This window comes from Pseudodesulfovibrio sp. S3, from assembly GCF_004025585.1.
Taxonomy (GTDB): Bacteria; Desulfobacterota; Desulfovibrionia; order Desulfovibrionales; family Desulfovibrionaceae; genus Pseudodesulfovibrio.
The window spans coordinates 1-115,343 of sequence record NZ_QTZO01000006.1 but is presented as its reverse complement, the minus strand read 5'-3'; the positions used below and the strand labels follow the sequence as shown (position 1 = coordinate 115,343).

The window sequence follows — 115,343 nt, the reverse complement described above, 5'->3', positions numbered from 1 at the left end:
TTGCACACGAAATCCACGGCGTACTCGACGTAGCTCACAACCAAATCTGGAACCCTACGGTTAAGCTCCATGAGCGCCTCTGGTGTTGGGTTTACAGCTTTAATCCTAAAGTCCGGGTAGTTACTTTCAGACCACCAGTTCAAAGAGAACTTTACGCCCCTAAGATTGAAGTATTTCACCTCGCGGTACGTCGGGTCTTTGATCTCAGCCTTCTTTGGTGCGAAGGCCATCAGGTTATGACTCAAAACGTCAATCTGACCAGTTTTAAGGAATAATTCGACCCTGTGGATGTGCGGTTTAACCTGAACTATCTTTGATAAGACCTTGTGTACAAAGGCACCGTACCCATTGCTACGAGTCCCCAAATTCTTGCATTGACTTTTTATCATCAGAATCACCTGTTTTGCTTATCTATGTGAATATTTTAGTGTTAGTATATACTATGGACAAGTGCTCCCCAGTCCAACTGTTGGACTCTACTTCTTCTCAAGATCTTTCAAAATCGCCTCAAGAAGTGCCTGAATCTTTTTGATCTTCTTTGCGTAGTTACTTTTTGCTTTCGGATTTATCTTCTTACGTTTTCCAACATTAGCAGCAGCAAGTTTAGCTGCGACAGAAAGGTGTCTGATTGCGGCTTTGGTCTTCTCTGCTTTCGTCAGTTTTTTGCAAGTTGCCTTGGCATCCTTTGACCGAGTCTTGCGGCAATTCTCATCTACGTCCTCAGGAGCTAACTCCTCTAGGTCAATATCCTCTTTAGCATCATCCCATTTTCGCTGAATTCGCTCGACATCCCACTCTTCCCCCATTTTTGCTGACTCAACAATATCGTGCCGCAACCCCTTAGGGAAATCGCGTTTGGACATCAATACCAAACTCCTGACACTAAATTGCTTAACTTCATCGGGTGATTCGAATGCGTTGGCAATATTCATATAATTCCTTGCCGATGAATAACTAAAAGGAAGCTTGTCCTTCACCCACTGCTTGAACCCCTTTATCTTCTGCAACGGTTTGGCCTTATTGAGCAGCTTCCCCATTTCAAGAAGATCTTCCGCTCTCCTTTGCCACGCTTCATTGATTCGATCTGCCAACTGAAGCAGCCTGTGCTTCGTTTCCTGTTTCTTCGATCGACCTTTCTTCTTTGGGTTGGGCATGAAGCCTCCTTGGTTATAGGTTGAATCTTCAACCCCAACATGCCCGTCTGAATATGCGCTGGCGAAAGGTTAAAATGAATTAATCCAGACTAAATCAAAAAAGATGAGAGCAGCGCAGAGTAGGCGCAAAAAGAGTTAGCGTTTGCTTCTTCAGATAGGCCGTGCCACAAACGAACTCAGAAACTCGTAAGCACCTATCATCAGGGAAGCCGTTGCCAACTTTCTGGACTACGGCTTCTAGCTTAGGAAATGGGAGAATATATCCATGGACAAACCAAGCACCCGCAAACTCATCAAGGATATCAAGCACGAAAACAAGAAACTATCTGCCTGGCTTAACTCCCTTAAAGGGTTGAACCACACCCCAAAAACAGCCCTTACGTGGGCACATTTGGCAAGCCTTGTTCAGACATCCGAAGCAATTATCACATGCGCTCGGCACAAACATCACATCGTAATTCCTGCAATAGTAAGAACTGCCGGAGATTGTGTTGTCAATTGCCGCCTAATGATCGATCAATGCGACGACGAATCTGCACTTATGGGGGCGTGGATGGAAAAAGTTAAATTTGGCAACAAGATCACCAATCAGGCAAGACAGGCGTACAAAGCGGGCGAAATTAGGAACGCTGAAGAATACAAGGCCGTTATACGAGAAAAAATGGCGGCTATCCAAATCGACAACACCGAATGTTACTATGAGATGGAAATCGACCAAAGATGGAAAGCCATTAACCAAGAGCAAATGTACCATACCTGCTACTCTTTGCTCTCTAGCGAAGTCCACTCAAACCCAGGTGCTCTTGATGGACGCCATACAGCTGAAATAGACGGCACCCCAACTCTCGTTTGGTGTGGGTACGAGGAAGATGAGGCTCAAGACTTACTCATGGCTCTAGCCACATTTATGGAGTGGGCGAATCCTTGTTTCCAGTATCTTTCTGACTCGTTAGCAAAACTCAATGAGTAGCCATTATTCACTCTCAGATTGTGACAATCCGCTGGCGACCAATTGGTTAATGATCAGTTAATCGATCCTATCCGAAACGACATCTTACAACCTCAAATTCAAACGGAGAAACCACCGTGAGGATTATCAATAGGCTTCTTGCCGTTCTGAAGCCGAAGCAGGGATACATAGACTGGATGACCTCGTTGCCTGACGGCGATGAGGACTTGATACCGTCACTGGAGCAAGCCAGAGAGCAAGATTGCATGGCGTTGCTTATCCCTGAATTCGACACGGACGAGCAAGCCTTTGAGTTCGTCCTGAAACAAAGCAAGACGATCATAAAAATGCAATGCGAAGCCTGGGATACACGGGAAGAGCTTTGGCCTAAGAACATGGACAGACGACTTCTGAAAAAGTGGTTCGATATCGAGATTCATTCCGAAGTCATCGACACCATGCGCAGCCCGATCGAACGGGAAGAATACTAGCCACGCAGCACTATACTTCATTCTCAAATTGAATTATAGTCGCTTCATGAAACGACTTCCCATCATAACTCACAGCCTGTTTGCCGAGCTTGTTGATCAATGCAGAGCCGAGCCCCGTGATCCTGAACTCTGGCCTTTGAGCGGCAGTATCGTCACGGTTCCCGTTGACGGCCAAGACCATTGGTATTTCCAAAAAAGCAGACGGACGACTCCGGGGAAATATCAGCAGAGGGAATACATCGGCCCCGCAGGCGACACTGAACTGGCCCTCAAGGTGGAAAGATTCGAAGCGGCCAAAACGGGCTACACAAGCCGGGGCGAAATTATCAGCACCCTCAAGTCATCTGGAGTTGCGGCCCCGACGGGCAAGCTGGCCAACCTGCTCCTGGGCCTGCATGAAGCGGGAGTGCTTGAAAAAGCCATCCTTGTCGGGACCATTGCCTTCCAAGCCTATGGCGCGATGCTGGGGGCAAAATTCGGACAGGCCGCGTTCTACACCATGGATGTGGACATGACGCAAGCCGACGCTATTTCTCTCGCCGTAAAGGACGATTCGCTTGATGTCCCACTGCTCGACATCCTCAAACAGCTTGATGACACGTTCAGCGAAGTCCCTGGAATAGACCCCAGGACGCCTCCGGTATCATACATCAACAAGGACAAGCTTCGACTTGATGTACTCATGCCCTTTTCCGGTCCTGGCCGAGGACCAATCCACTCACGAACCCTCAAAACACATGGACACCCTCAACGATTTTTGGATTTCCTCGTCGTTGATTCCGTGCAAACAGTCATGCTCGTCGGCGGTGGCGCATTAACGCACGTCCCGTCACCCGCTCGGTTCGCACTGCACAAGCTGATTGTCTCCCAACGTCGCGATTCCATAGAAACGGCCAAACGGCGCAAGGATCTGCTGCAAGCTCAACAGCTCATCGAGCTACTCATGGAAGACGATCCGGACGCCTTGCTTGAAGCACATGAGGACCTCAAGCAACGCGGCCCCAACTGGAACAAGTATTTCCGGGATGGCTTAAACTCATTGGACAACTCGACGGCCAAGCAGGCCGCACTATCGTTTTTTGAAGAATAAGGGAAAGGGGATTAAACGGCCCCAAATTCAGACGACCAAATGACCAATAATCAGTTAGTCAGCGCTCCTTAAAAACTGTACGCAAACTGTACGCAAAATGCGGACACTTTTCGGTAATTTTGGGTAGTTTTCGGCAGTTTCCAGGGTATACCGACCTCTCGACATTTCAAACAATATCAATCTTTTCAAAGCAATACAGGCCACACACCCAAAACATCCATACCAATTCGTAATCAGTAGGTCGTCGGTTCAATTCCGACTTCTGGCAACAGGAAAAGATAGGCCCCTCAGTGAGTTATGTCACCGAGGGGCTTTTTCTGTCCCTGCATGAGCCGTGTCAAACTGACTTTTCTGTGCGAACAATCTGCGGACAATGAATGCCCGTGTCTCATGATTTCAGCAGGTTGATTGTTGAGACCAACTGATTCCCATCAGTAGGCTCCCAACTCACTATCTCGAAAACCCGTCAAGCTAAAAACACTGTTTCTTTGGTGTAGTTCAATGACCGCACTGTGCATTTGACCGACATCGTGCTGCATTTCACCGACACCTCCTTGTTTCGCCCTTTTCGACTCAAAATCCCATGATACGGTTTTCGCAACTCTGAGCGGCGCACCGGGCCCTGTTCGCGAAAACTACAAGGAGAATGGAGATGGCAGAGAAATGGGTTCAACACATCGGGGATGATCAACTGGTTTATGGTCTGCCAAAGCAAATGTCGGCAGTGGCAGGTGGGGGCGCCAAGAACGAGAGCCAGCCGAATAGAACGACTTATTGGCGATATCATCCGAAACCACAGGCATGCGACAAATGCCAAGCGATGAAAGGGCTGTGGTTTGAAAGTCGGCCCGGCCCGGTTCACCCGAACTGCAAATGCGAAATTGAAGAGTTCGAGGCGATCAAAGTCACGGGACGATCCCGGGACATCATTGTGCAACAAGGTGTCGATTTGGCAGCCAATATTGCGGAAGCAAGGCGGATAAAAAGGATTTGTGAGTCATTCATTTTTAACTTCCCGCCATATTCCACAGCAAGTTTCTCATTGAAATGCATATAGGTATTCTTCAATTTCAAAGATGGAGCCAAATACGACTACAAACGAGGTGGGCATCCCGAATACGAGGACTTCGGCAATCATCACTATGACCTATATACGGAAGCACTTGGATTGAATGCCTCTTTTACCCAAGCTGCAGCGGGATCGGCTCAGGTATTTTCGTTAACCTCCAAGATAAGCTTCTGGAGAACTTGGTTCGACGACCCCAGAGACAATGAGATGGTCATTAAAGGACAAAAATCTCCTTTAATCAAGTAAACGAGGCGAGTTCCTTGTCGTCATTGGAAGTGGGTATGCGAAACAGCAGCCCCACTTTCAATGCTTGACTACAGCCCCTCAGCATAACATATAGACAACATGAATTACCAAGAACAATTGAATCGTAATGTACCTAGAGCTGTTCGCCTGGTCTTGCTCTTAGGGCTGTCGGTCCAGACAATCGCTGTTGGCGCATTTTTAGTTATGGGTACCGGCCTTTTTTTGCTTGATGCGATCACACTCAGTTTCAACTACTGGACCCCATTTGCATGGGCTTTATGGGGTGCGATGGCTGCTTTCGTACTTGCTAATACGCACCTCATTGCCAGGCTCATTAACAAATCGCCTGAGCTGTACAAAAGACGTCCTTTGGACATACTCGCTTCAATCCCCTGTATCGCTTTCCCCGGGTGGCCCTGTATCTCATTAATTCTTGATGGGAAATGGGATCTCGGCAATGCTTTGTTCTATGGCATCCCCACAGCGTTCAACATCGCCGTCCTTTGCTTCGCGACCTTGCCACCACTTCGCAGGCATTTCTTTGAATACACCACCATGAAAACAGGGAATGAACACCTATAATTTGACGACGCCAATGGGCAAAACGCCCCTTATGAACTGTACGCAAAATGTGGACTTTTTCAGGCAGTTTTAGACGGTTTTCGGCAGTTTCCAAAAGATACCGCAACTCGATGTCAACTAGAAAAGAGAACATTTTTAGTCAGATACCACCCATTCTTTCATGCCCTCACCAACAAATTCGTAATCAGTAGGTCGTCGGTTCAATTCCGATTCCCGGCTCCACGGAATGATCAAGCCCCTCAGTGAGTTATGTCACTTTAGGGCTTTTTCTATTTCATAGTGAAAGGGTCAAAACTGATTGTTTTGTGCGGACAATTTGCGGACATCTTCGAGTCATTCTTCATGATTTCAATAAGTTGCCTGCTTAGACCTACTGATTTCCATCAGTTTACCTGCAGCCCTCCTGCAAGACGACATACTAGCGCACTGAATGCACGAAAACCGACCTTTTCCCAAAACCTGTCAAGCGATAAATGCCGTTTCTTGGGTGTATTTCACCGACCGCGCCGTGCATTTGACCGACATCAGGCTGCATTTCACCGACATCTCCGTGTTTTGCCCATTTTGGCCTGAAAACCCGTGATACGGTTTTCGCAACTTTGAACAGCGCGTTGGGCGCTGTTACGAAAACCACTCACAAAGAGAAATGAAAATGTCAGAACAATGGGTTCAACACATTGGAGAAAACCAACTGGTGTACGGCATGCCTAAACACATGTCCGCGACGGCCACAGGGAAGTCCTATAAAACAACTGACCCAGATGCGCTCAAGAAATACTGGCGGTACCACCCCAAACCAAAAGCATGCGACAAGTGCCAAGCCATGAACGGACTATGGTTCGAGGAAAATCCAGGCCCTGTGCATCCAAACTGTAAATGCGAAATAGAGGTGTTCACAGCTTATAGAGTTTCTGGAAGGGCTGAAGCAATGATTGTTCCTCCCGGTGTAGATTTATCTGCCAACATTGCCGAGGCGAAGCGCATTGCAAAAGAATGCCAGCAAAAAGCCGCAAAGGAGGTTGACGACTTTCTGGAAAAGGCAAACTTCTCTGGCGTACACTCCATCGACAGCATACGGGCGGCATGTATCGACGAATTGACATTCCTCTATAAATGTTCTTGGATATACGACAATTTTCGTAGTGAACAAAACTATGACTACAAAAAAGAAGGCCACCCCGAATATGAAGACTTCGGTAATTACCACTATGGACTCTACACACAAACGATGGGCATCAATGTAACCTTTGCTCGTGCGGCAGCGGGAGCTTGGCAGTTGAAAAAAGATACCCACGAATGGAGATGGTACCGTACTTGGTTTGATGACCCCCGAGACAATCAAATGATTCGCAAAGGGCAAGATTACCCTTTTTAATGACACTTGTGACAGGCGCGGGAGTTGAGATTTCTCCCATCGCTTGCCTTTGGATGGAGGTGGTGATCAAATATGCATTGGGGACGTTCAGTCGCAAAATCAATTAAATGGATTTTTCTTTCATTTACATTCCTTTGCACCTTACTCGTAGGTGTGTGTTGGCTCCTTATGGAGCTAGCATTCCCGCCTCATGACACCGATGAAGTCTTGATTCAAAACTTTGTTGATAACCGGGCGATCTTTGATGAAATAATAGCTAAAGTGCAAGAAGACAGCGACATAATACGAGTAGGTCACAACTGGTACAAATTGGCTGATGGAATCTCCCGGAGCGATGCTCCTGAGAGAATTGTCCAATACAGAAAGCTGTTCAAAGAAATTTCGATAGATGACGGTATTCAGGTTATGTACTCGCCAACAGGCGAAGTACGTGTACGGTTTTACTCCAGTTGCATTGGATTTCTTTCGCCAGGTTCATGCAAGGGTTACGCATACGAACCATATCCAAGAGATGCATCCATTTTGGTAGATAGCATCGACGACTTTGAACCCAAAGCAATCAGGTCATCACATTGGTGGATCCAAAGAAAAATTGAGGGTGAAGACAACTGGTATTTATATTTTGACTCTGATGAATAAATTGCCACCACCAATGCCATCCCCAAACAAGAGCCTGAAAGCCGAAAAAGCTAGGCCAATGGCCCCCAACGCATTGGCTCGTTCCCCATTAACTGCACGCAAATTGTACGCACTGTCCGCCAGATGCGGACAATTTCAGGCAGTTTAAGGCGGTTTTCAGCAGTATCCAAAAGATACCGCACTCTGCCACAATCGAATAAAGAGAATGTTTTCAGGCAAATACAATGTATATCACCACACCCTCACCAACAATTCGTAATCAGTAGATCGTCGGTTCAATTCCGATTCCTGACTGCAAGAATATTAAGGTCTTAGCATCAAGCTAGACCCTTTTTCTGTGCCAATTTTCCATAATGCTCCAGTCCTGCTCCTGTAAAATCAAGAAAAGATACAGCCATGGCAACCATCCGCAAACGAGGCCATAAGTGGGAAGTCCGCATCCGCAAGAAAGGCCAGCCCACGCAAAGCAAGGCTTTCAAGTACCAAGCTGAGGTCGACGCATGGGGTCAAGGAATCGATACCGGGATGAACAAAGGCCAGTTCGTCTCCCGCAAGAAAACTGAAGCACAACCGTGAAAAAAGCGCTCAATGGCCCCAAGAACCGGGGCCACCTCTCACTTCTATTTTGTCGGGCCTTGATTCCCCCTACTGTTAATACTATGCTTTATGGGAATCTTCTACAAGTGGAGGCACAATGCGAGTTCGTGATATCATGCAAGCCCCAATCGTATCGTTGGACGTCAACTCCACGTTGAGGGATGCCGCATTTGTTTTCCGGCACCAGCAGACACAAGGTGCCAGCATAGTTGATTCCCGCGGGGACCTTGCAGGGGTGTTCACCCATGAAGAACTCCTTCAGGCCCTTGCCAACGGTGCGTCCATGTCGGATACAATCTCCTGTCATGCAAAACCCATTTTCTGCACAATACGCCCAGACGAGGACGTATCTGGAATCGACTGGCAAGGTTGCAATTTCCTTGCGGTTCTTGATGAAGATTCAGTGGTGGGCGGCATGGATACCACGACCGTCATTGATAGCATCTACGGTGCTCAGCATGCAGAGCGGATGCCGTATCAGGATTTTTTCCACGGCCTGCCCGCGCCGATGTTTCTGGTGGACAGCCACTGGACCATCGGTTGGCACAATGTGTCTGCCGACATGTTGTGCAGTCTGGACCGCACTCAGCTTTGCGGCCGAACGCTTGCGAACGTGCTGCGCGATGCAGGGTTCGAAATCGAGGTTGATCCCGTTGACCAGGAATCCATCTACATGGCCTGGAAAGAATCCGTTCGACTGTTGCCGATGATTTGGCAAGTGCATGCGGATGACAGCCCCTTCAAGTTCATGGTGCTGCTGCAGAATGTACAGGACCAAGTCATACGCTCACGTGAGCTGAGGGACTTGCGGGACTTGTCCAAAGAACTACACGCGATCATCGACTCGTCGTTTGACGGTTTTTTCATCACTGACGGCGAAGGGCGCGCCTTGCGCATAAACCGGGCCTACGAACGGATCACCGGCATCCGCACCGACGAGGTCCTCGGCAAAACCATGGGAGAGTTGGTCGCGGCAGGCTACTACAATGAATCGGTTACATTGCGCGTCTTGCAAAGCAAAACGACCGAAACCATCATTCAAAAAATCAAAAACACCAAGACTATTGTCGTCACCGGAACCCCAGTGATGGACCATGACGGCAATATCTGGCGAGTAGTCACCAATGTCCGCGATGTCACGGAGTTGCGAAACCTGCAGGCGGAGCTTGAACACCTGTCACGCCTGCATACCCAGTATAAAAAGGAACTGGATTCATTACGGCGGAACGTGGACCACAAACCGAATATCATTATCCGCTCCAAACGCATGAAGGAAGTTTACGCGCAGGCAACACGTCTGGCTAAAGTGGATTCCACGGTCTTGCTTTTGGGAGACTCCGGTGTGGGTAAAGAAGTAGTGGCCGCCCTACTTCACGAGAACAGTTCCCGAAGAGACCAGCCATTTGTAAAAGTGAGCTGTGCCGCCATCCCCGAACACCTGCTGGAGTCCGAACTATTCGGCTATACACCGGGCGCTTTTACGGGAGCCTTGCGGGCTGGCAAGGAAGGGTTGTTCGAAGAAGCCGACAAGGGCACCATTTTTCTGGATGAAATCGGCGAAATGCCTTTGGGATTGCAAGCAAAAATGCTGCGAGTACTACAAGACAAGACCTTCGCACGCATCGGCGGAAGCGCCCCGATTACCGTGGATGTCCGCATCATCACCGCCACAAATAGAAACCTTGAGGAAATGGTAAAGCAAAAACTGTTTCGCAGAGATCTATACTACCGCCTCAACGTGGTCCCCGTGTATATTCCGCCACTGCGCGAACGCCAGGAAGCCATTTTCGACTTCATCTATCATTTCCTGGGAATCTTCAACCAGAAGCACGGGTTGAGCAAACAAATAGAGACCGATGCCCTGGATGTGCTGATCAATACGGACTGGCCGGGGAATGTTCGGCAACTGGAAAATACGGTGGAACGTCTGGTCGTTATGGCTCATGGCGATCTCATCACCAAGCAGGACGCCCTTCGGGGTATCCGCGGTCTGGACCCGAGCGAATGCCCAGGTTTTTCCAGCCCCACCGAAGGCAGATCCTTGCGGGACATCCTCGATGAAACCGAATGCAACGTCCTGTCCCGTGCGCTTCAAGCACATCAAAGCACCCGGGCCATGGCCCGTGCCCTTGGAATCGATCAATCCACTGTTGTCCGCAAGATGAAACGACATGGGCTGAGCACGCTCTAGCTACTGCCAAACACAGAAGAAAAGGCGGGGCAGTCGAAAGACATCCCCGCCTTTTCTTCTGTGCCAACCTCCCGCCCATACAAACCCGTCAGCAGCCGATGCATACATGCATCAGTGAAAGCAACTATGCATCAGCGCCCAACTGACTGAATAAAGGTAACTTTAACCAGCAGCCACCTCAAAGACAACATGACCGATGTAAAAAGGCATCGGATCTCCAAGTTTGCATGACAACAACCAGATGTTGACCGTTCAGTCAATCTATTTATGTAACGATATAAAATTTAATGACATAAAACATCGGAAAAAGAAAAGCAGTCACTTTGTATAAGTTTGGTATGTTTGTTGATTGTAGTTCATCAATGAAACGTTTCCTGCTTCATACTGCATGATTGAGTATCTTAAATTTTTCTTGTTTGCGGAGTTAATAACCATACACGTTGTTACATGGCAACCTACACCATACATGGAGGTCTCAGCATGTCTTACGAATCATTCAGCACCACACAACGAGTTCTCTTCGGCGAGGGAAGCATTGCTTCTATTGTCGATGAGTTATCTCGGCTTAATGCTCGCAATGTTTTGATAGTGACCGACCCCGGCCTTGTCGGCACCGGAATAGTTGACAGACTGGAAGACATTCTCAAAAACGGCGATGTCAAATCCGCCAGATTCGACAAGGTCGAAGCAGACCCGCGCTACGAAATAGCCGATGAAGCGCTTACCCTGCTGCACTCTTCCAGAGCCGAGGCCGTCATCGGCATCGGCGGAGGCTCTTCTCTGGATATAGCAAAGATCGTCAGCGTGCTGGCCAGCAACGACCAACCTGTCACAGAGATGTTCGGCATTGACCTGATCAAGAAGCCCGGCCTTCCGCTTATCCTCATCCCCACCACGGCCGGGACTGGCAGCGAAGTTACGCCCATCGTCATCCTCTCCGACGAGCATGAGAAACTTAAAAAGGGCGTGGTCAGCCCGTACCTGTTTCCGTCATGCGCCCTCCTCGATCCAGAGTTGACCCTCGGGCTGCCACCGAACGTAACTGCGGCTTCGGGAATGGACGCCCTTATCCACGCCCTTGAGGCCTATACTTCCAAGAATGCTACCGACATGTCCGACATCCTGGCCAGGGAAGCCATTGTCCTCATCTACAACAGCATTCGAACTGCATATGCGAACGGCACCAACATCAAAGCCCGAAGCGGCATGCTACGCGGATCCCTGCTCGCGGGCATGGCCTTCGCAAATGCAGGCGTAACCGCAGTTCACGCATTCGCCTACCCCATCGGCGCCGAGTACCACATCCCCCACGGCGTAGCCAACACCATCATGCTTGTCCCTGTGATGCGCTTCAACATGATCGGCAACCTGGAACGTTTCTCAGAACTGCCCACGTTCTTCGGTTTGTCCACCGAGGGGCTGAGTCCCCGCCAGGCAGCCCAACTCGGTATCGACGCTCTGGTTGAACTTGCCGAGGATCTCAATGTTCCCCAGCACCTGAGTGAATACGGTGTCAAGGAAGCAGCGGTACCCTCCCTGGCCGAAAGCGTGATGAAGGTTACCCGTTTGCTGGCCAACAACCCCCGCAAGCTGCTGGTCACCGACGCCGAGAGAATCTACCGCGCTGCCCTGTGATATCGTTGCACCCGCTCTTGTTACAGGAGAAATCTCCCGAACCTTTAACGGCGTAAGCATGGGCAAATGGCAACCCAACGGCACACAGCCCTCTTTGTCGGCCTGGACAGCCAAGACAACCTGACCGCTGAATGCATACGCAGCACGCAAAGGAGCGATAGAGACATGACAATTCAGAGTTTGAACCCGACCACGGGCGTAGTTGAACAACAGTTCGAAGAATTGAGCCCGGATAAAACCGTGGCCGCAGTGGAAGCGGTCGCCCAAGCTTATACGGCATGGAGCAAGACTTCTTTTGCCGAGCGGGCCACATGCCTCCGCAGTCTGGCCGGGATCCTGCGCGATAAGGCCGACGATTATGCCCTGATTATGGCAAAGGAAATGGGCAAAGCAATCAGTTCTGGCCGGGGCGAGGCACTCAAATGCGCGGCTGTCTGTGACTACTACGCGGATAACGGCGCGGCCATGCTCACCAGCGAGCCCGTGCCCGGATGCGGCAGAAAGGCCTTTGTGGACTTCGCCCCCATGGGCACGGTTTTAGCGGTTATGCCCTGGAACTTCCCGTTCTGGCAGGTGCTCCGTATTGCCGCGCCCACGCTCATGGCAGGCAACACCATGGTCCTGAAGCACGCCTCCAATGTCCCCCAGTGCGCGCTGGCCATCGAAGAAGCATTTGCACAAAGCGATTTCCCCAAAGACGTCTTCCGGGCGCTGCTGATTGGCGCGGGTCAGGTCGAGACAGTGCTGGACCAGGATTCCGTGGTGGCCGTGAGCCTGACCGGGAGCGAAGAAGCCGGACGCAAGGTTGCCGCAGCCGCTGGAGCACGCCTGAAAAAAAGCGTCATGGAACTCGGTGGCAGTGATCCTTTTATCGTCTTCCCAGACGCCGATATACAGCAGGCAGCATCCATTGCCGCGCTCTCCCGATGCAGCAACGCTGGTCAAACCTGCATTGCCGCCAAGCGATTCATTGTGTTGGAAGACGTATTCGACGCCTTTGTTGAAGCCCTTTCAAAGGCCATGGATGGATTGAAGGTCGGCCCCCCCCTGGATCCGACAACGGCCGTAGGCCCCATGTCTTCGATCGAACTTCGCGATGGATTGCAGAAACAGGTAGACCGCGCACTCAAGGCGGGCGGCGTACTGGTACGCGGCGGCTCCATCCCGGACGGCCCGGGTGCATTCTACCCACTGACCATCATCTGCGACGTCCCGTCCGAGGCCGATGTATGCCGCGAGGAACTCTTCGGGCCGGTGGCTCTGGTCTTCCGCGCAAGCAGCGAAGAAGAAGCCCTTGCCATGGCCAACGACACACCATTCGGTCTGGGCGGTTCCTTGTGGATCGGCGACGAGGAGAAGGGGCTGGAACTTGCCCGGCGCGTTGAGGCCGGAGCAGTGTTCGTGAACGGCATGGTTCGCAGTGATCCGGCGCTTCCCTTCGGCGGCATAAAAGGCTCTGGCTATGGCCGGGAACTTTCGTCCTTCGGCATCAGGGAATTCGTCAATATCAAAAGCATTTGCGCAGGGTAACGGGGCAAGGAAAAGCGGTGAGACGCACAGTGCTTCACCGCACAATCAACATGGAGGTATAAGATGCGCTTATACATGTTCGAAGCCGGAATACTGAAAAGCCAGAAGCATTTTTTCACGCTAAACGAGGGTGTCGGTGAAGCCTTTGACGTGCCGGTCCCGTTCTTTCTCATCGACCATCCCAAAGGGAAGGTCTTGTTCGACACAGGCAACGCCCTGGAAACAGTACACAACAAAGAAGAGCACTGGGGCGGCATTCTCGCAGCCTATGATGTAGTCATGACCGAAGACCAATGGTGTGGCAATGCCATTAAGAAGGCCGGTGTCACCCCGGAGGACATCGATTACGTCATCCTGTCACACCTGCACCTCGACCATGCAGGGGGCGTAGGCCATTTCCCCAATGCCCGTTACGTGGTGCAGCGCGATGAACTGAACTTTGCGTATGTACCCGACCCGTACATGAAGGCGGCCTATATCCGAAAGGATTTCGATAAGGATGTGGACTGGATGATCCTTGAAGGATGGCAGGACAACGAATATGATCTCTTCGGGGACGGGTCCATCGTTATCTACTTCACGCCGGGGCATACGCCGGGCCATCAATCGGTCCTTGTCGATCTGCCCAATTCCGGGCCCATGTTCTTTGCGGCGGACGCCTGCTACACCCAAGGGAACCTGGAAAAAGGCACTTTGCCCGGTCTGATGTGGAACGCAGGCGCGACCGTTCGTAGCGTGGAGACCATGCGCCGTCTGGCCACCACCCGCAACGCGACCATCGTCACCGGCCATGACCCTGAAAGCTGGAAGAAGATCAAGCAAGCCCCAGAATATTACGACTAACTGACAAAGCCCCATAGGAAAAGCCATGACCGGCACTGCGCAGCGAGTAACGATCCATACCGTCATTCACAGGAACGGACCGGATCTAATGTTGAAAGAGAAAGGCCATTTACGGCCAAACTTCAGCTAAGGCAATTTGTATACAGACTGCTGGCTGCGCAGTCCGGTCAGACAACACTCCTGGATGTTCTACGCCTGGCGCGGGGCTGTATTGGCAACAGCCGTGCGTGAAATTCACGGCATTCCTTGCCTTGATACGACGTTCCGCGGTCAATTGCAGTGGTTCATACTTGGTCTGACAGTCGTCCCTTTAGACAGCCCGCAATTGCCAGATGAGTTCAGATTGGTAGCATCTTCCTTCCAGCACAGTTACCATAGCAATCTCCCGTAACACATTTTCCCCTATTGCATCCGTTTCGTATTGTATTCGCTGCTCCATCTCGGGCGCCGAGTGCTATCTGCTTGACTGGAACCGGGCGAGGTGCGAAATAATAGTTTAATTGTCTGGCCCCGCTCGGGGCGCTGACAAAACTCGAATTGCATAATTGGGCCTATTACTTTCAAGGAGATTCCGGCATGGCAGGACACAGGTATTTTTCAAGAATTCTGGCGGTCATCTGTTTGGGAGTGTTTCTCTCTATGGCATTGCCGGTTCAGGCCACAAACATGGCCCCGGCTACTGCCCAAAAAGAACTGGCCCAGGCTCCGTTGCTGCCCGTGGTCCAGGAGTTCAAAGAACTGATCGAAAACGATCCCGAGTTGCTGATGCTTTTTACGCAGATGTTTGAAGAGGTGCCGCAAAAGGAACCTTATCTGACTGACCCCACGGGCCAACCGCAGATTCGCAGCTATCAGCAGATGCTTCAGGAGATGAACCGAATCATCGTGCAGGCCCCCGAATTCAACCAAACCGGGCTTGTGGGCTTCCCTCTCAACGCCATACTGAACTGGCCCATGGCGACCCATGCCGGGGCGACCGCCTTCCTCAACCCCAAGGTAAACCGCCAGCTGAAAAAGATACTGGCCCAATGGGCCGTTTTCCTGGATTCGCCGGATTCGCGCTCCGTGTTGAGCACTGATCCTGCAAAGGGCTGGTTCGGACGCGATGCGCAGAAGGCCATGCCGACTTTTGTGGATGATTTCATATGCAACCCCAAGGCCCCCTACTACGGGTTCACCTCCTGGGACAACTTTTTCACCCGCCAATTCAGGGAAGGCCGCCGCCCGGTGGCCAGTCCGAAAAACGACGCCGTGATCGCCAACGCATGTGAATCAGCACCCTTCAACCTCGCCACCAACGTACAGCTCCGCGACACGTTCTGGATCAAGGGGCAACCCTACTCGCTCTATCACATGCTGGACGGAGACCCCCTTGCCTCGCAGTTCGTGGGCGGCACCATCTACCAGGCTTTCTTGAGCGCCCTGAGCTATCACCGCTGGCACAGCCCGGTGAGCGGGAAAATCGTCAAGACGGAACTCATCGACGGGTCCTACTACGCCGAGGCGCTCTCCGAAGGCGTTGATCCGGCCGGTCCGAACCGCTCGCAGGGTTACATCACCCAGGTCGCCTCCCGAGGACTCGTATTCATTGAAGCAGACAACCCCGCCATCGGCCTCATGGCCGTGATGTTCGTGGGCATGGCCGAAGTCTCCTCCAACGAGTTCACCGTGTATGAAGGACAGCACGTGAACAAGGGAGACGAACTGGGCATGTTCCACTTCGGCGGCTCAACCCACGTGCTCATCTTCAGACCGGAAGTGAGCCTGGAATTCGATCTGCACGGCCAGACCCCTGGACTTGATTCAAGCAATATCCCCGTGCGCTCCCGCATCGCAACAGTGAAATAACCCTGAAACGACACGAACCGAGAAAGCCGTTTATTCCTAAGAATAAACGGCTTTCTTTATAACTCCGCGCCCAGCCCAGAACTGAGTTCCGGACGTATGTCGGCCTGTATTTCAGATGCAAGCGTGTGCCGCACGCCGCCGGTTGGAACTAGATTATCTTGCGGACCGACTCCCGTTCCACGAGCCGGGGCTCAACCCTGATGACCTGGCCCAGATCGCGCCTGCTGTCCAGCCGGTCAATGAGGTTGTCCACGGCCATGGCCGCGATCTCGCTTTTGGGCTGGTGAATGGTGGTGAGGGGCGGGGTCATGTACCGGGCGATATAGATGTCGTCATAGCCGATGACGGACATGTCTTCCGGGATACGCAGCCCTGTGCGTGCGGCCTCGTTGATCACACCCAAGGCCATCATGTCGTTGCAAACGAAAAGGGCCGTCGGATGGCCGGTCAACCCCAGGAGTTGCCGCATGGCCCTGATGCCGCCCTCGCAGTCGTAATCGCCTTCAATGATCCACTCCTTGCGGACGGGCAGGCCCGCTTCACGCATGGCCGCTTGAAAGCCGTCGAGACGTTCGGCGGCTGACCGCCGTTCCAACGGGCCGGTGACACAGCCGATTTCGACATGGCCCATTTCTATGAGATACCGCGCGGCCATATACCCGCCATCCGGGGAGTTGTCGTAAATGCGGTCGACATTGTCCGACTCCGGTCCCCAGTCAAAGACGACCGTGGGCGTGCTCCGCTCTGCTTCGAGCAGCCGCAGGATATCGTTGTTCACCTCACTGCAAAGGAGCAGCAAGCCGTCCACGCGCTTCTCTTCAAGGGCGTCGAGGTTGGCTTCCATGCGTTTGACATCCCCATCGGTATTGCACAGAAAAAGCGTGAATCCCCGCTCATAGCAACGCCTTTCCACAGCGTGCACCACCTCGGCGAAAAACGGATTTCTGCTGGCCGTGACCAGCATGCCCAGCGTGTTGGTTCGCTGGACCTTCAGGCTGCGGGCAATGGAGGAAGGACGGTATTTCAACTGGCGAACAGCTTTGTTCACGCGCTCGCAAGTATCTTCGCTGACAAAGCGGGTCTTGTTGAGCACGTGGGAGACCGTTGAAGTCGAGACCTCTGCAAGTTTTGCTACGTCCTTTATAGTCGCCATATAATCTAATGATTCGCCTTGATAAACTCGTTTACTTCGTCAATGCCGGGGATAGACGTCTGCGCGCCGATGCGGGTGACGGAAATGGCTGCGGCAGCATGGGCAAACTCAACGGCCGCACAGACGCCCCTTCCCTGTTGCAAGGCAGCGACAAAAGCTCCGTTAAAGGTATCACCGGCAGCCGTTGTGTCAACAGCCTGAACCTCGTACCCCCTGACCAGACGCGAGCCTTCGGGGGAGCTCAAATAGGCTCCCTTCTCCCCAAGGGTTATTATGACCGTTTCAACACCTTTGTCATGCAGAACCTGGGCGGCATTGCGCGCATCGGACTCATTTTCGACCCTGATGCCGGTAAGCAGTTCCGCCTCTGTCTCGTTGGGGGTGATAACGGACAGATCAGACAACAGGGAATCCGGCAGAGGCTGGGCGGGCGCGGGATTGAGAACGATGACGGCCCCGCCCCTCCGCGCTTCCCGCGCCGCGACTTCAATGGTTTCAAGCGGGATTTCCAATTGCATCAGAACCATGTCGGCCTTCCGAAGAAGAGCCATGTTCGTTTCAAGAATCTCTGGAGTAAATGCTCCATTGGCCTCGGGTGAAATGGCGATGCTGTTTTCCCCACTACGCGCAATCTGAATCAGGGCGATGCCGGTCGGCATATCCGTCATGGTCGTGATACCGGCAGTGTCGATTCCGTCATCCCGAAACCGCTCTACCATCCTTGTTCCAAAATCATCGTCGCCCACACAGGCTACAAAGGAAACATCCGCCCCAAGCCTGGCAGCCGCCACAGCCTGATTGGCCCCCTTGCCACCGGGAATGACCTGATAACCATGGCCGACAACCGTCTCGCCAGGACGTGGAAAAGTCTCCAACTGAAGGACATGATCGGCATTGACGCTGCCGATAACGACTAATTTCTTTTTTGGCATAGGACTACTCAATCACATGAATCGTGCTCAAAACCCTGTTTCTGTAGGTGTCTATGACAACGGCCGCCACGATGATCAGGCCGGTGACTATCTGTCTCGCAAAGTCACCCATGCCCAGCAGGAGCAGTCCGTTGTTCAACACGCCGATGATGCAGGCGCCAAGGAACGTGCCCACCAGCGAACCCTTGCCGCCCATCATGCTGGTGCCGCCGATGACGACCGCTGCAATGGCATTGAGCTCGAATCCCACGCCGAGGATGGGGCTGGCCATGGAAAGGCGGAGCATATACATGATCCCGGCGATGCCCACGCAGCCGCCGCAGATGACAAAGGCCGCAATCTTGTAAACGATGGTGTTGTGGCCTGAGAGGCGGACCGCTTCCTCATTGTTTCCGATGGCGTAGATCATCCTGCCGAACACGGACCGATTGAGAATGATGGTCCCGACGATGACCAGGGTCAAAGCCATGATGAAGATGACCGGCAGGCCGAAAACAGACTGTGCGCCGAGGTCGGAGAATGCTTCGGGAAAACCGAACAGGGTTCTGGAATCACTGATCTGAAGCGCAGCCCCGCGGGCGATGTTGAGCATACCCAGCGTGACGACAAAGGAATGTATTTTCCAGCGTTCAGACACGAAGCCATTGAAAAGGCCACAAACCGCGCCCACGGCAAGGGACCCCAGCACGGCCAGAAAGATGGCCATGCCCGGTGAAAACGCTTCGTTCGTGATGGTCAGCCCGGCCACGATGGTACACAGCGCCAGGACAGACCCCACGGAAAGATCAATGCCGCCCAGCAGGATGACAAAGGTCATGCCTACCGCGATGACGGTGTTGATGCTGATCTGGGTGCAGATGTTCATCAGGTTGATGGACGAGGCAAAATTCGGTGCGGCGAACATGAAAATGACGACAATCAACACCAGGGCCACACCAATACCGGCCTCTCTGAGCAGCAGGTACGCAAGCTTTCTTAAATTCATACCATGTCCCCGTTTTACTTATGCATTTCCTGACGACACCGGTGCGTCGTTCTGGATGTATTCTTCATATGCCAAGGCCAGAATCCGTTCCTGATCGAATTGCCCGCGGCCCAGCTCGCCCGTGATTTTGCCGTCCGAGAAGGTGATGATGCGGTGGCAGATACCGAGCATCTCCGGCAGATCGGACGAGACAATGATGATAGCCTTGCCCGCAGCGGCCAGCTTCCAGAGCAAAAGATAAATCTCATACTTGGCGCCCACATCGATGCCGCGCGTCGGCTCGTCGAAAATCAGCACCTCGGCATTGCGGTACAGCCATTTGGCGAGAACGACCTTCTGTTGGTTGCCGCCGGAAAGGTTGCCTACCCATTGGTCGACGGAAGGCGTCTTGATATCAAGGTCCGCGGCCAGTTTTTCCGCGACCTCCCGTTCCACGTCCTTCTGAATGAAGCCGTATTTCGCCACGCCCGGCAGGTCGGTGATGGTGGTGTTCACCGCGCAAGACATCTCAAGGATAAGCCCCTGATTCTTGCGGTCCTCCGTGAGCAGGCAAATACCGTTTTCCACGGCGTCACGCGGGTTCCTGATGTCCAGGGTCTTCCCGTGCAGGGTGACCGTGCCGCTCTCCTTGGCGTCTGCCCCGAAGATGGCGCGGACCGCATCGGTCCGACCCGACCCGACCAGTCCGGCAATGCCGAGCAACTCGCCCTTGCCGACCGCAAAAGAGACTGAATGCCTGCCACCCTTGCAGCGCAAACCTTCCACGCTGAACATGGTTTCGCCCACCGGCACATCGTCTTTGAACGGGTACTCCTCGTCCATGGACCGGCCCACCATGAGCTTGACGATCTCCGGGATGGTAATGTCGGCGGCAACGTGGGTACCGGCATTTGCGCCGTTGCGCAGGACTGAAATACGGTCACCGATGTCGAACACTTCCTGAAGATGATGCGAGATGAAAATTATGGTCACCCCCTTGGCCTTGAGCTTGGCGACGATGCCGAACAGCATGTCGATCTCCTTGGAGGAGAGCGTGGCCGTGGGTTCGTCCAGGATGAGCACCTTGCTGTCCGATGAAATGGCCTTGGCGATTTCAATGAGCTGCATCTGGGCTACGCCGAGCAGTTCCACCGGCGTCTTGGGGGAGATATCCAGCCCGACAAGGTCAAGCAGGGCCTGCGTCTTTCGATAGAGCGTCTTGAAATCAACCAGTCCGCATCTTCGGGGCAGGTCATCGAAAAAGATATTCTCGGCGACAGAGAGATAGGAAAGGAGGTTGAATTCCTGATAGACCACCCGGATTCCCGCTTCCATGGCTTTGTGCGGCGTCTGCGGCAGATAGGGCTGCCCCTGATAGCGCATGGTCCCTTCATCGGGCATGTAGATGCCGCACAACACCTTGATGAGGCTTGATTTGCCCGCGCCGTTCTCGCCCACCAGGACGTGTACTTCACCCGCCTTGATGTCGAGATCGACGTCATGCAAGGCGATGACGCCAGGGAACTTCTTGGTTATTCCTCGAAGCTCCAGAATATTGTCACTCTTGTCCATCCACGCCCCCGCGCACTGCATCCCAATAGATAACGAATCAATGAAAGGCGGCGGACGCTCAGGCCCGCCGCCTTGACAACCACACCATAGGCTAGAGGTCAGCCTTGGTCACGAGCTTGATGGGGGTCTTCTGCCAACCGGTCAGCTTTTCGCCGCCGAGAATCCTGAAACCGACCTTGATGGCGTTGGCAGCCATTTCAGGGCCGAACTGGTCGATGGTGGCGAGGCACTTGCCCTGCTTGATCAGTTCCTGAACAGCGCCGATGTTGTCGAAGCCGACGATCTGGATCTTGCCGGTCATACCGGCAGCGGCAATCGCCTTTTCAACACCCAGGACCATGGAGTCGTTGGCACACATCACGCCCTGAACGTCCGGGTGCATGGTGAGCAGGTTGGTCATCAGGGTATTGGCTTCCTCGGTCTCCCAATGGGCGGTGCGGGAAGTCAGGAGATTCATGTCGAACTTCTCCACGGAGCGCATGAAACCGGCTTTACGCTGCTTAGCATTGTCTGCACCGGGGTTGCCTTCGATGATGATGACCTTGGCGCCCTTGCCCAGGGTCTCGCCAAGGTAGTCGCCCACCATCTCGGCGCCGTCTGCATTGTCAGGACCGACGAAAAGGAAATCCTTGGGCAGACCGGCCTTCACCAGTGCTTCCTTATTCAGGGTGACGTCGAAGTTGACGACGGTGATGCCTGCGTCCACAGCTTTCTTGACAGGAATGGTCATGCCCACGGAATCAGCCGGAGCAACCACGATGAGGTCGACTTTTTGTGCGATGAAGTTTTCCATGGCACTGACCTGGGTGTCGATGTCGGTTTCGGAATTCATGCCGACAGGAATCAGGGTGAAGGTTCCGTCTTCCTTGGCAAACTTGCGCGCCCCCTCTTCCATGGTCTTGAAGAACTCATTGGCCAGGGATTTCATGACCAGGCCGACAACCGGTTTCTCAGCCATTGCAGGCGCGATTGCAACAGTGCAGACAAACGCCAGCGACATTACCGCAACAGTAAGTTTTTTAGTGAAATTCATCAGGTTACCTCCAAAGTAGTAATGAATGAATCCGATACAATCGTTTGCGCAATCGATTGCGCGAGTGTCCTCAACCCTACCTTTTGCGACAATTCTGTCAAGAAATTTATGTTTTTTTGGCCGCAAGAAATGGGCATTGCGGCCTACCCCGACTTCGTCATATTTTCATATGCCACAAAGTTTCAAACGATTGCCGCACGAGGCAGCCGCTCCATAATGGTCCCTATGGAATCATTTGAGATTGTGGACTCTCATCTGCTCAAGCGTGCAGTGACAAGGAGAAAGACGATGACAGCTGCCCTTCGGCGTCTGCTCGACGGAACACTGACCCGCTTGTCCTTTCCCGACAGGGTCGACTGCATACGAAAACGAATCCAAACAAAAGACCGTCCTGGCGATTACGACTCCACCGTCACATCTCCTGCGGAGGCGACAAGAATCGTGTCGCCCATGCCCTCGGTAAGCTCCCTGAGATGGTTGACGTATTCTTCCGGGCTGCCGGAAGGCCGGGGCATACTGCGGAGAGTCAACCCCTGCCGGCCGGAGCAGCACCCGGCAACGGACTCGTCCTCTTCAATGAAGCGAATGCTTGCTTTAACTCGTGCCATGCTCAGAATGGTGCGCATTTTCTCCGTCATGCCGTCCCTGTCCGTTTGCGGAGTGGCCGGAACAAGAAGCACCAGTTCATGGCGGCGCCACTCGTTGTTCTCGATAATGAGGTGTGCAAAGATCAGCATGAGCAGGCCGTCTTGCATCCCTTCCCACAGAATGTTGATATGGTCGCCTGTTGTTTCCCAGGATGCCGCATTCTGGTTCTGGCGGATGCAAACGATGTTCTTCTCCAGTGCCATGGCGTGGGTTATGGCGAGGATGTAATCACTGGGGTCGTCCTGCGCTTCTCGAAAACCTATCAGAAGCGTGTTCGGACGCAGGCCGCCAATCCCATGACACTGCAACAATGCCTTTATGCCATCCTCAAGCCCTTCATCAACGATTACGACTGGGAATGCCTCCAACTCTTCATCAGCAATGAATTTGCGCAAGAGCCTTTCCGCACTATCCCTTCGAACCATTTTGTCTTCAATATCCCCATAGAGTATCTGGGCAAGGGAAAGAATGCCTCTGCCTGCTGCAAGCCAGTGACCGAATTGCGAGAGATTGTTGCTCTTCCATGAACGAGTGGAGAGGGCAAGGATGATGGGCCGCCAATTTTTTGGATGGTACCGTTCATCTTCAAGCTTGAGCAGTGCCTTGCGAGCACGTTCAAGGGCCAAGCCGCTGGAAACGTCTCCCCACCTGGCCACTATCCCTGCCCGGCTGACAAACCAGAACAACAAGCCCATGCAGCCGATGGACACGACCGCCCAGAGTGCGTTTATGAGAAACATCACCCCCATGCAACTGACGCATCCGAGAAGCCCCGTGACCCAACTGTAGTAGCGGAAACTCGGACGGAAGCTTGGATTGCGCGAATAGGCTTCGTAAAAACAAGCGAGGTTGAGGGTTCCGTAAGTGAGCATGAAAAACATGGTGATGACGGGAGCTATACTGTTCAGGTTTCCAGCCATAATTGCCACTTGCGCTATGACGAATGTGGCTATGGTCGCGGTGCGCGGTTCTCCGCCGGAGGTTGCCGCAAAGGGTTTGAGCCAAGAAAAGACCTTGTCCTTGGCAAGCGACTGCAGAATGCGAGGCGCTCCCATCATACTGCCCAGAGCAGAGGAAAGGGTGGCGGAAAAAATGCCCAACGGAATGAGCGCCGGATACAGGGCGTTGCTGCGAATGATCATGGTGTCAGCAATAAGTGCCTGCTGAGTGTTGGCCCCTGCCAACAATAAAATCATGACAACATAGATTATTCCGGTAACCGTGATGGAGGAAAACGTGCCTGCCGGAATGGAGCGGGCCGGATCGCGTAAGTCGCCAGACATGTTGGCTCCCGCCATGATGCCGGTAACTGCCGGGAAGAACAGGGCGAACATGATGAAGAAACTGCCCTGCCCAGTATAGGCCGGAGTGGCGTTTGCCATGAGGGTTTCCACGGAGAACAGAGGAGCGGCGCCCAGAAAGAATGAGCCGATGGAGATAAGGAGAATGGCAAGAATACCGAATTGGAATTTGATGGTCCAGCCGGCACCTATGAAAACGAAAATGAACGAAATGACGTTGACGATGGTAGCGACCGTCACGAAAGAGAATGGAATATTGTTGAAGGTCGCCATGAATGCTTCGGTGAAGCCCACGACATACATGGACACGGAAATGGCTTGGGCGAGGAAGAAAAAGCAGCCGATGGCTGTACCGAATTCCACTCCCAGGCTGCGGCTGATCATGAAGTAGGCCCCACCGCCCTTGACCCGCGTGTTGGTGGAGATGGCGGAAAGGGAGATGGTGGTGAGCAGTGTTATGGTCTTGGCCGCAGCAAGGATGATGATGGCATTGATGAACCCCGACTGCCCGACCACGGTTCCAAGGCGAAGAAACATGATCACGCCGAGAATGGTCAGCGTGCAAGGGGTGAATACTCCTCCGAATGTGCCGAACTTGCTTTTGCTGCTCATGTCAGGGACCCTATATCATTGTTGAGTGTCTTTCTTGCGAACAGGCTTTGGAGTACTCTGTCCGTTGAATATTGGATTATTCCTCTCTCATATAATGAGTTCCGACTGTTGGATAGTGCTATCTGAACGTGATTCAAAGAACATGGTTTCGGTATCGCGGCAAAGAGGAACAACAGCCACTTGCCCACTGCCGGAGATATTCTCCATATGCAAGCAGCCCCGCAGTGAGCAGTTTCACTGTGGGGCTGTTTGCACGGACTGTTTCGACGGGGATATCAGCTTAAAAGCCTACCCTCCGCGTGCCGCTCGCAGGTTTAAAACCGAAAAAGGCACCCCTATTTTGAATCAAGATGGCAGCAGGCGAAACGTTCGGGGGCGATTTCCCGCAGCTTCGGCGCTTCCTGTTTGCAAATGTCCATGGCGTAGGAGCAACGCGGATGAAAATGGCAGCCGCCGGGCGGATCCAGCGGAGACGGAATCTCACCGATGAGCGGTGAAAAATCCACGCCTCGCTTGTCCAGTCTCGGCACCTCGTTGAGCAGTCCCTGCGTATACGGGTGGAAGGGAGAATCGAAAAGATCGTCCACACGCGCCGACTCCACGATACGGCCCAAATACATGACGGCAATGCGATCGGAGATATGCTCCACCACGCCGAGGTCATGGGAAATGAACAGGCAGGTCAGATTATGCTTTTCGCGCAAATCCATGAACAGGTTCAGGATCTGCGCCTGAATGGAGACATCGAGGGCGGCCACGGATTCGTCACAGACCAGACATTCCGGTTTGACTGCCATGGCGCGGGCAATACCGATTCGCTGCCGCTGGCCGCCGGAAAACTGGTGCGCATACCTATTCTTGTATTCCGGGTCCAGGCCGCACTGGTTCATGACGTCGTCCAGGTACGTGTCAAATTCCTTGGCTGTGGTCAGGCCATGATAGAGCGGGGCCTCGCCTATTATCTTGTTGACCCTCTTGCGCGGGTTGAGGGAGGCAAACGGGTCCTGGAATATCATCTGGACGTTGATGGCGTAATCGAGCTTCTCGGCAGTATTCATCTCGGCCACGTCCTGGCCCTTGTAGAACAACTTGCCTGAAGACTGCGGCAGGATACCGCATATCATGCGCCCCAGAGTCGATTTGCCACAGCCGGACTCGCCGACCAGGCCGAGCACCTCGCCCGGCATGACGTATAAATCGACGTCATCAACGGCCTGCACCCGCTCGTCGCTGATATTGGCTCCCATGGAACGGGCGATCCTGCTGGCAAAATCCAGCTTCTTTTCAAATATCCGGCTGATACCTTCGCAACGGATGAAAGGGGTCGTGGTTTCACTCATATACTTATCCGTTCTTCATATGTGATTGTTCGCCCGGATGAAAACAGCAGATCTTGCGGCCGTCTTCCATCACGATCACCGGCGGCACTTCAAGGCATTCATCCGTGGTTCGGGGACAGCGCATCCTGAACGGACACCCTTCGGGCAGGTTTATCATGGACGGCGTGGTGCCGGGAATCTGGTACAGCCTTCCGCCGCGCTTGTTCCGGCCGGGGACCGAGCCGATAAGCCCCTCGGTATAGGGGTGCAGCGGACGGTCGAGCACATCCTGCACCGGCCCCTCCTCGATGATGGTGCCCGCGTACATGACGGCAACGCGATGGGCCAATCCGGCGATGACTGTCAGGTCATGGGTGATCCACATGAGGGCCATGTCGGTCTTGCGGCAGAGCTTCTGCATCTCCGAGAGGATCTGTGCCTGGATGGTGACGTCCAGCGCCGTGGTCGGCTCGTCCGCAATGATCAGATCCGGGTTGTTGAGCAGCCCGGTAGCAATGGCCACGCGCTGGCGCATGCCGCCGGAAAACTGGTGCGGGTAGGCCTTGATGCGCTCTTCTGGTGATGGGATGCCCACCAGGGCCAAAGCCTCGATGGAACGGCGAAGCGCCTCGGCTTTGGAGACCTTTTCATGAGCCCGTATGGCCTCGATCATCTGCGTATCGATGCGCAGGACCGGGTTGAGGGTCATCATGGGGTCCTGAAATATCATGGCGACTTCGTTGCCGCGGAAGGACCGCCACTGGGCTTCGGACTGGCCGACCAGCTCCCGCCCTTTGAACTTGATGGAACCGCCTGCTATTTTGCCAGGTCGATCCACAAGGCCCATGATGGAAAAGCCGGTCACGGATTTGCCGCTGCCGGATTCGCCGACGATGCCGATGACCTCTCCCTTGTTGATGGTGAGGGATATGCCGTTGACCGCCTTGACCACACCGGCCCGAGTGTAGAAATAGGTCCGGAGATCTTGTATGTCGAGCAGTGGAGCAGTCATCGTTTCATCCTCGGGTTCAACACGTCACGAAGCCTGTCCCCGACCAGGTTGATGCAGACGATCAAGATAAGCAAAGCCACGCCGGGGTAAACGCTGATCCAGTAGTAGCCGGACTGGAGAAACTTGAAACCATTTGCGATAAGCAGCCCCAGGGACGGCTTGGTTATGGGCATTCCCAGGCCAAGAAACGACAGCGTCGCTTCCAGGGCAATGGCACCCGCCACCTTGACCGTGGAAATGACAATGAGTTCGGGCATACAGTTGGGCAATACATGCCCGAACATGATGCGCCTTTGCGGCAGGGCCAAACATTTCGCAGCTTCCACATATTCCTTGTTTCTTTCCACCAGCACGTTGCTGCGAATGGCGCGGGCATAGTAAGCCCACTGGACGATGACCAGGGCGAGGACGATCTTGTCGATCCCCTTGCCCAGGATTGCCAACAGGATAAGCGCCACGAGAATGGCCGGGAAGCTTAACTGCAAATCGACCGTTCGCATGATGAAGGAATCGATCTTACCTCCCTTGTATGCCGCCCAAAGACCGATGATGGAGCCGATGATGAGTGCTATGATGGTGGAAACGACACCCACGCCGAGGCTGATGCGCAAGCCGTACAGGATGGAGCTGAGCATGTCGCGCCCCTGACTGTCGGTGCCAAGCACGTAGGTAATGGATTCATCCATGGACTTTGTTCCCGGAGTGAGCTTGGAGTCCATGACATCGATAGTCATCAGGTCATAGGGATTCTGTGGCGAAATGTACGGAGCAAGAAGGGCCACGGCAATGATTGCCACCAATGCGACCAGGCCGAGGGCGGCCACACGGCTCTCGAAGTATTGCTTGACCGCGAGCCAGAACAGGGATTCCAGTTTTACTGTCATGATTCCCTCCTAGCGCTGGTCGCCCAGGCGAACCCGGGGGTCTAGGATCGAGTACATGACATCCACGATCAGATTGATGAAAATGAACATGGTCACCGTGATCAAAAGATAGGCAACGATGATCGGCCGGTCGAGCACGCCGATGGAGTCAATGACCAGCTTGCCCATGCCGGGCCATGCAAAGATCGTCTCGGTAACAACCGCAAAGGCGATGAGGTTGCCCAACTCCATGCCAAGCACGGTAATGACCGGGATCATGATATTCTTCATGACATGCACCCCGATGATGCGGGTATTGGACAGCCCCTTGGCACGGGCAAATTTCACGTAATCCATCTGCAGGTTTTCCTGCACACCGGCGCGGGTCAGGCGGATGGCGAGCGAAGTCTTGAACAGGGCGAGGTTCGTGGCCGGAAGGATCAGATAGGACAGCCCCTTCCAGGTCAGAAAACTCAGATGCATGCCGAGAAATTCCGTGGTCTCGCCCCGTCCCCCTGACGGCAGCCAGTTGAGTTGCACCGAGAATATGATGATGAGCATCAGCCCTACCCAGAATGTGGGTAGCGAGAAGCCGAGGATGGAAAACCGCATGATGTTGCGACCGATCCAGTTATCGTGCTGGATACCGGCGACCAAGCCCAGGGGAATGCCGACGAATATGGCCATGACCATGGCGGTGAAAGCAAGCTCAAGGGTGGCCGGAAGGCGGTCAAGGATGATCTTGAGGGCAGGTTCGTTGTAGACGAACGAATTGCCGAAGTTGCCATGCAGGGCTCCCTTGAGAAAAATGAAATATTGTTCCCATAGAGGCAGGTCCAGGCCCAGCTCCTTGACGGCGCGGGCATATTCTGCCGGGGAAGCGTCAGGCGCAATCAGGATGTCGATGGGATTGCCGATGTAGAAGACGCCGACAAAGACCAGAACCGACATGACCAACAGCACAATGACGCTTTGCGTAATTCTGCGGATGAGAAAAGCGAGCATCTATATCCTTCAATATTCTGAGGAAAAGGAGGGAGCGCGACGACCGCGCCCCCTCATGTTAACAATCGGTGCGGAACCTACTCTCCCTGGATCTCATAGGGCAGGGTGTAACCATCGGTACGACCGTGGTAGGAGAGGCCCTTCTTGGTGCCCCAAACGTTGACCTGATAGTGAATGGGCACGATGCCGACGTCGCCCATGCCGATTTCAACGGCTTCGATAAGCAGCTTGTTGTGCTTTTCCATATCAACGGTGACCAGGGCCTCTTCCATCTTCTGGTCAACCACGGGGTTGGAGTAACGGCCCCGGTTGGAAGCGCCGTAGCCCTTTTCCTTGTCGTAGGTGTGCAGCAGGGAGCCGATGCAGTTGGAGTGCTCACCCGTGTCAGTGGCCCAACCAACGAGCATCAGGGAGAATTCCAGGGCGGAAGCCTTACCGAAGTACACGGCCTTGGGCATGGTGTTGACTTCGGTCTTGATGCCCACCTTGGTCAGCATCTGGGCGATGGCCTGGGCAATGTCGCCGTCGTTGACGTAACGGTCATTGGGACCGTGGATGGTGATCCTGAATCCGTCGGGGTACCCGGCTTCGGCCAGGAGAGCCTTGGCACCGGCGGGATCGTACTTCTCGGGCTTCAGGTTCGGAGAGGTGCCTTCGTATCCGTCGGGCAGCATCTGCGCAGCGGGAATGGCCAGACCGTCCATGATCCGGGAGGCAATGGCTTCCCGGTTGATGGCCTTGGAAATGGCCTTGCGAACGCGCACGTCCTTCATGGGATTCTTGATCTTGTTGCCGTCATTGTCGGTGACCATGGGGGTGTCGTCACGATCGGAGTCGAGATGCAGGTAGATGAGGCGAGTGGAGGAAGACTTGGACAGGGTCACGCCTTCAGCCTTTTCCAGGTGCTTCATGTCTGCGGGGGGAACAAAGTTGATCAGGTCGACATCGCCGGATTTGAGGGCGGCGACCCGGGTGCCGTCATTGGAGATGGGACGGACGATAATCTTTTCCCAAGGCAGTTTCTTGCCCCAGTAGTTCTCGTTGCGCTCGTAGACGATCTTGTCGCCGCGCGCCCATTCGACCAGCTTGTAGGGGCCGGTGCCGATGGCCGCTTTGCCGGAGTTGAAATCTTCAGTGGTCATGCCTTCGGCAGCCTTCTTGGAGACTATGTTGAAAGCGGCGAAGTTGCGCGGCATGAGCGGAGACGGCTTTTCGGAATGTACCCTGATGGTGTGGGGATCGATGATCTCCACCTCGGTGATGGCGGAAACAGCGAAAGTGAAAGAAGACGGGCTGTTCGGGACATTGGGGATACGCTCAATGGTGAACTTCACATCTTCGGCGGTGAAGGGAGAGCCGTCATGAAATGTAACGCCCTTGCGCAACTTGAATTCCCAGGTGGTGTCATTGACGGGCGTCCACGATTCGGCCAGACCCGGCTCCAATTTCTGGCGATAGTCCTGATTAACAAGCCGATCAAAGATGAAAAGAGAGTTCTCGTTGTTGCTGGTGACGTTGTGGAAATGCGGATCAAGAGAGGTGGGCTCCCCCTTGAGGCCAAGGGTCAGATCCCTGGCCATCGCAAAGGATGCGCCAAGCATCAGACTTGCCATGACGACAAAACTGATCAACAATTTCTTTTTCATGATTATCTCCTTGTTGTTTTTCAAAAAATGACTCAAAAAAATGCCATAAATTCACTTTAAACGCAATGACTATAGGTTTTTCTCTCCTCAGCTTGATTTTTTTGAATTTAATTTTGCCAACTGGCAATTTATAAATACAAATGCTGTTCACATTCATAAAGACCAGGGAGCAAGACATGATCGACACCATAAATTCATACCTGACCGCACACGAATCAGAGATGTTCGACCTGCTGGAACAGTTGGTCAATATCAATAGTTACTCCGCGAATCCGGAGGGCGTGAACCGGGTCGTGGACGTCCTTGAAGAGGTCATGCACGGCATGGGCTTCACTACGCGCCGCCTGTCCAACGACTTCACCGGCGACAACCTCGTTGCCGAAAACCAGGCCCGCATCGCACGCGGCGGTGGCCCCTTGCTCGTGGGCCACATGGATACGGTCTTCGCGCCCGAAATGGGATTTGACACCTTCCGGCGGGACGCCGACAAGGTTTTCGGCCCCGGCGTCACGGACATGAAAGGCGGGCTGGTCATCGGCATTTTCGCGGCAAAGGCGTTGGCCGCTGCGGGCCAGGAGCACCTGCCCCTGGGATTCTTCTTCAATGCGGACGAAGAAATCGGGTCACCCCATTCCCGCAACCTGATCGTTGAAGAAGCAAGGAAAAGCGACTTTTGCTTTGTCATGGAAGGCTCCGGCATGGGCGGCGAGGTCGTTACCGGGCGCAAGGGGCGCATCGTTTACGACCTCACGGTCACCGGCCAAGCGGCTCACGCCGGCCACTGCTCGTTCCCCAAGCCCAGCGCCATCGTGGAGATCGCCCACAAGATCACAGCCCTTGAGGCCCTGAACGACCCCGACGAAGGAACCTCCCTGAACATCGGCCTCATAGAAGGCGGCGCAAATCCCAATACCGTGGCCGCCAAGGCAACGGTCCGCGGCGAAACCCGTTTCCTCAACACGGACAAGGGCGATGCCGTGTGGGCCAGAATCATGGACATCGCCGCCACCTCGACCGTGGAAGGAACTTCCGGGCATATCGAAATCCTGACCAACCGCCCCCCCATGGTCACCAACGAAACGATCCTGGGCCTCTATTCCATCGTCGAAGCATCGGCCAAGGAAATCGGCATGGACGTCAAGGCGGTTTTCCGAGGCGGCGGCTCGGACGCCAACACGGTGTCACAGGCCGGTATTCCGGTTGTTGACGGCATGGGACCATCGGGAGCCAAGTTTCACACTCCCGATGAATACATGCTTTCCGACTCCATGGTGAAACAGGCGCTGCTCACCGCCGTCAGTGCGGTGAATGCCTGCAAAGAATACAAATGATCCCCTGCGGCGCCAGGTGAAGATAACAATTCCAGACGGCTGCGAATTCATCATAGCGATTTCACAAGACACGTTGCAATAGACCATAGGATCAATTGCGATTCCTGATTTCAGAAAGCACGAAGCCCCCACAGTGATTCATGTCACCATGGGGCCTTCTTGTTTAATTCGGGCCAAATGCGCTTCGCTAACAGGCCAGAAAAAGCGCCCACAGCACCATTGGCGCCAAGATATCCGCAAAAAAGACCGGACCGGCATTCCCCGGATGGGTATTGCGCCGCTTCCTGATGTCTTTCACATGCACAGAGAATGCCCCGCCCAGGAATATCGAGGCAAAGACCATGGTCGCCAGCCAGAATCCGTACCGCCAGGCCATGCCCTGTAGCACGAAGCTCAGGACACCGCAGATACCCAAGGCAAGGTTGGCAAAGGCTATTTCCTTTTGAAACGGACTTCCGGAAGGCCATCCGATGTACTCTGCCACTTCGTCAGACTTGAAATAGTGCCCCATGAAAGCCCAGATCCCGCCCAAGCCGACCTTGACGCCCAACAGCCATGCCAGCAGCGTATTTGCAACGGGTGAGCCGAAAACAAGGATATGGATGACGGCACCGGCAACCCCTGCAACAGCCAGGTAGATGACATACATGGTTCTTTCCTGTTCAGTTAAGAATGGTGGTGTTCGTAGAAAGGGTGCCTCAGATACCTTTGATCAAACCCCATCATGAAGAAGCTCTCCACCAAGGATGCGCACGAGCCAACTGACCCAGGCCAGTTGGCTCATACTCATGGGCCGACACGAACACTTATTTAGTGCAGAACTTCTGAAAAAGCTCGTCCAGCACCTTCCGGGTCATTTTGCCGATGGCCTCGTATTGCCACTCCGCGAGGTTGGCCAGGGAGACCCGCGCTGACGGATGGGAGTCGTCAAAACCGTTGCCGGGCAACATGACCACGCCGCATTCCTTGGCAATGGTAAAGAGGAAGTCGATATCCTCCTTGTTGGACAACACCCACTCGCCGAACTCGTCGGTATAGAAATGCGCGCCCAGGAGCTGTAAATCCAGCAGGGTATAGTAGTTCACCGCATTTTCATCGCCCTGGGGCTCCACGCCGATGCTGCTCATCAGCCGGGCGTAACGCCTGCGGATCAACGTCTTGGTGGCGCACTTGTATTCGTCATGGGAATCGATGAGGGAGAACAGGGCAAACAACGCCATCTGAAGCTGCTGCGGGAGCGACAGGCCAGAGGTATGGTTCAGGGCCACGGCACGAGAGTCGGCCACCAGACGATCAATGAACTTCAACCCGGGGACGTCCTTGGTCAAAGAGCTGTACCTGTCAGCCAGAATGGCCTTGTCCGCATCGCCCAAGGCGCGCAATTTGTCGTCAAAAACGTTCTTCCCGGCAAGGGCGATGGCTCCGAGCCTCCAGCCGGTCGCGCCGAAATACTTGGAAAACGAATACACCAACAAGGTGTTGGCAGGGATCATGGCCGCCAGGGAAAGGAAGTCGTCGGCAAAGGTTCCATAGACGTCGTCGGTGATGACCATCAGGTCCTGCCGCTTTGTCCTGACCAGTTCGGCAATGGATTCCAGGACAGAGGTGCTCATCTTGACCGAGGGCGGATTGGAGGGATTGACGACATAGAGCACCTTGATGGCCGGGTCTTCAAGCTGCTTGATGGATTTCGCGCTGAGCTGCCAGCCCATATCCTCCTCGACCTCAAGCGTGACCACGTCCAGCCCGTACTCGGGAAGCACCGGGATTTCCAGATACGGGGTGAAGATCGGGGTGACGATGGCCACCTTGTCCTTGGCGTGCAGCAGTCGATTGTGCTTCAGGGACTGGAAGATATAGGTCATGGCCGCAGTGCCGCCTTCCGTGGCGAACACGTCGAACTCGTTCAATGCGGTTTTTCCGGCATACATTTCTTTAACAAAGTATTCACGCACCACTTTTTCCATTGAACGCAGCATCCTCGGAGGCACCGGATAATTGCATCCCAGGTAGGCCTCGCAGAATTCGAAGACGACTTCATCGAGATCCATACCCAACTGATCCGTCATGTAGGAAAAGGAGGCCCGTAAAAACAGGGTGCCAGGCAACCCCTTGTTCCGTATCAGGTATTCATTGAAACGTGCACCTATATCCTTTTTCACGCTGGAGCCGCCGAATCCGCCATACAGGTAGGCGTAGGACCTGCCCGACTCCTCCAGGGCGAATTCACCCATGCGGATGAAGGCCTGCCGGGGATAGATGGCAAGGAAGTTCGGGTTGCCGCGCCCGGCATTGAGCATCATGTGGTTGTCGGATTTTTCGGCAAACTCGATCAATTGATCCTTCAGTTCGAATGGGCTAAGTTCTGGACTCATTGTCTTCTCCTGGCGGTTGGCATTTTAATGTGCACACATGTCAAAAAGGACTAACTCAACACGGCCACGATGACCGGCCCCCAAAGGGTGAGCAGTATGTTGGCTAGGGCGTAGGTGACGGTGAAGGCGCTCACCGGCGTGGCATTCCCGGTCTTGTCCAGCAACGCCGAAAAAGCGGGATTGGCGCTGCGGCTGCCCGCGACCACACCCATCGCGACAACCGGGTTCTTGATCTTCAATACATAGTAGTTGAATGCGAACCCCAGGACTTGCGGAATGATGGCCACCCCCGCTCCCAGATAGATGAGCGTGACGCCGTGCTCCTTGATCGTGGTCAGAGCGGCCTCGCCCGCGTTCAGGCCGACCACGCCCACAAACACTGCCAGCCCGAAAGTCTGGAGAAAGGAAATCGCTCCGGTATCCACTCCGCCGAACCTGGGATGCCTGGTTCGCATATATCCGAACAGCAGCCCGGAAACCAGGCAGCCGAGGCCGCTGCCAAGGCTGACTTGAGCGGAACCGACGTGGAACGAATACAGCCCGAGGAGATAGCCGACCACCATTCCCAGGCCGAAGGTCATGAATTCCGTGGCGTGCAGGGAAGGCGATTTGTAACCGACAAGCTTCTCGATCCTGTCGAGATCACGCTTGGAGCCGGTCAGGGTAAGTTCGTCGCCGGTATGGATCTCGGTCTTGGGCAACAGGGGCATGGAGTGGCCCATGCGGGCGAGTGCCGTAAAGAAGACGCCGTACCGTTTGCCTTCGCCTGCGTGATGCACCTCATCCAGAGTGCGCCCATGCAATTTCTTGTTGGTAACAACTATCTTTCTGGATTCTTCCACGATGTTGAAGAGTTCATCTTCGTCTTCATGTTCTTCGCCGATGGATTCAGCGCACTTCTCCAACGTGGAAGACAATCCCGTGACCATCACCAGGTCGTCCGGCTGGAACCCCAGTGCATCGTCAACGGGCACGTCCTCCTGCTGGCGTAGGACGGCTTCCACCCGCAACGAACCGGCATACAGGTCCTCCAGGAAATTGCGCCCGTGGCCGACTATGGCCGCTGCGGCCGACACCCTGTAGACCCTGGACCCGACACGCGCCAAGGGCGTGTACTCCCCTTCGCCCAGCTCCCGGCCGCCTCCGCCCAGCTTTTGCGCCAGCTTGACGGCCTCCTGCCTCAGGTCCCACTTGTAAAGCATCGGAAACACGACCGTGATCATCAGGATGGGGCCAAGCGAACCGATAATGTAGGTGACTGAATAACCTACGGCTATGTCCACTTTCAGGCTGTCGGTCGTTGCCTTGGCCTGGCCGAGAAGGTCTATGGCACTTCCCGCCGTACCGATGATGGCGGATTGCGTCAGCCCGCCGGCGGCAAGCCCCGCAGCCAGGCCCACGCCCAGGTTGCACAGCTTGGCAAAAAACAGCACCGTGATCAGCCCGGTCACCGTCATGACAATGGCCGCAACGACCTGGGCCAGCGTTGAGCGGTTGATCGAACTGAAAAACTCCGGCCCCCCACTGTATCCCACGGCATAGATGAAGAGCGCAAAAAAGATGCTCTTGACGCTGTCGTCCACCTGGATTCCGATTTGGCCGATGATCACGGCAGCGATCAATGTCCCGGCAATGCCGCCCAACTGGAATTTGCCGACCTTGAATTTGCCGATGAAGTAGCCAAAAGCCAACGCGAGAAAAAGCGCCATAAAAGGGTTCGCCCTGAGTACTTCCATTGATTGCTCCATGATTTAAGGGAGATTAGTGTGTTTTATATAGCAATATCTTCATTATACGCCAACGGTTGTCAAAGCAAGCACCAATAAAAAAACAACCGGCCTCTTTTGGGGAACCGCATCGGACGGAAGCCATGCCCAGGGGGTAGACCGAAAGCGTCAGGATGGTCATTCCGACAACGTTTTGCTATACGAAGTCCGATGCTCCCGCTCGCTCAAGACCGGGAACGGCAACCATAGGGCGATTTCATGACCAAGACAGAACATTTCGGACTGGATTTCGAGACCTTTGCTCGACTCATCGACAACCTGCACGATGAGGTCATCATCTATGACAACAATTACCATATGCTGTACGTGAACAAGGCATGCGAGCGGCATTACGGCTTCACGCAGGAACAGATGGTCGGCCTGCCGTTCTGGGAAGTGGTCCGCAAACACGCTGCCTGGAACCGTCCGGCACTGCCCGCGGTATATGAGCACAAGCGGCCGATCAAACAGGAGCAGAAGACCTACCTCGGGCTGGATGTCTTGACCATCGCCAATCCCATATTCGATGACAACGGCGAGATAGAATACGTGGTGCTCAACGTCCGGGACAGCCTGCACAAAGTACAGATCCCCAGTCTCGACGAAGTGGAACTCAGCCTTGAGATGGCCGAAGAACCTCACCCCGAAGACCTCATCTATCACAGCACCGCCATGGAAAACGTGGTGCAATCGGCACGCAAGGTCGCAAGCCTGACCGCACCCTGCCTGCTCCTCGGGGAATCCGGCTGCGGCAAGAGCCTGCTGGCAAAATTCATCCACGCCAACAGTATCCGCAAGGATAAGCCGTTCGTGGTCGTCAACTGCGCGGCCATCCCGGATCAACTGTTCGAATCCGAACTTTTCGGCCATGTGAAAGGAGCGTTTTCCGGTGCCACCAACGCCCGCGGCGGCCTCTTTGCCAAAGCCAAGGGCGGAACGCTGTTTCTCGACGAGATTTCGGAACTGCCCTTCCCCATGCAGGCCAAACTGCTCCACGCCGTGCAGGAAATGGAATACCGGCCCGTGGGCAGTTCCCAGACCGTCACGGCCGACGTCCGCATCCTGGCCGCGTCCAACCGCAATCTGGAACGCATGGCCGCAGACGGCACGTTCCGTCAGGATCTCTTTTTCCGGCTCAACGTCTTCGACATCACCATACCTCCCCTGCGCGACCGCAGGGAAGATCTGGTCCCGCTCATTTTCTACTTCTTCAACCACTACGGGAAAAAATACGGCTCCTCGAAGCGCCTCTCGCCTGAAGCGCAATCCCTCCTGTGCCAACACTCCTGGCCGGGCAACGTCCGCGAACTGGCCCACCTCGTGGAGCGCCTCATGGTCACTACCGAAGGTGACACCATCACCATCGACAACCTGCCCACCACCCTCTATCAAACCACACCGTCACTGCCGGAGGGCATCGGCCACACCACCCTCGACGCAGTGCTGGAATCCATGGAAAGAAAACTGATCCTAGACGCCATTGCCATGCATGGCAGCTCCCGCAAGATCGCTTCCGCAATGGGCATCAGCCAAAGCCGCGCCTCTCGCCTCATCCGCAAACACACCGGAAAAACTGAGTCATAAACGACTCTTTGAGTCTTTTTTGACTCAGCAGGACGTACGCGCGTCCGGCTCATTATTCACAAAATTGTGAGTCAAAACCAACTCACTCATCATCTGCACCCCGATTGACCGATCAATTAGCTACACGCTTTAATATCTTGATTTTATTATATTAAATCAAATATTTTTTCGCGCACTTCGTTGGCATATCAGTTGCTTCTATGCAGAACGACACAATGCAAAAAAAATTCTATCGCTCACGTCCTGCAAGGAGGGGCCATTCAACACGCAACTGAGGGAAAACTGGAACTGCATTCACCGTATCCGCACAGCCGTTTCGCTCGCCGCTTTTCCGACATGGGGGCATATCGGGAAAAAACTCCGGCGACCCAAGGACTCAAGATCCGGCGAATGAACAAACTTCGAGGAGAAAAAATGTTTAAGAATCAAGTAGTCGTTGGATCACTGTACGCTTTGCTTGCCACGGTCCTGTGGGCCGGGGCCTTTATCATCGCCCGTCTGGCTGTCGGCCAGATCTCACCCATGACCCTGGGTGCGACCCGTTGGGGCATGGCTCTGCTCATTCTCTCCACCTTCATGCTGCCGAAAGTGAAAAAGGAATGGCCCGTGGCCAAGACTTTCCTGCCGCAAATCATCGCCGCGGCACTGTTCGGTGTGGCCGCATACTCTCCGCTCAGCTATTTCGCAGCACAGACCACCTCTGCCATCAACCTGTCTCTCATTTCCGTCACCACCCCGATCTTCATCGTCATGATCGCAGCCGGAATGGGCCAGAAGCAGTCCCTGAACACCTGGGCAGGCTGTATCGTGGCCCTGCTCGGCTCCTTCTACCTCGTTTCGAACGGAGACATCGACCAGATACTCGGCATGCATTTCGCCGCCGGCGACATCCTGATGCTCGCCGCAGCCGTGGGTTTCGCCGTCTACAGCATCATTCTCAAAAAGACGCCTGAAGGCTTGTCCGGCGGCACCATCATGTACCTCATGTCCTTCTTTGCCGTGCTCATGCTCATACCCTGCGTCATCTGGGAATCCACCCAGCCCAGCATGGTCTTCAACATGAACGGCATCGTCCTGTTCTCCATCACCTTCTCCGCAATCTGCTCCTCCATCATCGCCTGGTGGACCTGGAACATCGGCCTTGAAAAGGCCGGTCCCGAGCTGTGCGGCATGATTTACTATTCCCTGCCCCTGTGGGGCGGCATCTTCGCCTTTGTCTTCCTCGGTGAAAAGCTGAACTCGGTTCACTTCATCTCCGGGGCACTGATCATCGGCGGCATCGCCTGGGCCAGCCGCGGCGGCAAAAAGCCCGAACTGGAAGCCGCCCCCAACCAAGCCTAACAGCGCCTTGACTCCATAATGGGGCGGGCCCTCGGGCCTGCCCCGACGAATTTCCTCCCGCGACCCTGTTGCGGGAAACGGACAAACGCGCCTGCGAGACAGGTTATTCATCAAGAACTCTGGCCGGATACAGGCCGACCGACAACGTTCGACAAAGGGAAGCATCATGACCGAACAACGAAAAAAACTCATCACATTGACAGTGAACGAAGAGGTCCTGTCGATCCCGGTGGAGTCGCACTGGACCCTTTCCAGGGTTCTTCGCAACGACTGTCACCATACCGGAACCAAAGAGGCGTGCGGCGAAGGGGCATGCGGCGCCTGCACCGTGCTCATCAACGGCGTGGCCGTACCCGCGTGCATGGTCCTGGCCGTGGAGCAGGACGGAAAGACCATCGAGACCATCGAAGGGCTGTCCCAAAACGGCGAACTCCACCCCATCCAGGAAGCGTGGCTTGAGGAATACGGCGCACAATGCGGCTTCTGTTCCCCCGGCATGATCATGACCACCAAGTACCTGTTGAGCAGGAACATGACCCCCAGCGACGATGAGATCAAGGAAGCGCTCGGCGGCAACATATGCATCTGCAACAACTACGAGCACATCATCAATGCCGTGCGCAGCGCGGCCAGGAAGATGGCAAAGGAGCAGATCTGATGACTGAACTGACATCCATAGGCAAATCCGTTCGCCAGAAGGACGGACGCGCCCGCGTCACGGGCGAGGCCAGGTACTACGCCGACTTCATCCTGCCGGGAATGCTCCGGACCCGCATCCTGCGCAGCCCGTATCCGGCAGCCGACATCCTCTCCATAGACACGACCGAGGCCCAGGCCGTCCCCGGCGTCCACCTCGTCATGACCCACGAGAATTACCCCACGGCGTTCCGCAAATCACTCTACTACGTCGGCGACCTCGTGGCCGCCGTAATCGCCGACGACGAGACCATTGCCGAAGAGGCCATGGGGCTCATCAGGGTCGAATACGAAAAGAAGAAGTTCGTTGCCAGCCTGGAAGACGCCATGAAGGAAGGCGCTCCCCAGGTTTTCGAGGGCGTCGACAACTGCCAGGACTGGGCATTCCACGCCTACCTGAGCGACCGCGACCCCGAAACCGGCCTGTTCAAGACAAAGACCCCGTCCGACTACAACGGCTTCGGCGACATAGACGAGGGCTTTGAAGAAGCCGACTACATCATCGACCAGAAAGCGCTCAAGTACGCCTACTGCAAAGGCCCGGCCATGGAGCCGCGCGGCTGTACCGCCGACTTCGACGGCACCAAGCTCCATGTGTACACCCACTCTCAGGGAATGCATGACGAAAAGCTCTGCCTGGCCCAGGCCCTGGGCATCCCGTCCAGCATGGTGAACTACGTGGCCCCGTTCACCGGCTCCAGCTTCGGCGGCAAGAACGCCTTCCCGCTGGACCGCAACATCGCCTCCCACTATCTCATGATCGCGGGACTCGCCTGCCTCCACCTGAAAAAACCCGTTCACTGCCCTTATTCCCGAGAAGAAGAGATGGTCAGCGGCTGGTCGCGCGGAAGCCGGACCGATGTTAAAATAGGATTCAAGAAAGACGGCACCCTGACGACCATGGACATGTCCCACTGGCAGGAAACCGGTTCCGGCGGCGACAAGTACCCCGCCAAGAACGCCATGCTCGCAACCGGCGCGGTCCTGTACTCCCGCAACTGCAAGCATCTGCGCGGCAAGATCCGCTACGTGAACACCAACAGGCAGCCCGCTGCCGGATGGCAGGGATACGGCGCCCCCGAAGGCACGTTTGCCGTGGAAACCACCATGGACATCGCCGCCTATGAGCTGGGCATCGACCCGGTGGAACTGCGCAAGATGAACTGTATGCGCGCAGGCGACATCGATTCCGGCTGGGACCCGCTGGTCTACAAATCCGCATTCATATCCTCCTCCGGCATCCGCGACTGCCTCGACGCAGGCGCGGAGAAGCTGGACTGGAAAAACACCTGGCAGCATCCGAAGGAAAAGACGGGCCGCATCCGTCACGGCATGGGCGTGGCCATCTTCGCCATGGGCGCAGGCCGCCCCGGACCGGGCAACTCCTCCGAAGCCATGGTCAAGATCTACCCGGACGGCTCGGCCGCCCTGGTCTGCGCCGTGGCCGACATCGGTCAGGGCCAGCACACCGTCCAATGCCAGATCGTCGCCGAAGTCCTGGGCCTGCCCTACAAAAAGATCGGCCTGGTCTGTCACGACACCGACTCCACACCCTTTGCCACCCTCGTGGCCAACAGTTGCGGCACCTGGATTCAGGGTTGGGCCACCTTCGAGGCCGCCATGGATGCCAAAAAGCAGGTTCTCGCCATGGCCGCAGGCGTCATGGGTGTTGCCCCGGCGGAATTGGAGCTCAATGAAAAGGGCGTCCGCATGATCAACGACCCGGACAGGGGCGTAACCTTTGCCGAAGCCTTCGGCGCGCGCGGCCACTACGGCGGAATCCACGAAGTGACCGGATATTACGTGAACAACTCACCCCACCCGAACGGACTCAAGGACGGCAGAAGCGACCAGGTGTTCATCCCCAAGGAAAAGGGTGCCCAGTTCATCTCCCTGGACATCGACACCGAGACCGGCATGATCGAGAACGTCCTGGTGACCATGGCCCAGAACGTGGGCAAGGCACTGAACCCCAAGATCGTTGCAGGCCAGCTTTCCACCTCCCGCCACGGCGTGGACAATGCCATGCTCGGCAATGACTGCATCATGGACAAACGCAACGGCTGGCTCATGACCCCCAACTGGGTGGATTACCGTCACACCACCATCATGGAATGCGACGTTGATCCCATCGTCATCGAGAAACCCGGCGATCCGACCCATCCGTTTGGAGCCACGGCCTGCGGCGAAGGCGCTGCCTGCCCCACCCTGGCCGCATTCTCCAACGCCATTTACAACGCCATCGGCGTTCGCCTCACCCAAACGCCGTACACCCCTGAAAGCATCCTCATTGGCCTGGGCAAGATCGAAGCCAGAGGGAGGAAAAAATAATGAAACGTTTCAATCACTTTGACGCCACCTCCATTGAAGAGGCGGTTTCTCTCCTGAACGACGGAGAAGGCCCTGCCTACGTCATGGCCGGAGGCAGTGACCTGATGGGCTGCCTCAAGGACAACCTCTGGATGGAAGCACCGGAGAGAATCGTCAACCTCAAGACCATCCCCGGCCTCAAGGACATTCACGTGGAGGAAGACGGCCTGCACGTCGGGGCGCTCGTCACCCTGACCGAAGCAGCCGAATCCGACACGGTCAAGGGACAGTGGCCCGGCCTGGCCGAAGCAGCCCGCCGCACGGCGTCTCCCCTGCTGCGCAACATGGGCACCATCGCAGGCAACATCTGCCAGGAGAACCGCTGCTGGTACTACCGCTACCCGGACAAGATCGGAGGCCGCATCGACTGCGTGCGCAAAGGCGGCCAGAAATGCCTGGCCGTTCCCGGCGACCACCGTTACCACTCCATTTTCGGCGCGGTGAACAAGTGCATCGCGGTGAACCCCAGCGACACGGCTCCTGCCCTCATCGTCCTGAACGCCACGGTCAAGACCTCCAAGCGCGACATTGCCATCGACGCGTTCTTCTCCGCCGAGATGGGCGCACAGTCCACGGTGCTCGGGCGGGATGAAATCGTCACCGAAATAGTGGTCCCCCTGCCCGAAGCCGGTCAGGTCAGCGCCTTCAGAAAAATCGCCTACCGCAAATCCATCGATTTCGCACTGGTCAACTGCGCCGCATCCGTGAGCATGACCGACGGCAAGGTCACCGCCGCACGCATCTGCCTCAACGGCGTATACAACAACCCCCGCCGCTGCGAAGCATCCGAAGCGTTGCTCATGGGCAGGGAGCTGACGGAAGAACTGGCCCGGGAGGCCGGTGAGGCCGCCGTTACCGAAGCCAAGCCCCTGCTCCAGAACGGATTCAAGGTACAGATGGCACGGACCATTGTGGCCGACACCCTCATGGACTGCCTCAAGTAATCTTCAATCAAGGAAGTTTGGCATGTACCATCATTCCGCGAACGTCTCCGGCATCATTCTCGCCGCCGGAAAAGCCGCCCGTATGGGCAGGGACAAGTTGTCCCTGCCCTTCAGGGGGCTCCCCTTGCTCCAACATGTGGTGAACGCCGCCCGCAACTCCGCCCTGCAAGACGTGACCGTGGTGCTGCCCAAAGGGGCTGAACTGCGGCGCACGGTGGACCTCTCCGGTTGCAACGTCGTCACCAGCGTCCATCGCGACATGGGCCAGGCCGAGTCTCTCAAGACCGGCCTGCGCTCGGTCATGGACCACGCCGACGGGTGCATGGCCCTTCTGGGAGACCAACCCCTGATCACGGCCTCGGCCATTGACATGCTCATAGGCGCTTTCGCCCAGCAGCCAGAGTGCTGGGTGGCCCCGGTACAGGAAGGCATGCGCGGCAACCCCATCACCATCCCGTCCTCGTGGTTCCCGAAAGTCTTCGAACTGGAAGGCGACACTGGGGCGCGGCCACTGTTCGGTTCACCCGGACTTGCCCTGCGCCTGGTCCGCATCCATGAGGTCGGACCGTTTATCGACGTAGACACAGAGCAACAATATCAACGGCTTCTTGCCAATTACGATGCAAATACAGCCTAGGAAAACAGCATGTATACCATGAACATTCCCACCATTGCCATTCGCGGCGCAGGAGACCTCGCCACCGGTGTGGCCCTGCGGCTTTACCAGGCCGGATTGTCCCGTGTCCTGCTGCTGGAAACGCCCAGCCCTCTGGCCGTACGCAGAACCGTGGCCTTTTCCGAAGCGGTCTATCACGCTGAAATGACTGTGGAAGGCGTCAAGGCAGTACTCGTCTCGTCCCCGGATCATCTCGAAAAGACATGGGCCGCAGGGGACATCCCGGTGCTGGTCGACCCGCAAGCCAACTCCCTGCCCCTGGTGCAACCGGACGTGCTGGTGGATGCCATTCTCGCCAAACGCAATCTCGGCACCAGCAAGGCCCAGGCTCCCCTGGTCATCGGCCTCGGGCCGGGCTTCACTGCGGGACAGGACGTGCACAGGGTCATCGAAACCAAACGCGGCCACCATCTCGGGCGCGTCATCACCTACGGCCCCGCCGCCCCGAACACGGGTATCCCCGGCACCATCGCCGGATTTTCCATCGAACGTGTCCATTGGGCCGAGCACGATGGCATTTTCACCTCTTCTTTCGACATCGGCCATGTGGTGGAAAAAGGCGACGTCTTCGGCTTCGTGAACGACACCCCGGTGGTGGCGGCACTGTCCGGCGTCATCCGGGGTCTGCTCAGAACCAATACCCCGGTCATGAAACGCACCAAGCTCGCCGACGTGGACCCCAGAGGCACCATCTCCTATTGCAACGAGGTTTCCGACAAGGCTCTCGCCATCGGCGGCGGCGTCCTTGAAGCCATCTGCGAACATCTTTTCCTGCGGTGCGCATGAACAGGATCGCCCCCCTGAGCGCGCCTGCCGCATTCACCTCGCCGGAACACCGGCTTGTCACCGTCATCGGAGCGGGAGGAAAGACGTCACTCCTCCATTGGATCGCCATGAGCAGGGTCGCTGCCGGGCAACGGGTGGTTGTCACCACGACCACCAAAATCCTCCCGCTCCAAGATGTCGAGACCGTCCTGTTGGCCGATGGCCCGGATTACCTGGACCGGTTGCGCCGGGCGTTACGAGAAAATTCCTGTATCGTCACAGCCAAAAGATACGACAAAGCCACAGGAAAACTCATCGGACTGGCCCCGGAAACAGTCGACGCTTTGCACCACTCCGGTGTGGCCGATGCCATCCTGGTGGAAGCTGACGGCGCAGCGCGTAAGCCGCTCAAGGCACCTGGTCCTCACGAACCCGTCATTCCGTTCCAGTCCGACATCTGCATCGGCGTCATGGGCCTGGACGCACTGGGCAATCCCTTCTCGGATCAAACAGTCCATCGCCCCGAACATTTTGCCGGGATCACCGGCGCGGCCCTTGGGGAGTCTCTCTCTGCGGCGCACATGATCAGTGTGACCATGGCCCCAGGCGGGCTGTTCAAAGGATGTCCGCCAAATTGTGAACGCATCGTCCTCCTGAACAAGGCCGACATCCCCGGCGGAAGGGAACTGGTCCACCGCTTCAAAGTCGAACTGGCCGGAAACGATGCCGCCAGGATGCTTCCATGGTTCGCAGGAAGTTGCCACCGGCAAACCCTGTACAGAATCAATCCATAAGGATTGCGATCGAGCATTAACGCTAACTGTCTTGTGTTTTCACTACAGCTCTGAAAGATTGGAGGGAATCATGACAAGAGAAATGAGTCCGCGTACACCGCTTCCGATGTGCCCACCGGAAAAAGGCGGCGTCTGCACGGTATGCTTCTTCGGCGCACTGTCCATCATCCTGGCCACGTGCATTCCGCTCCTGTTGTTTCCCGAGGCAGGTGAACGGGTCATCAACACGATGTTCACATTCGTCACCGTGGAGATGGGCTGGCTGTACATGCTGTTCGGGGCCGGAACGTTCATCCTGCTCATGTGGTTCGCCTTCGGCCCCTTTTCCCGCAAGCGGCTCGGAGACAAAATCGAATACTCGACCTTTTCCTGGATCGGCATGCTTTTCTGTGCCGGTGTGGGTGCAGGCATCATGTTCGGCGGCTCCATCGACTGGGCATATTATGCGGCCTATCCCATGCACGGCGAACCCGCCGGTTCCCTCAAGGCTGCCCAGTGGGGCTGTGCTTACGGCATGTTTCATTGGGGTCCGATCTGCTGGTCCATCTATGCGGTGCTGGCCGTGCCCATCGGCTACAGCTACTACGTCAAGCGCGTTCCCATCCTGAACATTTCCCAGGCCTGTACCGGCCTGCTCGGTGAAAAGGCCAACGGCTGGCCCGGCAAGATCATAGACATCCTGTTCATGACGGGTCTCGTGGCCGGTTCCGCCACGGCCCTCGGCCTGGGCATCCCCATCGTGGCTGCGGCCGTTGCCTCGGTCACCGGGCTGGAGCACTCCTTTGCGCTGGAATTCGGCACCCTGATTTTCGTCACAGCCATATTCTGCATCTCTGCCAGCCTGGGTCTCAAAAAGGGACTGAGCAACCTCTCCGACTTCAACGTGCTCATCGCCATGGCCCTGCTCCTGTTCGTCTTCATCGTCGGCCCGACCGTCTTCCTGACCGACATGGCCATCACGTCCTTAGGCCTGATGTATTCCGAGCTCATCACCATGGCCACCTGGATGGACCCCATGAGCACCTCGGGCTTCACCAAGGACTGGACCGTATTCTACTATGCCTGGTTCGTGGCCTATGCCCCGTTCATGTCCCTGTTCATCGCCAAGATCTCCCGTGGCCGGACAGTCCGCGAAGTCGTGCTCGGCCCGGTCATCGTGGCCTCGCTGGGCTGCGGATGCTTCTATCTCGTGTTCGGCAACTTCGGCCTGCACCTTCAGCTCACCGGCCAGCTTGACGTGGTGACCATGGTCAAGACCGTCAAGGGAGCCACCGCGATCATGGCCATTGCGGATTTCATCCCCATGGCCCCCCTCTACAAACTCGTCTTTGCCGGGGTCACGGCCATCTCCATGGCCACCACCTTTGACGCGGTCTCCTTTGCACTGGCCGCCACCACCACGCGCAAACTCACCCCCGACGAAGAGCCTGCCCGCTGGAACAGATTGTTCTGGGCCATGTCCCTCGGCCTGGTTCCCACGGGCATCATGCTCATCGACGGTCCTTTGTCGGTACTGCAAACAGCGTCCATCGTGGTCGGACTGCCCGTACTCGGCGTGGTCTGCATCGGCGTCGCCTCATTCCTCAAGGAATACGGGCAGACAGGCTGGGTGGAATACGATTCCGCCGCCTGCACGCCGCATGATCTGTAAGCATTCATTCGCATCACTACGAGGTTGTCATGAAAACCATACACGTTGAAAATGCCGTGGGCACCGTCCTGTGCCACGACATCACCCGGATCATTCCCGGCAGCGAAAAAGGCCCTGCTTTCCGTCGCGGCCATGTGGTCACGGAAGCGGACATTCCCACCCTGCTGGATATCGGCAAGGAGCATCTCTACGTCTTCGACCCCCGGGACGGCTACGTTCACGAGGACGAGGCCGCCCGCCGCATAGCCGAGGCAGCCGCCGGTCCCGGCATCACCCTGAGCGCCCCGGTGGAGGGCAAGATCACCCTGTGCGCCGCCCACGACGGACTGCTCGACATCGACACCGACATCCTGTTCAAACTGAACTCGGTCAAGGACGTCATCTTCGGGACCATTCACACCAACCAGCTCGTGAGCAAGGGCCGGGCAATGGCCGGCACCCGCGTCATTCCGCTGGTGGTCACCGAGGAAATCGTGGCCGAAGCCGAAACCCTGCTCCGAACAAACCCACCGCTCATTCAGGTCCGTCCGCTCAAACCGTGCCGTGTAGGCATCGTCACCACGGGCAGCGAAGTCTACAACGGCCGCATCAAGGACAAGTTCGGTCCGGTCATCCGCACAAAATTCAAGGGATACGGTTCCACCCCCATCGGCCAGAAACTCGTGTCGGACGATCCGGCCATGACCGTGGAGGCCATTCAGGACTTCATCGCGGACGGCGCCGACTTCGTGGTGGTCACGGGCGGCATGTCAGTGGACCCGGACGATCAGACGCCCGCTTCCATCCGCAGGGCCGGTGCAGAGGTCGTGGCCTACGGCGCCCCCACCTTTCCCGGTGCCATGTTCATGCTGGCAAAGATCGGCGACGTGCCGGTGGTCGGCCTGCCCGGCTGTGTCATGTACTATCGCGCCAGCATCTTCGATCTGATCATACCCCGCATCCTGGCGGGCAAGGACGTGACCCATGAGGACATCCTCAATCTCGGCCACGGCGGATTCTGCGAAGGATGCGCCGAATGCCGCTACCCGGTGTGCGGTTTCGGCAAGGGCGCCTGACATCTGTGGCCGGGACTGCCGCCAGACCCGGCCACAGACAGGCTGACTCTTGATCGGAAATAGAACAGATGGAATGAACCCGGCCCGCCCACTGGACGCAGGCACCTCTTCGCATCCCGGACATCTGAGGCCAAGGCACAAAAAAAGGCGCCTGTCTCATAAAAGACAGGCGCCTGATGCCTTACGGCTTAAAGACAAAAACTACCAGCGGGGACGCTCTTCACGAGCCTTGGCTTCGTTGACCTTGATATTACGGCCACCGAAGTCCTTACCGTCCAGATTGGCGATAGCTTCACGCGCACCGGCGTCGTCCATTTCGACGAAACCGAAACCACGGGGGCGACCTGTTTCGCGATCCTCGATCAGCTTGACGGAAGTGACTTCGCCATAAGCTGAAAAGGCTGCACGAATTTCGTCTTCAGTAGAAGTCCAGGACAGGTTGCCGACATAAAGATTCTTAGACATTCAAATTCTCCTAAAACGTGATGATGATATAGCGCCCGTGCACTAAAAAAAAGGAACCGTGTACAAGTTGCACACACGGCTCCTATATAGACTTGTATTAATCACAACCAGCTCTGGCCACAGTTTGACCGCGCCTTCACGGGTGCGGCTGGTGTTGTATTTACTATCTAAACAATTTTTGAGGGAAGTCAAGCAATATTTTCCAAAAAAGATGATCACAAAAAAATAATTCGCCCAGTCAGACATTTTTTTAAAACAACAAACTCCTAATAACAACAATTAACAACCTAATTAACATGGACAATTTAGCACTCTGTAAAATTATAAACAGCCGTTCATATGATTTTAAAATTGATTTTCATTGTACAACATCATTGTTACGACATTCGAGACATACACATTTACTATATTACTTATTTCAGTAGAACCTTGTACATGAATTAAAAATTAAAATCGTATTCATATCAGCAATAAATATTTCAGGCAGCCCCGCTCCACCAGCATCCCTGCCGGACACTCCAATAATTGTACCTGACCGTATCAGTTGATTTATCACTGAATACGATGTTATTTACTTCTGAAGTCCGAATGATCCTACAAAATCCGGAGACGACATCATGCCAACACCACAAGCATTATTCCATTCGACACCCCATTTTCTCACGACTTTTCCCGAAAGATGCCTTAAATGCCTACTGCTGGCCCTGCTGTTTTTATCCTCCGCTCCCGCCTGGGCCATGGATGCTCCTCAACCGCCCTCTATTTCTGCCGATAAGAACCAGTCCGCATGGATGCAAAAAAGCCGTCAGCTGATTGTTGTGACCGCCCCGAACTGGGAAAGCCGAAGCGGCACCTTGCGGCGATATGCGCGGACGTCTGACGGCACCTGGCTGCAAACCGGCGAACCGGTTGCCGTCATCCTGGGCAAAGGCGGTCAGGGCTGGGGTCTGGGGCTTCATCCCCCGGATGCAATCCTCCCCGGTGAACCCAGGAAATTCGAAGGGGACGGAAAGGCTCCTGCCGGCATCTTCACCCTGCCCTATGCCTTTGCCTACGACCCTGAGCAGATCGCAGGAACGGCCATGCCCGTACTGGATGTGGAATCGGATTTGTTCTGTGTGGATGATCCCGGATCAGCTCACTACAACACCACGCAACGATTGCCGACCGGTTCAACGGCCCCGTGGAACAGTGCCGAGACCATGCAGCGCAAAGACAATGTCTACAACCTCGGTGTTTTTGTCGGGCACAATTCCGACCACCCGGAGCCGGGCCGCGGTTCCTGTATATTTTTGCATATCCAAAACCCCCAAGGTTCGCCAACAGCCGGGTGCACCGCCATGAGCGAGCGTTCTCTGCAGGAACTCATCCACTGGCTGACCCCGGCAGCGTTCCCCATACTGGTGCAACTGCCTGAGCCTGCCTATGTCCGACTCCGAAAGGCATGGGGATTGCCCTGAGCAAAAAGGTTCACGAGTCACCCAAAAGGGCCGGAACGATCACTCGCTCCGGCCCTTCAATTCATTTCATGAAAACCTGTGGCACAGGTTTAGTTCGTCGGCACTTCGGCTGGATCGGTCTTGGTTTCCTTCAGTTTGGCGCGAAGGGGGGTGTAATATACCGCCGAGCGGATTTCACCGGTACGGGGGTTGAACTTCAGCTTGCTCTCGACGTCATCCGGGAAGCTCCACGCGTACACGTCCCATTCGCCGTCCTTGTAGGTCTTGGCAGGCGGCCCGGCCTTGACCTGAATCTTGGCCAGGGCCTGGTTTATATTATACCGTCAAAGGTTTGGACGATGCGTGCGTAGATGCGGCCGTCAACAGCGGCGAAGGCAATGGCCGGATTGGTGTACTCATGCAGGGCCGTGCGGCAGGGACCGGTATAGTTGTAGTAGCTCACCCCGTCTTTTTCCATATACAGGATGAAATTGCCGCCATCCAGCTCGCTCAGGGGGGTGCCGAAGGCAACCTTGCCACAATCGAAGGCATGGACCGGGACCGGGACGCATAACACCATCAAAAAAGAAAATGGACGCGAGAGCGGGACGCATGGCAGCCTCCAGCTTTATATATGATAATATATTTCATTTAATTCTATTCACACTGAAGCACAATACCCCCCAATGACTCCGGAAAGGACGGACCCGCCATCTGGCTCGCCTGCCGGACGCACTGCTCCACATGCGTCAACCGCCGTTGTTCCTAACCCATTGATTAAAAGACAGGAATAATTCCAAACACCCCTATTGGCCCTCACGAAACCGAGGGCTTGCCTTTTCCCGCACCTTAATATATCAATACATCTTGATATAGTGATTCGGCAAGAAACGGAAAGCGGTGAAAAACCGCTGCGGACGCGCCGCTGTAACCGGCAAAACCCGTTGATGACCACCGATTCAGGGAAGGGATTCAACATGATGGGGCCGGAAGCCAGAAGACGTCTTGCCAGGGAGCAAACAACCTCGTCGCCGGATGGTTTGGCACAGAATCCAAACGGGTCCTGCTGCTGCGAGGTACACGCTCTTGGTCTTTCACCCATAACCATGGAGTAGACATGAACGCGCACGTGCTGGGTTTTCCCAGAATGGGAATCAACCGCGAATTGAAATGGGCCTTGGAGAGCTTTTGGCGGGGAGAAACGACAGAAACCGCTCTGATCGCCATCGCCGAAGACATCAAAAAACGGCATTGGGAGATTCAGGCCAAGGCCGGAATGGACCTGCTGCCGGTCGGAGATTTCTCGCTTTACGACCACGTTCTCGACACCATAGCCCAACTCGGGGCCGTACCTCCGCGATTCCAACGGGAAGGCAGCGGAGTTGATCTGCAAACATATTTTCACATGGCACGTGGACATGCCGAAAACGGCATCCCGGCCATGGAAATGACCAAGTGGTTTGATTCCAACTACCACTACATAGTCCCGGAATTGACTCCGGACATGCGTTTCGAAAAATCCAATTCCCGCCTGCTGGAAGACGCCCTGGCAGCCAGAGAACTCGGATACTCCCCGAAACCGGTCCTGGTCGGACCTGTAACATTCCTCATGCTCGCCAAGGAAGTGGGCACATGCAACCGCTGGGATCATCTGGAAAGCATCACCAATGTCTATTGCGAGATCATAGCCGAGCTTGACGCGCACTGCTCCTGGATTCAGATCGACGAACCGATCCTGTGCACGGACCTCACGGAAGAGGCCAGACAGGCCTTCAGGCTCTCCTACACGAAACTCAAGTCCGCAGCCCTCAGCGCCAGACTGCTACTCACCACCTACTTCGGCGAACTGGACGACAACCTCGATCTGGCATTGTCCCTGCCTGTCAACGGCCTGCATGTCGACCTGGTCCGCGGCCGCAGGCAACTGGAACGCATCCTGGACACGCTGCCGCCGCACATGACCCTGTCGCTCGGCCTGGTAGACGGCAGAAACGTCTGGAAAACCGAATTGGAAACAGCCCTCAGAAAAGTGAATGCCGCCTCCCAGAAAGTGAAGACGAACCAAATCATGATCGGTTCCAGTTGCTCGCTGCTCCACTCCCCCATGGACGCCTCGAACGAGACGGAACTGGCCCCGGAACTGAAGCAATGGATGGCCTTCGCCGTACAGAAGTGCGACGAAATCAACGCGCTGAAACAGGCCGCAATCACCAATGAAAAACCGGCCCTGTTCAACGAAAACACCATGTCGTTGCTTGCCAGGGGCGCTCATGCCGATGTCGTGGACAAACAGACGCGCAGCCGGGTCCAGGCCGTCACGCCCCGGATGTACGAGCGCACATCGCCTTTTGCCGTGCGCTCCGTTGTCCAGAAGGAACGCCTGAAACTCCCCCTTTTCCCGACCACGACCATCGGTTCGTTCCCACAGACAGCCGAGATACGAAAAGCGCGGCTGCAATACAAACAGGGGCAACTGTCGGCAGCGGAATACACCAAAACAATGAAAGCACAAATATCCGAAGTCGTTGACCGCCAGGAAGCGTTGGGACTTGATGTCCTGGTACACGGCGAACCGGAACGGAACGACATGGTCGAATACTTCGGCCAGCAGCTCAGAGGGTTCTGCTTCACGTCAAACGGCTGGGTCCAGAGCTACGGCAGCCGTTGCGTCAAGCCGCCCATCATCTACGGCGACGTCTCCCGCCCGGAAGCCATGACAGTGGACTGGGCCGTGTATGCCCAAAGCCTGACGGACAGGCCCATGAAAGGCATGTTGACCGGCCCCGTGACCATACTGTGCTGGAGTTTCGTCCGCAACGACCTCCCGCGCGAAGATGTCTGCCGCCAGATCGGATTGGCCATTCGGGACGAAGTCGTGGACCTCGAAGCCGCCGGGATCAACATCATCCAGATCGATGAAGCCGCCTTGCGCGAAGGGATGCCCATCCGCAAGGACCAGCAGGAAGCCTACCTGCGCTGGGCAGTGGACTGCTTCCGGCTCGCGGCGGGCGGAGTCGCGGACGCCACCCAGATTCACTCCCACATGTGCTACAGCGAATTCAACGTCATCATGCGGTCCATTGCCGAAATGGACGCCGATGTGATCAGCATCGAGGCAAGCCGCAGCGGCATGGAACTGCTCGACGCATTCAATGCATATCAATACCCGGCAGAGATCGGCCCCGGCGTCTATGACATCCACAGCCCCCGCATCCCCGACACGGACGAAATATACTCGCTCCTCACAAAAGCGCTGAAGGTCATCCCCGCAGAACGGCTCTGGGTCAATCCGGATTGCGGTCTCAAGACCCGGGCCTGGCCGGAAACCACCGCCTCGCTCGGCAACATGGTCCGGGCCGCTGCCAGACTGCGCCGGGAATACGCCTGAAACCGACCATCGACCACATAACCCGAGGGCAGGCGACCGACTGCCTGCCCTCCATGAAGGCAAGGATATGCAATGAAGATCATAGACGCACTCCAACACTCCGAACGATTCCTCTCCCTTGAATTCTTTCCGCCCAAGGAGCAGGCCCAGTGGCCCGGCTTCCTTGATCAGGTCAACCGATTGGCCGGCCTTGATCCGTTGTTCGTTTCCGTAACATACGGTGCCGGGGGCAAATTGCAGGACAACACCCTTGAGATCGCCGCCGCCGTTAACAAACGGTTCGGCCTGACGACCATGGCGCACCTTACCTGCGTCGGCGCCGAACGGGACGCCATAGCCCTGTATATGGACAGGCTGCTGAAGGCGGGCATAGAAAACGTGCTGGCCCTTCGCGGCGACATGCCCGGCGGTAATCCAGAAGCCATCTGGAAGGATTTTTCCCACGCCTCGGACCTGGTGGAATTCGTAAAAAAGGGCTGGCCGGAAATGGGCATCAGCATTGCCTGCTACCCGGACGCGCATCCTGAAGCATCCTCCATCGAAGACGATCTCAAATGGACATGCCACAAGCTTGATGCGGGGGCGGATTTCGCCATAACGCAATTGTTTTTCGATGTACGCCGGTATCACGACCTTGTTCTGCGCCTGCGCAAACGAGGCACGACCCAGCCCATCGTGCCGGGCGTGCTCCCGGTGTTGAGCCTGCAGTCCCTGAACCGGATACTGGCCCTGTGCGGCGCGAACATCCCGTTGAGGCTGTATCTCGAATTGCAGGAGGCCCATGACCGGGGCGGCGACACGGCCGTGAGGCAGAAAGGGATCGAAATAGCCAGACGGCAAATCAGGGAACTGCTCGCCCTGGGAGCACCGGGCATCCACCTTTATTCCCTCAACAATGCGGACATCTGCCTCGACATCCTCACGGACCTGCCGGAGCTGGACGGATAAACGGCATCCACACGGCGAGAAAACAAAGAGCGAGGAATTCTTCGAAAACAGACTTGCGGTCCGGCCCTGCCTGAGATAGTTTTATCGCCATCAAGATGTCCTTCAGGTGGCCGCAAGGTCATAACAGGGAATCCGGTGCGAAGCCGGAGCGGTCCCGCCGCTGTAATCCCCACGGAAGGTCCGATCCAACAAGCCACTGCCCAGAGCGGGAAGGCGGAACGGACAGGGAAAGCCAGAAGACCTACCTGAAGCATTTCCTGCCGGATGCGGTTCGCGGAAGCCGCACACGGACATGAATGTGTACACCCGACAACTGTTGCCGGATTTTCCTTGGTCCTGCCTTTGGAAATGATACCGGCAACCGCACAAGCAATACATCAAGAGGCCTCCGCCTCTTTTTGACACGGTCCGCGCCCTGTTGCCTGTCAAGAGACCCTTATGCCTATTCAGATTCAAAAACGCGATGGATGCATCGAAACGTGGTCGACCAAACGTATTGGCGACGCAATCTTCAAAGCCCTCAAGGGCAGCGGCATCAAAGACCCGATACTGGCCGAACGGCTGGCCGGAAAAGTGGAGAAAAAGCTCGATGGCGTGGATGTGCCGGAGCAGGAACAGGTGCAGGACATGGTGCAACAGGTCCTCATGGAAGCACGCCTGTACAAGGTCGCCGAGCGCTATATCATATACCGCGAAAAACGCAGGGAACTGCGCTCCCAGAATGAGGCCTTCCTGGACATCACCACCGTCATAGAAAGCTACCTCGACAACATCGACTGGCGGGTCAGCGAAAACTCCAACATGGTCCATTCCTACCAGGGCCTGATCCTGCACATGGCCGGATCGGTCCAGGCGCGATACATGCTGGAAAAATATCCCGAGGAAGTGCGCATGGCTCACACCCATGGATACTTTCATCTCCACGACCTCTCCTTCGGCCTGGCCGGGTATTGTTCGGGATGGAGCCTGCGCGATCTGCTGCTGGAAGGATTCAATCTGCGCGACAGATGCTCCTCCACACCGGCAAAGCACTTTGACGCGGCCTGCGGCCAGATCGTCAACTTCCTCGGCACACTCCAGAACGAATGGGCCGGAGCACAGGCGTTCAACAACGTCGACACCTACCTGGCCCCGTTCATCCGGCACGACAACCTTGACTACAACGGGGTCAAACAGCAGGTCCAGAAACTGCTGCACAACCTGAACGCCACCTCGCGATGGGGCGGACAGAGCCCGTTCACCAACTTCACCTTCGACTTCGTGCCGCCATCGCACATCGCCAAGGAAGCCATCATCATCGGCGGCAAGCTGCAGGACTCCACCTATGGCGAATATGCCGAAGAAATGGCCATGATCAACAGGGCCTTCCTTGAAGTCATGATCGAGGGCGATGCCGACGGACGCATCTTCTCCTTCCCCATCCCCACGTACAACGTGACCAAGGATTTCCCGTGGGAATCCGAGGAAGGAAAACTGCTCCTCAAGATGACCGCCAAATACGGCGCGCCCTACTTCCAGAACTTCATCAACTCGGACCTCAACCCCGAAGACGTCCGCTCCATGTGCTGCCGGTTGCAGATGGATCTGCGGGAAATCCGCAAGAAAACCGGCGGCCTGTTCGGAGCGGGCGATCTGACCGGCTCCATCGGCGTGGTCACGCTGAACCTGTCCAAGCTGGCCTACCTCGCCAACAACGAGGAAGACTTCTTCGATCTGGTCTCCGAATATGCCCAACTGGCAAGCGAATCCCTGGAATTCAAGCGCAAAATCGTCGAAAAGAATCTGGACGCAGGCATGTTCCCGTTCTCCCGACGCTATCTGAAAAACGGCTTCAAAGGCCATTTCTCGACCATCGGCCTCATCGGCGGCCACGAAGCGTGCATGAACCTGCTGGGCAAGGGCATCGACACCCCGTCCGGTTCACGCCTGATGCAACAGACCCTCAACCTCCTGCGCCGACTGGTCGTGAAGTTTCAGGAAGAGACCGGCAATCTCTACAACCTTGAGGCAACGCCGGGCGAAGGCACCTGCTACCGCCTGGCAAAAATCGACAAAGAGCTCTACTCCGACATCTACACTTCGGGCGGAGAAACCCCGTACTACACCAACTCCACCCTGCTGCCCGTGGGCGCCAGTTCCGACGCCTTCTTTGCCCTGGAGCATCAAAACGATCTCCAGACGCTCTACAATGGCGGAACGGTCTTCCACACCTTCCTGGGCGAGGCCGCACCGGATGAGGAAAGCGTGAAGAACTTCCTGCTCAAGGCCATGAGCAAGACCAAGATCCCGTACATCTCCGTCACGCCGACGTTCTCGGTCTGCGAAGATCACGGCTATATATATGGAGAGCACTTCGACTGCCCGACCTGCGGCAAAGAGGCCGAGGTGTACACCAGGGTCGTGGGCTACTATCGTCCTGTGGGCCGCTGGAACAAGGGCAAACAGGAAGAATACAAGGACCGTGTCGAATATACCCAGGAAACATTCTGCGCCACTGCATAAGGTGACCGGAGACCCCCGATGATCCTCGACGCCAACCAGATTGCCGCCATCAGGCAGCACAACGACGAAGAACTGCGCAAGGGTAGCCGTGCAACGCACGGCTACCCCGCCCAGACGGTCAAGAACCTGCTGCACACCATCGAGGCGCTGAAAAAAGAAAAACGAAAGTGGAAGAAACTGGCGCAAGCTCGGGGCAAGGCGCTGGAGGACATCTGCGAAATTGCGGCCGGGTCCAATCACCTCTAGCCGAAAACTCCCGGCCTGGGCAGCCCGGAACCATGCGGTTGCCAGACGCATTTTCCGGCTTCCGAGTCTTGCAAGCAAAACCTTTTACAGTCACAGTGTGCAGGAAACCAACGCATTCCCCAGAGCAAGACCATGAAGGACACCCAAAATTCAGCCAACCAGGAACGCCGGGCGCTCGCAGGCATTCTGGCCAATGGATTCTTCTCCTCTCTGGGCATTGGTCTCTTTGCCTTTACCGTACCGCTCGTCAGCCTTGACGCCAGGATCAGCGGCGCATGGCTCGGCAGCGCCTTTGCCGGATACTATCTCGCAAAACTCCTTGCCGCCCCCTTGAGCGGCCTGGCATCGGACCGATTCGGAGCCAGACCCCTGCTCCTGTGCGCCACCCTGACCGGTGCGCTGGCTCCGCTGCTGTACCTGGCCTCCCAAAGCCTGGAAACCCTCTATGCCATCCAGTTCATTCTGGGGCTGATCTCCGGCCTGCTCAAACCCGTGGGCATGGCCGTCCTCGGCAGCAACACCTCCCGCGCCCCTCTGGCAAAATATTTCGCCCTCCACGCGCTGGTCTTCAACATCGCGGTCTTCACAGGCCCGCTCCTGGGCGGCCTGCTGTACCTCGACAGGACGATCGCCCCGGTCCTGACAGCCGTTTCCCTGTGCATGGGGGCCGCCGCACTGCTGACCGCCGTTCTGCTGCCTGCAAAGCTGAAGACGAAAACCGCCCCGCAGCCGAGACACATTTCCGACGGCAAGACCCACACCGGGGCATTGATGCTGGCCATCTTCGGCCGGACCATCGGCATCGGGTTCCTGGCCGCCTTTTACCCCATCCTGTTGAGCACGGCCCTGGGCCGGGGCATCACCGTGGCCGTCCTGTTCGCTGTTCCCGCCCTGGCCGCCTGCCTGGTCCTTGCGGCCATGAACCGGTACTACGGGACCGGAAACGAAGAGGCCCTGACCGTTTACGGCATGCTCATCAGCGCGTGCGCAATGTTCTTTCTGGGCGAATCCGGCACCATCTGGGCATTCCTTGGCCTGGGTTGCGCCATGGGCGTGGGCACGGCCATCTCGGTACCCGCTTCCATGGCCATGGCGGCTCGCCTGTCGCAAAACCAGGGCCTCATCTTCGGCACCGCACAGTTCGCAGCCGGTGCGGGATTCCTGCTCGGGCCGCTGGTGGGCGGTTTCCTGATCCCGGCAACCCACGCCATCGGCCCGCCCTTGCAGCTTGCCGCGGCCATCGGCGCGCTGTCCTGCGTTCCCCTGGCCGGGGTCATGCTCAAAACCCGACTCCATTTCGGCAGGGGCACGGCCTGGGCACTGGCCCTGATCCTGGCCGTTATCCTGGCCCTTCCGGCAGGGGTCCGGCTGCACGGGCAGTGGCCGAACGACCACGCCGCCCCAGGCACCTACCGATACACGGACGTGGCCATGGGCACCATCGTCAACCTGACATTGGTGGCGGACAGCCGTACCCAAGCCGACCGCGCAGCCGCCAAGGCCGTCGACGCCATGCGCGCACTCCAGCAGGACTTCGACTTCCGCAGCCCCGGCGCCTCCATAGAACGGATCAACCGCAGTGCGGGGCTGGGATGGGTCAAACCCTCCCGCCGCACCTTCGATCTCCTCAAGCGGACCCTGATCATCAGCGAGCAATCCCAGGGCGTCTTCGACCCCACTGTCGGCGCCTTCACCACATCCCGGCTCTACTTCGCCCTGGACACGGACCTGGCCCGCAGCAAAAAGGCGCTGGTCGACTATCGGCAGGTCCGGTTGGATGAAGCGCAGCACCGCGTGCGCCTGGATCGACAGGGCATGGCCCTGGACCTGGGCGGCATCGCCAAGGGGACTGTCATCGACGAGGCTGTCCGGCTGCTGAAGGATCTGGGCATTGATGCGGGCATCGTGGAGGCGGGCGGAGACTTCTACTGTTTCGGCAAACAGGACTGGACCGTCGGCATCCGTCATCCCCGGAGCAAAACCCTCTACGGAACCATGACCATCCGCGAACGGGGCGTATGCGGCTCCGGCGACTATCAGCAGTTCGTCACGGTGGAAAAAGACGGCAGCGCCGAACGGCACCATCACATCATTGATCCGGCGACCATGCTCTCTGCCGACGAATCCATCGGAGCCACGGTCATTGCCGACAGTGCCGAACGGGCCGACGCCCTGGCTACGACCATATTCATCATGGGACCGCAAGCCGGACGTACCTTCATGGACACCTTCTATGCCGACGATGCAGCCATCTGGTTCGCTCCGGACCAGTCCGTGACCATGACCTCCAACTTTCCCCTGCAATGAGGGCACCGTGGCAATGGCGGTATCATTCTTGCTTGTATACTCTTTTGAGGATATGACTTATAGCGATTTAAACGTACAAAAAAAGCCGGTTAGGATGAACTCAAAATTGTCGGGCACCTTTTGCCCACTCCCTTTGAGCGGATTTCCGCCGACTCGCGATTGCACCCGCCATTCTGACAACATCAGGTCGAGGCCATGAGTTTTTTGAACAGCATCAACATACGGACCGGCCCTTTTGTCCTCTCGATGGTGCTGATGCTCGCCATCCCGCTGGGCGTGGCCACGTTGGTCCAGTACAACTATATCCTTGAACTCGAACGCGTCTCCACTGAACGGCTCAACCTCTACGAAAGCACCCTCAAGTCCGAACTGAAAAAATTCGAATATCTTCCCTATCTGATATCGGAAACCAGCACGGTTTCCAAAATACTCAGCGAAGGTGGCGACCCGCACATCGTCAGCATTTTTCTCGAAAAGGCCAACAGCATTGCCGGCTCCTCCGTGCTGTATGTGCTCAACACCGACGGAACCGTCATCGCCGCAAGCAACTGGCGGCTGAAAAAAAATTTCCTGGGCCTTCAGCTTCAGTTCCGCCCCTATTTTCAGGATGCCATGGCAGGCAGGCAGGGAAAATTCTACGGCGTGGGCGTCAATGTCGGAAACCCCGGCTTCTACCTGTCCCATCCCGTGCGAAGCAATGGCAAGATCGTCGGCGTGGCCGTGGCCAAGATAGCCCTCTCGCCCCTGGAAAATATCTGGCAGGAAGGCGGAGAAACCCTGTTTGTCGCGGACCTGCACGGCGTCATCGTTTTGGCCAGCCGCCCGGACTGGAAATACCGAACCCTGGCCCCGCTCTCAAAAGAGACAATAGAAACAATCAATGAAATGGCACAGTACCCCGAGTTCAAACTGAAGCCATTATCTTCCAAGACCACCAATCGCATGGCTTCGGCCCAGGAAGTCAAAATAGGCAAGGAAAACTTCCTCAAGAACTCGCGTTCCATTCCGGTTATGGACTGGACAATAACGTACCTCATGCCCTTGGGGCCGCTTTGGGAACGAACCCTCGGCATATCCATGACCACCTTCATCCTGATCGGTCTTGCCCTGCTGACCCGGCTCTTCTTCCGGGAGCGGCAACAACGGCAAATTTCCCGCCTTCAGGCCATAGAGGCCAGCCATATCCGGGACATCAACAAGAAACTGGCCCAGGAAATCGAGGAACACAAACGCACCGAGCACGAACTCCGGTCCGCGCAGGAAGAATTGATCCAGGCGGGCAAACTCGCGGCCCTGGGCGAAATGGCCGCCGCCATAACCCACGAACTGAACCAGCCCATTGCTGCGGTCAAGACCTATATCGCCAGTTGCCGACTCATGCTCAAGCGCAACGACCTCGAAAAGCTGGACCCCACCCTGCAAAAGGTCTCGGAACTCGGCGACCGCATGGGCACCGTCACGGGCCAGCTCAAGTCCTTTGCACGAAAGTCCTCGAACACGAAAAGCGAATTCGACCTCAGGCTCGCAATCCAGGAATCCCTGACCCTCATGAAACACCAGTTTCACGTGGAAAACTGCGAACTTGAGATGCACATCACCGATGAGCCCGTCTACATCATCGGTGACCGCTTCCGGCTGGAGCAGGTTCTCATAAATCTATTCCGCAACGCCCTGGATGCATTACAGAACACTAAATCCCCGACCGTCGGCATCAGTTTGAGAAAGGTCAAGGAGCGGGCCAAAATCCACGTTTGGGACAATGGCCCCGGCATTTCGGAACCCGGGGTCAAAAAGATATTCGACCCCTTTGTCACGACCAAGAAGGAAGGGCACGGTGTGGGACTCGGCCTTTCCATATCGTACAAGATCATCAAGGACATGAACGGTGATTTCCGTGCGGCAAACAGAGAAGGCCAGGGTGCCGAATTCTTTGTCCACATCCCGTTGGCCAGGAAAAAGGAGAGTGAATAAACCATGCGGCAAGTCATTTTAGTGGACGACGAACAGTCTGTGCGCGATTCAGCCAGACAGTGGCTCGAATTGTCTGATTTCGTCGTCAAGGATTTCAGCGATGCCCAAACCGCCCTGGCAACCATCGCCCCGGATTACGCCGGGATCGTCCTTTCCGATGTGAAGATGCCCGGCCTGGACGGACTTGCCTTCCAGAAGGAAATCTCCGCCATTGACCCCGATATCCCGGTGGTGCTCTTTACGGGCCACGGCGATATCGCCATGGCCGTGAATGCCATTCAGGGCGGTGCCTATGACTTCGTGGAAAAACCGTTCGACCCCGAACAGATCATCGAGACCATCAAGCGCGCCCTGGAAAAACGGCAGTTGATTCTGGAGAATCGCCAGTTGAAGCAAGCGCTTGAAGGGTGCGAAGGCATTGACGCCCGACTGGTGGGAACCAACCCGTCCATGCGTGCCCTGAAAAAGGAAATCGCCCACATTGCGCCAACCATCGCCAACGTGCTTATCCTGGGGGAAACGGGAACCGGCAAGGAGGTCATCGCCCGCGCCATCCACAACAGGAGCACCCTGAGCAGAGGCCCCTACCTGGCACTCAACTGCGCCACCATCCCGGTAGACATGGCGGAAAGCGAATTATTCGGCCATGTCGGCGGCGCCTTCACCGGTGCCCAGGGTTCCCGGATCGGCAAGCTGGAAGCGGCCGACAAAGGCACTCTGTTCCTGGACGAGATGAACTCCATGCCCATGGACGTCCAGGGCAAACTGCTCCGGGCTCTCGACACGCGGGAAATCACCCCCCTGGGAGCCAACAAGCCCCGCTCCATCAATTTCCGTCTCATCTCCGCCATGAACGAAGACCCTCGCCAGGCCATTGAAGAGGGACGGCTGAGAGAAGACCTCTATTTCCGCATCAACACCCTGGAACTGTCTGTCCCGCCCCTGCGCCAACGCAAGGAGGACATCCCCCTGCTCTTCTCCTTCTTCCTCGAACGGGCCGCAGACACATACGGCAGGGCCGCAGACATCCTTGGACCGGGCAGCCTGGCTGTCATGATGAGCCACGACTGGCCCGGAAACGTGCGGGAACTCAAGAATCTTGCCGAGCGATACGTCCTTTCCTCCCTCCCTGCTGAAGACAGGATCCCCAAACTCCTGTCGCGCGAAATCGGCGACCAGCGAGAATCCGCCGTCTCCCTCAAGGACCAGGTCAATCTGTTCGAAAGGCAGCTCATTCAGGAATCGCTCCTGCGCCACGGCGGCAATATCAAGAATGTCATTACGGACCTCAGGATTCCCCGGCGGACCCTCAACGAAAAGATGGCGAAATACAATTTGAAACGCCCGGAATAACCTGTCAGCGATTTCTTGCCTATGGCCCTCGATCCATAGGCGGAATATCGCTCACCCCCTCTCTCTTCAAAAAACAATTCCTTTCATTCCAGCGTGTTGTGACACCCAACACGCTGGCATGCCTGTTGCTATTGGTGGCATGTTGCGATCCACGCTCTCTCAGGAGGTCTGAAGGCACAGTGGGGGTCGAGGCCGGTACGGCGCAGGACGACCTTCTCTCACCGTCCCGCAGCGCTGGCCACGGCCGCCACCCGGCTTGGCGACATTGATCATGAGGCCCTGGCAAACGCCAGATTCCAACCAATCTTGAACAACAGGTGTACCAATGATGAAAACCTACACGTCATCAGTCCCGGGCGCATCCCGCATCGACGCCGGTCTCGACTGGCTTCAGATGCTCACGGGAGCGAGCCTTATCCTATTCATGTGGTGCCATATGCTGCTCGTCTCTTCGGTGGTCATTTCGCCGAGCATCATGAACGCCATCGCCAACTTCTTCGAGGTCACCTACATGGCCCAGGTCGGCGGCCCCATGATCTTCCTGACATTCCTGGCCCATTTCGTTATCGCGGCACGCAAGATTCCCTTCCGCGCCGAAGGTCAGGTCACCATTTGGCAGCACGCCAAGATGCTCAAGCACCGGGACACATGGCTCTGGGTCGTCCAGGCCGGAACCGCCATGATCATCCTGATCCTCGGCGCAATCCACATGTGGGTCGTCCTGAACGACCTGCCCATCACCGCCGCCAAGTCCGCCGCCCGTATGCAGCACTTCTGGTGGTTCATCTTTTACATGATCCTGCTTCCGTGCGTTGAACTGCACGTCAGTGTCGGTTTCTACCGCATCGCCGTGAAATGGGGCTTCGTGAAATCCGACCAGCGGAAGGGGTTCAAGCTCTTCGAATCCACCCTGTTCACCATCTTCATGGTCATCGGCATCATCACCCTGATCCGCTTTGTAACGCTAGGCTAACGAGGATTTTTTCATGCAAACATATTATTCAGATCTGCTCGTCATCGGAGCCGGGCTTGCCGGTGAGCGCGTAGCCTGCGAAGCGGCCCAGAACGGCTTCAAGGCCACCTGCCTTTCCATTGTTCCGGCCAGGCGCTCCCATTCCTCCGCCGCCCAGGGCGGCATGCAGGCCGCCCTCGGCAACTGTGCCAAAGGCGAAGGGGACTGCACCGACGTCCACTTCATCGACACCGTCAAAGGCTCGGACTGGGGCTGCGACCAGGAGGTCGCCCGCCTCTTCGCCGATGCCGCCCCCATCGAAATGCGCCGCCTGGCCCACTGGGGCGTACCCTGGAACCGGGTCGTTCCGGGCAAGTCATTCTACTTCAAGGGCGGAGAGAAGTTCGAGAAATACGAAAAAGAGGAAAACGAGGGGCTGATCACGGCCCGCTCCTTCGGCGGCACGGCCAAGTGGCGCACCTGCTACACCTCGGACGGCACGGGCCACGCGGTCATGTGCACCATGGACAACCGTTGTGCCCAGCTCGGCATCGACGTCTTCGACAAAAAGGAAGCCATCTCCCTCATCCATGACGGCGACGTCTGCATGGGCGCTGTTGTCCGCTGCCTGCGCACCGGCGAACTCGAAGTCTACCTGGCCAAGGCCACGGCCATCTGTACCGGCGGCTTCGGACGCATCTACAAGGCCACCACCAACGCGGTCATCTGCGACGGCGGCGGTCACATCATCGCCCACGACACCGGACTGGTGCCGCTCGGCAACCCCGAGTCCATCCAGTTCCACCCCACCGGCATCGTCCCCACGGACATCCTCGTCACCGAAGGCTGCCGCGGTGACGGTGGAACCCTGCTCGACTGCAATGAAGAGCGGTTCATGCACATCTACGAGCCGGAAAAGGCCGAACTGGCCTCCCGCGACGTGGTCTCCCGCCGGATGACCGAACACATGCGCGCAGGCAAGGGCGTCAAGAGCCCCTACGGCGAACACCTCTGGCTGGACATCCGCCACCTGGGCGACAAGCACATCTCCACCAAGCTGCGCGAAGTCGACGAGATCTGTCACCACTTCCTCGGCGTGGACCCGCGCACCGAACTGATCCCGGTCCGCCCCACCCAGCACTACACCATGGCCGGCCTTCGGACCGACAAGGACGGCGCGGTATACGGGCTGAAAGGACTGTACTCAGCGGGCGAGGCCGCCTGTTGGGACATGCACGGCTTCAACCGCCTGGGCGGCAACTCCCTGGCCGAAACCGTCGTTGCCGGCGGCATCATCGGCGCAAAGATCGTCGAATTCCTCGAAGGGTATGAGACGAAGTTCGACACCGGCTGCATCAACAGCGCGGTCAAGAAGCAACAACAACGCATCCACGACCTGATGCATGGTCGCAACGGAAAACTCAATGTCTACGATGTCCGCAACGAGATGCAGGACGCCCTGATGAAGGGATGTTTCGTCTTCCGCAATCAGCAGGGACTCGAAGAATGCGTGGAGACCCTTCAGGGAACCCTGAAAAAGGCCCGCAAGGTAGGGCTCGTTTCCGACGGCATCGGTCCCAATCACGAATTGGCCGCGGCACTCAAGCTCGAAGGCCAGGTCAAGCTGGCCATGTGCATCGCCCAGAGCGCGCTGATGCGCACCGAATCCAGAGGTTCGCACAACCGCGAAGACTACCCCGAACGCAACGACCAGGATTGGCTCAACCGCACCCTGGCCTACTGGCGCGAGGGAGCCGACATGCCCGAGCTCTCCTACGAAGACACCACTCCGCTCTTCGAACTGCCTCCGGGTGACCGCGGCTACGGCGGCGGCAAGATCATTCCTGCCGACGAAAAGTACGTGAAGGAGCGCACCGTCAAGAGCCCCGTCACCGAGATCGGCAAGAAGAAGTAACCCCGCTTAATAAAGGAATGCATCATGGGTAGACAAATAAAATTCGAAATATTCCGGTATAATCCGCAAAGGAAGGGCGACGTCCCGCACATGCAGACGTTCACCCTCGAAGAGACCCAGAACATGACCCTGTTCATTGCCCTGAACAGACTGCGTGAGGAGCAGGACCCGAGTCTCATCTTCGACTTCTGCTGTCGCGCCGGTATCTGCGGTGCCTGTGCCATGGTCATCAACGGGCGGCCCGGCCTGGCATGTCAGACAAAGATCAAGGACCAGCCTTCCAAGATAACCCTCCTTCCCCTCCCGGTGTACAAGCTCGTCGGCGACCTGGCCGTGGATACCGGCGTCTGGTTCCGCGAGATGTATGCCAAGACCGAATCCTGGGTTCACACATCCAAGGTCTTCGATCCCACCAAGGAAGAAGAGCGGATGGACAACTCCATCGCCGAGGAAATCTATGAACTGGAGCGGTGCATCGAATGCGGCTGCTGTGTCTCGGCCTGCGGCACTGCCCGCCTCCGAGACGATTTCCTGGGCGCGGCAGGCCTCAACCGCGTGGCCCGCTTCGTGGTGGACCCTCGCGACGAACGCACCGACAAGGATTACTACGAAGTAATCGGCAACGATCAAGGCATCTTCGGCTGTATGGGCCTGCTGGCCTGCGAAGATGTGTGTCCCAAAGGGCTGCCCCTGCAGAACCAGCTTGGTTTCCTGCGTCGCAAAATGGGCATCACTGCACTCAAAGACATATTCAAAAAGAAGTAGATTATGCGCACCATCAAGACATCAGACATCGTTGATGCCGTGGCCGACATGTGCATCAAGGCCAACACCGAACTGCCGGACGACGTCCGCGCCAAGCTCGAACAGGCCATGGCCGAGGAAACAAGCGCGTCCGCCAAGGAAGTGCTCCGTCAATTGCTGGAAAACGCCGATCTGTCGGCCAAAACGAAACTTCCCCTGTGTCAGGACTGCGGCCTTGCCGTCTACTTCGTGGAGATAGGCCAGGACGTTCACGTAGACGGAAATCTGGATGAAGCCATCAATGAAGGCACTCGCAAGGGCTATGCCGACGGCTATCTGCGCAAGTCCGCCTGCAATCCGCTGACCCGCGCCAACACCGGCGACGGCACCCCGGCGGTCATTCATTACGACTTCGTACCCGGCGACAAGCTGAAGATCGTTTACATGGCCAAGGGCGGCGGTGCCGAGAACATGAGCCGCGTGACCATGCTCGCCCCGGCCCAGGGCTGGGAAGGCATCAAGAAGTTCGTGATCAAACGGGTCGCAGAAGCCGGACCCAACCCGTGCCCCCCGACCGTCATCGGCATCGGTGTCGGCGGCACCTTCGACCACGCGGCCAAGATCGCCAAGAAGGCCCTGATCCGCCGCCTGGACGACACCCATCCCGATCCGGAAATAGCGGCCAAGGAACAGGAACTGGAAGACGCGCTCAACAGCCTGGGCATCGGCCCCATGGGCCTCGGCGGCAAGACCACCGTACTCAGCGTCAAGCTGGCCATGGAACCGTGCCATCTGGCCAGTCTCCCCCTGGCCGTCAATGTCCAGTGCCACTCCCAGCGGCACGAGGAGGTCGTACTCTAATGGCTGAATACAAACTGAACACCCCGTTGACAGATGCAGACATGGCCCAGCTCAAGGCCGGTGATGTCGTGTTCCTGACCGGATACATCTATTCCGCCCGCGATGCGGCCCACAAGAAACTGGTCGACCTGCTGGACGCGGGCAAGGAACTGCCGTTCAAGCTGGAAGGCGCTGCCATATACTACGTCGGCCCCAGCCCGGCCCCTCCCGGACGCCCCATCGGCGCAGCCGGTCCGACCACCAGCTACCGCATGGATTCCTATGCGCCCAGGCTCTACAGCCTCGGCCTCAAGGCGACCATAGGTAAAGGCAAACGCGACGCCGCAACCCGGCAGGCCATGCAGGATCACACTGCGGTCTACTTCGGCGCCACCGGCGGCGCGGGCGCCCTGCTCTCCAACTCCATCGTCAAGTCCACGGTCATCGCCTTTGACGAACTCGGCCCGGAGGCCATTCGTGAAATGCAGGTCCAAGACTTTCCCCTGCTGGTCATCAACGACTCCCACGGCGGTGAACTCTATGCCGTCCCGGACCTGAAAGCCGCAGGCGTCGAATAACGAATTACAACCACAAGGAGATCACAATGGCTTTATTCACCAAACAGGAAGCGCTTGATTACCACTCCATGGGGAGAAAAGGAAAAGTCGAGGTTGTTCCCGTCAAACCGTGCGTGACCCAGAAGCACCTGTCCATGGCCTACAGCCCGGGCGTGGCCCATGCATGCATGGCAATCGCCGAGGACAAGGAAAAATCATACGAATACACCGGCCGCGGCAACCTGGTTGCGGTTGTCTCCAACGGCACCGCCGTGCTCGGTCTGGGCAACATCGGTGCCCATGCAGGCAAGCCGGTCATGGAAGGCAAAGGCGTCCTGTTCAAGGTCTTTGGCGATGTGGACGTATATGACATCAACCTGGACGTCACCGATCCAGACAAGCTGTGCGAGATCACCAAGGCCCTGGAGCCCACCTTCGGCGGCATCAACCTCGAAGACATCAAGGCTCCGGAATGCTTCTACATCGAAGAGAAGCTGAAAAGGGAAATGAACATCCCGGTGTTCCATGACGACCAGCACGGCACGGCCATCGTCACCTCGGCGGGCATGATCAACGCCCTGGAGATCTCCGGCAAGAACGCCGAAGACCTGCGCGTGGTCATCTCCGGCGCTGGCGCGGCCGCCATCGCCTGCACCAACCTGTACCGGAACATGGGCGTGAAATTCGAAAATATCGCCATGTTCGACTCCAGGGGGCATATCAACAAGTCCCGTACCGACCTGAACGAGTTCAAGCAGCAATACGCCACTGAAAAGGCTTACGGTTCCCTGGCCGAGGCCATGGTCGGCGCCGACTGCTTCCTAGGCCTGTCCACCAAGGACATCGTCAGCAAGGACATGGTCAAGTCCATGAGCGACAACTGCCCGATCATCTTCGCCTGCGCCAACCCCGATCCCGAGATCACCTACACCGACGCCAAGGAAGCGCGCCCGGACTGCATCATGGGAACCGGCCGTTCCGACTTCCCCAACCAGGTGAACAACGTGCTCGGCTTCCCGTTCATCTTCCGCGGTGCCCTCGACTGCGGCGCCACCGCCATCACCGAAGAGATGAAACTTGCAGCGGCCCAGGCCCTGGCGGACCTGGCCAAGACCGAAGCCCCCGAATACGTCTGCAAGGCCTTTGGCGTAGACAAGCTTGAATTCGGTCCCGACTACGTCATTCCCAAGGCCCTTGACCTGCGCCTTATCGAATACGTCTCCGTGGCCGTGGCCAAGGCGGCCATGGAAGGCGGCGTGGCCCGCAAGCAACTCGATCTGGATGCTTACAAAAAGGAACTGCGCCAGCGCATTGCCGATTCCAGTAAACGCGTAGGAGCATTTGTCGAATCCTATCACCTCGGAATCTAAGCAGTATACCCGCCGGGCAGGGTTAAGGGTCCCTGCCCGGCTTATGTCCATGAGCCTCAGAGTACCAACACTGGGGTTGCGGTCCAATCAGCGGCACAAGCCGCAAGACAAATGAGGAAAATGAGAATGAGTGCGCAAGCAGAAGAAAGCGGAAGCGGTAAAAGGATCGGGTTCTTTCTCGGACCCATTGTCTTTATCCTGATGATGTTCATACCGGCCCCGGAAGGCATGAAGATCGAAGCCTGGCGCGTGGCGGCGGTCACCGCCCTCATGGCCATCTGGTGGATCACCGAAGCCATCCCCATCCCGGCAACGTCCCTGCTCCCCATCGCCCTGTTCCCCTTGCTGGGAATAATGAAATCCAGTGCGTCCACCGCCCCGTACGCCAACCACCTGATCTATCTGTTCATGGGCGGCTTCTTCCTGGCCGTGACCATGGAGCGGTGGAGCCTGCACAGACGTGTGGCCCTGCTGACCATCAGGGCCATCGGCACCAGTCCCGGACGCATGATCATGGGCTTCATGGTGGCCACCGGATTCCTGTCCATGTGGGTGTCCAACACCGCCACCGCCATGATGATGGTGCCCATCGGCCTGGCCGTCATCCAGCAGGCCACAGGCTTTGATTCCGACACCCTTCGTGCATGTCCCTCCAGCGGCAACAGCCCGGAATACAACTTCGGCAAATGTCTCATGCTCGGCATTGCCTACGCTGCCTCCATGGGTGGTGTGGCCACCATCATCGGCACCCCGCCCAACACGGTCATGGCCGGCATGATGGAAAAAATGTTCGGCGTGCAGATCGGTTTCGGCCAATGGATGCTCTTCGGAGTTCCCCTGTCCATCATCATGATTGCGACCTCCTGGTTCATAATGACCAAGTTCCTCTTCCCCATGGGTGACATGCGGATCGCCGGCGGCGAAAAGATTATCAGCGACGAAGTCAAAAAGCTCGGCCCCATGACCAGCGAGGAGAAAAAAATCGTCGTCGTCGGCTGTTTCGTGGCCACCTTCTGGCTGGCTCGCGGCTTCATGGCGGACATGCCTTTCGTCATCGATATCATGCCCCACTTCAAGTACATCGGCGATGCCACCATCGGTATCCTCGGCTCACTGATCCTCTTTGCCATCCCGGTCAACTTCAAGAAGGGCGAATTTCTCCTGGACTGGAAAACCGCGGTCAAGATTCCCTGGGACGTCATCCTGCTCTTCGGCGGTGGTCTGGCCATTGCCAACGGTTTTGCCAAGACGGGTCTGGCTGCCTACATCGCCTCCCAGCTCGGCGGCCTTGAAGGCACCAGCATCCTGGTCTTCGTCGGCGCCGTCGTCCTGATCACCATCTTCCTGACGGAGATCACCTCGAACACCGCCACCGCCACCCTGCTCGTCCCGATCATGGGCAGTGCAGCCATTGCCATGGGCGTCAATCCCTACGCCACCATCGTCGGCGCATGTGTCGCCGCCTCCTTTGCCTTCATGCTCCCGGTCGCCACGCCTCCCAATGCCGTTATTTTCGGCAGCGGATGCGTCTCGATCAAACAAATGGCCAAGACCGGTGTCTGGCTGAATATCATCGGCACCATCCTGATCACGGTATTTGTCGTGTACCTCCTGCCGATCCTTTGGGGCGTAGACCTCAATGTCGTACCGGATTGGGCCGTCATACCCAAGTAAACACTCACCCCTGTGGGCGGCTTTAATGCCGCCCACAGGATTTCACTGACACCATCCCCTTACCCATTTGAAAAACGAAGACAGTGCGACTGAGAGGAACGATGCGCCCAAAACCGAAAACAATCCCGATCATGCTGGCAGTAGCAGCACTCCTGGCCGTTGCCGTTTTCGGCTACGTCCAGCCGGGCAAAACGCAGCACATGCCGGTCAGAATCCTGTTCAAGAACAATGGGGGCAAAGTCATTTTCTCCCACCTGACGCACCACCGGGACTATCAGATCGACTGTGCCCAATGCCACCACGACAGGCAGTCGGCCCCGGTCACGGAAAACGATTCCGCCCTGGCTTGCGGGTCATGCCACCCCAATGAATTTAATGAACAATTCGTCACGGAACATATAGATTCCTTCAAGGATGAATCCTACTGCGTCCGCTGCCACCATGTGGAATACAGCTCCGTCAACTTTGATCACGACGAGCACACGGGGTTTGCCAGCGACTGTTCGGACTGCCATCACGGCGCTGAAATCGAACCCGAACCTCAAAAGTGCACCAACTGCCACCAGGAAAAACCCGTTAACGGCCTCCTCAGTATGCGTGAAGCGGGCCACGAGAGTTGCGCCAACTGCCATGACGACATGTTCGACAAGGGCCTGTCCAGTTGCAAGACGTGCCACAACTCGGTGGATATGACCAAATACCAAGGTGACTACACATCGTGCAGCGACTGTCACGATGTGGAAGTCAGGGAACTCGTCATCCCCCGGATGAACGCATTCCATGACCAGTGCCTGTCCTGTCACGAATCCATGGGTGTCGGTCCCTACGGCCCCGATGAATGCAACCAATGCCACATCACCAGGTAAACGGACCATGAACACCCCAGACATTACTACAATGGAACAGGCCGAACTGACCCTGATGCGACACTGCCCGCTGGTGACATGCGGACAGACAGTCAAACGGGGAGAACGACTGGCCACGTCTTCGACCCAAGGCGTCGGGGACATCCACACCCCCATTGCCGGAACAGTCAGCCATGTGGACACCTTCCGCATCCGCATCTCCGCCCAGGACGGCGGGGAGGTCGAACCCTCGGTTCTTTCGGACCTGTCGGGAGAGGCCCTGTACCGAAAGCTTCTCGAATTCGGCGCGGACCTGTCTCCGTTGAACGGATGCACTGAAAACCTGATCATCAACGGTATTGATGCCGAACCCGGCATCCTGATCCGCGAAACCCTTCTTGCCTCCCCCGATGAAACCCTTGAGTGCGGCCTTGAAACCGTTCGGGCACTCTATACCCCAAGGCTGCTCGTCTTGGCCACGCTCAAGGGTTCCTCTCACACCTTGGGAGACCTGCCCACCGTCGGGATCTCCGCCCAATACCCGGCCGGACTCGACCCTTTGGTAGCCCTGGCCGTCACCGGCCAGGAAGCCCCGGCAGACACGGTGGTCATCGGCCTGGAAAAACTCTACCACGTCGGCCGCATCATGAAGACCGGCCTTCCGATAATGGAAACTCCGGTCTCCGTTGACGGCGAAAGCCGAATGGTGCCCCTCGGCAAAGCCGTCGGGTCCATCCTGGAACAGGTCGGGACAACACCGTCCGACCGGGATCGCATCATCCTCGGCGGAATCCTGCGAGGTCGGGCGGCAGCCTCGGTCACTCAGGGAGTGGACCGGGACACCAGCGCCGTGGCCCTGGTCAAAAATCCGGCCCCGGTCACCATGGATACCGCCTGCGTGGGGTGCGGAGAATGCGTCCGCAGATGTCCGGCCCGGCTCGACCCGGCCATGATCACCAGCTTTGCGGAATTCGGCATGTTCGACAAGGCCGAGGCCGAAGGGGTCAAGGCCTGTTTCGAATGCGGCCTGTGCGGATTCTTCTGTCTCGCACACCGTCCCATGCTCCAATACATACGGTTTGCGAAAAACGAATTGGCCCTTGCCAAGGCCCGAATCGGGGAGGAATTGTAACAGTGAAGCCCCTCACACCCTTTGCCCTCACGGTCTCCGTCCCACCCCACAGCCACTGCGGCTCTTCGGTACGGGGCAGAATGTTTGCCATCCTCCTGGCCATGGTCCCTGCGGCCGCCATGAGCGTCGGCAATTTCGGCATGCCCGCACTCCGGGTCATGGCCCTGTCCATGAGCGCCGCTGTCCTGGCCGAGGCCGCCTGTCACCGTTTCATGGGCCGGGACTCCGACATCGCGGACCTCCACGCCTTCACGGTGGGGCTATCCTTCGCCTTTCTGCTGCCCGCCTCGGCTCCCTGGTGGCTGGTCGTCTTCGGCAGTGCAGCCTCAATTGCCCTCGGAAAGATGATCTTCGGCCCCCTGGGCGGCAGCCCCTTCTGCGCCCCGCTCATCGGCTGGGCCATATGCCGTATTTCCTGGCCGGTGTTCATGGATGTCGACGCCTCCATGCTGACCATGGACCTGACCTATCCCCTTGGCCAACTCAAGAATTTCGGTCTGGACGCGGTCATGATCACCGACACGAAGCAACTCTTCATCGGCAAGCAGCTGGGTGGCCTCGGTGCGGTCCAGGCTGCCGGAGTGCTTCTGGGCGGCGTTTTCCTCGTGGTCAAAAAGCACATCTCGTCCATAATCCCCGTCGGCGTCATCAGCGGCGTACTGCTCACGGCCGGACTGTTCAACATGCTGACGCCGGGCGTCTACGCCACGCCTGCGTTTCACCTGCTCACCGGGTCCACGCTCTTCGGCGCATTCTTTTTGGCCACGGACGGTCCGTCCTCGCCCAACAGGCAGATTCCGATGCTCCTGTTCGGCCTGCTCATCGGCATGATGATCGTCATCATCCGCGTGTACGGCACGTATCCGGACGGCGTTCCCTTTGCCATCCTGATCGCCAACCTTTTCACCCCGGCCTTCGAGCGCATCCGCCCCCGGCCTTTCGGCGCGAGGTAACCATGAAAGAAATGATCAAAATGATGGTCGTCCTGTCCCTGATCTGCGGCCTTGCGGGTGTCACCCTGGCCGCTCTCAAGGAGGCCACGGCCCCCACAATAGAAGAACAGGTGCTCAACTACGTCCAGGCTCCCGCCATCGTCTCGGTCCTGAACGACTACGACAACAATCCCATCAAGGATCGCAAGCAGTTCGATATCAACGGACGCACGGTCACCGTGTTCCCGGCAATGGTTCAAGGCAGCCTCAAAACCGTGGCCTTCGAGACCAGCGGCAAGGGCTATGGGGGCAACATCGGCGTCATGGTCGGCTTCGACCTCGGCTCCGACACCTTGTCCGGCATCGGCATCACCACCCTGAAGGAAACGCCGGGGCTGGGGTCCCGTGTGGTCGAACACGGCTACACCACCCAGTTCAAGGGCCATTCGATCGACGCCGTCAATCTCAAGAAAAACGGCGGCGACATCGAAGCTGTGTCCGGAGCGACCATATCCTCCACCGGAACCGTATCAGCCATCCGGGACGCCATCGTCATATACAACACCCTCAAAACAAAATTCGCCGACAGCTGGTCCTGATCCACGCGGCTTATCTGGAGTGAACAATGCATAGACTGTGGAAAGAATTTTCAAAGGGACTTTGGAAAGACCTGCCCCCGTTCAAGCTGGTCCTGGGGCTCTGTCCGGTGCTGGCCGTGACCAATACGGCAAACAACGGCCTGGGCATGGGAATGGCCGTCATCTTCGTTCTGACCCTTTCCAACCTGGTGGTCTCCCTGCTGCGGAAACTCATTCCGCCCAAGGTCCGCATCGCCTGCTTCATCGCCGTCTCCGCATCGCTGGTCGTGGCAGTGGAGCTGCTCATGCAGGCCTATGCCTATCCCCTGTATCAGCAGCTCGGCATCTTTGTGCCGCTGATCGTGGTCAACTGTATCATCCTGGGCAGAGCCGAGGCCTTTGCCTCCAAAAACGGTCCCCTGATGTCCATGGCCGACGGCATGGGCATGGGGATCGGCTTCACCATGTCGCTGACCTTCCTCGGCGGACTCAGGGAAGCGCTCGGCACCGGCACGCTGTTCGGCGCCAACATAGCCTGGAACGGTTTCGAACCACTGGGATTGATGGGTGAGGCCCCGGGTGCGTTCATCAGCCTGGGCATCCTTCTGGCCCTCATGACCTTTGCGCAGAACATCCAGCGCAAACGACAGGGCCTGGCTGCGGCCCAAGCCCCCACCCATGACTGCGGCTCCTGCGGCGGCTGCGGTCAAGCCTCAAACTGCTCATAGCGGAGAGAACCGGCAATGCAAGAATTCTTCCTCCTCTTCATCAGCGCGATATTCGTCAACAACATCGTCCTGGCCCAGTACCTCGGCAACTGCCCCTTCATCGGCACGTCCAAGGACTCCGGCGTGGCCATAGGCATGGGCGGCGCAGTGGTCTTCGTGGCGGTCATGGCCACGGGCTTCACATGGCTGGCCCAGCATCACGTCCTGGCACCATACGGACTGGGCTACCTCCAGACCCTGGTCTTCATCCTGCTCATCGCCGCCCTGGTGCAATTCGTCGAGATGTTCCTCAAGAAAATGGTTCCGCCTCTCTATAAGTCCCTGGGCATCTTCCTGCCGCTGATCACCACCAACTGCGCCGTCATGGGTATCGCCCTGATATGCCAGCGGGAGGAATTCGGTCTGCTGCACTCGGTCATGTTTTCCTTTGCCTCGGGGATGGGTTTCATGCTCGCCCTGGTCCTGCTGGCGGGCATCCGCGAGAGACTGGCCGTGCGCCGACTGCCCATGTCCATGCGGGGAACACCCATCGGCCTGATCATGGCCGGACTCATGTCCCTGACATTCTTTGCTTTCAAGGGAATGATCTAACAACCGGAACCAAAACCAGCAGACAGGATACAGCATCATGATAGTGACTTCCGGATTGACTCTTTTCAGCATAGGCTTGGGGGCGGCAGCCATCCTGGGCATTGCCTCCAAACTCCTCTATGTGAAGGAAGACCCCCGCATCAGCCTGATCGAGGACAATCTTCCCGGCGCCAACTGCGGCGGCTGCGGTTATCCCGGCTGCTCGGGCGCGGCTGCGGCCATTGTGGCAGGCAAGGCGTCGGCCTCGGTCTGCATCGTGGCCGATGCCGAAACCAGCAAACTGGTCGCCGGCATCATGGGCCAGGAAGTCGTGGAACGCGAGCCGGAGCTGGCCATCCGCGACTGTACCGGCGGTACCCGCGCCGCCGAAGCCTACCACTATGAAGGCGTTCTGGACTGCCGGATCGCGCATCAGTTGTACGGCGGTTCCAAGACCTGTCCCGAAGGGTGTCTGGGATTGGGCAGTTGTGTCCGCGCCTGTCCGTTCAACGCCATCCAGATGGGCCAAGACGGGTTGCCCGTCATCGATCCGCAGGAATGCAAGGCCTGTGGCAACTGCGTGGACGCCTGCCCGCGCGGGGTCATTGCCGTCTCCGGCATGTCCGCCCGGCTGCTCCACCTGAACCAGACCACGGACTGCCTGGCTCCCTGTCGCCAGAAATGCCCCGCACAGATCAATATTCCCAGATATATAGAACAGATAAAGGCCGGAGATTACGACGGCGCACTGATGACCATCAGGGAGCGCAATCCCCTGCCCGTGACCTGTGGCCGGGTCTGCCCCCGCCCCTGCGAAACAGAGTGCCGTCGCCAGTACGTTGACGAAACCGTGGGCATCAACATGCTCAAACGATTCGTGGCCGACCGCGAACTCCATTCCGGGCAAAGACTGGTCATACCCTGTGCCCAGGACAGCGGCAAAAAAGTCGCCATCATCGGCGGCGGCCCCGCCGGTCTGTCCTGCGCCTACTTCCTGCGCCGCCTCGGTCATCACCCCACCATCTTCGAGGCCATGCCCCACCTTGGCGGGCAGACCCGATACGGCATCCCCGAGTACCGTCTCCCCAAGGCAGACCTCGACTGGGAAATCCAGGGCATCCTCGACCTCGGGGTCGAAACACGGATGAACACCAGATTCGGCGTGGATTTCACCATCGAGACCCTCAAGGCCGACGGATATGAAACCATCTTTCTCGGTATCGGCGCCTGGCAGGCCTCCGGCATGTACGCCGAGGGCGAGGACCTGGATGGAGTCATGGGCGGCATCGAATTCCTGACGGCGCACGCACTGGGCCAGAAACCGGAGACCGGCAAGCGCGTCATCGTGGTCGGCGGCGGCAATACGGCCATTGACGCGGCCCGGACCGGTGTGCGGCTCGGCGCGGAGGTCACCCTGATGTACCGCCGGACACGGGCTGAAATGCCTGCCGATATGGAAGAGATCGTCGGTGCCGAAGAGGAAGGCGTCCAGTTCAAGTTCCTGGCTGCTCCGGCCCGCGTCATCGGCGACGAGAACGGACACGCGACCCACCTGGAATATTACGAAATGGAATTAGGCGAGCCGGACGCATCCGGCCGCCGCAGCCCGATCAAGAAGGAAGGATCGGAACAGCGCATGGCTGCCGACCTGATCATCCCGGCCATCGGCCAGAAACCCGACCTCTCCTGCCTGTACGAAGACGGCGAGGAGGGGGCCTGCCCCTTGGAGACCACGCGCTGGCAAACCATTGTTGCCGACGAGAAGACCTTTGAAACGGCCATCCCCGGCGTATTCACCGCAGGGGACGTATACACCGGCCCGGACCTGGTCATCTCGGCCATCGGCGACGGCCGCAAGGCTGCACGGTCCATGCACTACTTCATGACCCAGGGGACCATTCCGGTTCCCGAAACGACCCAGAAGGGAATGATTCCCTATACCCTGTTCAAGGAAATAGACGTGGCCGAACGAAAGAAACGGGCCGTATTGCCCCACCTCTGCCACGGCGACGAACGCAACTGCACCTTCAACGAGGTGGAAGGTACGCTTTCGGAAAGCGATGCCATGGCCGAAGCTGACCGCTGCCTGCGTTGCGGGCTGATCTGCTACGACAGCGACTCGGCATTGGAAGCCCGCCACTTTGACGGCGCGATACACAAATAACCATACCATACCCGTCCTCGAGGATCGTGAACCCGGCAACCCCTTATGCCTAAGCCGGGATCACGTTCGGGAGGGCTCTGCCACGGCAGAGTCCTCCCTCCTCCCGAGCAAGTACAAAGGATCAACGGCATGTCAAAAAGCCTGTACATAGCGGCAACTGAACCGAGAAGCGGCAAATCAGCCATCGTCCTGGGCGTGATGCAGCTCCTGCGGACTCATGTGCAACGAGTGGCCATTTTCCGGCCCATCATCAGCGATCATCTGGAAAACACCCGGGACCACGATATCGACCTGGTGATCCGGCACTTCAAGCTCGACGTGAAATACGACCGCACCCATGCCTATACCCTGAGTGAAGCGCAACGGATGCTCAATGAAGGGCAACAAGCTCTACTGCTTGAAAATACGCTGAACAAGTTCAAGGAACTGGAAAAAGAATACGATTTCGTCCTCTGCGAAGGCACCGACTACATCGGAGGCAATGCGGCACTGGAATACGAAATGAACGTCTCCATCGCCTCCAACCTCGGCTGCCCGGTCCTGCTGGTGGTCAACGGCCGGAACAAGAACGAGACCGAACTCTGCGACTCGGCTCAGCGGACCATCGAGACCTTCGAACAAAAGGGATTGGAAGTCCTGGGGCTGGTCATCAACCGGGCCAGACCGGACCTGCCAAGGACTGTGCTGGACGACATCAAGGGACGGACGCACTCCACGCATGCCCTGCTGACCTACATCATCCCCGACGACAAGCGGTTGGGCAATCCGACCATCCACGACGTCATCAAGTGGCTGGACGCCAAGGTCCTCTACGGCCACGGCAGCCTTGACCAGCCGGTGGACAACTTCCTGGTCGCGGCCATGCACATCGGCAACTTTCTCAACTACATTTCGGACGGAAGCCTGATCATCACTCCCGGCGACCGCTCGGACATCATCCTGGCCAGCATCACCTCCCGCCAGTCGTCCTCCTTCGGCAATATCGCGGGCATGGTCCTGACCGGCGGCATTCAGCCGACCGAGACCGTCCATCGCCTGATCGAGGGGTGGACCGGCGTTCCGCTGCCCATCCTGAGCGTGGAGGGGCACACCTTCAAGATCACTCAGATACTCCAGGCCCTGCACGGCACCATCGACCCGGAACACCCGGCAAAAATCGCCTCGGCCATAGGGTTGTTCGAGTCCTGCGTGGACACCGAGGAACTGCGCAAACGGCTGGGCACGACCGTGTCCACCAAAATCACGCCGTTCATGTTCGAATACAACCTTGTGGAAAGGGCCAAGGCCGAGCGGCAGCACATCGTCCTGCCCGAGGGTACGAGCGACCGCATTCTCCAGGCCACGGAAATTCTCCTGCGCCGCGGCGTGGCGGACATCACCCTGCTGGGCAACGAAACAGCCATCCGGGAGCAGGCGCTGAGGCTGGGCCTCCAGATTGAGGAGGCGAAGATCGTCGATCCGGTGACCTCACCGCACTTCCTGACCTATGCGGAGCGCTACTTTGAAGAACGCAAGCACAAGGGCATCCGCATGGAGGACGCCAAGGACCGCATGAGCGATCCGACCTATTTCGGCACCATGATGGTCAAGGCCGGAGATGCGGACGGCATGGTCTCCGGATCGGTCACCACCACGGCCCAGACCATCCGCCCGGCCTTTGAATTCATCAAGACCAAGCCGGAAGCCTCCATTGTTTCGTCGATCTTCCTGATGTGCATGGGCGACCGGGTGGTCTGCTTCGGCGACTGCGCGGTTAATCCCAAGCCCGATGCCCGCCAACTGGCGGAAATCGCCCTCAGCTCGGCAGAGACGGCCCGGATCTTCGGCATCGAACCCAAGGTCGCCATGCTCTCCTACTCCACGGGTGAATCCGGCACCGGCGCCGAGGTCGAAAAGGTGGCCGAGGCCACGCGCATCGCCCGCCAGCTTGCCGAAGAACGCCATCTGGACCTGGCCATCGAAGGCCCGCTCCAATACGACGCCGCCGTGGACCCGGAGGTCGCCCGCGCCAAGATGCCGGACTCCGATGTGGCCGGTCATGCCACGGTCTTTGTCTTCCCGGACCTGAATACCGGCAACAACACCTACAAGGCCGTGCAGCGGTCCGTGCCGGGATCAACGGCCATCGGCCCCGTGCTGCAGGGACTCAACAAACCCGTCAACGACCTGAGTCGGGGATGCCGTGTGCGTGACATCGTCAACACCGTGGCCATCACCGCCATACAGGCCCAGGCCGAAAAGGACTCCTGACATGAATATCCTGGTCATCAACTGCGGCAGCTCCTCGCTCAAATACCAACTGCGCGACATGGAAACCCACAGCGTCACCGCCAGCGGCATCGTCGAACGGATCGGCGAATCCATGGGCCGGATCGTCCACAAGTCCTTCCCGGAAAAATACCCCGAAGCCAGGGATTTGGAGGAACTGCCCATACTCAACCACGAGGCGGCAATGAAGCTGATGGTCGCCAGGCTGACCAACTGCGTCATCCAGTCTCCGTCCGAGATCGACGCCATCGGCCACAGGGTGGTCCAGGGCGGCGAGCATTTTTCCGAGCCGGTCCTGGTGGACGACGAGGTCATCCGGCTTATCGACTCGGTCATACCGCTGGCCCCGCTGCACGGGTCCAACCTGACCGGCATACGGCAGGCCATGGAACTCTTTCCGGGCACGCCCAACGTGGTGGTGTTCGACACGGAGTTTCACCAGACCATCCCCCGCCACGCGCACCTGTACCCGATACCCATGGCCCTGTATGATGATCTGAAAATCCGTAAATACGGTTTTCACGGGACGTCGCACAAGTACGTGACCAAGGCTGCGGCCGCCCATCTGGGCAAAGGGGCGGACAAGGTCAACCTGATCACCATCCACCTCGGAAACGGCTGCTCCATGGCCGCCGTGCGCCACGGGAAATGCATGGACACCACCATGGGGCTGACCCCGCTTGCCGGATTGATGATGGGCACCCGCTGCGGCGACATAGACCCGGCGGTGCATGCCTTTCTGGCAAAGAACAAAGGCTACACCCTCAGCGAGATCGATACCCTGCTCAACAAATCGAGCGGCCTGCTCGGAATATGCGGATACAACGACATGCGCGACATCCATCAGGCCAGGGACAACGGCGACCAGAAAGCCCAACTGGCCTTTGAGATGTTCGCCTACCGGGTCAAGACGACCATCGGCGCCTACCGGGCCATCGTGGGCCGAACAGACGCACTGGTCTTCACCGCCGGGATCGGGGAAAACGACAGGTACGTCCGCGCCCTTGCCTGCCAGGGGCTGGAATCTCTGGGCATCAAACTCGACCCGAACAAGAACGACAGCACAGCCCCCGGCATCCGAAGCATTCATGCGGACGACAGCCAGGTAAGAATACTCATCATCCCCACCGACGAGGAGCTGGAGATAGCCGAGGCCACGGTCCAGGTCGTCAACAACTGAGTGCGGAACCCACCGGTCACAAACAGCTTTACCAACAGAACCAAACGGAGCATCCAATGTCCAAGAAAATGAAAACCATGGACGGCAACACTGCCGCAGCGCACGTTGCCTATGCACTGACCGAGACAACGGCCATCTACCCGATCACCCCCTCCTCCACCATGGGGGAAATAGCCGAGGAATGGGCTGCCCAGGGCCGCCTGAACATATTCGGACAGCAGGTCAAGGTCCGCCAGTTGCAGAGCGAGGCCGGAGCGGCCGGAGCCGTGCACGGCGGACTGGCGGGCGGGACGTTGACCACGACCTTCACCGCCTCCCAGGGGCTACTGCTCATGATCCCCAACATGTACAAAATCGCAGGCGAACTGCTGCCCGGCGTGTTCCACGTATCGGCCAGGGCCATTGCAGGACATGCCCTGTCCATTTTCGGCGACCATCAGGACGTCATGGCCTGCCGCCAGACCGGCTTTGCCATGCTCGCCTCGGCATCGGTGCAGGAGGTCATGGACCTGTCCCTGGTGGCGCACCTGTCCTCCATTGAGGCCAGCGTCCCCTTTGTCAGCTTCTTCGACGGGTTCCGCACCTCCCATGAAATCCAGAAGATCGAGACCATCGACTATGAGGATATGAAACCCCTGGTGAACATGGACAAGGTCAAGGCATTCCGCGCCAAATCCATGAACCCGGAGCGGCCCAACATCCGCGGCACGGCCCAGAATCCCGACATCTACTACCAGGGCCGCGAAGCCGCCAATGCCTATTACGACGCCCTCCCCTCCATCGTGGAGGAATACATGACCAAGGTCTCGACGCTGACCGGCCGCGCATACAAGCCCTTCGACTATGTGGGCGCACCGGACGCCGACAGGGTCATCATCGCCATGGGCTCCTCCTGCGAAACCATCGAGGAAGTGGTCAACGCACTGACCGCCAAAGGCGAAAAAGTCGGCCTGATCAAGGTCAGGCTGTACCGTCCCTTTTCCGCAAAACACCTTTTAGCCGTGCTGCCGGAATCAGCCAGCACCGTCACCGTCCTGGACCGTACCAAGGAACCCGGTGCACTGGGCGACCCCCTCTACATGGACGTGAACACGGTGTGCAGGGAGAACGGCATCGCGACCACGATACTGGCCGGACGCTACGGCCTGGGGTCCAAGGAATTCACCCCGGCCATGGCCAAGGCCGTCTATGACAACATGACGGCCGCCGAACCCAAACAGCACTTCAACGTTGGTATCAACGACGACGTCACCAACACGTCACTTCCCGTTGCCGGGACACTGGACACCACCCCGTCGGGCACGGTCCAGTGCAAGTTCTGGGGACTGGGTTCCGACGGAACCGTGGGAGCCAACAAACAGGCCATCAAGATCATCGGCGACAATACCGACATGTATGCCCAGGGATACTTTGCCTACGACTCCAAGAAGTCGGGCGGCATCACCATCTCCCACCTGCGGTTCGGCGACAAGCCCATCCAGTCCACCTACCTGGTGACCGCTGCGGACTACATCGCCTGCCACAACCCGAGCTACGTCAACCAGTATGATGTCCTGGAAGGGATCAAGGACGGCGGCACCTTTGTCCTGAACACCTCCTGGACCGCTGACGACATGGACGCCAAGCTTCCGGCGGCCATGCGCAGAACCATCGCCCGAAAGAAACTCAAGTTCCATACCGTGGATGCAGTCAAGATCGCGGGTGAGGTCGGCCTGGGCGGACGCATCAACATGATCATGCAGACCGCCTTCTTCAAGCTGGCCGACGTCATTCCCTTTGATCAGGCCGTGACCCTGCTCAAGGACGGTATCAAAAAAGCCTACGGCAAGAAGGGCGACAAGATCGTCAACATGAACAATGCCGCCGTGGACAATGCCGAAGACGCCATCGTGTCCATCCCGGTTCCCGAAACCTGGCTGGATCTGGCGGACGATGCCCCGGTCTCCGAAGGCGTGCCGGAATACGTGACCAGGGTCATGCGTCCGGTGCTCGCGCAGAAGGGCGATTCCCTGCCTGTTTCGGCCTTTTCCGTGGACGGGACCATGCCCGTGGCCACCGCCAAATATGAAAAACGCGGCGTGGCCATCAACGTGCCCGAATGGATTGCGGGCAACTGCATCCAGTGCAACCAGTGCGCCTTTGTCTGCCCCCACTCCGCCCTGCGCGCCGTGCTGGCCACCGACGACGAACTGGCGAGCGCTCCGGCGACCTTCACCACCCTGGACGCGGCAGGCAAGGACGTCAAAGGCATGCACTTCCGGTTGCAGGTGAACGCCCTGGACTGCCTGGGCTGCGGCAACTGCGCCGATATCTGCCCGGCCAAGGAAAAGGCGCTGGTCATGAAGCCCATCACCACCCAGACCGGTGAGCAGGTGCCCAACTACGACTTTGCCGAAACCGTTTCCTACAAAGAGGCCTTCAAGCGCGACACGGTCAAGGGCAGCCAGTTCCGCCAGTCTCTGCTGGAATTCTCCGGGGCCTGCGCGGGCTGCGGCGAGACCCCGTATGTCAAGGTGCTGACCCAGCTCTTCGGCGAAAGAATGGTCATCGCAAATGCCACGGGCTGCTCCTCCATCTGGGGTGCATCCGCTCCTTCAACGCCCTACTGCACCAATGCGGAAGGACACGGCCCGGCCTGGGGCAATTCCCTGTTCGAAGACGCGGCCGAATTCGGCTACGGCATCGACATGGCCCTCTCCCATCGACGCGACGCACTGGCCCAATTGGCCGCTCAGGCGGTTGAAAACGGCTGTTCCGACGCGCAGAAAACAGCCCTGTCCGGCTGGCTGGAAAACAGGAACAACGGGGCCGCATCCAGCGAATGGGGCGCCAAGCTGAAACAGGCCCTGAAAGGGGAAACCGACGGCATTCTCGGCGAGATAGCCTCCATGTCGGACCTGTACACCAAGAAATCCATATGGGTTTTCGGCGGCGACGGCTGGGCCTACGACATCGGATACGGCGGCCTGGACCATGTCCTGGCTTCCGGCGAGGACGTCAACGTCCTGGTCATGGACACCGAAGTCTATTCCAACACCGGCGGCCAGTCGTCCAAGGCAACCCCGCTCGGCTCCATCGCCAAATTCGCCGCCGCAGGCAAGCGGACCGGCAAGAAGGATCTGGGCCGCATGGCCATGACCTACGGATACGTGTACGTGGCCCAGGTGGCCATGGGTGCCGACAAGCAACAGATGCTCAAGGCATTCAGGGAAGCCGAGGCGTATAACGGCCCCTCGCTGATCATCTGCTATGCCCCGTGCATCAACCAGGGCATCAAGAAGGGCATGGGCAAGACCCAGCTTGAACAGAAGCTGGCAGTCCAGTCCGGTTATTGGCCGCTGTTCCGATACAATCCGGCCCTGGCCGACGAAGGAAAGAATCCGTTCACCCTCGAATCCAAGGGATCGGACGGCTCGCTGCAGGAATTCCTGTCCGGCGAAAACCGGTACGCCATGCTCGAAAAATTCCACCCTGAAACGTCCAAGGCCCTGCGGGAGCGGATCGAACAGGACTACCAAAAACGCTACACGCAGTTCGAGTACATGGCCGCAGCGGAATATGGTGCACCGACACAGGATGCCGCCCCCCTGTGCGAGGCGACCAGCACGGCAGAACACTCCCGTCCCGGCAGCGGCGACGCCTGCGATGATGGGAGGTAACATAGTACCGCAAAGCCCATTTTGTGACCGCAACTTACAAGATATCAGCCTCCATTAGGACCGCTGGGCTTTGCGAAGGGCCTTCCGCCTACAAGCGGAAGGCCCGATTTCTCCACAAGAAAAGGGGGAACTCGTCCGAGTTCCCCCTTTTCATTATTTCAGGCGCGTACTGCTTCGACTAGTTGCGGATCTTCGCGTTATCGACCTGAACCTCGGTATACATGAAGTTCCGAACGATCACGCCATCCACTTCCAGCTCATTGGTTTCGTTCGCCATCTGTTGCATTTCTGCATCATCGATGTACAGGAGCAACTCGCCGGTGCCGTCGGAGAAGATAAACTCATTGGACTGGATCTTCTTGACGATGTGGCCGCTCAGGACCACGTTGGTGTCCACGCCGGAAGCCTTGGCCTCGGCAACAGTGCTGGCCTTGGGCTGGCCGGATGCCAGACAGGTTGTAGCGGAAATAACCATCACGAACAGAACCAGAATCAAGCTAAAACGTTTCATAATCATACCCTCAAAATTTGTGTGTGCTGCCATAATCTTCCGGGACCTCCCCGAATCACGATTGTGTAATACCACAACACAACCTTTTATCCAGAAAAATTTGATCGCATAACCATACGTAATATTTATTTATTTTGAAAAAGTTGCGTTTTTGATTGATCGGTCAATCAAAATAGCCCCGCAAAAAGACCTTCACACGCCTCCGGCAGGCCTCCCGGGGAAATGGCACAATGAGTCTGTCCGCAAATCGGTCGAACCGCGATTGTCGCACCCTTGTCTCAGTGGATTCGGGCAGTGCATATCTTTCTTTCTGAAACAGCGGCCCTGCCATCCCATGCCCGGCCCATGAACGCCCAAGACAACCAGAACAGCGCAGGTTCAGACCTGGGAAAAGACCGGAAAACCACCGCCACCTGAACGGCAGCCTGGTCAGAGACACCATTTGCGCAGCAATGAGGACAGGAAGCAGGCCGTCAGTCAAAACGAACTAAGCCGCTGGAAGACCTATGTATCTTAAGCATGATTCGAGAAGAAATTCACTCAGCAGATAATAATCATACCAATATGCCCTCGGGTTCGTCAACAGCTCAACCATTTGATATTGTTGAATAATTCAATTGACAAACTCAAGTCGGCATGGCAGATATCCAATTCAGCCGACAGGCTGTCCGAGACAGGGACGGTCATGACCATGCCGGCATGGCAATGCATTGTTCAACGCATTCATCTGCACCCCAACCGCACAGAGGAAAAGATGAAACAGGACACCCCCAGCCTCACTGCATATAGAGTTGCCCTGATGCGCGCGGCGCACCAGATTTATGACAATCCGACAGTGTTCGAAGACCCTGTGGCGCTAGCGATCATCGGTCCTCACGGCGCGGCGGAACTCCGGTCAAAAAAGCGACAGCTCAGAACAAGACTGCACAGCAATTTACGAGCTATAGTGGTTGCGCGCAGCAGACTTGCCGAGGACGCACTTTCCGAGGCGGTCAAGTGCGGAGTCCGTCAATACGTCATTCTTGGTGCCGGACTCGACACCTTTGCCTACCGTAATCCGTATTCCGCTCTTGGCTTGAACATATTCGAAGTCGACCACCCTGACACACAGGAATGGAAAATCAAGCAACTGAAGGCGGCAGCGATATCAATACCCGAAAATTTGACTTTCACTCCTGTGGACTTTGCAAAGCAGTCATTGGCGGGACCGTTGCAGAAATCCGGGTTCGATACAAATCAGCCCACGTTTTTTTCATGGCTTGGCGTGACGATGTATCTACCCGCTGCGTCCATGTTGAAAACGTTGCAATACATCGCCTCGTCAACTCCTTCCGGGAGCGAAGTCATATTTGATTATATCATTCCACCTTCTTCGCAGGGCATTCTGCGTCGAGTGGTTTTCAGCCTGTTGTCCAAAAAGGTCGGACGGGCTGGCGAACCGTGGATAAGCTTTTATGATCCCGATGCGCTGAAAACAGAGCTGAAAGCTCTCGGGTTCACCCAACTGACGGATTTTGGGCCTGAAGAACTCAATTCGCTCTTTTTCAAGGATCGAAAAGATGCACTCAGGATCGGCAGTTTCGGACATGTAATGAAAGCCCATAGTTAACGGAGAAAGACGGCCTTCATCGGGTCCATTCTAACAGACGAACAAAAGCAGGCCCTCGGCAACGAACGGGAGCCGCGCCATGCAGCCGAAAACTTCGATTCACAAAGATACGCGGCCCGAATCGGGCAACCCATTATAATCTCTTTGAAACGCTTTATCTTCAGCCACAAACATGTATTGTTGCATTAAAGCAATACGTTCACAGCAGCGGGGGATAACGTGCACCGTTACGACGACATGTCAAAACAATCATTGATTGTTGAACTGGAAAGCCTTCGTCGGCGCGTCAGAGAGCTTGAAGACACTCCACTGCGCAACCTTCTGGAACAGACATCCCTGATCGGCATCGCCCTGGACTCCCAGGCCAGAATAACTTCCGCCAATGCCAACTTCCTGAAACTGACCGGCTGGTCCGAGACCGACATTCTCGGGCGGGACTGGTTTGACATGTTCATTCCTGCTGAGCGGCGCGGCCAAGCCCGCGAAGCGTTCAAACAAATCATGGACAACGCGGAGATAGGTGAATACGCCAGATTTGATAATGAAATCATTGCTCATAACGGTGAACACAAACGTATCAGCTGGTTCAACATGCTTACCATAAACACCGACGGGGTGATCCAAAATACCACCTGTCTGGGCGAAGACCTGACAGAGGAACGCAGGGCGGAGTCGGTCAAACTGGCCCGATTGAAGCTGTTGGAAAGCTCCACCTCAAAACCCCACTCGGAGTTGCTGGCCGAAACCATCGACATCGCCGAAGAACTGACAAACAGTAAAATCGGTTTTCTCCATTTTCTCGAAAGCGACCAAAAAACCATCTCCCTCCAGGCCTGGTCGTCGAAAATGACCAGCGGATCTTGTCTGCGAAAGGGGTCGGGGAAAAACTACGACCTGGATATGGCGGAAGTATGGACGGGCTGCATCCAAACACGCACTCCCGTCGTGCACAACGCTCCCCCACTCATGAAAGGAAAAAAGATACTCCCCGAAGGACACCCGGCCATTCAGCGCTTACTGGTGGTCCCCGTCATACGCGGCGGCAAGGTCATGGCCGTACTCGGCGTGGGTAATAAACCTGTCGATTACAATGCTACCGACATCAAAACCACATCGCTCCTTGCGGACCTGACTTGGGAAATCATCGAAGGGCGCCGACAGGAGGAAAACTCCAACCGCATGAGCCAGTTACTGACACAAGCACAGAACTTGGCCCAGGTCGGCGGTTGGGAACTGAATCTCATTTCCAACACATTCTACTGGACCGAAAGCATGTACCGGATTTTCGGGTACGCTTCTGATGAAATCCAAAACAACCATCAATTCTTCATGGAGAACATCGTCCACCCGGACGACAGGGAATTGATCGACACCGCCTTTGAAAGCATCTTTACCCAAAAACAAACCGTTTCCGTAACATTCAGAATCATCAGGAAAGACGGCAAGGTGCGGACCATGGAAGGCCAGGCCACCCCTGAACTCGACACAAAGGGAAAAATCATCCGCATCTATGGTGCAAACCTCGACATCACCAGACGCAATGAAATCGAAACGGAATTGCAGCAGAACCTCGCCCTTAACATGTCCCTTGCCAGGCTTTACCGTCCCATCGTGTCCTCGGGCACCTCGTTGACATCGGCATCCAACGCCTTTTTGAAGGAGGCCCAACGAATCACCGGCAGCGGGGACGGCTTTGTCAGTGCCGTCAACGATGACGGTGTGCTGGTCGTTCAAGCCCACACTAAGACCATGGACATGAACACCATGACCGACAAGGACAAAGACATCATTACTGCCCTTAACCCCAGCGACAAATCTTCAAATCCATGGGGACACGGCGTGAACACGCAACGCCCCCACATATACGACAATAAAAGCGCGCAACCCTCCGAACCGGAAGAGGTGGACGAACGCGCCAGCATACGAAACATGCTCGCCGTCCCGGTATTGCTCGGCAACGACCTTGTCGGCCAGATCGTCCTTGCCAACAAACCTGACGATTACAGCCGCCGGGACATGCAGATGGTCACTCGCCTGGCGTCATACTATTCGCTGGCCATACAACGGCTCATAAGCAAGAAGGCCCTGACTTCCCAAAGGGATCTGATGCAGAGCATCCTGACCGGCATACGCGCTGCCATCGTGCAAATCGATCCACAGACGCAGATCATTGAAACAATCAACGATGTTGCGCTCGAAATGCTTGGCGGTCCGGAGGAGGACTATGTCGGCAAGATCTGCGATGTCTTCTGCTGGAAGGCCAGGGATGCAAACGGGTTTCTGGATTGCCCCGTAAAAAAAAGGCCGGTGACGGACAAGGAGATGCCCATCAAGTGCCACGACGGGACCAATCTTCCCGTCCTGAAGACGGTGCTCAGGGAAACCATCAACGGCCAGGAAAAATTCCTGGAGGTCTTCTTTGATATCTCGGAACGAAAAGAACTGGAGCGACAGTTGGCGCTGGCGCAGAAACTGGAGTCCATAGGTCAGCTTTCAGCCGGCATTGCGCACGAGATCAACACCCCTGTCCAGTATCTCACCGACAACCTCAACTTTCTGTCGACTTCCTTTGAAACCCTGAAAGATATGGTCAACAGGCTCCATGGCTGCATATGCAAAGCGGAAAAAGACGGAACAGAACTGGTCATTGACGAAGAATGGCAACGACTCGACATGGATTTCATCCTCAAAGAAATTCCCATGGCCCTCAACCAATCAAGGGACGGGATAGACAGGGTGACCACGATTGTCCGTGCCATGAAACGATTTTCCCATCCGGGTATGGATAGCATGCAGCTTGCCGACATCAACGAGGCCTTGCAAACAACGGTCACTATCAGCAAAAACGAATGGAAATACCATACCAGCGTCGCCTATCATCTCGCAGAGGACATTCCCCTGGTGCCATGCCTGCTCAACGACCTCAATCAGGTGTTTCTGAACATCATCATGAACGCATCCCAAGCCATCGCAGAGGTGTTCGAAGAAACAAAGGAGCACGGAACCATCGATATCCGGACCTGGCATGACGACCACTGGGTATGTATCGAAATCAGCGACACAGGGACCGGGATACCCGAATCCGTTTTGCCGAGAGTTTTCGACCCATTTTTCACGACAAAAGAAGTAGGCCTTGGCACAGGCCAGGGATTAGCGTTATGTTATTCCATCGTTGTAGACAAACATCATGGGACCATAGATTTCACCAGTGAAGTCGGCGTGGGAACTACATGCACCATACGACTCCCATTACTTGGCGCAGGTACAACAAATGTCCAATAAAATTAGAATATTATTCGTTGATGACGAAACAAACGTCCTGGCCGCTCTCAAGCGGATGCTTCGCTCCATGCGGGAAACCTGGTCCATGGATTTCGCCGATTCCGGAGCTGCCGCATTGAACCTGTTCAAGAAAAAAAAATACGATGTGATCGTGTCCGACATCCGTATGCCGGGCATGGACGGCGCAGAACTGCTCAACAAGGTCAAGAACATGCATCCCGAAGTGATACGGATTGCGCTTTCCGGCCAGGTAGACCTCAACGAGGTCATACGGAGCATACGGGCGGTACACCAGTACATCTCAAAACCATGCCAGGCACAGGATTTGATAAACAAGATAGAAGGAGCCGTCAGGGCTCGCGACATCCTGACCGATCCGAAGATGCAGAGCTTGGCAACAGAGTTGGAGACATTGCCGGTCATCCCCAAGGTTTTTCAGGATGTTGAGACGGAATTGAAGCTCCCGGAACCTTCCATTGAACGGATCGCCAACCTGATATCTTCGGATGTGGGAATGGTCGCCAAGATACTCAAACTGGTCAATTCCCCCTACTTCGGCCTTCCCTCCTCCATTGACTCCATTTTCCAAGCCATAACCCTGCTTGGCCTGGAAACAATCAAGGCGCTCATACTGTCGACGCACCTCTTCTCAATGTATGATCACAACAAGCTGCCCAATTTCTCGCTCACCCTGCTCTGGGAGCATAGCTTCCGGGTTTCAACCATCGCCAAACTCATTGCCGAATGCGAAAAAGCAAAAAAGTCCACCGTCACCGAAGCCCGAATGGCCGGACTGCTCCACGACATAGGAAAACTCATACTGGCCAGCAGTTTCCCGGAAAAATATGCCGAGGTGATCAGGAAGGCGACACAGTCGAAGATATCCCTGTGTCAAAGTGAAATGGAAGTCTTCGGCACCACTCATGCCCAGATTGGGGCATATCTGATGGGCCTTTGGGGAATGTCAGGAGAGGTTGTCAGGGGCATCGGCCTTCATCACAAACATACGCAGTACGACATGAGTGTTCCAATGTTCTTGTCGGTGGCCAACACCATAGACCATCATTTCGTGACCATTCATCCCGACTACTTCAAACAGGGTATGACAAAAGGGTTGCTGCCTGAAGGCAGGCAAGAGGAGCTGCTCAAAAAATGGGTAAGCTATGTAAAGGACAATTGGAGCGACATGGATCACTTCAATCCAATCGACAACGAAGCTTTAACTCGGCTCTTCTCCTAGGAGATCGGAATGACAGCCAGAATCCTGTTAGTGGATGACGAACCCAATGTGCTCTCGTCGCTGAGAAGACAACTTCGCAGTGAGTTTGACGTCGAAGTCGAGGAAGATCCTGCGCTGGCATTGCTTACACTTAAAAAGGGCAAACCTTTTGCTGCAGTTGTCTCCGACTTCCGGATGCCCAAGATGAACGGCATTGAGTTTCTGCAGGAGGTCCGCAAGAAATCTCCCGAGACAACACGGATGATGCTGACCGGATATGCGGATCTTGAAAATGCCATCCGGGCGGTCAACGACGGCAATGTCTTTCGATTCCTCACCAAGCCCTGTGAAATGGATGTACTCCTTGAAAACATCAAGGATGCGGTGAAGCAATACGACCTGGTCACAAGCAAACGCATACTGCTGGAAAAGACCCTCAAGGGAAGCGTCGAACTGCTCAACGAAATCACGTCGCTGGTCAACCCCGAAGCCGGGGCCAGGATAAACCGGGTGCGCCGGTATGTGCGCTATCTGGCCGAAAAAATGGAAGTGAAGGATATGTGGCGGTACGACATCGCCACCATGCTGTCGCAGCTTGGCACGCTCATCCTCCCTCCAGGCACGCTGGACAACCTCATCAAGGGCACTGAGATGACGCCGGAACAGGTTCAGATGTTCGAGATGCATCCCGGCATAGCACAAAGCCTGATTTCCAAGCTGCCCAGACTGGAATCCATAGCGGAAATGATAGCGTATCAGCTCAAGGGATATGACGGATCAGGAACCCCGCGCGACGCCGTTACCGAAGACAAAATTCCGCTTGGCGGCCGAATCCTGAGAATCGCTCTGGATTATGACTTGCATCTGCAACGGGAAAAGGTCTCCAAAGATGCCTACGCCAAACTTGAAGAAAACATAGAGGCCTACGACCCCGAACTGATGTATTATCTGGAAGGGATGCTCGGTGTCGAAGCACACTATGTCGTCAAGGAAGCATTGCTTGCAGACCTTCAGCCGGGCATGATCCTGCATGACGACGTCACTTCCAAGCAGGGTGCGATGCTCATCAGAAAGAGCCTTGAACTGGACAAAGACAAGATCGACCGCATTCACATGTTCGAGAACACGGTCGGCATCCGGCAACCCATTCTGGTTCTCACTGCCGAATAAGGAAACGCAATGCGTCCGGAAACACCTCACGACTATACCAACGAGCGTATCCTTTTTGTGGACGACGAACCCAAGGTTCTTGACAGCTACAGACGGAGCCTCCGCACCCGCTTCAAGGTATCGACCGCACTGGGCGGCAAGGCAGCCTTGGAACTGCTGGAGGCCGAGGAACCGTTCACCGTCGTGATTTCCGACATCAAGATGCCCACCATGGACGGCGTCGAACTGTTGTCCAGAATTCAAGCCCGCTATCCCGACACCATTCGAATGGTCCTGACTGGCTATGCAGACCTTGAAACCTCCATCAAAGCGGTCAATCAGGGGGATATTTTCCGTTTTCTCACCAAACCCTGCGACACCGGGGAACTGGAAAACGCCGTCATAGCGGGCATCCGGCAACACAGGATGCGGCGGGCGGCCCAGGAGCTGGCCGTCATGCGCCAGATCAATGAAGGCATGGAAGGGACACTCAAGGCCTTCACCCGCCTGGTCGAATTTCGTGACCCATACACCGCCGGGCACATGGAAAGGGTCGCCGACATTTCCTCTCTCATCGCGACCCGGATAGGACTGGATGCCGACAGCATCAGGGGATTGCACTTTGCGGCACTGGTGCACGACATCGGCAAAGTGGCGGTGCCTGCCGGCATTCTGAACAAACCCGGTTCCCTCAGCGATGCGGAATTCGCCATCATCAAGGCGCATCCCCTTGTAGGCGCGGAGATATTCCAAACCCTGAAAACGGATTGGCCCATTACCCGGATAATCCGGGAACACCATGAACGCCTTGACGGGACAGGCTATCCGTCCGGGCTTCGTGAGGATGAAATCCTGCTCGAATCACAGGTACTGGCGGTTGCCGACGTCATAGACGCCATCCTGACCAACCGGCCCTACAGGCCGACCCTGGGACAGAAAGAGGCCATCAATATCCTTGAACATGCAAAGGGCACCCAACTCAATGCCCGTTGCGTGGAAGCCGGCATCAAAATCATCCTGCAAGGGCTTGTTTTCGGCGACACCTTTTCCGGGAGCAAGGCCTAGCCGTTCTCACCCCTGAAACGGCAACTTGATAATAAAGGTCGATCCCTTGCCCTCTTCGGTCAAGACATCGATGGTCCCGCCATGCATGTTCGCGACCACATTGTGCGTAATGGCAAGCCCCTGCCCGGTTCCCTTGCCGACCTCCTTGGTGGTGAAGAAGGGGTCAAACGCCCTTTTCAGGACCGCCTTGGACATGCCTGTCCCAGTGTCAGATACTTCAAGAACCGCCATGTTCCCTTCCGCGTAGGTCCTGAGCTTCAAAACGCCCTTTTCCTCTGACTTCGGACCGAGCTTGCCCACTATGGCATGAGCTCCGTTGATTATGAGATTGAGCACGACCTGCCCCACCTCGCCCTTGAGGCAGTTGACCGGCTTCAAATCGCTGGAAAGATCCATTTCCATCTCGGCCACATACTTCCATTCATTACTGGACACTGTGGCCGCATTCTGGACAATCTCATTGAGATCATGAAGGCTCTTGGCAACTTCTCCGGGATGCGCCAGTTGCTTTACCGACAGGACAATCTCCGCAATCCGCTTCAGTCCCACCTCTGATTCACTGATGGCCTGGGGAATATCCTGGGCGAGGTATTGCAACTCCTTGTCATCCAGAAACGTCTCTGCCCTTTCGAGCAGTTCCTTGTGCCCGACCCCCTGCCTTATGGCCTCAACGAGTCCGGCATACTGTTCAAGCAGACCGAAGAGCGTTGCGAACGACTCGCCCAGGAAATGGGTATTGGTAATGACGTATTGGGTCGGCGTATTGATTTCATGGGCAATGCCTGCCGCCAGCTCGCCAATGGATTCCAGCTTCTGGGCCTGCCGCAATTGTGCCTCGGTAACAAGTTGTCGGGATATGTCGCGAGCCACGCCCACATAGCTGATTATTTCGCCCTGTCTGTCGCGGACCGGCCCGATGGTCGCTTCTTGCGTGTACCGCTCTCCGTTTTTTTTCTTGTTGACGTACTGTCCGTGCCAGATGTTGCCACTCAGCAGCGTGTTCCATAGATCGTCATAAAATTCGGTCCCCTGTTCTCCGCTTTTGAGGATTCTCGGATTTTTCCCTATGGCCTCCCTTCGATGATACCCGGTAATCCTCTCGAATGCGGGGTTCACGTAGGTAATGGTTCCGGAAGGATCGGTGATGATAATGGCCTCCGCTGCCTGATCGATGGCCGCCGTCAACCGCTTGTGCTCGGACTCTGCCAATTTGATCTTGGTGATATCCGTAAACGTGATGACATGGCCAATGACCATAGCATCACGACTCTTCAAGTCCACAATCTGCCCCAATGTCCATATATCGTCACCCTCGGAGGCCAGGCGAAACTCCAAGCGATCAGTGACTACGGTTGACGACCCGAACCACTGTTCGACCAGGAAATCCCTATCGCTTTGATGTATCCGGCTGAGCCAGCCACGTCCCGCCAACTGGGCAGCCCCGCAATGCGTAAGCTCATGCATGCGCTCGTTGGCGTAGAGAAGGTTCCCTCCCATATCCACAATGACGATACCGACCGGGGACGCCTTGGTTATGCCCCTGAACCGCTCCTCTATCTCCTGTTGCGCTTCCTTTGCCAGGTGCCTGGCCGTAACGTCGTTGCCTATGCAGAGCAACTCCTTCAGGCTGCCGCCCGCTTCCTTCTTTTTGACAGTCCAGGAAATCCACTGCACACGACCGTCCACAATGGGGAGAGGCAGTTCGTAAGGGCCTTCCCCTGTCCCGAAGAACTCCAGAACCTGCTCCAGGCTGCTCTCCTCTTCACTGGAGGAGGTGCCGGACAGAACCAACATGGCATCTGCCCCCTCGGGCTGACACTCCTCTGAGCCAAGGTATTTCTGCGCATAGCTGTTGGCGAACGTGACAAGACCGTCAGCACCTATGCGGAGGATGAGAGTATTAGCCCCCTCAACAAGGTCACGATATTTCTCTGCACTTGTTTTGAGTTCCTGAATGATAGGTTCACTGAGCTTGAAAAACAGGCCGACCCCCAACAGGGTAAGCAGAAGCCCCAATCCGAAAATGCTGAAATTTGCCTGGAAAAATGGTCCCTTGATTTCATCGATATTGATCTTGGCCACAAGCCCCTGTGCTCCCGCCACTCCTTCCAGCGGGGTAAACGCCGCCAGAACCTCGACGCCCTGGTAATCGGGCGCGATGATCGTGCCGGATTTCCCCAACAGGGCTTGCTGCATGGGAACGGCAACGGCCGAGTCCATGGGAACGTTCGCCAAAGGACTGAATAATGGCACCTTTTCGCCGTTGACAACGAGAAAACGGATCGAAGAGCCGTTCCGCTCGGCAACGGTAAAATCACCGCTGCTGCTGTCTGTCTGAATCCGTCTATACGCCCTGACCAAATGATTCAGGACGTCATCGATGTCATCCGTCCCCGTAGCCCCTTCATGGGCCACAGTTCGCAATTCAAAGATAAGGCTTGCCTGGCTCTGGACGATTTCATTCAGCCGTTTCCGCTGTTCTTCAAGCGAAGTCCTGTAGAGCAACCAGGTGCTGAACATGGAGATGATTCCGACCAACATGGCCATGAGTATGGCGAGCATGACAAAACGGTGCTTCTGCTTCAGCATAGATATCCCCCAATGAAAGCCTATACCAAGCCGACGCCATTTGTCACCTCCCATCCTTGAAATATTACTCAATGATATGCTGTGCCATGATGCCCAGGACCTGGGAGACCCGCACATGGATGGACCGCCCCACACGGCATCGGGCGTCAGACTCGCCCTTCTGAAAAAACGGGCCCGTCCGATTGGAATCCGGCATGGCGGCAACCTATTCAGCATTATATCAATACGGGCCATGATGCATACAATCTATTAATTGATGCACTTTCATTGACACCTTTTTTTTATTCATGCTACTTGGCGCAATCAGATTATATTTTTGTACCCAAAGGAGTCTCTATGCCCTGCTCGAAACTGTACCCGCTTGGCCCTATCGCCACACTCGCACTCATGGTTTTCATGGGGCTTGTCCTTTTAAGCCCATCGGAAGTCCTGGCCAAGGATACCCTGACCCTGGCCGTCAAGGGTGAACCAGCCGAGGGGTATGACCCGACCCTGGGTTGGGGAAGATACGGCAGCCCGCTCTTCCAGAGCACCCTGCTCAAACGTGACGAGAGCCTGAATATCGTCAAGGATCTCGCCACCCGATATGAGTTGTCCGGTGACGCCCTTGTCTGGACCGTGACCATCAGGGATGACGCCAAGTTTTCCGACGGGACACCCCTTACAGCCGAAGATGTCGCATACACCTTCAACACGGCCGCCCAGGCCGGAGGCAAGGTCGACCTCATGAGCCTGGACAAGGCCGAAGCAAAAGGCATGACCACCATCCTCTTCAAACTCAAGAAAGGCGACTCCACCTTCGTCAACAGGTTCATCAGCCTGGGTATCGTACCCAAGGCGTCCCACGGCCCGGAGTACGCCCGCAAGCCCATCGGTTCCGGCCCCTACAGGATGGTTGAATGGAACGAAGGACAGCAGATGATCGCCGAAGTCAACCCGCACTACTACGGCGAAAAGCCCTTCTTCAAACGGTTGGTCTTCCTTTTCACCGACGAAGACACCTCCTTTGCTGCCGCAAAGGCCGGCCAGGTGGATGTCGTCGTTGTCCCCCAGGCATTGGCCGTGCAGACCATTCCGGGCATGAAACTGCACCCCGTGAAGAGCGTGGACAACCGGGGACTGATGTTCCCGATCCTGCCCGACACGGGAAAAACCACCGACAAGGGTGCCCCCATAGGCAACGATGTCACATCAGACATCGCCATCAGGAAGGCCATCAACACGGTCATCGACAGGAAATCCTTGGTCGAAGGCGTACTGGAAGGCTTCGGCAGCCCCGCCTACGGCGTCTGCGACGGCCTGCCCTGGGACAACCCCGCCAACAGGATTTCGGATGCCGATCCTGAAACCGCCCGTAAAATTCTGGCCGATGCCGGATGGAAAGACACCGACGGGGACGGCATTGTGGAAAAGGACGGCCTGAAGGCGGAGTTTACGATCATCTACCCGGCGGACAGAAGTATCCGTCAATATCTGGCCCTGGCCTGCGCCGACATGATCAAGAATATCGGCATCCACGCCCAGGTCGAGGGCAGGCGCAGTTGGGATGAAATTCATCAACTCATGCATTCCAATGTCATCGTCTTCGGATGGGGCAGCCACGACCCCATTGAAATATATCGCCTTTACAAGGGCAGCCTCGCCGGGACCGGGTCAAACAACGCCGGGTTCTACTCCAACCCCAAAGTGGATGAATATCTGGACAAGGCGATCAGCGCAAAGAGCTATGACGAATCGCTCGAATACTGGAGAAAGGCGCAATGGGACGGCAAAACAGGCTTCAATGCCCATGGCGACGCCCCCTGGGCTTGGCTGGTAAATCTTGACCACACCTACTTCATCAGCACGCATCTGGACGTCGGCGTCTCCCAGGTGGAGCCCCACGGTCACGGTTGGCCCATCACGGCCAACATTCAGAAATGGAAATGGATCGACTAGGACTTGAACGGGTGGCGCGGTCATGATCGCGTCACCCCTTCAGGGGAACAAACATGAACACAACGACATCTTTTTGCCTCAATAAAAGCGGCAAATTTGCCCTGACCCTGACCATGGTGGCAATCCTCGCCTTCACCCTGGTCTCCCTTTCACCCATCGATCCGGTTACGGCCTATCTCGGAATGGACAGGATACAGGTCAGCACGGCTCAGGAGCAACTGATCATCGAACGCTGGGGGCTGGACAAATCCGCACCGGAACGTTTTTTTCACTGGGCCGGAAACGCCCTATCCGGCGACCTCGGCCAGTCCATGATCTTCAACGAACCGGTCACCAAGGTCATCGGGAAACGCTTCATCACCTCGCTGTGGCTCATGGCCTCCGCCTGGATCATATCAGGAGTGCTCGGCTTCGTCCTCGGCGTCCTGGCAGGCACGAACCGGGGTTCTCTCATTGACCGATGCGTTCGCCTCTATGCCTATACCCTGGCTTCGACCCCCTCCTTCTGGCTTGGACTGGTGCTCCTGTCGATTTTTTCCGTCTCGCTTGGCCTCACCCCGATCTGTTGCGCGACTCCGCCCGGCATTTCCCCGGCGGACGCCACCTTTTGGCAAAAGCTGTACCACCTCATCCTGCCAGCAGCCACCCTGTCCGTACTCGGCGTCGCCCAGATCGCCCTGCACACCCGCGAAAAAATGATAGACGCCATGAACAGCGACTATGCCCTTTTCGCCTTTGCCCAAGGGGAAACACGCACTGGCGTGGCCTGGCGGCACGCGCTTCGCAATGTGGCCCTGCCTGCGGTCACCCTCCAGTTCGCCTCCCTGGGCGAACTCTTCGGAGGTTCGGTGCTTGCCGAGCAGGTTTTCTCCTATCCCGGCCTGGGAAAGGCCACAGTCGAGGCGGGGATTCGCGGGGATGTCCCCCTCCTCCTGGGCATCACGCTGTTCAGCGCCATCTTCGTCTTCTCCGGCAACCTCATTGCCGATCTTCTCTACGGTGTTTTCGATCCCAGAATCCGCATCGGTTCCGAGGAGGCACGATGACCGGTCACAGCGCAACGCTTCCCATGCACATGGGCACTCTTTTAGACAAGCTTCGCCTTGGTGACGCCCGGCACAGAGCCGTATGGGTCCTTGGATTCTGTATCGTCTATTTCGCCACGCTGACCCTGGCGGCCCTCTGGATGAGCGACTCAGGACTGGGCACGGATTTCCTGCACCGCAAGCTGGCCCCATGCCTGGAGTACCCCTTCGGAACGGATTGGCTGGGCCGCGACATGCTGGTCAGAACCGTAAAAGGGTTGTGCCGAAGCCTGTCCATCGGACTCCTGGCCGCGACGATCAGTTCCCTGGTTTCCGTGATCCTGGGTCTTGCGGCGGCCACGCTCGGCCCGAAAACCGATGCCGTGGTTTCGGCCATCATCGACCTGGTCATGGCCACGCCCCATCTGGTCCTGCTCATTCTCGTTTCCTTTGCCTGCGGCGGCGGAGCAACGGGCGTCATCATCGCCGTGGCGGTATCCCATTGGCCCAGACTGGCCCGAATCATCCGGGCCGAAGTGCTGCAGCTGCGAAGCGCCGAGTTCATCCACGTGGCCAAAAAAATGGGGAAAACGCCCTGGTGGATAGCGCGCAGACACATGCTGCCGCACATCTTCCCCCAATTCGTCATAGGGTTGATCCTGCTTTTCCCCCATGCCATTCTCCATGCCGCCGGACTGACCTTTCTCGGATTCGGCCTTTCGCCCCACAATCCGTCCATCGGCATCCTGCTGGCAGAATCCATGCGGCACCTGTCCACCGGATACTGGTGGCTGGCCATTCTTCCGGGCCTTTCCCTGGTCGTCACGGTAAAATTGTTCGACGTTCTGGGCAACAATCTGCGGATCATAACCGACCCCAGAACCAGTCAGGAGTAAGAGATGCTTGATGTCAAAAACCTTTCCATCGAGTTCAGCCAATACGATGGGAAATGGAAAAAACAATCCGTCCGGCCCGTACGCGACCTCTCCCTGAATATCCAAGCAGGAGAAATCGTCGCCGTGATAGGCTCCAGCGGTTCCGGGAAAAGCCTCCTTGCCCATGCCATACTGGGGCTGCTGCCGCATAATGCCAGATTGAGCGGAGAAATCCTGTTCAAGAACGAACAGCTCGACGGCCGCCGGATACGCACGCTGCGAGGAAAGGAAATATCCCTCATTCCGCAGTCCGTCGCCTACCTCAACCCGCTAGCACGGGTCGGCAAGCAGGTTTTCCGGGCAGCGAGACTGAGCGGCAAATGCTGCTGCACCGCATCGGAAAGCACGAACAAGGCATTTTCACGCTACAAACTCCAGGATGCCGTCAAGAGCCTCTTTCCCTTCCAGGTTTCCGGCGGCATGGCAAGACGCGTGCTGACCGCCACGGCCACCGCAGGGGATGCCAGTCTGCTCATTGCGGACGAACCGACCACCGGGCTGGACCCCAGGGTGGCGAAGCAATCCCTGTCCCATCTCAGGGAGCTGGCAGACTCCGGTAAATCGGTCATGCTCATCAGCCACGACCTTGATGCCGTTCTGGGCATCGCCGACCGGGTCGCCGTCATTTACGCCGGGACCACGGTCGAGGTCGTTCCCGCCGCCAGTTTCAAGGATAACGGAACGCTCATGCACCCGTATACACGAGCACTGTGGAGTGCGCTCCCGCAACAGGAATTCACCTTTCTGAAAGGGAACCAACCCAAGGATTTCGAGACCATCGAGGGCTGCATCTTCCACTCGCGCTGCCCGCAGGGAACCGAACAATGCCGCACTGCCGAGCAACCGCTTCGCAGTGTCGGCACAAACCAGGTGAGGTGCTGCCGTGCTTAAGGCCACAGACATCGCGTTTCGCTACGACAACGGCCCGTGGATACTGGACGGGACCAGCTTCACGCTCGGCCCCGGTGAAGTGGTCGGGCTCCCCGGACCCAGCGGACAGGGGAAATCCACCCTGGCCAAGATTCTTGCCGGATACCTGACGGCGCAACGGGGTTCGGTGACCTACAATCTCGGCCCCTTGCCCTGCAACACGTTCAACCCGGTGCAACTGCTGTTTCAACACCCGGAAATGGCCATCAATCCCCGCTGGAAACTCAAGGATGTCATCGCCGAAGGGCACACTCCCGACATAAAGACACTGGAGCTGCTGAACATAGACCCGCGATGGCTGTCCCGCTATCCCCACGAACTTTCCGGGGGCGAACTGCAACGCCTCGCACTGGCCAGGGCCATGACGCCGCAGACCCGTTTCCTCATAGCGGATGAGATGACCGCGATGCTCGACCCGAACACGCAGGCCCTGATCTGGGACGCGGTACTCGGCTGGGCAAAGTCGCGGAATGTCGGGGTGTTGGCCATCAGTCACGATCCCCACCTGCTCGGCAGGATCTCGAACAGGATAGACACCATGTTCGAAAAGGCGAACGAACCGGATGACGTTGTGGAAAGGATGCGCCCCGCAGCATGACGAAGGAACGGGTTCGAATACCGCATCCTGAAGACCGTCAGGCATCAAAGACTATACCGACGGCGTGTTGCCAGGGATTGGCAGTCTTTTAAAGCTGGACCGTATTCAAAACCACGGACAGGGCCTTGAACCAGAACTCGACCTCGGCCCCCGGCTCCAGGGCGAGTTCGGCGGCGCTTTCGGCCGATATCAGCGCGCAGACATCACTGCCGTCCGGCAGTCGCCCCATGACTTCCGACAGTACCGGCGTCCCGATGACCCGCAAGACCTTTGCCTTGAGCCTGTTTCGCGCGCTGCCCGTCAGCGGATGCTCTGATTTCAGGACATTCACCAGGGGAGCCTTGACCGTGGCAACGACCGGACTTCCTTCCGCGAGTTTCAAATTACGCAAGCTGTCCATGGTGATGACGGCGTGGATTCGGTTTCCGCCCCGTGTTTCCATGACCACCTCTGCCATGACCACATCGCTCACGATCGACACCACATGCCCCACAAACGAGTTTCTGGCGCTGGTCCGCTTGCGCATGGCCTGGTGGGCGCTACGCACGATGGAGTGAACGTCTCCCGGAGAGAACTGCTGGAAGTTGGCCGTCAGATCAAGGGAGGACTGTCCGAGGACGTCCTTGACGACGGTAATGGGCACGCCCCCTCTCAGCATTTCCACGGCTCGGGTGTTGCGCAGGGCATTGGGACACACCTGGTCCTTGGCCAGACCGCACTCCTTGCCGCGGGCGTAACAGATGCGCCGAAAATATCCCTGGTCGACCTGAAACAGCTCCCCCCGCAGACCGCAGCCCACAGGGCTTTCCTGCACCGTAACTATCTCCGAGAACAATTCTTCGGGCAGCGGGACTTCGCGCACCCGATCCTCTCGGCCGAGGCGGACGAACGGACCGGAGGAATCGAACGCCGCGGCGTCATCCAGAGAGAGTATCTCGCCCAAACGGGCGCCGGTATGCCGCAGCAACATGAAGATAAGCCACATGCGCGTCCTGGCCCTGACGCTGTCCATGCGGCTGGCCGAATTCTTCCACCGCACGAATGCCTCTTCAAAGGCCCGCAACTGGGACGGCTCAAGATAGCTTACCTGATCCGAGACGCTGAAGAATTCGCGTGGACACACCTTGCCGGATGACTTGACGTCGTTCATGATCATAATCCCATGGATAGTCACGCGTTCACATGTTTACGTGACGAGGTTGCTACATAACACTACAAATTATAGGTGAATTGTGAACATGACACAACCCGTGTGATGGCAGGCAATCCCATTGGACCTGCCGTCACACGGGACAGTCCGGCACGGCATTGCAGCAGGGATATTGACCGGCAGATGTGCCCCCCGACCTGGTCCGCCCCCACGCTGCACCCTCTTACCCTTAAGGAGAACCCCCATGCATTTCGTTCGATCCCTCGTCATCGCCGCCCTGATCATTGCCGCATTGGCAACGGCGGCCGCGGCGGAAAGCCTCGTCCTCGCTTCCGGTGCGGGATACAAGAAAATGGTCAATGCACTCAACGACGCCTACACGCAGAAAACCGGCCAAACCCTGGACCTCATTTACGGGAACATGGCACGCGTGACCACGCTGGCCAAGGAAAGCGGCAAGGTCGACATCGTGCTGGGCGACGAAAATTTCCTGGTCAAGGCAGGACTGCCCATGACCACCCGGCAGAAACTCGGACGCGGCAAACTGGTCCTGGCCTTTGCCAAATCCTCCCAATTTTCCAAACTTGAAGACCTGGACAACGACAAGGCCGGACGCATCGCCATGCCGGATACCAAGAAGGCCATCTACGGCAAGGCCGCACGGGAATTCCTGCAATCCACCGGCAGACTCCCGGCCATCCAGCCCCGGCTGATCGAAGTGGCCACCATTCCCCAGGTTTTTTCCTACCTGACCACCAATGAAGTGGACATGGGATTCCTCAATCTCACCCATGCACTGAATGTGAAGGACAAGCTCGGCGGTTTCATCGTCCTGGATGAAAACGCGTATTCCCCCATATACATCATTGCGGGCGTACTGGACGACTGCACGGACATGGACCAGGCCAAGTCGTTTCTGGACTTTCTCCAAACCCCCGAAGCCAAAAAAATCATTGAGCAAAACGGACTTTAACCAATGGACTTCATAGGGATATTGACCCAGCCGCAAACAACCGGCCCGTTGTGGCTCACCTTGAAAGTACTTGTCGCCGCCGGTTCGCTGCACCTGGTCAGCGGCATCCTTCTCGGATATTATCTGACATCCGGCAAAGGCATGATGCGCTCGGTGGTCGATTTCCTGGTGACGCTCCCCCTGGTATTCCCTCCCATAGCCACGGGGTTCATCCTGCTCATGTTGCTGGGACGGGCCGGCATGGCAGGGCGGATGCTCCCCGTGGACATCGTCTTCAGCTTCCCGGGCATTGTCCTGGCGTCATTCGTGGCCGGGCTACCGCTCATGGTCAAACCCGTGGAAGCGGCCCTCCGGGGAGACGTGCAACGGCTGGGCGAAGTCTCGCAGGTCCTGGGAAAAACCGACTGGCAGACCTTCTGGCTGGTGTTGCTGCCCAATGTCCGGCGCAATGTGGCTTCGGGATGGTTTCTCGCCCTGGGTCGATCTTTGGGCGAAGTGGGCATCACCCTGATGCTCGGCGGCAACATCATCGGCAAGACCAACACCCTGTCCCTCGAAATATACAATGCCGTGTTCAGCGGGGAATTCGACCGCGCATTGGTCATGTCCGCTGTCATCGGGCTCTTTTCCCTGTCCATTTTCATTGCACTCAAACGCCTTTCCGCTGTATAGGAACCCCATGAAAACAATACTCGAAACCGTCCGCGACAAGGCCATAGAACTCTGGACCAGGGAAGACATCCTGGCCGAACCCATCACCGTGTCGGCAGGTCCCTTGACCGTCGAGCAAGCCATCGGCAACCCGGAAGAGACCGACTTTCCCATTCAGAAGGGCAAGGAAAAATTGATGGAATCCAACTTTCGCGGCGCACGGGGTCAGGCCTTCACCGACCAATACGGCAATTTCAAGGGCACCCTGAGCCAGGTGGCGGCCCTGCCCCTGGACAACAACTTCAACCGCGCCGTGTTCGTGTCCACCCTCAATGCCGTAGCCCGATCCCTGGGGTCGGCCGAGCACACGATCCACTGCAAGGACGCCGGTCCCAAGCTGTGCGCGCAAACCGTATTCGACCACATCTGCGCGGAACACGGCACCTGCCGAATCACCATCATCGGGTACCAGCCTGCGCTGGCCCAGGCGTTGAGTTCAAAAACCCAAGTGCGGCTCATCGACCTTGATCCCGACAACGTGGGCAAGACCACCCATGGGGTTTTCGTGGAAGACGGCGACGCAACACAGGACGCCATCGACTGGTGCGACCTGCTGCTCGTTACCGGCACCACCCTGGCCAACGACTCCATCGACCTGTTCCTCACCGACAAGCCCGTGCTGTTCTACGGCACGACCATTGCCGGAGCCGCCAGCCTCATGGGCTGGAGCCGGTTCTGCCCACAGAGCTGCTAGGACTGAAGAAAAGAGGGGATATCTTCCGGCAAGAGCCCGGTTGCGGCAAGTTCGTGACCGGGTTGCATCGGCCTGAGAACCGTACAGCCCAGGTTGTCCGGCGCAAAATGAAACAGATCGTCCAACGGATGGCCGGTCAACCGGCACAGCACGGACCGGATAACCCCGGCATGGGTCACCGCCAGCACGGGCTGCGGCCCGGCAGCCAGCCCGTCCAGAATCCCCATGGCCCGATCCGCCACATCATTGAAACTTTCGCCGCCTGTCGGACGGAATGATCCGAATCGGCTCCCCCGCAAGGCATATTCTTCGGGAGATCGTTTGCGGATATCCTCGAAGGAAAATCCCTCCCACGCACCCATATCGATTTCATCCAATCCAGGCATCACTTCCACTGACAGGTGGAGCGATTCTGCCAACGGAGCAATGGTGTCCAAGGCCCGCTGAGACGGACTTGAACACAAACGGGCGAACCGCACGGCACGCAACGTTTTTTCCAACATCAGGGCCTGAGCCACGCCTTCGCCGGAAAGAGGCAACGGCGTCCGACCGATGCACCTCCCCCTGCCGCCGCTGGTCCGGGCATGACGAAGGAGCACGATCACGCCAACGCCTCCCGGGCGAGCTGTTCGGCGGGGACGTTCATCTCCCGGTCGAAACGAACCAGCACATCCCTGGCCCGGCCCAGGCGACCGAGTATGGCCTCTGTTGCACCCGTCTCATGGGCATACATCTTCAGCTTCTCCATGTACCGCGCCTCCAGGGAAACCGGAGCATGGCAACGGACCAGCTTGTCCGCCAGAAACACTATCTCCTTTTCCGAGATCGGCTCCTCTGGCCGAAGCGTCAGGTCGAAATGCGCGGCGACGATATCGGCGGCAGCGTGAAATCCGTGCAGATGCAGCAGTTCCGCCCCTGCGGCCTCATGCCGCTTCGTGCCTTTGCCTATGTCATGGGTCAGGGCCGCGCCACGCACCAGACCTGAGTCAAGAAGCGGTACTCCGCGCCGGGCGTTAAGGTGCTCGCACAAGGCTTCAGCCACCTTTGCAACAGCCCGGCAATGGCCGATGATGTGCTCCTGTACAGACTGCATTTCCCAGAGTTGCCGGCATTCGGCCTCGCAGGGGTATTCGGTCCCGGCCAGGGAACAGGCCAGCCCGTAATCGGCGGGATGGTCGATGTCGTGCACCGTGCCGAAATCCGCCACGTCCAGATCACGCGCACCCCCTTCATGCCGGTCGAGTACCACACGCAGCCCGCCCCGACCGTCATGGGTCAGGATATCGGGGATCAGCTCCCTGCCGATGATCGGAGGATGGCCGCGCTCCCCCCTGAACCGGGGGTACAGCACCGAGGGTTCGGTCCGCTGAAACTCCTGCAACAGGCGATCGACGGTCTCATTCCGCACCAGGGGCATATCCACCGGGAGCATGAAAAATGCCGACACATCCCCGGCCAGGGCCTGCACGCCCGTCAGCACCGAGGAGTACATGCCCTGCTCGAAATCCGCATTGTGAACAGGTTCGGCCCCGGCCTTGCGCGCGGCTTCAGCCACTTCGGAAGCCCGCTTGCCCGTGACCACCAGGACATGCTCCACGCCGTTGGCCCGAAAGACCTCGACGCACCGGGACACGACGGTTCCTCCTGCCAGCGGAAGCAACGGCTTGAATGCCGCACCCATGCGCGACGACAATCCCGCTGCCGGGATGATGGCGGCCAGTCTGCTCATGCCCCCTGCCCGGCCCGCACCTGAATCAGTTCGCCCACGATACTGACGCCGATTTCCTCGGGCGTCTGCGCGCCGATGGTCAGGCCGATGGGGGAATAACACCTGTCGATGTCAGCCTGCGTGAATCCGTCAGCCAGCAGGGACTCGTAAATCTTGTTGCGCTTCTTGCTGCTGCCGATCATGCCCACGTATCTCGCCTTGGTCCGCAGGGCCTCGGCCAGCACATTCCGATCATGCATGTGCCCCCTGGTCACGATGACGATGAAGGCGTCCTCATCCTCGGCCAGTCTGTCGCAGCACCCGGCAAAGGACGGCAGGACCACCACTTCATCGGCCTCGGGGAACCGTTCGACGTTTGCATATTCGGCACGGTCGTCAAGCACCACGGTGCGGAAACCGACCATGGCGGCCACGCGTGCAGTGAATCGGGAAACATGCCCCGCACCAAAAATATACAACGGAGCCGGAGGGATAAACGGCTCCGACAACCGCATGAAGTCAATGTATCTTTCCAAAACGGGCTGCGGGTTCTCAAGGGAACCGGTCCGAACGGCATGGCCCTCGGTGCACAGGTCTTCGGTCCCCGTTACATCGGTGACCAGGACCGCTGAAGTCCCCTTGCGCAGCAAGCTGTCCAGCTCGATATACGCCTTGGCGCACGGTCCGTTCGGAGCCACGACTTCGAGCAGCACGGACAACCCGCCGCCGCAAATCATGTCCGAATCGGCGGCCAGTTCCTGGGTCATGTCCACGAAGGTCAACTGGGCCTGACCATTCGGTGCGCCTGCCGCAATCATTTCCTGAGCGGACTTGCATGCCTGGGCCTCTGCCAGCCCGCCGCCCACGGTGCCTATGATGGAGCCGTCGGCCCGCACGGCCATCTTTGCGCCCGAAGAGCGCGGCGTGGACCCCGAACTTTCCACCACGGTCGCCAACACAAAAGGCTGTCCCAGCCTGATAAACTCATTTACGGAACGAACAAACGCTTTCATGGATCATTTCTCCAGATCAGTATGTATGCAACGCTTTCCCAGGCCCGCGATGGCCGGAGTACCGTCGTTCTTGACATCGATATCTATTTCCAGACAGCCAAAGGCGCGTCCGCGCTCCACGGCGGGCACGGTCTGCAAGGCAACACGCACGTCTCGCGACACGCCGTTGCCGCCGCACACGGTCAGACGCAGCCTGCCGCCGTCAAACCGTGCAGCGAAATCCGCTAGTCCGGGCACGCCGTACAGGGCCTCATTCAATGTCCGCAGCGTCAACGTTTCAGGACCTGTCGCCACGCCCTCAAGCCTACGGTAAATCAAAGGATCAAGGCGGCGCAAGGGGCTTTCACAGCTGCATTGCCCCGTGAGAATCCGGCCCGTGTCCCCGGTCCGATAACGGATGAGCGGCATTCCGCGCTTGAGCGGCGTGGTCACGACCATCTCCCCGAACTCGCCATCCGGCAATCCGGCGCCGGTTTCAGGGTCCACTATCTCCATGAACACGTCGGCCTCGCGCAGATGCATGCCCGAACCGGGTGCGCATTCGACGGCACCGCCCAGACCGGTCTCGATCATGCCCCAATGACGGAATACCCGGCACCCGAACAGACGCTCCACGTTGGCGGCCACGGCCTCCGGGATCGCGTCCCAACACAGCAATACCGACCGGATCGTCCCCTTGGGCAACCCCCGCCTCTGCCAGGCGTGGGCCAGCATATGGACATGGGCCGGGGAACCGACAACACAGTCCGCCGCCTCTTCCAGGCATTGGTCAAGGGCAACGTCCACGTTTTCCATGACCCCGTGGGTCACGGCGCGGCCACCGGCCCTGGTCAGGGCGTCGACCAGGAGCCGCCCGACCCCGCCGGGCCGGTCTCCGGGCATGAGCACGAGCACGGTCCGGCCCTTGCCCGCGATATTGCCCATGCCCCAGGCAAAATAATCCACCGTGGCCTCTAGATCTTCCTCGGTATGGAAAATCCGTTTCGGCGGCCCCGTGGTGCCGGAGCTGGTCAACGTCACCGCCCGTGCGACTGCATCCTGGGAAACACAAAGGAGTTGTTCCGGGGTCTCTCGCATATGGTCCGGGGTGATCGTGGGCAGGCGCGAAAAATCGTCAAAGGATTCGATTGCAAAGGCGTCAACGCCTTCCAGATGCCGGGCATAGAAGGGGCTGTTTGTCTGGGCATGGGCCACGATCTCCCGCAACCGGGCCAGCTGCCATTCACGGAGCTGGCCGGACGTGGGCGGCAGGTCCCGATCCCACTGCATGCGGCGCACGAGCCATTGGTCAAGAAACGGCAGGCCCATGACACCTTCCCCGGTACAGGGTTTCGCCGTCCATGGAGGTCAGGTTATAGGCGCAAAAGGGGATCAGCCGCCCGTCCGGCGACACGATATGGATACAGCATCCCTTGAGACGCTCAAGGTCCAGGGTCCAGCAATCCTGAAAGGCCATGGCCGAGACAGCCAGAGTGTGCGTGGCGGCGCGGGCGATGAACCTGTCCAGGTCATCCAAGCCGTTCAAATCGTCGCGGGCGGCCGCCATGGGCAGGACCTGTCCCGGGCTGGCCCATTGCCGCTTCACGAACGCCTTGGACGCATCCGCGCCCTCCGAGGCCGGACGCGGCGCACAGTCGCACCGGGCATTGGCCGACAACCGTTTCAACCCGCCCGTCTCCATGACCACATAATTGGCATGAAATGAACAGTGGGAATGCTCGCACCCCGGCGGCCGGAAATCCACGGCCCGAAGCGCCCCGTCTGTCTGCGCCTCAAGGAGCCGCATCAGTTCCGGCAGGGTGATGCGCTGCCCGTCTCCCGGGGCCTCCGGGTACCGGCCAAAATAACTCACCGGCTGGAAATGCACTCCGCGCACACAGGGCGAATGCGCCGCCGCCATGCGGATGATCGCGCCCACCTCCCCGTCGTTGACGCCCGGCACCACGGTCGGCACCAGCACCACACCGATCCCGGCCTGGGCCAGCGCCTCCACCGCCGCCAGTTTGCGATCCATTAACGGACGCCCACGCAAGGCGGTGTACACAGGGTCGCTCATGCCGTCGAATTGCAGGAACACGGAATCCAGTCCTGCCTGGGCCAGGCTGCGGGCGTATCCCGGCTCGCGGCCGATACGCAAACCGTTGGTGTTCAACTGGACAAAAGGAAACCCCTTGCCCTTGGCAACCCGGATCAACTCAGGCAGATCATCCCTGACCGTGGGTTCACCACCGGAAAGCTGGATATTGCAGGGACCGGAGGCGTGCATGACCTTGTCGAACAGCACACCAAGTTCCGCGATCGACGGGTCCGGTGGAGCACTTTTGCCGGACGAGGCAAAACAGACCGGGCAGCCCAGGTCGCACCGCCACGTCACCTCCAGCACCGCTGTGCAGGTATGCTGCCGGTGGGCGTCGCACAAACCGCAGTCGAGCGGGCACCCCTGGTCCACGCGGGTGGAAGGCTCTTTGGGCATGGAAGGAATCTTGACCCGGGACCAGTCGTTAAAATCGGGCTGGCCTCGCCAGACAATGGTCCGAAACGAACCGTGTTCAGGGCACTGCTTGACCAGAAACGTCTCATGGCCCACGGTTTCGTGCTCGGCCGCAATCGGCTTCAGGCATACCGGACAGACACTGCGCGCAACACGGTTCACGACAGATCACGCCCCTGGGACGGGTCCAATCCGTTCTCGACCAGGATTTCTCGCACCCTGGCAAAGGTGTCCGCCACCAACCCGCCGCAAATGGCGGGATTTGGCTGGCCGCATCCGCCACTGAGAATGTCGCCGCAGGAGATGCCGCCGAAATCCGCCGTGGCCCCGGCAAACGAATCGCGCAACGATTCAAGCATGACCGGCAGGACGGCCTCGGCCTCCTCGATGTCCGTGCCCTTGCCCGCGTACATGCCGAGCAGGAGTGCCGCTCCGGTCAGTACGCCGCAGGGACCGGAGCAGTCGCCCAGACCGTTGCACAACCCTGCGGCGGCGCGGACCAGATCGGGGTTCTCCCGACCCGTTTCCTCCAGGGCGAGCAGCACCATGATCTGGCTGCAGCAGTAGCCCTTGCCGCCCAGTTCCATCATCTTGATTCCGGTATCATCCAACATGTGACCCTTCCTGTTTTTGCGCGAGCATCAGATAGTAGCCGAGACGCCGGTCGCAACAGCACGCCCGGTCTTCCCCGTCCTGAGCAAAAATCAATCGTGCAGCGAGTTCCCTGAGATGACGGGAGTGGTCTTCCGTCACGTGCACGCGAAAGCCATGCGCTTCCGCCATGCCGCGAACAGCGGAGAGGGGTTTGGCCCGATCCGCGCAGGAAGCGCCCTGCGCAAGGCCTTCCTCGGGGGAAAAAAGATCGGCGAGGACCAGGTGTCCGCCCGGCCTGAGTACCCTATGGAATTCTCGTAGCCCGCCGGGTTTGTCTTCGAACAGGGAAAAAACGCACTCGCAAAAAACCGCGTCAAATACGGCTGACCGAAAAGGCAACCGGTCACCGCACGCCTGCACCAGCCCGGACGGGTCGACGGTCCGCCCGATCTGGCCGCCGGACGGCTCAATCCCCCAGGCCTCGGCCCCGAAACGGGATCGCAACCGGCCCACGGTGGCCCCCAATCCGCTGCCGACATCAAGGACACGCCAACCCGGCACCACCCCGATGGATTCCGCGGCCCGGTCCGTGACGAAGAATCCCCCCGGACGCAAGGTGTCACCGGCAGCCTTTCGCAGCACAGGCTTCTCCCAAAGCGGCATGGGAACGGACTGCACGGCTACTTGTCCTCCAGCAGCTGTTCCACCTGGTTCATCTTGCCCCGTGCAAGGTTTTCCGGGATGAGCACGGATTTGCATTTCGGACAGACCGGCAACTCCACCTTGAAATGAGAATCCAGATACTCCAATTCCACCGGCATGGAGACCAGTTCCTCATCGCAGGCCGCACATTTCCAGCCTGCGGCATCCGCTTCAGGCACCTTGATTACGCTCATGGCTGACCTCCCAATATGCGCATGCGGTGATACCATGCGTTATGAACCAGGAAGGCGTCTCCCTGCTGTTCGTATTCAACCCAATAGGTCACGATCGCGGGACGAAAGGACGCCAGGTAATGGCCGGTCCCACCATGAACGAACCGAGTTCCCGACTGCCGCGCCTGATAGAGGACCTTCTGCACGTCACTTTTCAATATACGCCGTGCTTCCAGATTGTTGGAGGCCTGTTCGGTAAAAAGGACCTCGATGGATTCATATGGCTGAAGTGCGCTGTCTTCATCATCCTGCCAGAGCTCGCGGAGCAGCCGCTCCCTGAGATGGACACGGTTCTCCCGCCTGACGGAATACCCCGGTGCCGGACGCGCTCCCGGATCGTCGAGCCGGGGATACAGCAGATCATAGAGATGCAAGGACCGTTTGCCGGTCCGGGAGATCATGTCCCGGCACATGACGCAGTAGGAAACAGTATCCTCATCCATTCCTTGAGCGCGCCGGCCGGCCGCAGCCATGCCCAGATCAGGGTTCGCCTCGGACAGAAGTCCGCCATAGCCGCAGCACTGGGTGTATTCCCCATTCATCTCCGGCTCCGACATCGTCACCTTGAGCTGATCCAGCAAAGCGCGGACATCCTCCTGCAAGGCAGTGTCGTGCCGGGCGGCGCAGGGGTCGTTGACGGCCAGTTCGCCGCCCTTGAAGGAAGCCCCCCCGGGCAGGCCCAAAGCGCGCAGGACAGACCAGTGCGACAGCAGTTCCGCTTCGGGCATACTCTGCCGCAGGGTCTTGAGACAGGTGGGGCAGGCGACAATGATCCGGGGTTTGCCCAGGGATTCCCATTCACCCTTCAATGCGGTCATGGACGCTTCCGCCATGGCCTCCTGTCCGGCCCATTGTGCGGGCGTGCTGCAACATCGGAGCATCAACCCGACACTGCCGAGCCGGTTGCGCAGATCGGCATACGCGGCTTCCACCCCTTCGGGATCCGAGGCCGTCAACTGGCAGCCGGGGAAAAACACATACTCGCTGACGTCGCCTCCCGGCGCATGTCTGGTCAGGGCACATTTCTCGCCGTCGGCAAAGGCCATGTCCCGCAGGGCAAACTCATGGGCCGACGGCGGCATCTTGCCCTGTTTGACCAGCCCCCGGCGCGCCTGCAGGCAGACGTCAGCCATGGAAAAGTCTTCCGGACACAGGACCTCACACTGCCCGCAGAGCATACAGGAATTGATCAGCCCGTTGGCCTGGCGCGTGCCCATGACGATATTTTCATTGTTGTAGATCTGCCGGACGTAAATCTTGGGATAATGCTTGTAATGCCTGAGGTACTCGCAACTTTTCACACATTCCATGCATTCGCATTGGAGGCACCTTCGGGCCTCGTCACGCGCTTGTGCTTCGGTGTATCCGGCTTCGACGGCAACGGGCTGGACCGGTTCCACCTTGGCCAGATTGGTGTAAAGCCGCGTCTCATACGGGCCTTCCAGCTCCCTGTTCGAAACCATGGATACGCCCTGTGTAAACCGCTCTATGGAATTGGCGGCACGGCGGCCCGTGGCGGCCTGGAGTACGGCCGAGGTTTCTCCCGTGCGGCTGGCGAACAATCCGGATTCCCGGGTGCCGAGGGTGATTGCATCAGGCTCCCCGAAGGAAAGGACCTCAGCGGGCATGTCGTCGCTGTCCACAAAGACCGCGTCCTTTTCAGCAAGCAGCGACTCCACCAGAGCCGGAGAGATCGAAGCGCCCGCCTCGATGACGGTCCCCATGGCCTTGAGGCTGTCCAGCTCGCGTTGCAGGACGCCTTCGGGCAGGTCCGGCAAAGATCCGCCGGGCGTAACGCAATACAGGGCCACCTGAAATCCGCGCCGCACCATTTCCCAGGCAGCGCACAGGCCGGTCATGCCTGCGCCGACCACGGCCACGGATTTATGACGAGAAGGCAGGAGCCGGGGCGGCGGGACCGGTTTGGCCTGCTCGACGCAAAACCGCTCAAGCCGATCCATTTCAACGGCGCCCCCCGCATCCTTGCGGGCGCAAACGTCCTTGCACGGCCCGTCACACAGCCGGGCCAATACACCCGGAAGAGGCATGGTCTTGGCGAGAACCGCCCATGCCTTGTCCCAACGCTGCTGGGCCACCTGAGCGCAGAAGGATTTTGCATCCACATGCAGAGGACAGGCGGCGATGCACCAGGGCACCTCCTCCTGCACACACTTACGCTCCCATTGTCTCAATTCTGACTGTTCCATAATTGCCCTTGCATATCCAAATTAAAGAAAGCGGTCCATGCCTTAACACGGACCGCTCCCGTTATTCATTGCAGGTTAGGCCTTGAGTCCGGCCAGCACCTTTTCGGGAAGGGCCGGCAATTCCTTGATCCGCACGCCACAAGCATTGTAAATGGCGTTGATGATCGCCGGGTGCGGACCGCACAGCGGGATCTCGCCGACGCCGGAAGCACCATAGGGGCCATCTGGGCGCGGGCTTTCCACATAGATGATCTCCATGTTGTCCGGGATGTCCTTGATGTACGGAAGCCCCGCGCCGACCATGGTCGAGTGCTTCTTGATGTCCTCGTAATCCTCGGACAGGGCCAGGCCGATACCCTGGGCGATACCACCGTAGATCTGACCGTCGGTCACCAGGAAGTTGTTCACCTTGCCGATGTCGGCCACCATGGTCATTTTTTCCACGGTGGTCTTGCCTGTGGCCACTTCCACGGCCACCTCGGCCATGAACACGCCGTACATATAGCAGCAGAAGGGGCTGCCCTGACCGTTCTCGTCACAAGCGTTGGCCGGGGCCGTCCACTTGCCGTGATAGCGCAGATCCAGCTTCTCGGCCTCCATCTCCGCATGGGTGCGGAAAGAACCGTTGGGCTTCTTCATGGCTGCGATGAGCTGCTCGCAGGCATTCTTGGTGGCCTGGCCGGTCACGACCTGCGAACGGCTGCCGCCTGCCGGTCCCGCATTGGGAGCCAGGCTGGTATCGTTCATGACCAGATGAATCTGTCCGGGTTTCAGGTTCAGGGGCAGCAAGGCCTCGTGGGCCGTGCCCAGAGAACCCATGTCAGCGCCCTGGCCGTGGTCTTCCCAGCAGGTATAGAGGGTCACGCTGCCGTCGGCGTTCAGCTCGATGTCCACTTCGGAGGAGTCCGGTCCGTCCAGGCCGGAGCCGTACACGGACACGGCAAGGCCCACACCGCGCTTGACCGCATCGGTAGAATCCGCGGCCGCCTTCTTTTTGGCCGCCTCATACTTGGGGCGGAGCTTGTCAATCATCTCGGGCAGCGAGTAAACTTCGGGGTCCTGTCCCGAAGGGGTGGTGGAACCCTTGCGGTAGACGTTCTTGTAGCGCAGTTCCAGGGGGTCCATGCCGAGCTTTTCTGCCAGCTCGTCCATGAGCACCTCGGACGGGAACTCGGACTCGGGACCGCCGTAGCCGCGGAAGGCCGCGCCCCAGGCGTGGTTGGTGCAGACGGTGCGTCCCTCGCCCCGGATGGCCGGGACGTCGTAGCCCGCGCCGATGAACTGCGCGCCGCGCAGGGTCAGCAGGTCGCCGAACTCGGAATACGGGCCGTGGTCCACGGTCCAATCCGTTTCCATGCCCAGCAGCTTGCCGTCCTTGGTGGCCGCCATGCGCACGCTGGTAAACTGCGGCGAACGCTTACCTGTGTAGGTCTGCTGCTGGTACCAGGTGTAGTTCAGGAAGACCGGACGGCCCGTTGCCAGGGCGGCTGCGCCCACAAGGGCTTCCATGGTCGGGCTGAACTTGTAGCCGAAAGTGCCGCCGGTCGGGTTCTGGACCAGAACGAGGTTTTCAGGCTCCACGCCCAGGCCCGGGGCGATCATGTACAGGTGCAGGTGCAGGCCGATGGATTTGGAGTGAATGC

At 57.3% G+C, this 115,343-nt stretch carries 95 protein-coding genes, 1 pseudogene and 2 riboswitches (1 of these 98 running past the window's edge); of the genes and pseudogenes, 63 read left to right on the top strand and 33 right to left on the bottom strand.

What is annotated here, in order from left to right; genetic code table 11:
• Together DWB63_RS08835 and DWB63_RS08830 are read right to left on the bottom strand one after the other, a co-directional pair.
• On the bottom strand, positions 1 to 389 hold the start of the coding sequence (locus DWB63_RS08835) for a hypothetical protein (RefSeq protein ID WP_128328465.1). 637 nt of this gene lie to the left of the window's left edge; 389 of the gene's 1,026 nt are visible here — the first part of the coding sequence; the start codon lies at positions 387 to 389; its stop codon lies off the left edge, out of view.
• 87 nt (positions 390 to 476) lie between these two features.
• The gene (locus DWB63_RS08830) at positions 477 to 1,154 is read right to left on the bottom strand and encodes a hypothetical protein (RefSeq protein ID WP_128328464.1); all 678 of its coding nucleotides are present in this window, start codon (positions 1,152 to 1,154) and stop codon (positions 477 to 479) included.
• 265 nt (positions 1,155 to 1,419) lie between these two features.
• Here DWB63_RS08830 and DWB63_RS08825 point away from each other — a divergent pair, with 265 nt between their 5' ends.
• From DWB63_RS08825 to DWB63_RS08765, 14 genes and pseudogenes are all read left to right on the top strand, one after another.
• Entirely contained in the window at positions 1,420 to 2,124 is a 705-nt protein-coding gene (locus DWB63_RS08825) for a DUF5677 domain-containing protein (protein WP_128328463.1), read from the top strand.
• A gap of 116 nt (positions 2,125 to 2,240) precedes the next feature.
• Positions 2,241 to 2,594, top strand: coding sequence for a hypothetical protein (locus DWB63_RS08820; RefSeq protein WP_128328462.1), 354 nt, complete (start codon positions 2,241 to 2,243; stop codon positions 2,592 to 2,594).
• Positions 2,595 to 2,640: 46 nt separating this feature from the next.
• Entirely contained in the window at positions 2,641 to 3,684 is a 1,044-nt protein-coding gene (locus DWB63_RS08815) for a GSU2403 family nucleotidyltransferase fold protein (RefSeq protein ID WP_128328461.1), read from the top strand.
• Between the two features lie 652 nt (positions 3,685 to 4,336).
• A complete protein-coding gene (locus DWB63_RS17470; RefSeq protein WP_241648759.1) occupies positions 4,337 to 4,741 on the top strand; it encodes a hypothetical protein in 405 nt (134 codons plus the stop codon).
• A 66-nt stretch (positions 4,742 to 4,807) separates the two neighbouring features.
• Positions 4,808 to 4,999, top strand: a pseudogene (locus DWB63_RS17465) (hypothetical protein); the annotation flags it as partial.
• Between the two features lie 99 nt (positions 5,000 to 5,098).
• Positions 5,099 to 5,581 (top strand): hypothetical protein, encoded by a 483-nt coding sequence (locus DWB63_RS08805; protein WP_128328460.1) that lies wholly within the window; start codon positions 5,099 to 5,101, stop codon positions 5,579 to 5,581.
• Positions 5,582 to 6,233: 652 nt separating this feature from the next.
• Positions 6,234 to 6,956 (top strand): polymorphic toxin type 44 domain-containing protein, encoded by a 723-nt coding sequence (locus DWB63_RS08800; RefSeq protein ID WP_128328459.1) that lies wholly within the window; start codon positions 6,234 to 6,236, stop codon positions 6,954 to 6,956.
• A gap of 72 nt (positions 6,957 to 7,028) precedes the next feature.
• Positions 7,029 to 7,595 (top strand): hypothetical protein, encoded by a 567-nt coding sequence (locus DWB63_RS08795; RefSeq protein WP_128328458.1) that lies wholly within the window; start codon positions 7,029 to 7,031, stop codon positions 7,593 to 7,595.
• Between the two features lie 396 nt (positions 7,596 to 7,991).
• On the top strand, positions 7,992 to 8,171 hold the full coding sequence (locus DWB63_RS08790) for a hypothetical protein (RefSeq protein WP_128328457.1): 180 nt from the start codon (positions 7,992 to 7,994) through the stop codon (positions 8,169 to 8,171).
• 118 nt (positions 8,172 to 8,289) lie between these two features.
• Complete coding sequence (locus DWB63_RS08785) at positions 8,290 to 10,383, top strand: sigma 54-interacting transcriptional regulator (RefSeq protein WP_128328456.1); 2,094 nt, start codon at positions 8,290 to 8,292, stop codon at positions 10,381 to 10,383.
• Between the two features lie 480 nt (positions 10,384 to 10,863).
• Entirely contained in the window at positions 10,864 to 12,018 is a 1,155-nt protein-coding gene (locus DWB63_RS08780) for an iron-containing alcohol dehydrogenase (protein WP_128328455.1), read from the top strand.
• A gap of 165 nt (positions 12,019 to 12,183) precedes the next feature.
• Complete coding sequence (locus DWB63_RS08775) at positions 12,184 to 13,548, top strand: NAD-dependent succinate-semialdehyde dehydrogenase (RefSeq protein ID WP_128328454.1); 1,365 nt, start codon at positions 12,184 to 12,186, stop codon at positions 13,546 to 13,548.
• Positions 13,549 to 13,611: 63 nt separating this feature from the next.
• Positions 13,612 to 14,391 carry an N-acyl homoserine lactonase family protein gene (locus DWB63_RS08770; RefSeq protein ID WP_128328453.1) on the top strand — a complete coding sequence of 260 codons (780 nt, stop codon included), beginning with the start codon at positions 13,612 to 13,614 and terminating at the stop codon, positions 14,389 to 14,391.
• A 666-nt stretch (positions 14,392 to 15,057) separates the two neighbouring features.
• The gene (locus DWB63_RS08765) at positions 15,058 to 16,239 is read left to right on the top strand and encodes a phosphatidylserine decarboxylase family protein (RefSeq protein WP_241648755.1); all 1,182 of its coding nucleotides are present in this window, start codon (positions 15,058 to 15,060) and stop codon (positions 16,237 to 16,239) included.
• A gap of 148 nt (positions 16,240 to 16,387) precedes the next feature.
• On the opposite strand, the gene DWB63_RS08760 is transcribed toward DWB63_RS08765, so the two are convergent.
• The 11 genes from DWB63_RS08760 to DWB63_RS08710 all read right to left on the bottom strand — a co-directional run bounded on the left by DWB63_RS08760 (position 16,388) and on the right by DWB63_RS08710 (position 30,299).
• Positions 16,388 to 17,392, bottom strand: a complete 1,005-nt coding sequence (locus DWB63_RS08760) for a substrate-binding domain-containing protein (RefSeq protein WP_128328452.1) — start codon at positions 17,390 to 17,392, stop codon at positions 16,388 to 16,390.
• Positions 17,393 to 17,397: 5 nt separating this feature from the next.
• Entirely contained in the window at positions 17,398 to 18,324 is a 927-nt protein-coding gene (rbsK, locus tag DWB63_RS08755; protein WP_128328451.1) for a ribokinase, read from the bottom strand.
• A gap of 4 nt (positions 18,325 to 18,328) precedes the next feature.
• Positions 18,329 to 19,309: an ABC transporter permease gene (locus DWB63_RS08750; protein WP_128328450.1), complete on the bottom strand. Its 981-nt coding sequence runs from the start codon at positions 19,307 to 19,309 to the stop codon at positions 18,329 to 18,331.
• A gap of 18 nt (positions 19,310 to 19,327) precedes the next feature.
• Positions 19,328 to 20,860, bottom strand: a complete 1,533-nt coding sequence (locus DWB63_RS08745; protein WP_128328449.1) for a sugar ABC transporter ATP-binding protein — start codon at positions 20,858 to 20,860, stop codon at positions 19,328 to 19,330.
• 91 nt (positions 20,861 to 20,951) lie between these two features.
• Entirely contained in the window at positions 20,952 to 21,818 is an 867-nt protein-coding gene (locus DWB63_RS08740) for a sugar ABC transporter substrate-binding protein (RefSeq protein WP_206613150.1), read from the bottom strand.
• 473 nt (positions 21,819 to 22,291) lie between these two features.
• The gene (locus tag DWB63_RS08735; RefSeq protein ID WP_128328447.1) at positions 22,292 to 24,454 is read right to left on the bottom strand and encodes an amino acid permease; all 2,163 of its coding nucleotides are present in this window, start codon (positions 24,452 to 24,454) and stop codon (positions 22,292 to 22,294) included.
• Positions 24,455 to 24,789: 335 nt separating this feature from the next.
• On the bottom strand, positions 24,790 to 25,794 hold the full coding sequence (locus DWB63_RS08730; RefSeq protein ID WP_128328446.1) for an oligopeptide/dipeptide ABC transporter ATP-binding protein: 1,005 nt from the start codon (positions 25,792 to 25,794) through the stop codon (positions 24,790 to 24,792).
• A 4-nt stretch (positions 25,795 to 25,798) separates the two neighbouring features.
• Positions 25,799 to 26,785 carry an ABC transporter ATP-binding protein gene (locus tag DWB63_RS08725; RefSeq protein WP_128328445.1) on the bottom strand — a complete coding sequence of 329 codons (987 nt, stop codon included), beginning with the start codon at positions 26,783 to 26,785 and terminating at the stop codon, positions 25,799 to 25,801.
• Positions 26,782 to 27,669 carry an ABC transporter permease gene (locus tag DWB63_RS08720; protein WP_128328444.1) on the bottom strand — a complete coding sequence of 296 codons (888 nt, stop codon included), beginning with the start codon at positions 27,667 to 27,669 and terminating at the stop codon, positions 26,782 to 26,784. The genes DWB63_RS08725 and DWB63_RS08720 overlap by 4 nt, the downstream gene beginning before the upstream one ends.
• A gap of 9 nt (positions 27,670 to 27,678) precedes the next feature.
• On the bottom strand, positions 27,679 to 28,653 hold the full coding sequence (locus tag DWB63_RS08715) for an ABC transporter permease (protein ID WP_128328443.1): 975 nt from the start codon (positions 28,651 to 28,653) through the stop codon (positions 27,679 to 27,681).
• A gap of 77 nt (positions 28,654 to 28,730) precedes the next feature.
• Positions 28,731 to 30,299: an ABC transporter substrate-binding protein gene (locus tag DWB63_RS08710; protein ID WP_128328442.1), complete on the bottom strand. Its 1,569-nt coding sequence runs from the start codon at positions 30,297 to 30,299 to the stop codon at positions 28,731 to 28,733.
• Between the two features lie 176 nt (positions 30,300 to 30,475).
• On the opposite strand from DWB63_RS08710, the gene DWB63_RS08705 reads away from it, so the two are divergent.
• Entirely contained in the window at positions 30,476 to 31,630 is a 1,155-nt protein-coding gene (locus DWB63_RS08705; RefSeq protein ID WP_164879828.1) for a M20 family metallopeptidase, read from the top strand.
• Between the two features lie 187 nt (positions 31,631 to 31,817).
• On the opposite strand, the gene DWB63_RS08700 is transcribed toward DWB63_RS08705, so the two are convergent.
• The 3 genes from DWB63_RS08700 to aspT form a co-directional block, all read right to left on the bottom strand.
• Entirely contained in the window at positions 31,818 to 32,279 is a 462-nt protein-coding gene (locus DWB63_RS08700) for a DUF6790 family protein (RefSeq protein ID WP_128328440.1), read from the bottom strand.
• Positions 32,280 to 32,436: 157 nt separating this feature from the next.
• Positions 32,437 to 34,005, bottom strand: a complete 1,569-nt coding sequence (locus DWB63_RS08695) for a bifunctional aspartate transaminase/aspartate 4-decarboxylase (protein WP_128328439.1) — start codon at positions 34,003 to 34,005, stop codon at positions 32,437 to 32,439.
• A gap of 50 nt (positions 34,006 to 34,055) precedes the next feature.
• Complete coding sequence (aspT, locus tag DWB63_RS08690) at positions 34,056 to 35,741, bottom strand: aspartate-alanine antiporter (RefSeq protein WP_206613149.1); 1,686 nt, start codon at positions 35,739 to 35,741, stop codon at positions 34,056 to 34,058.
• 249 nt (positions 35,742 to 35,990) lie between these two features.
• Here aspT and DWB63_RS08685 point away from each other — a divergent pair, with 249 nt between their 5' ends.
• The 10 genes from DWB63_RS08685 to DWB63_RS08640 all read left to right on the top strand — a co-directional run bounded on the left by DWB63_RS08685 (position 35,991) and on the right by DWB63_RS08640 (position 47,647).
• Entirely contained in the window at positions 35,991 to 37,355 is a 1,365-nt protein-coding gene (locus DWB63_RS08685; RefSeq protein WP_128328437.1) for a sigma 54-interacting transcriptional regulator, read from the top strand.
• A gap of 414 nt (positions 37,356 to 37,769) precedes the next feature.
• On the top strand, positions 37,770 to 38,696 hold the full coding sequence (locus tag DWB63_RS08680) for a DMT family transporter (RefSeq protein WP_128328436.1): 927 nt from the start codon (positions 37,770 to 37,772) through the stop codon (positions 38,694 to 38,696).
• A gap of 166 nt (positions 38,697 to 38,862) precedes the next feature.
• The gene (locus tag DWB63_RS08675; protein WP_128328435.1) at positions 38,863 to 39,354 is read left to right on the top strand and encodes a (2Fe-2S)-binding protein; all 492 of its coding nucleotides are present in this window, start codon (positions 38,863 to 38,865) and stop codon (positions 39,352 to 39,354) included.
• Positions 39,354 to 41,723 (top strand): xanthine dehydrogenase family protein molybdopterin-binding subunit, encoded by a 2,370-nt coding sequence (locus tag DWB63_RS08670; RefSeq protein WP_164879827.1) that lies wholly within the window; start codon positions 39,354 to 39,356, stop codon positions 41,721 to 41,723. Before DWB63_RS08675 ends, DWB63_RS08670 begins: the two co-directional genes overlap by 1 nt.
• Positions 41,723 to 42,706: a xanthine dehydrogenase family protein subunit M gene (locus DWB63_RS08665; protein ID WP_128328433.1), complete on the top strand. Its 984-nt coding sequence runs from the start codon at positions 41,723 to 41,725 to the stop codon at positions 42,704 to 42,706. Before DWB63_RS08670 ends, DWB63_RS08665 begins: the two co-directional genes overlap by 1 nt.
• 22 nt (positions 42,707 to 42,728) lie before the next feature.
• Positions 42,729 to 43,343, top strand: a complete 615-nt coding sequence (locus DWB63_RS08660) for a nucleotidyltransferase family protein (protein WP_128328432.1) — start codon at positions 42,729 to 42,731, stop codon at positions 43,341 to 43,343.
• A gap of 9 nt (positions 43,344 to 43,352) precedes the next feature.
• The gene (gene yqeB / locus DWB63_RS08655; protein WP_128328431.1) at positions 43,353 to 44,168 is read left to right on the top strand and encodes a selenium-dependent molybdenum cofactor biosynthesis protein YqeB; all 816 of its coding nucleotides are present in this window, start codon (positions 43,353 to 43,355) and stop codon (positions 44,166 to 44,168) included.
• Positions 44,165 to 44,941 carry a selenium cofactor biosynthesis protein YqeC gene (gene yqeC, locus DWB63_RS08650; protein WP_128328430.1) on the top strand — a complete coding sequence of 259 codons (777 nt, stop codon included), beginning with the start codon at positions 44,165 to 44,167 and terminating at the stop codon, positions 44,939 to 44,941. Before yqeB ends, yqeC begins: the two co-directional genes overlap by 4 nt.
• Positions 44,942 to 45,011: 70 nt before the next feature.
• Positions 45,012 to 46,592 (top strand): BCCT family transporter, encoded by a 1,581-nt coding sequence (locus DWB63_RS08645; RefSeq protein ID WP_164879826.1) that lies wholly within the window; start codon positions 45,012 to 45,014, stop codon positions 46,590 to 46,592.
• Between the two features lie 29 nt (positions 46,593 to 46,621).
• Positions 46,622 to 47,647, top strand: a complete 1,026-nt coding sequence (locus DWB63_RS08640; protein ID WP_128328428.1) for a molybdopterin-binding protein — start codon at positions 46,622 to 46,624, stop codon at positions 47,645 to 47,647.
• 201 nt (positions 47,648 to 47,848) lie between these two features.
• Here DWB63_RS08640 and DWB63_RS08635 read toward each other — a convergent pair whose 3' ends face one another.
• Positions 47,849 to 48,112 carry an RNA-binding protein gene (locus DWB63_RS08635; RefSeq protein WP_128328427.1) on the bottom strand — a complete coding sequence of 88 codons (264 nt, stop codon included), beginning with the start codon at positions 48,110 to 48,112 and terminating at the stop codon, positions 47,849 to 47,851.
• A 791-nt stretch (positions 48,113 to 48,903) separates the two neighbouring features.
• Here DWB63_RS08635 and DWB63_RS08630 point away from each other — a divergent pair.
• Positions 48,904 to 49,572: a L,D-transpeptidase family protein gene (locus tag DWB63_RS08630; RefSeq protein ID WP_164879825.1), complete on the top strand. Its 669-nt coding sequence runs from the start codon at positions 48,904 to 48,906 to the stop codon at positions 49,570 to 49,572.
• A gap of 89 nt (positions 49,573 to 49,661) precedes the next feature.
• On the opposite strand, the gene DWB63_RS17275 is transcribed toward DWB63_RS08630, so the two are convergent.
• Both DWB63_RS17275 and DWB63_RS08625 read right to left on the bottom strand, forming a co-directional pair.
• Positions 49,662 to 49,811, bottom strand: coding sequence for a hypothetical protein (locus tag DWB63_RS17275; protein ID WP_164879824.1), 150 nt, complete (start codon positions 49,809 to 49,811; stop codon positions 49,662 to 49,664).
• Between the two features lie 71 nt (positions 49,812 to 49,882).
• Positions 49,883 to 50,131 (bottom strand): hypothetical protein, encoded by a 249-nt coding sequence (locus tag DWB63_RS08625; protein ID WP_128328425.1) that lies wholly within the window; start codon positions 50,129 to 50,131, stop codon positions 49,883 to 49,885.
• Positions 50,132 to 50,402: 271 nt separating this feature from the next.
• A riboswitch (cobalamin riboswitch) is annotated at positions 50,403 to 50,574 on the top strand.
• Between the two features lie 94 nt (positions 50,575 to 50,668).
• On the opposite strand from DWB63_RS08625, the gene metE reads away from it, so the two are divergent.
• The 24 genes from metE to nifJ all read left to right on the top strand — a co-directional run bounded on the left by metE (position 50,669) and on the right by nifJ (position 84,374).
• On the top strand, positions 50,669 to 52,939 hold the full coding sequence (metE, locus tag DWB63_RS08620; RefSeq protein WP_128328424.1) for a 5-methyltetrahydropteroyltriglutamate--homocysteine S-methyltransferase: 2,271 nt from the start codon (positions 50,669 to 50,671) through the stop codon (positions 52,937 to 52,939).
• Positions 52,940 to 53,011: 72 nt separating this feature from the next.
• Positions 53,012 to 53,887 carry a methylenetetrahydrofolate reductase gene (locus tag DWB63_RS08615; RefSeq protein ID WP_128328423.1) on the top strand — a complete coding sequence of 292 codons (876 nt, stop codon included), beginning with the start codon at positions 53,012 to 53,014 and terminating at the stop codon, positions 53,885 to 53,887.
• Between the two features lie 87 nt (positions 53,888 to 53,974).
• Positions 53,975 to 54,151, top strand: a riboswitch (cobalamin riboswitch).
• Positions 54,152 to 54,325: 174 nt separating this feature from the next.
• Positions 54,326 to 56,389, top strand: a complete 2,064-nt coding sequence (locus DWB63_RS08610; RefSeq protein ID WP_128328422.1) for a ribonucleoside triphosphate reductase — start codon at positions 54,326 to 54,328, stop codon at positions 56,387 to 56,389.
• A gap of 18 nt (positions 56,390 to 56,407) precedes the next feature.
• Positions 56,408 to 56,635, top strand: coding sequence for a hypothetical protein (locus DWB63_RS08605; protein ID WP_128328421.1), 228 nt, complete (start codon positions 56,408 to 56,410; stop codon positions 56,633 to 56,635).
• A gap of 132 nt (positions 56,636 to 56,767) precedes the next feature.
• Entirely contained in the window at positions 56,768 to 58,942 is a 2,175-nt protein-coding gene (locus DWB63_RS08600) for an MFS transporter (protein ID WP_128328420.1), read from the top strand.
• 195 nt (positions 58,943 to 59,137) lie between these two features.
• Positions 59,138 to 60,913: an ATP-binding protein gene (locus DWB63_RS08595; protein ID WP_128328419.1), complete on the top strand. Its 1,776-nt coding sequence runs from the start codon at positions 59,138 to 59,140 to the stop codon at positions 60,911 to 60,913.
• 3 nt (positions 60,914 to 60,916) lie between these two features.
• On the top strand, positions 60,917 to 62,266 hold the full coding sequence (locus DWB63_RS08590) for a sigma-54 dependent transcriptional regulator (protein WP_128328418.1): 1,350 nt from the start codon (positions 60,917 to 60,919) through the stop codon (positions 62,264 to 62,266).
• Positions 62,267 to 62,594: 328 nt separating this feature from the next.
• Positions 62,595 to 63,239 (top strand): succinate dehydrogenase/fumarate reductase cytochrome b subunit, encoded by a 645-nt coding sequence (locus DWB63_RS08585; RefSeq protein WP_128328588.1) that lies wholly within the window; start codon positions 62,595 to 62,597, stop codon positions 63,237 to 63,239.
• A gap of 13 nt (positions 63,240 to 63,252) precedes the next feature.
• On the top strand, positions 63,253 to 65,133 hold the full coding sequence (locus DWB63_RS08580; protein ID WP_128328417.1) for a fumarate reductase flavoprotein subunit: 1,881 nt from the start codon (positions 63,253 to 63,255) through the stop codon (positions 65,131 to 65,133).
• A 24-nt stretch (positions 65,134 to 65,157) separates the two neighbouring features.
• The gene (locus DWB63_RS08575) at positions 65,158 to 65,898 is read left to right on the top strand and encodes a fumarate reductase iron-sulfur subunit (RefSeq protein WP_128328416.1); all 741 of its coding nucleotides are present in this window, start codon (positions 65,158 to 65,160) and stop codon (positions 65,896 to 65,898) included.
• A 3-nt stretch (positions 65,899 to 65,901) separates the two neighbouring features.
• Entirely contained in the window at positions 65,902 to 66,738 is an 837-nt protein-coding gene (locus DWB63_RS08570) for a fumarate hydratase (RefSeq protein ID WP_128328415.1), read from the top strand.
• Positions 66,738 to 67,295, top strand: coding sequence for a Fe-S-containing hydro-lyase (locus tag DWB63_RS08565; RefSeq protein WP_128328414.1), 558 nt, complete (start codon positions 66,738 to 66,740; stop codon positions 67,293 to 67,295). Before DWB63_RS08570 ends, DWB63_RS08565 begins: the two co-directional genes overlap by 1 nt.
• 26 nt (positions 67,296 to 67,321) lie before the next feature.
• Complete coding sequence (locus tag DWB63_RS08560) at positions 67,322 to 68,644, top strand: malic enzyme-like NAD(P)-binding protein (protein WP_128328413.1); 1,323 nt, start codon at positions 67,322 to 67,324, stop codon at positions 68,642 to 68,644.
• Positions 68,645 to 68,770: 126 nt separating this feature from the next.
• Positions 68,771 to 70,318: a DASS family sodium-coupled anion symporter gene (locus tag DWB63_RS08555; protein ID WP_128328412.1), complete on the top strand. Its 1,548-nt coding sequence runs from the start codon at positions 68,771 to 68,773 to the stop codon at positions 70,316 to 70,318.
• A gap of 131 nt (positions 70,319 to 70,449) precedes the next feature.
• Complete coding sequence (locus tag DWB63_RS08550) at positions 70,450 to 71,184, top strand: cytochrome c3 family protein (protein ID WP_241648754.1); 735 nt, start codon at positions 70,450 to 70,452, stop codon at positions 71,182 to 71,184.
• 7 nt (positions 71,185 to 71,191) lie between these two features.
• Positions 71,192 to 72,295 carry a 4Fe-4S dicluster domain-containing protein gene (locus tag DWB63_RS08545; RefSeq protein WP_128328410.1) on the top strand — a complete coding sequence of 368 codons (1,104 nt, stop codon included), beginning with the start codon at positions 71,192 to 71,194 and terminating at the stop codon, positions 72,293 to 72,295.
• Between the two features lie 2 nt (positions 72,296 to 72,297).
• Positions 72,298 to 73,248 carry an RnfABCDGE type electron transport complex subunit D gene (locus DWB63_RS08540; protein ID WP_128328409.1) on the top strand — a complete coding sequence of 317 codons (951 nt, stop codon included), beginning with the start codon at positions 72,298 to 72,300 and terminating at the stop codon, positions 73,246 to 73,248.
• 2 nt (positions 73,249 to 73,250) lie between these two features.
• Positions 73,251 to 73,826, top strand: coding sequence for an RnfABCDGE type electron transport complex subunit G (gene rnfG, locus DWB63_RS08535; RefSeq protein ID WP_128328408.1), 576 nt, complete (start codon positions 73,251 to 73,253; stop codon positions 73,824 to 73,826).
• 26 nt (positions 73,827 to 73,852) lie between these two features.
• Positions 73,853 to 74,533, top strand: a complete 681-nt coding sequence (locus DWB63_RS08530; protein ID WP_128328407.1) for an electron transport complex subunit E — start codon at positions 73,853 to 73,855, stop codon at positions 74,531 to 74,533.
• 15 nt (positions 74,534 to 74,548) lie between these two features.
• Positions 74,549 to 75,124: an RnfABCDGE type electron transport complex subunit A gene (locus DWB63_RS08525; protein ID WP_128328406.1), complete on the top strand. Its 576-nt coding sequence runs from the start codon at positions 74,549 to 74,551 to the stop codon at positions 75,122 to 75,124.
• 37 nt (positions 75,125 to 75,161) lie between these two features.
• Complete coding sequence (locus DWB63_RS08520; RefSeq protein WP_128328405.1) at positions 75,162 to 77,267, top strand: FAD-dependent oxidoreductase; 2,106 nt, start codon at positions 75,162 to 75,164, stop codon at positions 77,265 to 77,267.
• Positions 77,268 to 77,396: 129 nt separating this feature from the next.
• Positions 77,397 to 79,517: a phosphate acetyltransferase gene (gene pta / locus DWB63_RS08515; RefSeq protein ID WP_128328404.1), complete on the top strand. Its 2,121-nt coding sequence runs from the start codon at positions 77,397 to 77,399 to the stop codon at positions 79,515 to 79,517.
• Between the two features lies 1 nt (position 79,518).
• Positions 79,519 to 80,715, top strand: coding sequence for an acetate kinase (locus DWB63_RS08510; RefSeq protein WP_128328403.1), 1,197 nt, complete (start codon positions 79,519 to 79,521; stop codon positions 80,713 to 80,715).
• A 56-nt stretch (positions 80,716 to 80,771) separates the two neighbouring features.
• Positions 80,772 to 84,374 carry a pyruvate:ferredoxin (flavodoxin) oxidoreductase gene (gene nifJ, locus DWB63_RS08505; protein ID WP_128328402.1) on the top strand — a complete coding sequence of 1,201 codons (3,603 nt, stop codon included), beginning with the start codon at positions 80,772 to 80,774 and terminating at the stop codon, positions 84,372 to 84,374.
• 178 nt (positions 84,375 to 84,552) lie between these two features.
• On the opposite strand, the gene DWB63_RS08500 is transcribed toward nifJ, so the two are convergent.
• Positions 84,553 to 84,885 (bottom strand): NirD/YgiW/YdeI family stress tolerance protein, encoded by a 333-nt coding sequence (locus DWB63_RS08500; RefSeq protein ID WP_164879822.1) that lies wholly within the window; start codon positions 84,883 to 84,885, stop codon positions 84,553 to 84,555.
• Positions 84,886 to 85,570: 685 nt separating this feature from the next.
• Here DWB63_RS08500 and DWB63_RS08495 point away from each other — a divergent pair.
• The 5 genes from DWB63_RS08495 (at position 85,571) to DWB63_RS08475 (ending at position 93,209) form a co-directional block, all read left to right on the top strand.
• Positions 85,571 to 86,494 (top strand): class I SAM-dependent methyltransferase, encoded by a 924-nt coding sequence (locus DWB63_RS08495; RefSeq protein ID WP_206613148.1) that lies wholly within the window; start codon positions 85,571 to 85,573, stop codon positions 86,492 to 86,494.
• Positions 86,495 to 86,713: 219 nt separating this feature from the next.
• On the top strand, positions 86,714 to 89,776 hold the full coding sequence (locus DWB63_RS08490) for a GAF domain-containing protein (RefSeq protein WP_128328400.1): 3,063 nt from the start codon (positions 86,714 to 86,716) through the stop codon (positions 89,774 to 89,776).
• Complete coding sequence (locus DWB63_RS08485) at positions 89,766 to 91,016, top strand: response regulator (RefSeq protein WP_128328399.1); 1,251 nt, start codon at positions 89,766 to 89,768, stop codon at positions 91,014 to 91,016. Before DWB63_RS08490 ends, DWB63_RS08485 begins: the two co-directional genes overlap by 11 nt.
• A gap of 9 nt (positions 91,017 to 91,025) precedes the next feature.
• Positions 91,026 to 92,165 (top strand): HD domain-containing phosphohydrolase, encoded by a 1,140-nt coding sequence (locus DWB63_RS08480; protein WP_128328398.1) that lies wholly within the window; start codon positions 91,026 to 91,028, stop codon positions 92,163 to 92,165.
• A gap of 9 nt (positions 92,166 to 92,174) precedes the next feature.
• The gene (locus tag DWB63_RS08475; protein ID WP_128328397.1) at positions 92,175 to 93,209 is read left to right on the top strand and encodes an HD domain-containing phosphohydrolase; all 1,035 of its coding nucleotides are present in this window, start codon (positions 92,175 to 92,177) and stop codon (positions 93,207 to 93,209) included.
• Positions 93,210 to 93,215: 6 nt separating this feature from the next.
• Here DWB63_RS08475 and DWB63_RS08470 read toward each other — a convergent pair whose 3' ends face one another.
• Together DWB63_RS08470 and DWB63_RS17520 are read right to left on the bottom strand one after the other, a co-directional pair.
• Positions 93,216 to 95,798 (bottom strand): PAS domain S-box protein, encoded by a 2,583-nt coding sequence (locus tag DWB63_RS08470; protein ID WP_128328396.1) that lies wholly within the window; start codon positions 95,796 to 95,798, stop codon positions 93,216 to 93,218.
• Between the two features lie 64 nt (positions 95,799 to 95,862).
• Positions 95,863 to 95,994, bottom strand: a complete 132-nt coding sequence (locus tag DWB63_RS17520) for a hypothetical protein (protein ID WP_277749740.1) — start codon at positions 95,992 to 95,994, stop codon at positions 95,863 to 95,865.
• 140 nt (positions 95,995 to 96,134) lie between these two features.
• Here DWB63_RS17520 and DWB63_RS08465 point away from each other — a divergent pair, with 140 nt between their 5' ends.
• The 5 genes from DWB63_RS08465 to DWB63_RS08445 are packed head-to-tail and all read left to right on the top strand — an operon-like array spanning position 96,135 to position 101,224.
• Positions 96,135 to 97,736, top strand: a complete 1,602-nt coding sequence (locus DWB63_RS08465) for an ABC transporter substrate-binding protein (protein WP_128328395.1) — start codon at positions 96,135 to 96,137, stop codon at positions 97,734 to 97,736.
• 53 nt (positions 97,737 to 97,789) lie between these two features.
• Positions 97,790 to 98,782 (top strand): ABC transporter permease, encoded by a 993-nt coding sequence (locus tag DWB63_RS08460; protein WP_128328394.1) that lies wholly within the window; start codon positions 97,790 to 97,792, stop codon positions 98,780 to 98,782.
• Complete coding sequence (locus tag DWB63_RS08455; RefSeq protein ID WP_241648752.1) at positions 98,779 to 99,657, top strand: ABC transporter permease; 879 nt, start codon at positions 98,779 to 98,781, stop codon at positions 99,655 to 99,657. The genes DWB63_RS08460 and DWB63_RS08455 overlap by 4 nt, the downstream gene beginning before the upstream one ends.
• Before the next feature lie 3 nt (positions 99,658 to 99,660).
• Positions 99,661 to 100,587 (top strand): ABC transporter ATP-binding protein, encoded by a 927-nt coding sequence (locus tag DWB63_RS08450; protein WP_128328393.1) that lies wholly within the window; start codon positions 99,661 to 99,663, stop codon positions 100,585 to 100,587.
• A complete protein-coding gene (locus DWB63_RS08445) occupies positions 100,580 to 101,224 on the top strand; it encodes an ATP-binding cassette domain-containing protein (protein ID WP_128328392.1) in 645 nt (214 codons plus the stop codon). Before DWB63_RS08450 ends, DWB63_RS08445 begins: the two co-directional genes overlap by 8 nt.
• Before the next feature lie 88 nt (positions 101,225 to 101,312).
• Here DWB63_RS08445 and DWB63_RS08440 read toward each other — a convergent pair whose 3' ends face one another.
• Positions 101,313 to 102,374 carry a TOBE domain-containing protein gene (locus DWB63_RS08440; RefSeq protein ID WP_128328391.1) on the bottom strand — a complete coding sequence of 354 codons (1,062 nt, stop codon included), beginning with the start codon at positions 102,372 to 102,374 and terminating at the stop codon, positions 101,313 to 101,315.
• A gap of 244 nt (positions 102,375 to 102,618) precedes the next feature.
• Here DWB63_RS08440 and modA point away from each other — a divergent pair, with 244 nt between their 5' ends.
• The 3 genes from modA to DWB63_RS08425 are packed head-to-tail and all read left to right on the top strand — an operon-like array spanning position 102,619 to position 104,752.
• The gene (gene modA / locus DWB63_RS08435) at positions 102,619 to 103,347 is read left to right on the top strand and encodes a molybdate ABC transporter substrate-binding protein (protein WP_128328390.1); all 729 of its coding nucleotides are present in this window, start codon (positions 102,619 to 102,621) and stop codon (positions 103,345 to 103,347) included.
• A 3-nt stretch (positions 103,348 to 103,350) separates the two neighbouring features.
• Positions 103,351 to 104,019 (top strand): ABC transporter permease subunit, encoded by a 669-nt coding sequence (locus DWB63_RS08430; RefSeq protein ID WP_128328389.1) that lies wholly within the window; start codon positions 103,351 to 103,353, stop codon positions 104,017 to 104,019.
• Between the two features lie 7 nt (positions 104,020 to 104,026).
• Entirely contained in the window at positions 104,027 to 104,752 is a 726-nt protein-coding gene (locus DWB63_RS08425; RefSeq protein ID WP_128328388.1) for a DUF364 domain-containing protein, read from the top strand.
• On the opposite strand, the gene DWB63_RS08420 is transcribed toward DWB63_RS08425, so the two are convergent.
• The 10 genes from DWB63_RS08420 to DWB63_RS08375 all read right to left on the bottom strand — a co-directional run.
• Positions 104,749 to 105,357 (bottom strand): histidine phosphatase family protein, encoded by a 609-nt coding sequence (locus DWB63_RS08420; RefSeq protein ID WP_128328387.1) that lies wholly within the window; start codon positions 105,355 to 105,357, stop codon positions 104,749 to 104,751. The genes DWB63_RS08425 and DWB63_RS08420 overlap by 4 nt on opposite strands.
• Positions 105,354 to 106,481, bottom strand: coding sequence for a DVU_1551 family NTP transferase (locus DWB63_RS08415; RefSeq protein WP_128328386.1), 1,128 nt, complete (start codon positions 106,479 to 106,481; stop codon positions 105,354 to 105,356). Before DWB63_RS08415 ends, DWB63_RS08420 begins: the two co-directional genes overlap by 4 nt.
• On the bottom strand, positions 106,478 to 107,473 hold the full coding sequence (locus DWB63_RS08410) for an XdhC/CoxI family protein (RefSeq protein ID WP_128328385.1): 996 nt from the start codon (positions 107,471 to 107,473) through the stop codon (positions 106,478 to 106,480). The genes DWB63_RS08415 and DWB63_RS08410 overlap by 4 nt, the downstream gene beginning before the upstream one ends.
• 3 nt (positions 107,474 to 107,476) lie before the next feature.
• Positions 107,477 to 108,781, bottom strand: a complete 1,305-nt coding sequence (locus DWB63_RS08405) for a DVU_1553 family AMP-dependent CoA ligase (RefSeq protein WP_128328384.1) — start codon at positions 108,779 to 108,781, stop codon at positions 107,477 to 107,479.
• Positions 108,762 to 110,126, bottom strand: a complete 1,365-nt coding sequence (gene trsS, locus DWB63_RS08400) for a radical SAM (seleno)protein TrsS (protein ID WP_128328383.1) — start codon at positions 110,124 to 110,126, stop codon at positions 108,762 to 108,764. Before trsS ends, DWB63_RS08405 begins: the two co-directional genes overlap by 20 nt.
• Entirely contained in the window at positions 110,123 to 110,578 is a 456-nt protein-coding gene (locus DWB63_RS08395) for a DVU_1555 family C-GCAxxG-C-C protein (protein WP_128328382.1), read from the bottom strand. The genes trsS and DWB63_RS08395 overlap by 4 nt, the downstream gene beginning before the upstream one ends.
• Positions 110,568 to 111,200 (bottom strand): DVU_1556 family methyltransferase, encoded by a 633-nt coding sequence (gene trsM, locus DWB63_RS08390; RefSeq protein WP_241648751.1) that lies wholly within the window; start codon positions 111,198 to 111,200, stop codon positions 110,568 to 110,570. The genes DWB63_RS08395 and trsM overlap by 11 nt, the downstream gene beginning before the upstream one ends.
• A 38-nt stretch (positions 111,201 to 111,238) precedes the next feature.
• A complete protein-coding gene (locus DWB63_RS08385) occupies positions 111,239 to 111,454 on the bottom strand; it encodes a DVU_1557 family redox protein (RefSeq protein WP_128328381.1) in 216 nt (71 codons plus the stop codon).
• Entirely contained in the window at positions 111,451 to 113,700 is a 2,250-nt protein-coding gene (locus DWB63_RS08380; RefSeq protein ID WP_128328380.1) for a pyridine nucleotide-disulfide oxidoreductase/dicluster-binding protein, read from the bottom strand. Before DWB63_RS08380 ends, DWB63_RS08385 begins: the two co-directional genes overlap by 4 nt.
• 75 nt (positions 113,701 to 113,775) lie before the next feature.
• The coding region (locus DWB63_RS08375) for a molybdopterin cofactor-binding domain-containing protein (protein ID WP_164879821.1) at positions 113,776 to 115,343 on the bottom strand (1,568 nt) is incomplete at its 5' end.

Coding starts and splice junctions, on each gene's coding strand:
- rnfG (WP_128328408.1), top strand. CDS start 73,251: ATGAAAGAAATGATCAAAATGATGGTCGTCCTGTCCCTGATCTGCGGC.
- DWB63_RS08735 (WP_128328447.1), bottom strand. CDS start 24,454: ATGAGCAGCAAAAGCAAGTTCGGCACATTCGGAGGAGTATTCACCCCT.
- DWB63_RS08415 (WP_128328386.1), bottom strand. CDS start 106,481: ATGAGCAGACTGGCCGCCATCATCCCGGCAGCGGGATTGTCGTCGCGC.
- DWB63_RS08385 (WP_128328381.1), bottom strand. CDS start 111,454: ATGAGCGTAATCAAGGTGCCTGAAGCGGATGCCGCAGGCTGGAAATGT.
- rbsK (WP_128328451.1), bottom strand. CDS start 18,324: ATGCCAAAAAAGAAATTAGTCGTTATCGGCAGCGTCAATGCCGATCAT.
- DWB63_RS08830 (WP_128328464.1), bottom strand. CDS start 1,154: ATGCCCAACCCAAAGAAGAAAGGTCGATCGAAGAAACAGGAAACGAAG.
- DWB63_RS08500 (WP_164879822.1), bottom strand. CDS start 84,885: ATGAAACGTTTTAGCTTGATTCTGGTTCTGTTCGTGATGGTTATTTCC.
- DWB63_RS08740 (WP_206613150.1), bottom strand. CDS start 21,818: ATGGCTGAGAAACCGGTTGTCGGCCTGGTCATGAAATCCCTGGCCAAT.
- DWB63_RS08550 (WP_241648754.1), top strand. CDS start 70,450: ATGCTGGCAGTAGCAGCACTCCTGGCCGTTGCCGTTTTCGGCTACGTC.
- DWB63_RS08805 (WP_128328460.1), top strand. CDS start 5,099: ATGAATTACCAAGAACAATTGAATCGTAATGTACCTAGAGCTGTTCGC.
- DWB63_RS08530 (WP_128328407.1), top strand. CDS start 73,853: ATGCATAGACTGTGGAAAGAATTTTCAAAGGGACTTTGGAAAGACCTG.
- DWB63_RS08765 (WP_241648755.1), top strand. CDS start 15,058: ATGGCCCCGGCTACTGCCCAAAAAGAACTGGCCCAGGCTCCGTTGCTG.
- DWB63_RS08790 (WP_128328457.1), top strand. CDS start 7,992: ATGGCAACCATCCGCAAACGAGGCCATAAGTGGGAAGTCCGCATCCGC.
- DWB63_RS08785 (WP_128328456.1), top strand. CDS start 8,290: ATGCGAGTTCGTGATATCATGCAAGCCCCAATCGTATCGTTGGACGTC.
- DWB63_RS08630 (WP_164879825.1), top strand. CDS start 48,904: ATGCAAAAAAGCCGTCAGCTGATTGTTGTGACCGCCCCGAACTGGGAA.
- DWB63_RS08795 (WP_128328458.1), top strand. CDS start 7,029: ATGCATTGGGGACGTTCAGTCGCAAAATCAATTAAATGGATTTTTCTT.
- DWB63_RS08545 (WP_128328410.1), top strand. CDS start 71,192: ATGAACACCCCAGACATTACTACAATGGAACAGGCCGAACTGACCCTG.
- DWB63_RS08560 (WP_128328413.1), top strand. CDS start 67,322: ATGGCTTTATTCACCAAACAGGAAGCGCTTGATTACCACTCCATGGGG.
- DWB63_RS08725 (WP_128328445.1), bottom strand. CDS start 26,785: ATGACTGCTCCACTGCTCGACATACAAGATCTCCGGACCTATTTCTAC.
- DWB63_RS08585 (WP_128328588.1), top strand. CDS start 62,595: ATGAAAACCTACACGTCATCAGTCCCGGGCGCATCCCGCATCGACGCC.
- yqeC (WP_128328430.1), top strand. CDS start 44,165: ATGAACAGGATCGCCCCCCTGAGCGCGCCTGCCGCATTCACCTCGCCG.
- DWB63_RS08705 (WP_164879828.1), top strand. CDS start 30,476: ATGATCGACACCATAAATTCATACCTGACCGCACACGAATCAGAGATG.
- DWB63_RS08580 (WP_128328417.1), top strand. CDS start 63,253: ATGCAAACATATTATTCAGATCTGCTCGTCATCGGAGCCGGGCTTGCC.
- DWB63_RS08570 (WP_128328415.1), top strand. CDS start 65,902: ATGCGCACCATCAAGACATCAGACATCGTTGATGCCGTGGCCGACATG.
- aspT (WP_206613149.1), bottom strand. CDS start 35,741: ATGGAAGTACTCAGGGCGAACCCTTTTATGGCGCTTTTTCTCGCGTTG.
- DWB63_RS08395 (WP_128328382.1), bottom strand. CDS start 110,578: ATGTTGGATGATACCGGAATCAAGATGATGGAACTGGGCGGCAAGGGC.
- DWB63_RS08480 (WP_128328398.1), top strand. CDS start 91,026: ATGACAGCCAGAATCCTGTTAGTGGATGACGAACCCAATGTGCTCTCG.
- DWB63_RS08720 (WP_128328444.1), bottom strand. CDS start 27,669: ATGACAGTAAAACTGGAATCCCTGTTCTGGCTCGCGGTCAAGCAATAC.
- DWB63_RS08625 (WP_128328425.1), bottom strand. CDS start 50,131: ATGGTGTTATGCGTCCCGGTCCCGGTCCATGCCTTCGATTGTGGCAAG.
- DWB63_RS17470 (WP_241648759.1), top strand. CDS start 4,337: ATGGCAGAGAAATGGGTTCAACACATCGGGGATGATCAACTGGTTTAT.
- DWB63_RS08770 (WP_128328453.1), top strand. CDS start 13,612: ATGCGCTTATACATGTTCGAAGCCGGAATACTGAAAAGCCAGAAGCAT.
- DWB63_RS08485 (WP_128328399.1), top strand. CDS start 89,766: ATGTCCAATAAAATTAGAATATTATTCGTTGATGACGAAACAAACGTC.
- DWB63_RS08775 (WP_128328454.1), top strand. CDS start 12,184: ATGACAATTCAGAGTTTGAACCCGACCACGGGCGTAGTTGAACAACAG.
- DWB63_RS08470 (WP_128328396.1), bottom strand. CDS start 95,798: ATGCTGAAGCAGAAGCACCGTTTTGTCATGCTCGCCATACTCATGGCC.
- DWB63_RS08635 (WP_128328427.1), bottom strand. CDS start 48,112: ATGTCTAAGAATCTTTATGTCGGCAACCTGTCCTGGACTTCTACTGAA.
- DWB63_RS08760 (WP_128328452.1), bottom strand. CDS start 17,392: ATGGCGACTATAAAGGACGTAGCAAAACTTGCAGAGGTCTCGACTTCA.
- DWB63_RS08800 (WP_128328459.1), top strand. CDS start 6,234: ATGTCAGAACAATGGGTTCAACACATTGGAGAAAACCAACTGGTGTAC.
- pta (WP_128328404.1), top strand. CDS start 77,397: ATGTCAAAAAGCCTGTACATAGCGGCAACTGAACCGAGAAGCGGCAAA.
- DWB63_RS08410 (WP_128328385.1), bottom strand. CDS start 107,473: ATGAAAGCGTTTGTTCGTTCCGTAAATGAGTTTATCAGGCTGGGACAG.
- metE (WP_128328424.1), top strand. CDS start 50,669: ATGAACGCGCACGTGCTGGGTTTTCCCAGAATGGGAATCAACCGCGAA.
- DWB63_RS08670 (WP_164879827.1), top strand. CDS start 39,354: ATGACTGAACTGACATCCATAGGCAAATCCGTTCGCCAGAAGGACGGA.
- DWB63_RS08575 (WP_128328416.1), top strand. CDS start 65,158: ATGGGTAGACAAATAAAATTCGAAATATTCCGGTATAATCCGCAAAGG.
- DWB63_RS08640 (WP_128328428.1), top strand. CDS start 46,622: ATGAAAACCATACACGTTGAAAATGCCGTGGGCACCGTCCTGTGCCAC.
- DWB63_RS08780 (WP_128328455.1), top strand. CDS start 10,864: ATGTCTTACGAATCATTCAGCACCACACAACGAGTTCTCTTCGGCGAG.
- DWB63_RS08730 (WP_128328446.1), bottom strand. CDS start 25,794: ATGAGTGAAACCACGACCCCTTTCATCCGTTGCGAAGGTATCAGCCGG.
- DWB63_RS08645 (WP_164879826.1), top strand. CDS start 45,012: ATGACAAGAGAAATGAGTCCGCGTACACCGCTTCCGATGTGCCCACCG.
- DWB63_RS08495 (WP_206613148.1), top strand. CDS start 85,571: ATGACCATGCCGGCATGGCAATGCATTGTTCAACGCATTCATCTGCAC.
- DWB63_RS08695 (WP_128328439.1), bottom strand. CDS start 34,005: ATGAGTCCAGAACTTAGCCCATTCGAACTGAAGGATCAATTGATCGAG.
- DWB63_RS17520 (WP_277749740.1), bottom strand. CDS start 95,994: ATGCCGGATTCCAATCGGACGGGCCCGTTTTTTCAGAAGGGCGAGTCT.
- DWB63_RS08520 (WP_128328405.1), top strand. CDS start 75,162: ATGATAGTGACTTCCGGATTGACTCTTTTCAGCATAGGCTTGGGGGCG.
- DWB63_RS08455 (WP_241648752.1), top strand. CDS start 98,779: ATGACCGGTCACAGCGCAACGCTTCCCATGCACATGGGCACTCTTTTA.
- DWB63_RS08590 (WP_128328418.1), top strand. CDS start 60,917: ATGCGGCAAGTCATTTTAGTGGACGACGAACAGTCTGTGCGCGATTCA.
- DWB63_RS08600 (WP_128328420.1), top strand. CDS start 56,768: ATGAAGGACACCCAAAATTCAGCCAACCAGGAACGCCGGGCGCTCGCA.
- DWB63_RS08685 (WP_128328437.1), top strand. CDS start 35,991: ATGACCAAGACAGAACATTTCGGACTGGATTTCGAGACCTTTGCTCGA.
- DWB63_RS08700 (WP_128328440.1), bottom strand. CDS start 32,279: ATGTATGTCATCTACCTGGCTGTTGCAGGGGTTGCCGGTGCCGTCATC.
- DWB63_RS08815 (WP_128328461.1), top strand. CDS start 2,641: ATGAAACGACTTCCCATCATAACTCACAGCCTGTTTGCCGAGCTTGTT.
- DWB63_RS08440 (WP_128328391.1), bottom strand. CDS start 102,374: ATGAACGACGTCAAGTCATCCGGCAAGGTGTGTCCACGCGAATTCTTC.
- nifJ (WP_128328402.1), top strand. CDS start 80,772: ATGTCCAAGAAAATGAAAACCATGGACGGCAACACTGCCGCAGCGCAC.
- yqeB (WP_128328431.1), top strand. CDS start 43,353: ATGTATACCATGAACATTCCCACCATTGCCATTCGCGGCGCAGGAGAC.
- DWB63_RS08615 (WP_128328423.1), top strand. CDS start 53,012: ATGAAGATCATAGACGCACTCCAACACTCCGAACGATTCCTCTCCCTT.
- DWB63_RS08825 (WP_128328463.1), top strand. CDS start 1,420: ATGGACAAACCAAGCACCCGCAAACTCATCAAGGATATCAAGCACGAA.
- DWB63_RS08510 (WP_128328403.1), top strand. CDS start 79,519: ATGAATATCCTGGTCATCAACTGCGGCAGCTCCTCGCTCAAATACCAA.
- modA (WP_128328390.1), top strand. CDS start 102,619: ATGCATTTCGTTCGATCCCTCGTCATCGCCGCCCTGATCATTGCCGCA.
- DWB63_RS08460 (WP_128328394.1), top strand. CDS start 97,790: ATGAACACAACGACATCTTTTTGCCTCAATAAAAGCGGCAAATTTGCC.
- DWB63_RS08665 (WP_128328433.1), top strand. CDS start 41,723: ATGAAACGTTTCAATCACTTTGACGCCACCTCCATTGAAGAGGCGGTT.
- DWB63_RS08525 (WP_128328406.1), top strand. CDS start 74,549: ATGCAAGAATTCTTCCTCCTCTTCATCAGCGCGATATTCGTCAACAAC.
- DWB63_RS08745 (WP_128328449.1), bottom strand. CDS start 20,860: ATGGACAAGAGTGACAATATTCTGGAGCTTCGAGGAATAACCAAGAAG.
- DWB63_RS08675 (WP_128328435.1), top strand. CDS start 38,863: ATGACCGAACAACGAAAAAAACTCATCACATTGACAGTGAACGAAGAG.
- DWB63_RS08660 (WP_128328432.1), top strand. CDS start 42,729: ATGTACCATCATTCCGCGAACGTCTCCGGCATCATTCTCGCCGCCGGA.
- DWB63_RS08405 (WP_128328384.1), bottom strand. CDS start 108,781: ATGGGCCTGCCGTTTCTTGACCAATGGCTCGTGCGCCGCATGCAGTGG.
- DWB63_RS08430 (WP_128328389.1), top strand. CDS start 103,351: ATGGACTTCATAGGGATATTGACCCAGCCGCAAACAACCGGCCCGTTG.
- DWB63_RS08750 (WP_128328450.1), bottom strand. CDS start 19,309: ATGAATTTAAGAAAGCTTGCGTACCTGCTGCTCAGAGAGGCCGGTATT.
- DWB63_RS08475 (WP_128328397.1), top strand. CDS start 92,175: ATGCGTCCGGAAACACCTCACGACTATACCAACGAGCGTATCCTTTTT.
- DWB63_RS08425 (WP_128328388.1), top strand. CDS start 104,027: ATGAAAACAATACTCGAAACCGTCCGCGACAAGGCCATAGAACTCTGG.
- DWB63_RS08565 (WP_128328414.1), top strand. CDS start 66,738: ATGGCTGAATACAAACTGAACACCCCGTTGACAGATGCAGACATGGCC.
- DWB63_RS08555 (WP_128328412.1), top strand. CDS start 68,771: ATGAGTGCGCAAGCAGAAGAAAGCGGAAGCGGTAAAAGGATCGGGTTC.
- DWB63_RS08710 (WP_128328442.1), bottom strand. CDS start 30,299: ATGAAAAAGAAATTGTTGATCAGTTTTGTCGTCATGGCAAGTCTGATG.
- DWB63_RS08680 (WP_128328436.1), top strand. CDS start 37,770: ATGTTTAAGAATCAAGTAGTCGTTGGATCACTGTACGCTTTGCTTGCC.
- DWB63_RS08610 (WP_128328422.1), top strand. CDS start 54,326: ATGCCTATTCAGATTCAAAAACGCGATGGATGCATCGAAACGTGGTCG.
- DWB63_RS08605 (WP_128328421.1), top strand. CDS start 56,408: ATGATCCTCGACGCCAACCAGATTGCCGCCATCAGGCAGCACAACGAC.
- DWB63_RS08380 (WP_128328380.1), bottom strand. CDS start 113,700: ATGGAACAGTCAGAATTGAGACAATGGGAGCGTAAGTGTGTGCAGGAG.
- DWB63_RS08450 (WP_128328393.1), top strand. CDS start 99,661: ATGCTTGATGTCAAAAACCTTTCCATCGAGTTCAGCCAATACGATGGG.
- DWB63_RS08715 (WP_128328443.1), bottom strand. CDS start 28,653: ATGCTCGCTTTTCTCATCCGCAGAATTACGCAAAGCGTCATTGTGCTG.
- DWB63_RS08595 (WP_128328419.1), top strand. CDS start 59,138: ATGAGTTTTTTGAACAGCATCAACATACGGACCGGCCCTTTTGTCCTC.
- DWB63_RS08465 (WP_128328395.1), top strand. CDS start 96,135: ATGCCCTGCTCGAAACTGTACCCGCTTGGCCCTATCGCCACACTCGCA.